This is a genomic window from Paenibacillus sp. GCM10027629, from assembly GCF_042676425.1.
In the GTDB taxonomy this organism is placed as follows: Bacteria; Bacillota; Bacilli; order Paenibacillales; family Paenibacillaceae; genus Paenibacillus_K; species Paenibacillus_K terrigena.
The window spans coordinates 1,417,290-1,532,632 of record NZ_JBHTGZ010000009.1 but is presented as its reverse complement, the minus strand read 5'-3'; the positions used below and the strand labels follow the sequence as shown (position 1 = coordinate 1,532,632).

The 115,343-nt window shown below is 45.4% G+C and carries 103 protein-coding genes and 1 riboswitch (2 of these 104 cut by a window edge); of the genes, 92 read left to right on the top strand and 11 right to left on the bottom strand.

Translation table 11 applies throughout. The features are described from left to right. On the top strand, window positions 1-264 hold the 3' portion of the coding sequence (locus tag ACFQZR_RS16530) for a FixH family protein (RefSeq protein ID WP_379347723.1). 174 nt of this gene lie to the left of the window's left edge; 264 of the gene's 438 nt are visible here — the last part of the coding sequence; the start codon falls outside the window, past its left edge; the stop codon is at window positions 262-264. A 69-nt stretch (window positions 265-333) separates the two neighbouring features. Here the strand turns inward: ACFQZR_RS16530 and ACFQZR_RS16525 are convergent, their stop codons facing one another. Further along, window positions 334-876, bottom strand: coding sequence for a 1,2-dihydroxy-3-keto-5-methylthiopentene dioxygenase (locus ACFQZR_RS16525; protein ID WP_379347721.1), 543 nt, complete (start codon window positions 874-876; stop codon window positions 334-336). A gap of 155 nt (window positions 877-1,031) precedes the next feature. Here ACFQZR_RS16525 and metH point away from each other — a divergent pair, with 155 nt between their 5' ends. The 24 genes from metH to ACFQZR_RS16405 all read left to right on the top strand — a co-directional run bounded on the left by metH (window position 1,032) and on the right by ACFQZR_RS16405 (window position 29,226). Next, window positions 1,032-4,469 carry a methionine synthase gene (gene metH, locus ACFQZR_RS16520; RefSeq protein WP_379347719.1) on the top strand — a complete coding sequence of 1,146 codons (3,438 nt, stop codon included), beginning with the start codon at window positions 1,032-1,034 and terminating at the stop codon, window positions 4,467-4,469. Window positions 4,470-4,537: 68 nt separating this feature from the next. Further along, window positions 4,538-5,470 (top strand): ribonuclease Z, encoded by a 933-nt coding sequence (gene rnz, locus ACFQZR_RS16515; RefSeq protein WP_379347717.1) that lies wholly within the window; start codon window positions 4,538-4,540, stop codon window positions 5,468-5,470. Between the two features lie 26 nt (window positions 5,471-5,496). Next, window positions 5,497-5,628, top strand: coding sequence for a hypothetical protein (locus tag ACFQZR_RS16510; RefSeq protein WP_314587789.1), 132 nt, complete (start codon window positions 5,497-5,499; stop codon window positions 5,626-5,628). Window positions 5,629-5,801: 173 nt separating this feature from the next. Continuing rightward, window positions 5,802-6,887, top strand: coding sequence for a Gfo/Idh/MocA family protein (locus ACFQZR_RS16505; protein ID WP_379347714.1), 1,086 nt, complete (start codon window positions 5,802-5,804; stop codon window positions 6,885-6,887). A 90-nt stretch (window positions 6,888-6,977) separates the two neighbouring features. Then, on the top strand, window positions 6,978-7,784 hold the full coding sequence (locus tag ACFQZR_RS16500; RefSeq protein ID WP_379347712.1) for a TIGR01457 family HAD-type hydrolase: 807 nt from the start codon (window positions 6,978-6,980) through the stop codon (window positions 7,782-7,784). Window positions 7,785-7,844: 60 nt separating this feature from the next. After that, window positions 7,845-8,672, top strand: a complete 828-nt coding sequence (locus ACFQZR_RS16495) for an Fpg/Nei family DNA glycosylase (protein ID WP_379347710.1) — start codon at window positions 7,845-7,847, stop codon at window positions 8,670-8,672. Between the two features lie 24 nt (window positions 8,673-8,696). After that, entirely contained in the window at window positions 8,697-9,047 is a 351-nt protein-coding gene (locus ACFQZR_RS16490) for a cyclic-phosphate processing receiver domain-containing protein (protein WP_379347708.1), read from the top strand. Continuing rightward, complete coding sequence (locus ACFQZR_RS16485; protein ID WP_018755621.1) at window positions 9,031-9,357, top strand: thioredoxin family protein; 327 nt, start codon at window positions 9,031-9,033, stop codon at window positions 9,355-9,357. The genes ACFQZR_RS16490 and ACFQZR_RS16485 overlap by 17 nt, the downstream gene beginning before the upstream one ends. Next, window positions 9,354-10,130, top strand: a complete 777-nt coding sequence (locus ACFQZR_RS16480; RefSeq protein ID WP_379347706.1) for an ABC transporter ATP-binding protein — start codon at window positions 9,354-9,356, stop codon at window positions 10,128-10,130. Before ACFQZR_RS16485 ends, ACFQZR_RS16480 begins: the two co-directional genes overlap by 4 nt. A 3-nt stretch (window positions 10,131-10,133) precedes the next feature. Next, a complete protein-coding gene (locus tag ACFQZR_RS16475; protein ID WP_379347704.1) occupies window positions 10,134-11,198 on the top strand; it encodes a 23S rRNA (cytidine(2498)-2'-O)-methyltransferase RlmM in 1,065 nt (354 codons plus the stop codon). Window positions 11,199-11,383: 185 nt separating this feature from the next. Continuing rightward, window positions 11,384-12,901, top strand: coding sequence for a serine/threonine protein kinase (locus tag ACFQZR_RS16470; protein ID WP_379347702.1), 1,518 nt, complete (start codon window positions 11,384-11,386; stop codon window positions 12,899-12,901). Beyond that, on the top strand, window positions 12,888-13,886 hold the full coding sequence (locus ACFQZR_RS16465) for an SAF domain-containing protein (protein WP_379347700.1): 999 nt from the start codon (window positions 12,888-12,890) through the stop codon (window positions 13,884-13,886). Before ACFQZR_RS16470 ends, ACFQZR_RS16465 begins: the two co-directional genes overlap by 14 nt. Beyond that, the gene (locus ACFQZR_RS16460) at window positions 13,886-14,581 is read left to right on the top strand and encodes a hypothetical protein (RefSeq protein ID WP_379347698.1); all 696 of its coding nucleotides are present in this window, start codon (window positions 13,886-13,888) and stop codon (window positions 14,579-14,581) included. The genes ACFQZR_RS16465 and ACFQZR_RS16460 overlap by 1 nt, the downstream gene beginning before the upstream one ends. Window positions 14,582-14,585: 4 nt before the next feature. Further along, the gene (locus ACFQZR_RS16455) at window positions 14,586-15,419 is read left to right on the top strand and encodes a hypothetical protein (protein WP_379347696.1); all 834 of its coding nucleotides are present in this window, start codon (window positions 14,586-14,588) and stop codon (window positions 15,417-15,419) included. Window positions 15,420-15,422: 3 nt separating this feature from the next. After that, on the top strand, window positions 15,423-17,246 hold the full coding sequence (locus ACFQZR_RS16450) for a pilus assembly protein CpaF (protein WP_379347694.1): 1,824 nt from the start codon (window positions 15,423-15,425) through the stop codon (window positions 17,244-17,246). Further along, window positions 17,236-19,320, top strand: coding sequence for a hypothetical protein (locus ACFQZR_RS16445; protein ID WP_379347692.1), 2,085 nt, complete (start codon window positions 17,236-17,238; stop codon window positions 19,318-19,320). Before ACFQZR_RS16450 ends, ACFQZR_RS16445 begins: the two co-directional genes overlap by 11 nt. A gap of 12 nt (window positions 19,321-19,332) precedes the next feature. Next, window positions 19,333-19,818: an ABC transporter permease gene (locus ACFQZR_RS16440; protein WP_379347690.1), complete on the top strand. Its 486-nt coding sequence runs from the start codon at window positions 19,333-19,335 to the stop codon at window positions 19,816-19,818. An 84-nt stretch (window positions 19,819-19,902) separates the two neighbouring features. Further along, window positions 19,903-20,265: a hypothetical protein gene (locus tag ACFQZR_RS16435; protein WP_379347688.1), complete on the top strand. Its 363-nt coding sequence runs from the start codon at window positions 19,903-19,905 to the stop codon at window positions 20,263-20,265. A 14-nt stretch (window positions 20,266-20,279) separates the two neighbouring features. Further along, window positions 20,280-20,831: a hypothetical protein gene (locus ACFQZR_RS16430; protein ID WP_379347686.1), complete on the top strand. Its 552-nt coding sequence runs from the start codon at window positions 20,280-20,282 to the stop codon at window positions 20,829-20,831. After that, window positions 20,818-21,783, top strand: a complete 966-nt coding sequence (locus ACFQZR_RS16425; RefSeq protein WP_379347684.1) for a hypothetical protein — start codon at window positions 20,818-20,820, stop codon at window positions 21,781-21,783. Before ACFQZR_RS16430 ends, ACFQZR_RS16425 begins: the two co-directional genes overlap by 14 nt. A gap of 223 nt (window positions 21,784-22,006) precedes the next feature. Next, complete coding sequence (locus ACFQZR_RS16420; protein ID WP_379347682.1) at window positions 22,007-23,293, top strand: S-layer homology domain-containing protein; 1,287 nt, start codon at window positions 22,007-22,009, stop codon at window positions 23,291-23,293. A gap of 20 nt (window positions 23,294-23,313) precedes the next feature. Further along, window positions 23,314-26,664: a DUF5704 domain-containing protein gene (locus ACFQZR_RS16415; protein WP_379347680.1), complete on the top strand. Its 3,351-nt coding sequence runs from the start codon at window positions 23,314-23,316 to the stop codon at window positions 26,662-26,664. A gap of 170 nt (window positions 26,665-26,834) precedes the next feature. Beyond that, window positions 26,835-28,394 carry an ABC-F family ATP-binding cassette domain-containing protein gene (locus ACFQZR_RS16410; RefSeq protein ID WP_379347678.1) on the top strand — a complete coding sequence of 520 codons (1,560 nt, stop codon included), beginning with the start codon at window positions 26,835-26,837 and terminating at the stop codon, window positions 28,392-28,394. A gap of 109 nt (window positions 28,395-28,503) precedes the next feature. Next, the gene (locus ACFQZR_RS16405; RefSeq protein ID WP_379347676.1) at window positions 28,504-29,226 is read left to right on the top strand and encodes a response regulator transcription factor; all 723 of its coding nucleotides are present in this window, start codon (window positions 28,504-28,506) and stop codon (window positions 29,224-29,226) included. Between the two features lie 49 nt (window positions 29,227-29,275). On the opposite strand, the gene ACFQZR_RS16400 is transcribed toward ACFQZR_RS16405, so the two are convergent. Beyond that, on the bottom strand, window positions 29,276-29,806 hold the full coding sequence (locus tag ACFQZR_RS16400; RefSeq protein WP_379347674.1) for a C40 family peptidase: 531 nt from the start codon (window positions 29,804-29,806) through the stop codon (window positions 29,276-29,278). Window positions 29,807-30,164: 358 nt separating this feature from the next. Between ACFQZR_RS16400 and ACFQZR_RS16395 the strand changes: the two genes are divergently transcribed. Further along, entirely contained in the window at window positions 30,165-30,620 is a 456-nt protein-coding gene (locus ACFQZR_RS16395) for a hypothetical protein (protein WP_379347672.1), read from the top strand. Window positions 30,621-30,685: 65 nt separating this feature from the next. Here the strand turns inward: ACFQZR_RS16395 and ACFQZR_RS16390 are convergent, their stop codons facing one another. Next, window positions 30,686-31,339 carry a thiamine diphosphokinase gene (locus ACFQZR_RS16390; RefSeq protein WP_379347670.1) on the bottom strand — a complete coding sequence of 218 codons (654 nt, stop codon included), beginning with the start codon at window positions 31,337-31,339 and terminating at the stop codon, window positions 30,686-30,688. 178 nt (window positions 31,340-31,517) lie between these two features. On the opposite strand from ACFQZR_RS16390, the gene ACFQZR_RS16385 reads away from it, so the two are divergent. Then, the gene (locus ACFQZR_RS16385) at window positions 31,518-32,156 is read left to right on the top strand and encodes a trimeric intracellular cation channel family protein (protein ID WP_379347668.1); all 639 of its coding nucleotides are present in this window, start codon (window positions 31,518-31,520) and stop codon (window positions 32,154-32,156) included. A 31-nt stretch (window positions 32,157-32,187) separates the two neighbouring features. Then, a complete protein-coding gene (locus tag ACFQZR_RS16380) occupies window positions 32,188-32,661 on the top strand; it encodes a low molecular weight protein-tyrosine-phosphatase (RefSeq protein ID WP_379347666.1) in 474 nt (157 codons plus the stop codon). Window positions 32,662-32,753: 92 nt separating this feature from the next. Here the strand turns inward: ACFQZR_RS16380 and ACFQZR_RS16375 are convergent, their stop codons facing one another. Next, window positions 32,754-33,482, bottom strand: a complete 729-nt coding sequence (locus ACFQZR_RS16375) for an alpha/beta hydrolase (RefSeq protein WP_379347664.1) — start codon at window positions 33,480-33,482, stop codon at window positions 32,754-32,756. A 249-nt stretch (window positions 33,483-33,731) separates the two neighbouring features. On the opposite strand from ACFQZR_RS16375, the gene pdhA reads away from it, so the two are divergent. From pdhA to ACFQZR_RS16325, 10 genes are all read left to right on the top strand, one after another. Then, the gene (gene pdhA, locus ACFQZR_RS16370) at window positions 33,732-34,799 is read left to right on the top strand and encodes a pyruvate dehydrogenase (acetyl-transferring) E1 component subunit alpha (protein WP_379347662.1); all 1,068 of its coding nucleotides are present in this window, start codon (window positions 33,732-33,734) and stop codon (window positions 34,797-34,799) included. Window positions 34,800-34,889: 90 nt separating this feature from the next. Next, the gene (locus ACFQZR_RS16365) at window positions 34,890-35,867 is read left to right on the top strand and encodes an alpha-ketoacid dehydrogenase subunit beta (protein ID WP_379347660.1); all 978 of its coding nucleotides are present in this window, start codon (window positions 34,890-34,892) and stop codon (window positions 35,865-35,867) included. Between the two features lie 34 nt (window positions 35,868-35,901). Beyond that, window positions 35,902-37,179: a dihydrolipoamide acetyltransferase family protein gene (locus tag ACFQZR_RS16360; RefSeq protein WP_379347658.1), complete on the top strand. Its 1,278-nt coding sequence runs from the start codon at window positions 35,902-35,904 to the stop codon at window positions 37,177-37,179. A 3-nt stretch (window positions 37,180-37,182) separates the two neighbouring features. Further along, window positions 37,183-38,598 carry a dihydrolipoyl dehydrogenase gene (lpdA, locus tag ACFQZR_RS16355; RefSeq protein ID WP_379347655.1) on the top strand — a complete coding sequence of 472 codons (1,416 nt, stop codon included), beginning with the start codon at window positions 37,183-37,185 and terminating at the stop codon, window positions 38,596-38,598. Between the two features lie 101 nt (window positions 38,599-38,699). After that, the gene (locus ACFQZR_RS16350) at window positions 38,700-39,173 is read left to right on the top strand and encodes an acyl-CoA thioesterase (protein WP_379347653.1); all 474 of its coding nucleotides are present in this window, start codon (window positions 38,700-38,702) and stop codon (window positions 39,171-39,173) included. Window positions 39,174-39,289: 116 nt separating this feature from the next. Then, window positions 39,290-40,084: a thymidylate synthase gene (gene thyA / locus ACFQZR_RS16345; protein WP_379347651.1), complete on the top strand. Its 795-nt coding sequence runs from the start codon at window positions 39,290-39,292 to the stop codon at window positions 40,082-40,084. A gap of 12 nt (window positions 40,085-40,096) precedes the next feature. Next, window positions 40,097-40,588: a dihydrofolate reductase gene (locus ACFQZR_RS16340; RefSeq protein WP_379347649.1), complete on the top strand. Its 492-nt coding sequence runs from the start codon at window positions 40,097-40,099 to the stop codon at window positions 40,586-40,588. Between the two features lie 117 nt (window positions 40,589-40,705). Beyond that, on the top strand, window positions 40,706-42,193 hold the full coding sequence (locus tag ACFQZR_RS16335) for a glutamate synthase subunit beta (RefSeq protein WP_379347647.1): 1,488 nt from the start codon (window positions 40,706-40,708) through the stop codon (window positions 42,191-42,193). 129 nt (window positions 42,194-42,322) lie between these two features. Continuing rightward, entirely contained in the window at window positions 42,323-44,590 is a 2,268-nt protein-coding gene (locus tag ACFQZR_RS16330) for a type IA DNA topoisomerase (RefSeq protein WP_379347645.1), read from the top strand. A 13-nt stretch (window positions 44,591-44,603) separates the two neighbouring features. Further along, complete coding sequence (locus tag ACFQZR_RS16325; protein ID WP_018755654.1) at window positions 44,604-45,119, top strand: DUF1648 domain-containing protein; 516 nt, start codon at window positions 44,604-44,606, stop codon at window positions 45,117-45,119. Window positions 45,120-45,143: 24 nt separating this feature from the next. Here ACFQZR_RS16325 and ACFQZR_RS16320 read toward each other — a convergent pair whose 3' ends face one another. Further along, window positions 45,144-45,890: an HAD family hydrolase gene (locus tag ACFQZR_RS16320; protein ID WP_379347643.1), complete on the bottom strand. Its 747-nt coding sequence runs from the start codon at window positions 45,888-45,890 to the stop codon at window positions 45,144-45,146. A 52-nt stretch (window positions 45,891-45,942) separates the two neighbouring features. After that, window positions 45,943-46,857 (bottom strand): ArsR/SmtB family transcription factor, encoded by a 915-nt coding sequence (locus ACFQZR_RS16315; protein ID WP_379347641.1) that lies wholly within the window; start codon window positions 46,855-46,857, stop codon window positions 45,943-45,945. 126 nt (window positions 46,858-46,983) lie between these two features. Here ACFQZR_RS16315 and ACFQZR_RS16310 point away from each other — a divergent pair, with 126 nt between their 5' ends. The 9 genes from ACFQZR_RS16310 to ACFQZR_RS16270 all read left to right on the top strand — a co-directional run bounded on the left by ACFQZR_RS16310 (window position 46,984) and on the right by ACFQZR_RS16270 (window position 57,536). After that, window positions 46,984-47,712: a phosphonate ABC transporter ATP-binding protein gene (locus tag ACFQZR_RS16310; RefSeq protein ID WP_379347639.1), complete on the top strand. Its 729-nt coding sequence runs from the start codon at window positions 46,984-46,986 to the stop codon at window positions 47,710-47,712. Window positions 47,713-47,865: 153 nt separating this feature from the next. Beyond that, the gene (locus tag ACFQZR_RS16305; RefSeq protein WP_379347637.1) at window positions 47,866-48,837 is read left to right on the top strand and encodes a polysaccharide deacetylase family protein; all 972 of its coding nucleotides are present in this window, start codon (window positions 47,866-47,868) and stop codon (window positions 48,835-48,837) included. 32 nt (window positions 48,838-48,869) lie between these two features. Next, window positions 48,870-50,150, top strand: a complete 1,281-nt coding sequence (locus tag ACFQZR_RS16300) for a hypothetical protein (protein ID WP_379347635.1) — start codon at window positions 48,870-48,872, stop codon at window positions 50,148-50,150. A gap of 5 nt (window positions 50,151-50,155) precedes the next feature. Beyond that, window positions 50,156-50,857, top strand: coding sequence for a response regulator transcription factor (locus ACFQZR_RS16295; RefSeq protein ID WP_018755660.1), 702 nt, complete (start codon window positions 50,156-50,158; stop codon window positions 50,855-50,857). After that, complete coding sequence (locus ACFQZR_RS16290; RefSeq protein ID WP_379347632.1) at window positions 50,850-52,289, top strand: sensor histidine kinase; 1,440 nt, start codon at window positions 50,850-50,852, stop codon at window positions 52,287-52,289. The genes ACFQZR_RS16295 and ACFQZR_RS16290 overlap by 8 nt, the downstream gene beginning before the upstream one ends. Before the next feature lie 350 nt (window positions 52,290-52,639). Next, window positions 52,640-54,085 carry an ABC transporter substrate-binding protein/permease gene (locus ACFQZR_RS16285; protein WP_379347630.1) on the top strand — a complete coding sequence of 482 codons (1,446 nt, stop codon included), beginning with the start codon at window positions 52,640-52,642 and terminating at the stop codon, window positions 54,083-54,085. Next, window positions 54,078-54,800: an amino acid ABC transporter ATP-binding protein gene (locus ACFQZR_RS16280; RefSeq protein ID WP_379347628.1), complete on the top strand. Its 723-nt coding sequence runs from the start codon at window positions 54,078-54,080 to the stop codon at window positions 54,798-54,800. Before ACFQZR_RS16285 ends, ACFQZR_RS16280 begins: the two co-directional genes overlap by 8 nt. Window positions 54,801-55,098: 298 nt before the next feature. Further along, window positions 55,099-56,463 carry an Nramp family divalent metal transporter gene (locus tag ACFQZR_RS16275; RefSeq protein WP_379347626.1) on the top strand — a complete coding sequence of 455 codons (1,365 nt, stop codon included), beginning with the start codon at window positions 55,099-55,101 and terminating at the stop codon, window positions 56,461-56,463. Window positions 56,464-56,633: 170 nt separating this feature from the next. Continuing rightward, window positions 56,634-56,808: riboswitch (cyclic di-AMP (ydaO/yuaA leader) on the top strand. Between the two features lie 2 nt (window positions 56,809-56,810). After that, a complete protein-coding gene (locus tag ACFQZR_RS16270; protein WP_379347624.1) occupies window positions 56,811-57,536 on the top strand; it encodes a 3D domain-containing protein in 726 nt (241 codons plus the stop codon). 61 nt (window positions 57,537-57,597) lie between these two features. On the opposite strand, the gene ACFQZR_RS16265 is transcribed toward ACFQZR_RS16270, so the two are convergent. Then, the gene (locus ACFQZR_RS16265) at window positions 57,598-58,485 is read right to left on the bottom strand and encodes a polysaccharide deacetylase family protein (RefSeq protein WP_379347622.1); all 888 of its coding nucleotides are present in this window, start codon (window positions 58,483-58,485) and stop codon (window positions 57,598-57,600) included. A 190-nt stretch (window positions 58,486-58,675) separates the two neighbouring features. Here ACFQZR_RS16265 and ACFQZR_RS16260 point away from each other — a divergent pair, with 190 nt between their 5' ends. The 6 genes from ACFQZR_RS16260 (at window position 58,676) to ACFQZR_RS16235 (ending at window position 63,047) form a co-directional block, all read left to right on the top strand. Beyond that, window positions 58,676-59,365 (top strand): dihydroorotate dehydrogenase electron transfer subunit, encoded by a 690-nt coding sequence (locus ACFQZR_RS16260; protein WP_379347620.1) that lies wholly within the window; start codon window positions 58,676-58,678, stop codon window positions 59,363-59,365. Then, a complete protein-coding gene (locus ACFQZR_RS16255; protein ID WP_379347618.1) occupies window positions 59,358-60,290 on the top strand; it encodes a dihydroorotate dehydrogenase in 933 nt (310 codons plus the stop codon). Before ACFQZR_RS16260 ends, ACFQZR_RS16255 begins: the two co-directional genes overlap by 8 nt. Before the next feature lie 222 nt (window positions 60,291-60,512). After that, the gene (locus ACFQZR_RS16250) at window positions 60,513-61,181 is read left to right on the top strand and encodes a PspA/IM30 family protein (protein ID WP_018755669.1); all 669 of its coding nucleotides are present in this window, start codon (window positions 60,513-60,515) and stop codon (window positions 61,179-61,181) included. Window positions 61,182-61,282: 101 nt separating this feature from the next. Continuing rightward, window positions 61,283-61,687, top strand: coding sequence for a DUF350 domain-containing protein (locus ACFQZR_RS16245; RefSeq protein WP_379348884.1), 405 nt, complete (start codon window positions 61,283-61,285; stop codon window positions 61,685-61,687). Between the two features lie 38 nt (window positions 61,688-61,725). Next, a complete protein-coding gene (locus ACFQZR_RS16240) occupies window positions 61,726-62,232 on the top strand; it encodes a DUF4178 domain-containing protein (protein ID WP_379347616.1) in 507 nt (168 codons plus the stop codon). 74 nt (window positions 62,233-62,306) lie between these two features. Next, window positions 62,307-63,047 (top strand): DUF4247 domain-containing protein, encoded by a 741-nt coding sequence (locus tag ACFQZR_RS16235; protein ID WP_379347614.1) that lies wholly within the window; start codon window positions 62,307-62,309, stop codon window positions 63,045-63,047. 108 nt (window positions 63,048-63,155) lie between these two features. On the opposite strand, the gene xerS is transcribed toward ACFQZR_RS16235, so the two are convergent. Next, window positions 63,156-64,241, bottom strand: a complete 1,086-nt coding sequence (gene xerS, locus ACFQZR_RS16230; RefSeq protein ID WP_379347612.1) for a tyrosine recombinase XerS — start codon at window positions 64,239-64,241, stop codon at window positions 63,156-63,158. Between the two features lie 158 nt (window positions 64,242-64,399). Here xerS and ACFQZR_RS16225 point away from each other — a divergent pair, with 158 nt between their 5' ends. From ACFQZR_RS16225 to ACFQZR_RS16100, 26 genes are all read left to right on the top strand, one after another. Beyond that, window positions 64,400-65,323, top strand: coding sequence for a Gfo/Idh/MocA family protein (locus ACFQZR_RS16225; RefSeq protein WP_379347610.1), 924 nt, complete (start codon window positions 64,400-64,402; stop codon window positions 65,321-65,323). 108 nt (window positions 65,324-65,431) lie between these two features. After that, window positions 65,432-65,950, top strand: a complete 519-nt coding sequence (locus ACFQZR_RS16220; RefSeq protein WP_379347608.1) for a hypothetical protein — start codon at window positions 65,432-65,434, stop codon at window positions 65,948-65,950. A 116-nt stretch (window positions 65,951-66,066) separates the two neighbouring features. Next, window positions 66,067-66,684: a TetR/AcrR family transcriptional regulator gene (locus ACFQZR_RS16215; protein ID WP_379347606.1), complete on the top strand. Its 618-nt coding sequence runs from the start codon at window positions 66,067-66,069 to the stop codon at window positions 66,682-66,684. 155 nt (window positions 66,685-66,839) lie between these two features. Continuing rightward, window positions 66,840-67,322 (top strand): glutathione peroxidase, encoded by a 483-nt coding sequence (locus tag ACFQZR_RS16210; protein WP_379347604.1) that lies wholly within the window; start codon window positions 66,840-66,842, stop codon window positions 67,320-67,322. A 154-nt stretch (window positions 67,323-67,476) separates the two neighbouring features. Then, window positions 67,477-69,783, top strand: a complete 2,307-nt coding sequence (locus ACFQZR_RS16205; RefSeq protein ID WP_379348882.1) for a glycoside hydrolase family 3 C-terminal domain-containing protein — start codon at window positions 67,477-67,479, stop codon at window positions 69,781-69,783. A gap of 253 nt (window positions 69,784-70,036) precedes the next feature. After that, the gene (locus ACFQZR_RS16200; protein WP_379348880.1) at window positions 70,037-70,873 is read left to right on the top strand and encodes a sulfite exporter TauE/SafE family protein; all 837 of its coding nucleotides are present in this window, start codon (window positions 70,037-70,039) and stop codon (window positions 70,871-70,873) included. Continuing rightward, entirely contained in the window at window positions 70,870-71,256 is a 387-nt protein-coding gene (locus tag ACFQZR_RS16195) for a DUF1634 domain-containing protein (protein ID WP_379347602.1), read from the top strand. Before ACFQZR_RS16200 ends, ACFQZR_RS16195 begins: the two co-directional genes overlap by 4 nt. Window positions 71,257-71,342: 86 nt before the next feature. Continuing rightward, the gene (locus ACFQZR_RS16190; protein WP_379347600.1) at window positions 71,343-72,122 is read left to right on the top strand and encodes a tyrosine-protein phosphatase; all 780 of its coding nucleotides are present in this window, start codon (window positions 71,343-71,345) and stop codon (window positions 72,120-72,122) included. A gap of 780 nt (window positions 72,123-72,902) precedes the next feature. Next, on the top strand, window positions 72,903-73,205 hold the full coding sequence (locus ACFQZR_RS16185) for a hypothetical protein (protein WP_379347598.1): 303 nt from the start codon (window positions 72,903-72,905) through the stop codon (window positions 73,203-73,205). Between the two features lie 238 nt (window positions 73,206-73,443). After that, on the top strand, window positions 73,444-74,196 hold the full coding sequence (locus ACFQZR_RS16180; protein ID WP_379347596.1) for a YveK family protein: 753 nt from the start codon (window positions 73,444-73,446) through the stop codon (window positions 74,194-74,196). Continuing rightward, window positions 74,177-74,860, top strand: a complete 684-nt coding sequence (locus ACFQZR_RS16175) for a CpsD/CapB family tyrosine-protein kinase (RefSeq protein WP_379347594.1) — start codon at window positions 74,177-74,179, stop codon at window positions 74,858-74,860. The genes ACFQZR_RS16180 and ACFQZR_RS16175 overlap by 20 nt, the downstream gene beginning before the upstream one ends. A 468-nt stretch (window positions 74,861-75,328) precedes the next feature. Next, entirely contained in the window at window positions 75,329-76,231 is a 903-nt protein-coding gene (gene galU, locus ACFQZR_RS16170; RefSeq protein ID WP_018755687.1) for a UTP--glucose-1-phosphate uridylyltransferase GalU, read from the top strand. Window positions 76,232-76,233: 2 nt separating this feature from the next. Then, the gene (locus ACFQZR_RS16165) at window positions 76,234-76,923 is read left to right on the top strand and encodes a sugar transferase (protein WP_379347592.1); all 690 of its coding nucleotides are present in this window, start codon (window positions 76,234-76,236) and stop codon (window positions 76,921-76,923) included. 21 nt (window positions 76,924-76,944) lie between these two features. Beyond that, window positions 76,945-78,060 carry a glycosyltransferase gene (locus tag ACFQZR_RS16160; RefSeq protein ID WP_379347591.1) on the top strand — a complete coding sequence of 372 codons (1,116 nt, stop codon included), beginning with the start codon at window positions 76,945-76,947 and terminating at the stop codon, window positions 78,058-78,060. 19 nt (window positions 78,061-78,079) lie between these two features. After that, window positions 78,080-79,471: a hypothetical protein gene (locus ACFQZR_RS16155; protein WP_379347590.1), complete on the top strand. Its 1,392-nt coding sequence runs from the start codon at window positions 78,080-78,082 to the stop codon at window positions 79,469-79,471. After that, the gene (locus tag ACFQZR_RS16150; protein ID WP_379347589.1) at window positions 79,468-80,643 is read left to right on the top strand and encodes a glycosyltransferase family 4 protein; all 1,176 of its coding nucleotides are present in this window, start codon (window positions 79,468-79,470) and stop codon (window positions 80,641-80,643) included. Before ACFQZR_RS16155 ends, ACFQZR_RS16150 begins: the two co-directional genes overlap by 4 nt. Then, complete coding sequence (locus ACFQZR_RS16145; protein WP_379347587.1) at window positions 80,636-81,757, top strand: glycosyltransferase; 1,122 nt, start codon at window positions 80,636-80,638, stop codon at window positions 81,755-81,757. Before ACFQZR_RS16150 ends, ACFQZR_RS16145 begins: the two co-directional genes overlap by 8 nt. Window positions 81,758-81,761: 4 nt before the next feature. Further along, entirely contained in the window at window positions 81,762-82,334 is a 573-nt protein-coding gene (locus ACFQZR_RS16140; protein WP_379347585.1) for an LbetaH domain-containing protein, read from the top strand. 58 nt (window positions 82,335-82,392) lie between these two features. Continuing rightward, entirely contained in the window at window positions 82,393-83,424 is a 1,032-nt protein-coding gene (locus ACFQZR_RS16135; protein WP_379347583.1) for a glycosyltransferase family 4 protein, read from the top strand. 3 nt (window positions 83,425-83,427) lie between these two features. After that, window positions 83,428-84,333 (top strand): glycosyltransferase, encoded by a 906-nt coding sequence (locus ACFQZR_RS16130; RefSeq protein WP_379347581.1) that lies wholly within the window; start codon window positions 83,428-83,430, stop codon window positions 84,331-84,333. 9 nt (window positions 84,334-84,342) lie between these two features. Beyond that, entirely contained in the window at window positions 84,343-85,695 is a 1,353-nt protein-coding gene (locus ACFQZR_RS16125; protein WP_379348878.1) for an oligosaccharide flippase family protein, read from the top strand. 1 nt (window position 85,696) lies between these two features. Further along, a complete protein-coding gene (locus tag ACFQZR_RS16120; RefSeq protein WP_379347579.1) occupies window positions 85,697-86,707 on the top strand; it encodes a polysaccharide pyruvyl transferase family protein in 1,011 nt (336 codons plus the stop codon). Between the two features lie 75 nt (window positions 86,708-86,782). Then, a complete protein-coding gene (locus ACFQZR_RS16115) occupies window positions 86,783-88,150 on the top strand; it encodes a sugar phosphate nucleotidyltransferase (protein ID WP_379347576.1) in 1,368 nt (455 codons plus the stop codon). A 34-nt stretch (window positions 88,151-88,184) separates the two neighbouring features. Then, window positions 88,185-89,519 (top strand): UDP-glucose dehydrogenase family protein, encoded by a 1,335-nt coding sequence (locus ACFQZR_RS16110; RefSeq protein ID WP_379347575.1) that lies wholly within the window; start codon window positions 88,185-88,187, stop codon window positions 89,517-89,519. A 29-nt stretch (window positions 89,520-89,548) separates the two neighbouring features. Further along, on the top strand, window positions 89,549-91,843 hold the full coding sequence (locus ACFQZR_RS16105; protein WP_379347573.1) for a hypothetical protein: 2,295 nt from the start codon (window positions 89,549-89,551) through the stop codon (window positions 91,841-91,843). A 162-nt stretch (window positions 91,844-92,005) separates the two neighbouring features. Continuing rightward, on the top strand, window positions 92,006-92,758 hold the full coding sequence (locus tag ACFQZR_RS16100; protein ID WP_379347571.1) for a hypothetical protein: 753 nt from the start codon (window positions 92,006-92,008) through the stop codon (window positions 92,756-92,758). Here ACFQZR_RS16100 and ACFQZR_RS16095 read toward each other — a convergent pair. Further along, window positions 92,755-93,114 (bottom strand): helix-turn-helix domain-containing protein, encoded by a 360-nt coding sequence (locus tag ACFQZR_RS16095; protein WP_314591393.1) that lies wholly within the window; start codon window positions 93,112-93,114, stop codon window positions 92,755-92,757. The genes ACFQZR_RS16100 and ACFQZR_RS16095 overlap by 4 nt on opposite strands. Window positions 93,115-93,361: 247 nt before the next feature. Between ACFQZR_RS16095 and ACFQZR_RS16090 the strand changes: the two genes are divergently transcribed. Together ACFQZR_RS16090 and ACFQZR_RS16085 are read left to right on the top strand one after the other, a co-directional pair. Continuing rightward, entirely contained in the window at window positions 93,362-94,363 is a 1,002-nt protein-coding gene (locus tag ACFQZR_RS16090; protein WP_379347568.1) for an LLM class flavin-dependent oxidoreductase, read from the top strand. Window positions 94,364-94,386: 23 nt separating this feature from the next. Further along, window positions 94,387-95,406, top strand: coding sequence for a phosphotransferase (locus tag ACFQZR_RS16085; RefSeq protein ID WP_379347566.1), 1,020 nt, complete (start codon window positions 94,387-94,389; stop codon window positions 95,404-95,406). 242 nt (window positions 95,407-95,648) lie between these two features. Here the strand turns inward: ACFQZR_RS16085 and ACFQZR_RS16080 are convergent, their stop codons facing one another. Next, entirely contained in the window at window positions 95,649-96,194 is a 546-nt protein-coding gene (locus ACFQZR_RS16080; RefSeq protein WP_379347564.1) for a glutathione peroxidase, read from the bottom strand. 33 nt (window positions 96,195-96,227) lie between these two features. Further along, a complete protein-coding gene (locus ACFQZR_RS16075; RefSeq protein ID WP_379347562.1) occupies window positions 96,228-96,713 on the bottom strand; it encodes a PCYCGC motif-containing (lipo)protein in 486 nt (161 codons plus the stop codon). Between the two features lie 178 nt (window positions 96,714-96,891). Here ACFQZR_RS16075 and ACFQZR_RS16070 point away from each other — a divergent pair, with 178 nt between their 5' ends. From ACFQZR_RS16070 to ACFQZR_RS16020, 11 genes are all read left to right on the top strand, one after another. Beyond that, complete coding sequence (locus ACFQZR_RS16070; RefSeq protein ID WP_379347560.1) at window positions 96,892-98,652, top strand: ABC transporter ATP-binding protein; 1,761 nt, start codon at window positions 96,892-96,894, stop codon at window positions 98,650-98,652. Between the two features lie 134 nt (window positions 98,653-98,786). Further along, window positions 98,787-100,337, top strand: a complete 1,551-nt coding sequence (locus ACFQZR_RS16065) for a response regulator (RefSeq protein WP_379347558.1) — start codon at window positions 98,787-98,789, stop codon at window positions 100,335-100,337. Then, the gene (locus ACFQZR_RS16060) at window positions 100,334-102,001 is read left to right on the top strand and encodes a sensor histidine kinase (RefSeq protein ID WP_379347556.1); all 1,668 of its coding nucleotides are present in this window, start codon (window positions 100,334-100,336) and stop codon (window positions 101,999-102,001) included. Before ACFQZR_RS16065 ends, ACFQZR_RS16060 begins: the two co-directional genes overlap by 4 nt. 99 nt (window positions 102,002-102,100) lie before the next feature. Next, on the top strand, window positions 102,101-103,072 hold the full coding sequence (locus tag ACFQZR_RS16055) for an ABC transporter permease (protein WP_379347554.1): 972 nt from the start codon (window positions 102,101-102,103) through the stop codon (window positions 103,070-103,072). Continuing rightward, window positions 103,066-103,938: a carbohydrate ABC transporter permease gene (locus tag ACFQZR_RS16050; protein ID WP_379347552.1), complete on the top strand. Its 873-nt coding sequence runs from the start codon at window positions 103,066-103,068 to the stop codon at window positions 103,936-103,938. The genes ACFQZR_RS16055 and ACFQZR_RS16050 overlap by 7 nt, the downstream gene beginning before the upstream one ends. 57 nt (window positions 103,939-103,995) lie before the next feature. Further along, entirely contained in the window at window positions 103,996-105,606 is a 1,611-nt protein-coding gene (locus ACFQZR_RS16045; RefSeq protein WP_379347550.1) for an extracellular solute-binding protein, read from the top strand. A gap of 152 nt (window positions 105,607-105,758) precedes the next feature. Then, complete coding sequence (locus ACFQZR_RS16040; RefSeq protein WP_379347548.1) at window positions 105,759-107,690, top strand: alpha-galactosidase; 1,932 nt, start codon at window positions 105,759-105,761, stop codon at window positions 107,688-107,690. Window positions 107,691-107,726: 36 nt separating this feature from the next. Beyond that, window positions 107,727-110,150 carry a hypothetical protein gene (locus tag ACFQZR_RS16035; RefSeq protein ID WP_379347546.1) on the top strand — a complete coding sequence of 808 codons (2,424 nt, stop codon included), beginning with the start codon at window positions 107,727-107,729 and terminating at the stop codon, window positions 110,148-110,150. Next, window positions 110,147-112,402: a glycoside hydrolase family protein gene (locus ACFQZR_RS16030; protein ID WP_379347544.1), complete on the top strand. Its 2,256-nt coding sequence runs from the start codon at window positions 110,147-110,149 to the stop codon at window positions 112,400-112,402. The genes ACFQZR_RS16035 and ACFQZR_RS16030 overlap by 4 nt, the downstream gene beginning before the upstream one ends. Window positions 112,403-112,453: 51 nt before the next feature. Further along, window positions 112,454-114,859, top strand: coding sequence for a beta-galactosidase GalA (galA, locus tag ACFQZR_RS16025; RefSeq protein WP_379347542.1), 2,406 nt, complete (start codon window positions 112,454-112,456; stop codon window positions 114,857-114,859). Window positions 114,860-115,225: 366 nt separating this feature from the next. Next, window positions 115,226-115,343, top strand: the 5' portion of a protein-coding gene (locus ACFQZR_RS16020) for a class I SAM-dependent DNA methyltransferase (RefSeq protein ID WP_379347539.1). The gene runs 629 nt beyond the window's last position; only the first 118 of its 747 coding nucleotides appear in the window; the start codon lies at window positions 115,226-115,228; its stop codon lies beyond the right edge, outside the window.

The window sequence follows — 115,343 nt, the reverse complement described above, 5'->3', positions numbered from 1 at the left end:
CAGATTGTTGCGAATAAAGATCTTGAGCTTCAAGCGAAAGTGACGCAAAGCGATAAACCTGTCGATGATGCACAGAAAGTCATGTTCGAGGTATGGCGTGGAGACGAGCAGGAGCATGAGAAAATAGAAGCAAAACTTACGAGTGATGGGGTTTATCAAATTGAAAAACAATTCGCTGAACCTGGGGAATATACGATGATTGCGCATGTCACAGCTAGAGAAATGCATTCGATGCCTAAGAAAACATTCCAAGTAACGAAATAACAAGAAAAGCCCGCTTGTGTCTGAAGAAGACGGAGCGGGCTTTGATTATTCGGCGTAAGATCGATTGAATTATGCCTGTTGGAACGTTGGGTCATTATAGGAAGTTGCAATCCAGCCATCTTTCTCAATGAAAAGGCGAACGGCAACGATTTGACGATTATCCATCAAAGTAAAGAAGTGAGGTGTATGCTCAGGAACGGAGATCACATCACCAGCTTCTAATTCGACGTTGAAATAACCTACGTCGTCTTTTCCCTTGATGATGAAAATACCCTTTCCCGCAGTAATGGCACGGATCTCATCTTCTGTATGTGTGTGGACGTCTTCGAACTTCGTAAGTAGTTCTTCAAGATTTGGTGTCGCATCCGATAATGTGATGATATCCCAGATCTGATAGCCGCGACGTGCAGCTAGATCACGAATCTCTGTGTCGTAGGTAGCGAGGACTTGGGCCTTCTCTTCATCGGAGAGGACGAAACGCTCACGAAGGTTTTCTGGCAACTTCGTTGGTTCCCAATGCTCATATAATACTTCTTGGTTCGCTAGAAATGCACGAACTTCTTCTTCGCCTGAAATACGCGCCCCTGTATTGCGAATGTAAATTTCAGCCAAAATAATCCCTTCTTTCCTATACATTAACTTGATATTGATTGTATTATAGTGGATTTATCGCTGGCTGTCGACTTTTAATGCATAGACACTTTTCTAAAGTTTGGTATTCTGTTAAACTAATTCTTAACGTTTTTGCAGTAGGAAGGGGATTAGGCATGAATAAACTGAGCATACAAGAACAAATGAAACATAAAATCCTTATCCTTGACGGCGCAATGGGAACGATGATTCAGCGTGAAGACTTAACGGCGGATGATTTTGGGAGCGAAGAGCTAGATGGCTGTAATGAGATTCTTGTTCTTACGCGGCCGGATGTGATCCAGAAGATTCATGAAGAATATCTAGAAGCTGGCGCGGATATTTTGGAGACGAATACGTTTGGTGCCACTAGTGTGGTACTTGCGGAGTATGATTTGCAAGACCGAGCGCGGGAGCTCAATTTGGCTGCTGCCAAGCTAGCAGTGGATGCTGCGAAGAAATACTCTACGCCGGAATGGCCACGTTATGTTGCAGGTGCATTAGGCCCAACGACGAAAACATTGTCCGTAACGGGTGGTGTCACGTTCGATGAGCTTGTAGATTCCTATTATGAGCAAACACTAGCATTAATCGAGGCCGGTGTTGACACAATATTGCTTGAGACGTCGCAAGATACATTGAATGTGAAAGCGGGAAGTATCGGAATTAGACGTGCATTTGAGACCGCGGGTAAGACACTACCATTGATGATCTCTGGGACGATCGAGCCGATGGGTACGACGCTTGCCGGGCAGAACATTGAATCTTTATATATCTCGTTAGAGCATTTGAAGCCGATCTCGGTTGGACTCAACTGTGCAACAGGCCCAGAATTTATGCGTGACCATATTCGTTCATTGTCTGAAATTGCAGATACGGCAATTAGTTGTTACCCTAATGCGGGGTTACCAGATGAGAATGGTCACTATCATGAATCACCCGATTCATTGGCGAAGAAGATGGCAGGGTTCGCGGAACAAGGTTGGCTTAATATTGCTGGTGGATGCTGCGGAACTACACCGGATCATATTCGCGCATTAGCGGAGACGATGAGCCAATTCAAACCACGGAGCGCATTTGGAACACATCCTCCTGCTGTATCCGGAATTGAGACAGTATACATTGAATCGGAGAACCGACCCTACATGGTTGGTGAACGGACGAACGTATTAGGCTCCCGAAAGTTCAAACGTCTGATTGCAGAAGGAAAGTATGAGGAAGCATCCGAGATCGCACGTGCACAAGTGAAGAGCGGTGCACACGTCATTGACGTCTGTGTACAGGACCCGGATCGTGAAGAATCCGAAGATATGAAGAAGTTCCTGGAACTCGTTGTGAAGAAGGTCAAAGTACCTCTTGTCATTGATACAACGGACGCGAAGGTTATCGATCTGGCACTGAAGTATTCGCAAGGGAAAGCAATTATTAACTCCATTAATTTAGAGGATGGCGAAGAGAAATTCGAACATGTCGTCCCATTGATTCATAAGTATGGCGCAGCTGCGGTTGTCGGAACGATAGATGAGCGTGGACAAGCAATCACGCGGGAAGATAAGCTGGAAGTTGCTAAGCGCTCCCGAGACCTTCTTGTGAACAAATACGGAATGCAGCCAGAAGACATTATTTTCGACCCGCTCGTCTTCCCAGTTGGGACAGGGGATGAACAATATATCGGTTCGGCAAAAGAGACAATTGAAGGGATTCGCCTCATTAAGGAAGCGATGCCGGAATGTCAGACGATTCTAGGGATTAGTAACATTTCATTCGGATTACCGGAAGCAGGGCGTGAGGTACTGAACTCTGTCTTCTTGTATGAATGTACGAAGGCAGGACTTGATTACGCTATTGTAAACACGGAAAAATTAGAACGTTATGCATCGATCCCTGAACACGAGCGTCGTCTGTCCGAGGAATTACTGTACGATACGAATGATGCGACACTCTCGGCATTTGTAGCGGCGTTCCGGGATAAGAAAATCGTGAAGAAAGAGAAAGCTTCGAACCTAACGTTAGAAGAGCGTTTGGCATCTTACGTTGTCGAAGGAACGAAAGAAGGCCTTATTCCAGATTTGGACGAGGCACTTAAGAAGTATACTGCGCTTGAAGTCATTAATGGACCGCTGATGGAAGGGATGTCTGAAGTCGGTCGATTGTTCAATAATAACGAGTTGATCGTTGCTGAAGTGTTACAGAGTGCGGAAGTGATGAAAGCGTCTGTCGCACATCTGGAGCAATTTATGGAGAAGAATGAGTCCTCTGTCAAAGGGAAGATCATGCTGGCTACGGTTAAAGGCGACGTGCACGATATCGGCAAGAACTTGGTTGAGATCATTCTATCGAATAATGGCTATGACATCGTGAACTTAGGAATCAAAGTTCCGCCTGAACAGATTATCGAAGCCTATCGCAAAGAGAAGCCGGATGCCATTGGCTTATCAGGTCTACTCGTAAAATCGGCGCAGCAGATGGTCTTAACCGCACAAGATTTACGCAATGCGAATATTGATGTTCCAATTATGGTTGGCGGTGCCGCCCTGACACGGAAGTTTACCAAAACGCGTATTCTACCCGAGTACAATGGTCTCGTTCTCTATGCGAAAGATGCGATGGACGGCCTAGATCTTGCGAATAAGCTTATGGATCCGACGCACCGTCAACGCATGGTTGAAGAAACGGCGGCAATATTGGAAAGTGCAGGAGAGGAAGAAGAGAAGAAGCCTCTGCCGAAGCTAACGCGGGCAGTACGTTCCAACATTTCTCAAGATGCACCGGTATTTATACCGCCTGATCTCGATCGTCATATTCTTCGTGACTATCCATTAGGACATATCATTCCGTATGTGAACATGCAGATGCTGCTTGGGCATCATCTCGGTCTTCGTGGTTCAGTAGAACAATTGCTTGCGGAGAAAAATCCGAAAGCGGTCGAGCTTAAAGCGACGGTCGATGAAATATTGCAGAAAGCAATCTCGGATGGAACGATCAAAGCGCAAGGCATGTATCGGTTCTTCCCTGCACAATCGTCAGGCGACAGCATTATTATCTATGATCCACAGGATACGACGAAGGTTCTTCATACATTCACTTTCCCAAGGCAGCAAGTGGAGCCATTCCTGTGTCTAGCGGATTATTTAAAGTCGGTTGAGAGTGGAATTATGGATTACGTCGGATTCTTAGTCGTGACGGCCGGTAACGGTGTCCGTGAGCTAGCGACGAAGTATAAGGATGAGGGCGACTATCTGAAATCCCATGCGATTCAAGCGACAGCGCTAGAAGTTGCAGAGGGACTGGCGGAGCGGGTTCATCATATGATGCGTGATATTTGGGGTTACCCGGATCCGCAGGAGATGACGATGAAGCAACGTCATGGGGCAAGATATCAAGGCATTCGGGTATCCTTTGGTTATCCTGCATGTCCGGATCTTGAAGATCAAGGACCACTGTTCGAGCTCATGAAACCAGAGGATATTGGCATTGAACTGACGGAAGGGTTTATGATGGAACCAGAGGCATCTGTATCTGCGATGGTATTTGCTCATCCGCAAGCGCAATATTTTAACGTTGAGAAAGTATAATATAGAATAAAGACACAAGAGCCTCCGCCCTAGTTGGAGGCTCTTGGTGCAGGATGGAGGGATTGCCAATGGAGCTCTATTTCTTAGGGACAGGTGCAGGAATGCCGACGACAGAGCGGAATGTCACGTCCATAGCACTTCGAATGTTCGACGAGCGCGGTACATTCTGGTTGTTCGATGCCGGAGAAGCAACGCAGCATCAAATATTGAAGTCGCCGCTTAAACCGAGTAAACTTGAGAAAATATTTGTTACCCATCTGCATGGAGATCACATCTTTGGGCTCCCGGGGTTATTATCTAGTCGCTCCCACCAAGGTGGAACGGAGACACTTGAAATCTATGGACCTGCAGGGCTTCGACAATATATTGAAACGTCGTTACAATTAAGTCAGTCTCATCTCAATTATGACATCAATATCACAGAGATTGATGAAGGCATTGTTTTTGAAGATGGGCAGTGCAAGGTCGAGGCCTCACGGTTGGACCATCGGATTGAATCCTTCGGTTATCGGGTGGTAGAGAAAGATCGGCCTGGACGAATCGACGTCGAAGCCTTAACAAAGGCAGGCATTCCGCCGGGGCCGATCTATGGCAAGTTGAAGCAAGGGGAAGATGTCGTTCTTGAAGATGGTTCTGTGATCTATGCGAAGCAGTACATCAGTGAGCCAATCCCTGGAACGATCATTACGATTCTGGGGGATACAAGGCCGTGTGAGGGATCGAGATACCTGGCGCAGCGTGCAGATGTACTCGTTCATGAAGCGACATTCATGGAAGGACTCGAGTCGTTAGCCGAGACCTTCTACCACAGTACAACAAGACAAGCTGCCGAGACGGCGCGAGACGCAGGTGTTGGACAACTTATCTTGACCCATTTCAGTGCACGATATAGTGATGTCGAACCGCTTATGGAAGAAGCTAAACTGATATTCCCTGATACTCTTGCAGCGAAACAACTTGAGTTAATTCCAGTTCGTAAGCGTCGTGACACCACAACCTGAAGAAGAATGAAAAGGAGGCAATACCGATGTCAGACTTTGATGATCGCCGCAGAAATCGCTTCGATACCCCAGGCAACAGACGGAATTTCCTAAATGTCATTGCGATATTGTTGATCCTCTTGAGTATAGCAGGTTACGTTATTTATATGTTTCGTTAAGTTCCATTGAAGCTTGATGCGGCCTAGGTTCATTTGATCGCATACAAGCTTTCAGTCTTTTACAAGGCAATACTTTCCCGGGAAAGCGCAGGATTTGACAAGGATTGATGCCTTGCAACATCGTTTGCGCATCTTTTACAATAGGAAATACTTGATAGAGAGAGGGATATCCAATGAAACCGATACATTTTGCTTTTACGGGGCTGGGTGCCATTGCCAAAACCCATATTGTTGCACTACGCGCCATGCCTGTTATTCAGAAAGCTTCTTTTGTACCTGTGTTAGATACTTTAATTACAAGAAATCCAGATGCCAATCGTGAACAAGCGCTTGCGATGGGTTTTCAGAAGGTGACCAATGATCTGAGTGAGGCGCTCGAGAATCCTTCCGTACATATTGTTGATATCTGCACGCCTAATGCGATGCATTTTGCTGAAGGGACGGCTGCTTCGGCCGCAGGCAAGGCCATTTACTTTGAAAAACCCCTGACGGAGACATATAGTAGAACGGAAGAGCTGGTCAGGAACATTTCAGCAAACACGCTGCAGCAAGTTGCGCTTGTCTATCGCTATCACCCCGCTGTCATGAAGATGAAGGTGATTTTGCAGGAAGGAATTATTGGAGATATTCTTCAATGTAACTGTTCCTATCTTCGTTCAGGATATCTGAATGCTGATCGTCCTGTCTCATGGCGATTAAATGATACATTATCTGGTGGCGGCGCAATTACGGATTTGGGCATTCATGTGATCGATTTGATCGCGCATTTGTTCGGGGAACTAACGGATGTGCATGGAGAGACGAATATTTTTGTAAAAGAGCGTCCAAAAACACAAGGATCCGATGAGCGTGTGCAAATGACGGTAGACGATTGGGCGAGCTTCTTCTATACGACGAAGAGTGGTGTCAGGGGGACGGGCGAAGTGTCTCGTATCGCTTGGGGATCGGATCGTTTCAGTGTGCAGATCGTTGGAACCCGGGGAAGTATCACTTGTGATCTTGAAAAGGATATTACACCGAAGGTATCCATGTTGTCGGGCGCGACACCAGCGCTACCTGTGCCATCGAGTCTGCAGCTTATTCCAAATGACAAAACAACCATGGGCGTATTCGTCGATAGTCACTTTGGAGCCTTGAACCATTTCCTGTACCGTTATATTGGTGAAGATCTATGGGCGAATGAGGGGCTTGCTCCGACGATGAAGGATGCAGCGCATGCTGAAATGTGGATCGATCAGATTCTTCGTTCGAAGGCCTAATGGATTGCAGCCTTGCATGGAATTCGCTATGATAGAGGCACTGTGTACAAGGAGCTTTTTAGATAGGCAGAGGAAAGGGAATATACCGATATGCGGAATTCAAATAAAGCACTACTAATTGATTTGGATGGTACATTATATCACGGGAAGCATCGTATCGACGGTGCAGACTTATGGATTCAAGAATTGAAATCACTTCATATACCTTATTTGTTCGTAACGAATAATTCATCGCGCACCCCTGAAGATGTTGCTGCGCATTTGGTTGAGATGGGTATCCCTGCAACGCAAGAGGATGTCTACACGTCCGCATTGGCTGCAGCACAGTATGTAAAAGAACATTATCCGCAGGGTGTAAGAGCGGCGGTTATCGGAGAATATGGTTTAGAGACGGCATTGCGCGATATTGGGGTTCAGATTACTGAGGATCAGCCGGAAATTGTCGTGCAAGGGATTGATCGATCTTTTGACTATGCCAAATTAACACAAGCTGTTCAATGGATTCGTGAAGGTGCAGCATATATTCTGACGAATCCCGATCTTCTCTTGCCATCGGATACAGGTATTATGCCGGGTGCAGGGACATTGTCAGCTGCTATTCAAGCTGCAACACAGAGGGAGCCGATTGTCATGGGCAAACCCTCCAATATTATTATGAATTACGCGCTCGCAAGGCTTAATTGTGAACCTCAAAATGCGATCGTGGTGGGTGATAACCCACTTACGGATTTGCGGGCGGGACAGGCTGCAGGTTGCGATACAATCCTCGTATTGACCGGACTAGCAACAGAAGCGAACAAGGACCAATTGTTGGCGCAAGCGGGTGTACAGCCATCGATGGTCTGTAAGGATTTGTACGAGGCTGCTGCTGTCACATCGGGCAGAAAATCGCAATAGAATACATACATACCTACCTATAGGATTCATCATCTCGTACGCAACATGGAGGGAATATACGTGTTAGAACTACCGGAACTAGAAACCTACAAAAAATTGCTCTCTGAGCAAATCATCAATAAACGGATTACAGATGTGACTGTAAAGGAAGAGAAGCTGTTGAATTGCGAAGTTTCCGAATGGTCCAAGGAATTGCAGGGACGTGAAGTCTTATATATTGAGCGTCGCGGGAAACAATTGCTCTTTCACTTGGATAATGGGAAAAGACTGCTGCTAAACCTTGGTGTTGCAGGGCAGATTCAATATGATACGGAAGGGACGGAAGATGGGAGTGGGACAGCATGGGACGCGCAAGTGATGATTCATTTTGGTCAACAAGTGCTTCGTTTACATGGTATTCGACAAGGGTATGTCCATCTTCTCAGTGCGAAGGAAGCTGATCAGCTTCTAAGCGATCTTGGCCCTGAATTGTTGGATCGTAAAATGACCCTGGAGAAATTCCGGATGTTGTTCGCCCGTAAACGTGGCATGCTGAAATCAGCGCTTGTCCAACAGACGTTCATTGCAGGAATCGGGAACGGTTATGCGGATGAAATTGCGTTCGAAGCAGCGCTGCTGCCATCGGCGAAATTACAGGAATTAACGGAGGAAAGCGTTGAAAGACTGTATCACAGTACGTTGACCGTACTGCATGATGCGATCGAGTATGGGGGCTTGGGAGAGCAACCGCTGAATACGCAGGATCACCTTACAGGTGGCTATAAATCGCACGTACGTGTGATTGAACGTGAAGGGCAAGCTTGTGAGCGATGCGGGTCAATTATTCAAAAATCCGAAGTCGGTTCTCGAAAAACGTTTTATTGCCCGAACTGTCAAAAAGAACAGTAGACTCGAATCTGAGGGGGAATGAGCATGATACATGTATTTTTAGATGACATTCGCCGTTGCCCGGAGGGATTCGTCTATGCGCGATCGGCTGAAGAATGCCTCATGCTGCTGGAAGAAGAGGAAGTAGATATACTGTCATTGGATCATGATCTAGGCATTAATCAGCCCAATGGGACGCAGCTTGTGAAGCAAATGGTGCTTCGGGGCTTATATCCGCGGGAAATTTATTTACATACCTCCAGTTTATCCGGTCAGAGAACGATGTACGAATTGTTCTATCAGAACAAACCCGATCATGTCATCCTGCATAATGGTCCGATGCCGCAATCGGTGTTGACGCGCATTCGAGAGGCTGCCCATGAAAGAAATCAATGAGCAAGCACTATTCGAACGACTCGAACATGTAGAGGTGTACAGGCCATTTGGATTGTATCTATATACACCGCTGTGTGGCACATGTAAGGCGGGCATGCGGATGATGCACGTGGTCGAAGCCATGTTGCCGGATATCGAGCTATTGCAGATCAATTTGAATTTTTCCCCTCGTCTTGTGGCGAGGTATCAAGTACGGAGTGTGCCTGGGCTATTCTTATTCGACCCGAAGAGGAGAGGCGAACCGGTGCAAGTCTACGAGATGCGATCCGTAGAACATTTATTCAACATCATTAAGGATGTGATTCGATGATTTCGATGCAGCATATTAAGCTAAGACGCGAAGAGCGGCAAATTCTAGATGATATTACACTTCAGATGAATGAAGGGGAGCATTGGGTGATCCTTGGGCGGAATGGTTCAGGGAAAACGACGCTGCTCGAGATGATGACAGGTTATATGTTCCCAAGCTCGGGGCAAATTGATGTCATGGGCAATCGTTATGGACAATGCGATATTCGAGAGGTTCGTAAGAAGATAGGCTATATCAGCCAATCGTTAATGGAGAAATTAACCCTACGTGATCCCGTCTGGGAAGTGGTCGCTACAGGAGAATATGGTTTTCTTCGGTTCTATCAGGAGATTCCTGAAGAGGTTGTCGCTAAGGCGCACAGCCTGATTGAGGAAATGAATCTTGGGCATGTCGCGAACAATCTACTCGGCACATTATCGCAAGGCGAGCGGAAGAAAATTATGCTGGCGCGCGCATTGATGGCTGATCCGCAAATTCTCATTTTGGACGAGCCCTGTGCTGGACTTGATCTGTATGAGCGAGAGAAATTCCTTGATCAGTTTAATATTTTGAAGAATCGAGATATTGCACTTGTCTATGTTACACATCATCTGGAAGAAATCGTACCGTTATTTACACATGTTGCATTAATCCATCAAGGAAAACTGGTGGCTGCCGGGACGAAAGAATCGGTGCTCACCCCTGAAATATTAAAACAAGCATACGAAGTGCCGCTCTCGCTCGAATGGGTAGATGGACGGCCATGGATTCGGGTGCACGCTGGAGGTCAATAACCGTTGAAGGAACAACACGAACAACAAGAACAACAGCACGATATCACATCCAAATGGATTTGTACGGCCAATCATGGCTTTATTGCCTATGCACAAGAGGAGCTTCGTCGCCGGTTTGGACAAGTAAAGGCGATGGTTCTCATACCTAGCGAAGTCATTCTAGTTACATTGCCAGCGGATGCAGAGCAGGTCTTGCGTGAGTTGCAGACCGACCCGCTTATTTTCTTACGTCATATTCAGCCGGTACAGCAAGAATTTAATCTCTCGGAAGCAGGTCAGGAGGAATTGAACACAGCGATCGTCAGTTTCGTTCAATCCCATCATGAACTCCTGAGCGGTCAATCGGTAGCGATTCAAATCCGTAAAGGTTCGAATGAAGCGGGTCCTATAGACTTAGGTCTTATGAAATCTGCGATTGAGGCAGGTCTTAACGATACTGGCTTGGAGACCGTAACGCGTGACTCCGATTGGATTGTATCGATTTTTGTGGGAAAAGATTCCGTCTACGTCGGCGTCTCGACGCCAGCAGCCAATCTAAGCGATTGGTCCGGCGGTGCGCTGCGATTCCAGCGGGAAGAAGGTCAAATTTCTCGGGCCAAATTCAAGTTGTTAGAAGCGGAGCGATCGTTTGGCCTAGATCTGGCGGCATTCTCGGAAGGGCTTGATATCGGCGCAGCTCCTGGTGGTTGGACTTCGCTGCTGCTAGAGCGGGGATTAAAGGTGACCGCAATCGATCCTGCAGAGATGCATCCATCTTTGACTGCGAATCGTAGACTGACTGTGTTGAAGAAAAATGCGTCTGAGGTGAAATTCCACGAATCGCAATTCGACCTTATCGTGTGTGACATGAGCTGGAGTCCAATGCAAATGGTACGTCTCGTGATGGATTTGTTATATGCGCTCAGATCGGGCGGTACAGCCATAATTACAGTGAAGCTGATGCACAAAAAGCCGCTGCAAACCATTCGTGATATCACGGAGAAATTCAGCGAGCATATGGAAATTCGGCGCATGAAGCAGCTGGTGCATAATCGCGATGAGATCACACTGTATATGGTGAAATATTAATTAGGTGCATAAAAATGAATTTGCATATGGACAATCCTGGAATAGATGATATATAATGTGACCAATGCAATCTAATATGAAATGGATAGGGAAAGCATCCCGAAACCATGTCGTTCGACCGTAGTGTCGATCGTCATGATTCGAGAGGCTTTCCCTTTTTGTTGTTCCAAAAAGGAGGTGGGCTCATGAAATGGATGTCTAAGGTGAGCGTCCATCAGGTACTAGGAGGGCGTTATCAGGTCATCAAGCAAATTGGCGAAGGGGGGATGAGTTATGTCTATCTGGTTGAAGACTTGAAGCTTGTCGGTAAACGTTGGGCTGCAAAGGAAACGAAGCTATTGCAGCCTGATGATGCGGTGGGGGTAGCGGCGGAAGCGGTCATGCTGATTCGGCTGAATCATCCAAACTTGCCGCAAATTGTTGATTTTATCGGGCCGGACGCAGAGGGTTACATTTATTTGTTTATGGATTATATCGAAGGAGAGACGCTTGCTGCAGACTTTGAGAGACGCGGACGATCGTTAACATTCGATCATATCCTTCGACTTGGTATTCAGCTCTGCGAAGTACTCCAATATCTCCATCAATGCCAGCCGCCAATTGTATATCGGGATTTGAAGCCATCGAATGTCATGATGGATGTACATGGTCAGATCCGGCTGATTGATTTTGGGATTGCAAGGCATTTTAAGCCGAATCAGGAGGAAGACACCGTTTGTCTAGGTACGGTTGGCTTTGCAGCTCCAGAGCAGTATGCAGGCAAGCAAAGCGACACACGCAGTGATCTCTATGGACTTGGCGCATTATTGATGCATTTCGTAACGGGAGGGAGGACGAGCCAATTCGGGAAGTCAGGGATGGACGCTATACCGCAAGAGGTACCAGCGGCATTCCGACAGTTGTTGCAGAAGTTGTTAGAACGAGATCCGAATCTACGAATCCAGACGGCTAGTGAAGTCCGAGAGAAGCTGGAGCAGATTCATGTGGAATTGGCCAAAGCCTGGAAAGGAAACCAACCGGCCTCAAGCACGCTACGATGGCGAGGGACAGGCACGATTGCACTGATGGGGGTTCATTCCGGGGTAGGGACGACACATACGGCGATTATGATGGCGCATTACTTAGCTCATTCCAAGCAAAGAGTTGCTCTTGTGGAATGTATGCGGTCTGAAGCATTTTACCGTATTCGGTCAATCTTTGACGGGGAACCCATGAGGAGAACGGGAGAACGATTCACGATTCAGGGTGTAGACTATTATCCTTTTCTCGAATCACGCAGCCTCATCCCTTTACTCCACGCAGATTATGATGCCATCGTTCTGGATCTGGGTGTTTATGGAGAATCGTCCATGTACGCTGAGTTTCTAAGGGCGAATTTATCGTTTGTCGTCGCTTCTGGTGCGGATTGGAGACAAGAAGATCTATCCGAATTTATTCGGCAAGCAGGATTCACTCACACCGCAGCAAGTTTTATGGGGCTAATTCCTCTCGCAACGCAGCAGGTGATTCGTGATATGGAACAGGCAACAGCGATTCCTCAGCTGCATGCCATCCCCTATCATGTAGATCCGTTCCACATCGATGAAGATGCGCGGTTAGCATTTCAGGCCGTATTGCCGATTGAACAGACCCCTACGAAGTGGCGGCAAGAGATCGGTAAGCTTTTATTCTCAAGAAGGAGCAGAAGGGATGTCAAAAATTAGACAACGGACGAAAAACTTATGGATCGCGGGACTCATTGGCGCTGCCATTATGGGCTGTTTGTTCCTCAGTTATGCCGTCTACTGGCAATTACACGTTCAGAAAATAAAACGGGATACAGAGCTGCAATACAAACAGCAAATATCCGCGCTGCAAGCGGCTCAGCAGGAGCAGCAAGCTAAGAAGCGCAGCGTCTGGGTTCTGAAAGCCAACGTGCCTGCTGGCACACGAATTGCAGCGCAACATATTGAGTCGCAAGAGATTGATCTCAATCATCTTCCTGTGAATTTGATTAGCAGCAAAGAGAAGGTCGTCGGAAAAATATCTAAAATCGACTTGTCCACGAATACCATTCTTATTCCATCTATGTTCTATGAAGGACAAGCAACACCGAATGATCTTCGTAATGAACAATTTGCTCAGATCCAATTACCTTTGAATTTGCGTGATCAGGATGTCGTCGATGTCCGAATTCAGTTCCCAACAGGCCAAGACTATATTGTTCTGTCCAAGAAACGCGTGAAACAAATCGCAGCGAATACGATCAGTATGCAACTGACGGAACAAGAAATCTTGATGATGTCGAGTGCGATGGTCGATGCATTGATCCATCACGGTTCAATTTACAGCTTAACGTATGTTGATCCAGGTATGCAGTCCGGCTCGATTGTGAATTATCCGTCGAATGCCGAAGTGCTAGAGTTGATCGAGACCAACCCCAATATTGTGGAGGTAGCGAAGACCGCGCTCGCGAAGGTGGCTCGTAAGAAGCTGGAGGCGGCGCTATCCGAGAAGCAAGTGCTCTATGGGGATGTTGCCATTAGATCATCTGTGACACCACAACCGGCAGTGGGCAATCCGCAACCAGCATCACCGGGGGCACCAACCATCGACAAGGTGGAAGATGGAGCACTGACCAATGAAGAGCAGACACACCTATTCGAGCAATCACCGATAACTAGTGATGATGCAGGGAGTGGTCAGTGATGCGCAAAATTATGGTCATCGGCAGCTGTGAACAGAGTGACTTCCTATTGCTTGTGTGTAAGGTGCTATCCCATGCAGATGGGCGAGTACTCTTCATCGATGGATCGAGATCTCGAAGTACGACGCATTATATTTCATCCCTCCTCCATGTCGGTGAGATCGTCGAATTTGAAGGTTTTGATATCGGAGTTCACTTCTCAAGCTATGTCGATGTGTCGAAATGGTTGGAGGACCAAGATCAAGGTGTTTATGATTTCGTTATTGTTCAATCGGATGATCGAAACTTTTATGATCGATGTTCTCTAGAGGCGATGGACGCCCATGTTATTCTGACGCAATTCGATAAAGGAAGCATGCAGCGAAATGAGCAAATTCTGACAGATTTACGTCTCACAGAGAGAGCTGTCGTTCCTTTTGTCGGGCTATACGTGCCGTATGTGGTGTGCAGTATTCATGAAGAGTACATCGAAGAACGATACAATAAGCTCGCTGTTCAATGGTCAGATGATAAGCTTCGAATTCATTATGATGAGAGATTGTATGAGCGGTTCATTGATGGACAGTTCGCTGAGCGATTGAACCTGAAACGACTATCAAGAAGTTACAGACGCCAAATCATTGCATTTGTGCAGCGTATTTCCATGCTAGAGATGAATCAAGTAAAACGAGCTTTTCGCATATCAAGGAGGAGATGATGGAATGGGCAAACAAGTAGTCTTTTGGGGGCCAGTTCATGGACAGATGGGAACGACTTCAAATTGTATTTCGGCAGCCTGCATGATCGGTTTCGAATCACCGATCCGAACACTGATTGGAAGTACGCAGAGAGCCTTCTCGACAATGGAATCGGTTGTGTTGAAGCCTTCGGAACGTCTTGGAAGAGAACCTTTTCAACGGTCAGGATTGGATGCGCTCGAGCGACTGGCCCATAATCAACGGTTAACCGCAATGAATTTATCCGATTACACGATTCCACTATTGTATGAAAGATTGGACATCCTTCGAGGTTCACAGCGCAAGAGTTCTCATGAGGGGTCCATTGATATGGAGTTGTGGGAAATGATTCTGGGACATGCGAAGCAAGCCTATGATCTGGTCATGCTTGATGAGAATAGTGGTATTCGCCAGTCTGGAACGATGCAAATGCTCCAGGCATCAGATGTGATTGTGATTAATTTGAACCAGAATGCAGCCATTCTGGAGCAATTCAGTGCAAATCAGGAGCTAATTGAGCTCCTTCAGACGAAATCATGTGTCTTTGTCCTGGGCCAATACGAGCCAGGATCAAAATATACGGTACGTAATATCGCACGAAAATATAAGTTTGTTGAAGAATTATGTACGATCCCACGCTGTGTGGATTTTATGGATGCATGTAATGATCACAGTGTACTTGAATTCGTGCTTCGCCATCGTAATGTCGGGTCACGTCACCCGAATTATACATTTATTCAAGAAACTCGGCGGTTTGCGAATACCATTCTGAAGCACGTTGGGGTGGACTCGGAGTTCTTTTGCGAGAAAGGGGCTTGATGCATGGATGTATCGTATGTGATGAATCTTGGGCTGATCCTGCTCATCATCGCAATCGTAGGTGTATTGCTGTATTTGAAGCTGTCGAGCCCTGATGTCAAGCAGCTCTCGCAGCAGCAATCTGTCCAGACGATGCAGGATCAACAATTTACGATCGTTCAGATGACTGCTTATGTTCGAGAGTATCTTCATGAACATGTAAATGAAAATATTTATGCATTAGGATTATCGGGTGAGGAGCTCAGGCGCCGGAACAATAAGCGTCTGGAACTGCGCCGGGCACTGAAAGGCTGTGTATACGGGGATCTTCAAGATAAGCAGTTCGTGAAGGATTTGATCTATGATTTGCTCGTGACAACCTATGGACTGAATGAACGCAATATTAACCAGGTGATCCCTTTTGAAGAGGTAGAACGTTGTACGGATCAGGACTTATTCGAAATCATTCTATATAGGTATAAAGGAAATTATGGTCTTAATGCACTATCTACGCTAATTCAGATCTATCAATTAGATGAGCTGAGATTGCTGAATGAAGAACAAGGTACGGAAGGATATCGGATTACGGCAGAAGATATACGATTCATTTACATCAATGAGTATCGGCCGTTAACGTTCGAACAGAAGTTACATATTATCGTCCAACGCATTTATCAATCTTACAAAGGATTCAGTGTCGTTGATGAAATTCGGGATATGCGGATTGATGGCGTGTCTGGAGGGGTATCTGGGGTCCCAGGATCCATTTCATTCATGCATTTACAAGATCAAATGACGGGTAGAAGGTCGGGATTATCTTCAATCGATGCACCTAAATCTTATGATAGTGTATGGATTTTCTACCGTGGGAAATCGATTCATATGTCCTTTCTCAGTTTCGGATCAGAAATCGAGTTGAAACGGGTATGTCAGAACATCTATAAGTACAACAATCCGGGGCAGTTATCAGAGACTGTAGGTTATAAAGTGAACGAAATGAAAGACGGGTCACGTATCGTGGTCGTTCGCCCGCACTTCGCAGAATCATGGGCATTCTTCGTCAGGAAGTTCGATATTCCGAATGCATCCCTTGAATCCTTAATTCAGGATCAGAATGCGGAGATTGTGATCAATTTGCTCAAATATTTGATGAAAGGGGCAAGGATCACCGCGGTTACTGGGCAACAGGGGAGTGGCAAAACAACGCTGCTCATGGCGCTTGTTCGCCATATCTATGGGACGTTGACGCTTCGTGTTCAGGAAATGGCTTTCGAGCTGCATCTTCGGAAAATTTATCCGTATCGTAATATTCTTAGCTTCCGTGAGACAGATCATATACGAGGACAGGAGGGGTTAGATGTGCAGAAAAAGACGGACGGCGCGGTTAATATTATTGGCGAAGCAGCGACCGATCCCGTAGCAGCGTGGGTGATTCAATCTTCCCAGGTGGCGAGTTTGTTCACCTTGTTCACGCACCATGCGAAGACCTTTAATGATCTTATCTTCTCACTGCGAAATTCATTGCTTAAAATCGGGGTCTTCTCCAATGAACGGATTGCGGAGCAGCAAGTGGTTCGTGTTATTGGGTTCGATGTGCATCTTCGGATGGATCGAAATGGTCATCGGTATATTGAACGGATTACAGAATGTGTTCCTTCAGGAGACTTGGCGTGTGAGAACACATACGAAGCATTCAATATTGTGGAGTACCGAGAAGGTGCTTATGTTGCCGTAAATCGGCTTTCCGCCCGGAGTATGACAGAGATGTCAGAACAGATGTCAGAACAGGATGCTGTAGCACTTGCTGCTTTCGTGGAGAAGCATTGGGGGGAACGTTGTGGAGCTTAAATCGATCCTTTTTCTTGTCGTAGGGTGTTCCATATTGCTGGCATCTTCCCTTTTTATTGTCTACCGTATTGTCGAGCGCAGGCAGCGAAGTACGATCCATGGGCAACTTCGATCTAGGCAATTATGGGAGCGGCTGCATACGAAGAAATGGGGGGAACGGCTGAGTCAACTTTACCAGCGTTGTTACTTTATTTTCGGTCGAATACCTGTGTTGCGTCAGTATGTACACAAAATCCGTCGGCGAATAGCAAGTATTCATGCTTATGATGAACTGACGATGCGGCGAGAGACGGTCCATATTGTACTGATTACGCTTTTGTTGGTGATGGTCACGTTTGGATTACTCATCATGATGCATCAGAGTTTAACTTCATTGGTCGTGGTGGGGCTAACTTTCTTAATACTCAACAATATGATGATTGATATGTTCGTTCATCGGGTGGAGAACCGACTATTGAAGCGATTTATCCATTTTCTTGAGGATGTCAGGCATTACTATCATGCACATGGAATGATCGAAGAGGCAATCTGGGACGCGTCCGAGCATGCGACACACGAGGCAGAACAGCATGGCAAGAAGATTTACGACATTCTAACCTCTGCTGAAGCAGAAGTTCTATTGGAACAATATTATGAAGTCGCACCGAATCGCTTCCTAAAAGGGTTCGCAGGGATTTCACATCTCATTTCAGAGTATGGAGACAAGGTTCTGAAATCGGGCTCACTTTATCTGAACGCACTTTCACAATTGACTCAAGAAGTCCAGATGGAGCTGCTTCGAAGGGAGAAGCTGAGTTATCTGCTACGAAGCTTGACAATCATTGCTGTGGCACCCGTATTATTTACCGATCCTATCGAACGCTGGGCAAGAGATCATTTTGCCGTTATGGGACAATTCTATGATTCGAAGTTCGGGCTGATGATGAAAGCCGTTGTCTATCTTACGATTATCGTCGCGTACGTCCTGCTGCGTAAAATTCAGGAGAATGATGAAGGGAAATTTGCTAGGTCCAAGCGGAAGAGAAAATGGGAGAAGGTGCTGTATGAGCTTCCTTGGATTCGGATACTCGTCGATCGGCTTGTCCCCCCACTATTCTCGAAGACTTATGAACGTATTAAAAATCTTCTCAAAGACGGTAATTCTCCCCTCCCAATGGAATGGTTGTATTTACATCGATTGGTCTATGCGGTTGGAAGCGGAATTGTTGTGTTGATTCTATGCATATATCTGCACATCGTCGGAAGTCAACAGATTCTTAATGTGACGAACAATCCAGCTATGATGTTAGGACGTGTCGATGCACAGGAACAGATTAAAGTGGATGAGGGGTTGAAGATCGAGCGCGAGATCACATTACAAATGCAAAGCCAGCGTGAATCGTTGCATGAGAAGGTTGCTGAGGCTGTGGAACGCAGTACAATACAATTCAAGAATGCAGCAGATCAGAAAAGCAGCGTGAAGCGTATCGTAGCGAAGATCGAACGACTGCGTGATGAATATTTGGAGTGGTGGGAATTACTGGTGAGTCTACTCATTGGATGGATCGCTTACTCTATTCCGATCCTGCTGCTCTACTTCCAGAAGCGAATGCGTCAAATGGATATGAAGAACGAAGTAGATCAATTCCATACAATGATTGGAATTTTGTGTGAAATGGACCGCACTTCAGTTGAGAGCATACTGGAGTGGCTTGAACGATTCTCTTCTATATTCAAAGAGCCGCTTCAGCGATGCCTTCTGCACTATGAAGCAGGCGCTGAGCAAGCGCTAGAAGATTTGAAAGAAGAGGTGTCGTATGTTCCATTCTTGCGAACGATTGAGAAATTACAGCTTGCAGTGGATAAGATCCCTGTCCGAGAAGCTTTTGATGATCTTGAATCGGAGCAATCTTACTATCGAGAATTGCGCAAGCAAGAGATGGAGCGAGTGCTCAATGCGAAAGCCAATTGGGGTCAAATGATCGGCTTCACACCGCTTTATGCACTGATCTTCTTATATCTCGTTATTCCGCTCGTCTATACGAGCATGAATCAAATGCAGAACTATTACGATCAAATTCAAAAATTAAATTAGGAGTTGGGAAATATGGGTAATGCACAAAAAGCACTAGTGATGGCAGCGGGTATTTTTTTGGCGATTGCATTGATTACGATAGCGGTGGTCCTATTCATTTCCGCACAGGAAGCAACAAAGACAGCACAGAACAATTTCTCGAATATTCAAACGGAGCTCTCACAGACTGCTTTTACTGTGTATGACAATACCGTTGTTAGTGGCTCTCAAGTGGTTAATGCATTAAGAAAATTTTCAGATAAGGATCAATTCGGGATTCAAATTATGACAGGGAAAAATCGCTCAGGTTCCTGGTATGGTAAGACAATTGATACAGCTAGCAAAATTGATGACCCTAATTATGGATCAGTAGTTGATAATATCCCCCCTACAGGGAAAATGACAGAGGCGATCAATGAAGCGAAACCGGATTATGTGAACCCGAGCGGGAAATTCCGTTCGAGGATTATCATGGACAGCAGTAATGTCATTCGAGGCATCGTATTTGAACAGAATTAACGGTTATGAGCAAAAAAAGGGAGTCTTCAAGACTCCCCATTTGGTTAGAGAGGGTGCCTATCTATGGATGAACGCGTCAGGCACATGTTGGAGTTATCTGTCGCGGTAATCATTTTTCTCGTCGCCATGGATTTATTCTTTGGATCGACTGGGATAACTACAAAAGGACTGCAGCAAGTGTATGAAGTGAATGCTTCCAGTGATCGAGATCTGAAGACAACGGTTGAAATCGAAGGGCAATATCAGGTGATGGGTGCAGACATTGTAGCGATGATAGGATTACTTGACCAATTAGATGCTCCTATCGTTGTTGATGGAACCAGATATAGTCCTGGGATTCATGTAGAGGATGTGGACTTGTCACACATCGAAGTAAAGATGCAGTATACCGAGAAGGTTGAACGAAGCGCAGATGGCGCGGTTAGATTGATTATTTATGAATCTTGAGAGGGGAAGCGATAATGATCAATTCGATAGCGAAGGTTGCGGGGTTAATATTAGCCGTATTATTGTTATTCGTTTTTCCTAATCAAGATTTATACCAAAGGCAGGATGATATATCTTCCATGCTGGTCTATAAGAGTGTTACGAACTTTGTAGATGCAGCGAGAGACATCGGTTATGTTACACCACAAATGTACAATGACTTTTTCAATGAATTAGCCATGACAGGGAATTCTTATGATATTCAAATGGAACATCGTCAAAAGCGTTATGATCCTGTCTACCTCGATCCTACGGATGTGAGTACTTTTCAGGATGATGTTCAGCTGAATTATGAATACCATGGTCGCGGGGATATACTAGCAACCCTATTTCCGAATAATACGAAAACCATGGACGATAAATCGAGGCATTATGAAATGAATATTGGAGATTATTTTGGTGTGACCGTAACGAATACCAATCGAACAGCTGCAACGGTCATGATGGATGCGCTAACCGGGGGAGTTTCTACAAATCACAACATTGTGGTTCCATACGGAGGTTTAGTGCGCAATGAAGATCACTAAATTGGCTATTATTTTTGTGCTTATTGCATTCCCTTTTACATGGCTGAACAGGCTGCATGCCTCAGAACAGTCTTATAATTTACGAACGGAGACGGCATATAATTTGATGCTGGATACGGCGGTGGATGATGCAGCTTATGCACTTCACTCTAAGCTTAAGCAATCCGAGCAATATTCTGGATACGATTCGGATAAAAGGTATAGCCTCGATGTTCAACTCGCTGTGAGTACATTTTTTAATACCATTTTCATCAATATGAATGCTGTTGAAGATCAAGTGATTCAAGAAACAATTAAACATTACATCCCGGCTGTAGGTGTCATTGGATATGATGGGTTCACCTTGTATACGGAAGAAGAGTATCAGGCTTCCGGACAGAGCTACTACAAGTATATTATGAGGCCACTCAAGCCGTATACGCATGTGGATGACAAAGGAAATGTGCTTCAATTCACGCTCGATGATTATGTAGTCGTCTATAATCCGAGCACAAAGCAGTGGTCTCGTGGGTACAGGCAGGAATTGGAGGATAGGATAGATATCCCTCTTTTAAGGGATGCTCCGTTATTTGATTCAGTTCGTCGGCAGACGATCATCGAGCATATTCAGAACGAGCTTGCTTATGCCATCAATAAGCACAATGAGAGAGCTAGAAGGAATGGAATTAGTTATACGTTTACGCTCCCTACCATTCCGGATGAAGAATGGCAGAACAGTATCAATGATGTGGGTGTCATTGCTTTTATTCAAGGTCTTCCGATGGGGAGTGGGGTGTATAACAACTATGCGCTAGGTGGATCTCGTATTCTCAAAGCGTCTCTCTATTATGGATTTACTCTGAATGGCATCAAATATGTTTATCCTAGTAAATGTACATCAGTTAATCCTGAGAAAGTCTTCTCTTCACAAAGGGAAGCTGCGGCGGAGGGGTACATTCTGAAGAGGTGCTAGCGGATAGTGACAAATTGTAACAAAAATGGAGTTTGTTTATGTCATATTATGGTATAATTTATAGGTTATAAAATGAAATAATGGGAAATATGTGCATAATGATATCGGGCGAATGTACCGATATTATTTTGTATGCTGAAGAAATTTCGTGCATTCTAGCGTTATTTAATGATAGAATCCGAGAATTTCTTCATAAACCCATCGACGCTTAGGAGGAGAAATAATGAAAAAGGTAATGATCTCAACAATGGCTGCAGCTATTCTTTTGGCTGGAAATATGGCAGAACCAGCTATGAAAGCGGAAGCGGGTGTTCTAGATAACACAATAAGTTATAACGGTATAACATTTAAGGATGTTCCGGCTGCCCACTGGGCTGCTTCTGCTGTCGCATCAGCTGTCCAAGATGGCTACTTCAAAGGGTACACCGATGGAACATTTAAACCAAGTGCTCCAGTGACAAAGGCTGAAATGGCTACGATCCTAGGACGGTTAACTGAGCAACCTGTTGTAACAACAGGGAACAGTGCGAGTTTTACAGATATTCCTGACTGGGCAACCGAAGGCGTTCAAGCTGCCGTAGAAAAGGGATTTATTGATCCTTCTAAATATGCTGGGAAGTTAGATGCGAAGACAGCATTAACCCGTGGTGAAATGGCTATTTGGTTAGCGCAAGGATTGGCTGCGATGAATCCTGACTATAAGGTGGCACTTTCTGATGTGACGAATACGGTCATTCCAGCAAAGGAATATTTCACAGGAAAAATGCCTGAAACACAAAAAAATAGCGTTGCTGTAGCAATGGGAACTGGATTAATGAGTGTCGGTAGTGATAAAAACTTTGGAACGGATCGAACTACAACACGTGCAGAGGTAGCAACTTTAATTGCGCGATATACTGCTGTTGCAAAAAAACAACCGGATGACTTTAAAGGTTTACAAGAACTACGTGCTGTAGGATTGACTGGAACAAACTTGAAGGTAATCGCGCCTTCTTATGTAAAATGGCCTAAAGAGAGATTACCAGAGAGCTACGACTACAGCAAATATACCGACGACTTTTCTAAAGTTCGAAATAAAGAGTTGGTTACTGTCGCGGATTATGCAACAGTAAAAGTGAAAAACTGGATAGTTGTAAGTCCATATGCAAAAGGTGACCAGCGAAGTATTTACTATCCTGTATTTTTGGATGAGGGAGACACCGCCCTACATGGATCTTTTTATTCTTTCGCTGAGTTTGATATGAAAATCAAAGGAAGCTCTATGAATCAACAACAAGCGGGAATTCTGATTAATTCCCACTCCATAGCTCCATTAAAATCACCTTCGTCGAAAGCTTATAAAGAATATTCGTTACCTCATATCTATGATATTACTAAGAGTAGAGGTGTTTTTACTGTAAATAATCCACATTATTGGGGAATTGGCTTATTACACTTTGATAATTCACTAAATACTCAGGTACAACTAAAAGCTAAAGATGGTACTGTATATTATGTCTCCCCAAACTAATTGATTAAGGACGATAATAATTGATCAATCCAAAAAAATATAAAAAGTCTCTCTCAATTCTGCTAACCATAAGTTTAATATTATTGCCTATACTTACTTACTCTAGTGTTGTCTTTGCTGGTGGAGGACCAGGTTCAAAACCTCCAATAAATCCTCCTCACTTTGAACCGGCAGGACCAGCAAAATCACAGAAAAAAGTAAGTCCGGTTCAAGGTATTGCAAAAGCTAGTCCAGGTATTTACATCTATCAACAGGATGACTTGAGATGGAAAGTGGATGCGTCATGTAATGGACAATTTCTAGATAATAATTCATCAACAAACAAACCTGTTTCATCCGTGGTTTGTGAAATTATTGATTTAGATCATCCAATTTATATGCCCACAGAGTATCTAGATAGTCTTAAAAATGTACATCCTAAAAGTGAGTTTACTGATGTATCATTACGTCCAATATATATGGATAATACGAACTATTACAGAACTGGTGATCCTATTTTAGTAAATGTAGATCCTTTCATTGGCAGAAAAGCAAAATTCACTATGCAAATCGGTGGAGCCATTGAACCAACTGCTTATAGAGTTTATAATTTTCCCAAACATGAGGCCGATTATTTATTTTATACTGATTTATATTGGGCAGCTCTGGCGGAATTGACTAAGGAAATCAACCTAACCGGTGGGGGAACATTAACAAAAGGGCAGACTAAACAACTCAATGCCGCTGTGAAAACCAAAACCGGGGATGGTAGCTTCGGACCTGAAACAAATGTTAATACCGGTAGTGGAGGTACATCTACTTGGAGATCCTCTGACGAGTCAGTTGCTACTGTAAGTGCTTCTGGTTTAGTTACTGCTGAAGGCAAGGGCACTACAACCATTACAATACTTTGGGAAAAAGACGGATTTCAATTAACAACCACAGCTAATATTGGTGTAGGTACTGACCCAGATCCCGGCGGTGGCGGTAAACCAGGCGGAAGCGGGCAATGTACCTTTACGATAGGAAGCCCTATGCAATCCTCTACGGTGAATTTGAGTGACATGGACCCAAATGCAAATGGAGTTATTAAAGCGGACAATAGAGACTCTGAAAAGTTCGATGTTTTAAAAGGAATTCCCACGTCGGAATCTTTATTTACCAATGCATTCGCAGATAACTATCTATTTAAGCATATTTGGGCAAAAATGTCCGGGAAGATCGATTATAATTGTTCGGTTGATGTAACTTATAAAAGAGAATGGACGGTTCCAGGACCAGAAGTGTGTGATGACATAGGCAAATGTAAACCTGGACCAGCTGTTCCTGAAAGCGATACACAATCTAAAACTTATTCATTTTCGTTTACTCGCGACTACTCGTATTGGCAAATCAATAATTTAGAGGTATATAAGATCAATCGGGCGTCAATGAGCAACTATGCTTTACCGGGTGGAATGGTAACGATGAACCCTTCTGGGTACTCACCTCCTAGTCTAGAATCTAAACATGATGATTCTGTTAACAGTCATGTGAGACCAACAGAAACCGCATCGTTCGAATTTACTCCTCCTGTTCGAACGGGTGGTTTGAATTCTCCGCCATCTTTGCCAGATGACACAGGCACTTTAAAAGGTATGGCACAATCGAACACTCCCGAAAGCAAAGTAAATAATGACATGGTTAAATTCAATAATAATACGATCATGGATCATTCCGAAGTGACGAAAGACGGCCCTACGCCAGCGAATATCCCTAATCCAACGACCATAGGGCGCGATGTGCTCTACAAGCCGAATAATATGATCAGTAGCACGTTATTGAATAGAGCTGATACGCCCAGCACCGGGACAATCTATTACGATTTATTGCCGAATAATATTAACGGCGGTGCAAATACACAATTCCCAATTAACGGGATCAATACTGTAACCGTACATACCCCAACCGTCATTTATGCTGGCGTTAGTGATGATCAAGAGCATAACCAGAAGACCAAGCCGAATCCAGCAAGGTCCGCGATCATCTTGGACCGTCCATTTACGATCATGATGCCAACGAAGGGTCAGCATAGGAGTATACCCGGCTATGGAAACCGAGATTATCAGAAATATATTAAATTGAAGGAAGTCTGGTTTCCTTTTGATGTGAAGACAGAATCGGGCACGTTCATTCCGAAGAAAACATGGTACAGCATACCGGTAAGCGATCAATCATCCAATTTCTACCTACCTGTATGGGTGGACGAGGGCGATTATACGATACTATTCCGCACTTTTGCAGAGAATTCACCTGGAACTGGATTTACGACGCAAACGAATGCCAATCTCAATCTCGTGAACCATGTAGCAACAGATACCGTAGATGTCGAAGTTATAGGCAGAGTTTATGATTTCCGAGTTACGGATGTAGAAGATTACCTCTGGGAAGGAGTATTTCGGACGGGTAAGGGCAATCAGGCGCATACGGGAAAATACTACTGGGTTGGACCTAATGGGATTGATGGCGCTCTGCGAGGGAATCAAGAACCCTTCGTACTCCCAATATTAAAGGGAAGCAATCCGCTCCAAGGTCACTCTAATATTACCGTCAAGCAGGGATATAAATTCAAATTTGATCTGAAGACCAAAGGGAATATGTTCGAAGGTCAAGATACCATTCGAATTACACCAACCTTCTATTTCGTCGATGCGAAAGGGAAGAATCGGCAAGAGGTTGATCTTTATTATCACACCAAGAACAAGTATTTCGTGAAAGTCGGCTCCAAGGACGATGTCTTTCCGATCAAAGCCACCCTTGATACAAGGCTTCGAAATGTACCACAAAACGAAATATCTATGACAGCAGGAACACTCTTCGATCTAGGTCTAGCACAAGGTGGTTCAAATGACCGCTCAGCGTTTATCCAAAGGTATTTACAATTGGCACAGCGAGAAGTGGAAATCGGTGGTTTCCATGGATTAGATCTCTCCCAACCTATGAAGACATTCTTCGGACCAATACAAGTCCCGGCTGGCGTCAGTGTTCCTCGAGCTCATGCGGCGGAACAGAAATGGTATGGGGAGTACAGTGTTCCTACGAAATCGTACATTGTTCCAAAAGGGTTGAATGTATATCAACAAGGCCGTTTCAATGACAAAGCTTCGTTTTTCTTGAAAAACGGATATCTTATCGTGAATTTCAATATAGAGACGCTGCGTAAGGGCGATCGGAAAAATCCGCACTTGCAGTACATCTACGCACCGCTTACGAATCAATGGAAACGTGAAGGGTTCAGATATACTGTAACGGATTCTTACGGCGGTATCTTCAAGCTCAAGGATGGGGACGTCATGTTCTATGATGGCGATCAATCGATGTTAGATGATTTCAAGTCTGCAGGCATTATGTAATATCCCCCCGGTCCGGCTCCTAACAGGTTCCCTCTCTGTTAGGAGTTTTTTAATCTATGTAGAATTGGGATAAAAAATAGCTATGGAAACACGACATGATATGTTACAATGTGTTGTTGTAATTTCAAGTAAAGTTAGTATCGACCTGGATAAGGAGCTTTGATTCAAATATGAGTTTATTAACGGTTGAAGACGTTGCACATAATTTTGGAGGACGACAGCTATTTAAGAATGTAACATTCCGCCTGTTAGCTGGCGAGCGTGTGGGACTTGTCGGCGCGAATGGCGTAGGGAAGTCAACACTCATGAATATTCTGACAGGTAAATTGTTAAAAGACGAAGGCCGCGTCGAGTGGATGCCAAAGGTGCGTTATGGGTACTTGGATCAGCATACGGTGTTAACACCTGGCAAGACCATTCGTGATGTGCTGAAGGATGCTTTTCTACCGCTTCTAGAACTAGAACAAGAAATGATGGCTATCACCGAGAAAATGTCGGATGCCAGTCCGGAAGAGCTTGAATTATTACTTGAGCAAATGGGTGAAATTCAAGAGCAGCTCGATATCGGTGACTTCTATATGTTGGATGTTAAAGTGGAAGAGATGGCGAATGGCCTTGGCCTGGATGCGATTGGTCTAGAACGCGATGTCGCCGCACTTAGTGGGGGACAACGCACGAAGGTTCTTCTTGCCAAGTTATTGCTTGAGAAGCCAACGGTACTGCTGCTCGATGAGCCAACCAACTATTTGGATGTCGAACATATTAACTGGCTTACGAACTATCTTAAGGAATATCCGTATTCTTTTATGTTGATTTCCCATGATACGGAGTTCATGAATCAGGTCGTTAACGTGATCTATCATCTTGAGTTTGCTAAGTTAACACGCTATTCCGCGAACTACGAGAAGTTCTTGACCATGGCGGATATGAACAAGAACCAACATATCGAAGCCTATGAGAAGCAGCAAGAGTACATTAAGAAACAAGAGGATTTCATACAACGGAATAAAGCGCGCTACTCCACCTCCAGTCGTGCGAAGAGCCGTGAGAAGCAGCTCGAACGGATTGAACGGATTGATCGTCCGGAAGAAGCAGTGAAGCCGACGTTCCAATTCAAGGAATCCCGAGCAAGTGGCCGAATCGTATTCGAGGGGATTGACTTTGAGATAGGATACTCTCACGCACTGCTGCCTAAAATGTCCATGACGATTGAGCGCGGTGAAAAGATTGCGATTGTTGGGTGTAATGGCGTTGGTAAATCAACGCTGCTTAAGACGATCCTTGGCAAAATTCCAGCGATCAGTGGGAAGACCTATTTAGGCGACTACTTGCAGCCTGCATATTTCGAACAAGAAGTTAAAGCGGGTAACTTAACGCCAATTGATGATGTATGGGATGAATTCCCTTCCATGAACCAACATGAAGTGCGTGCTGCCCTTGCCCGTTGCGGCTTGAAGAATGAGCACATCACAAGACAGCTAAGTATGCTGAGCGGGGGAGAGCAAGCAAAGGTTCGCCTCTGTAAATTGCTAATGCGGGAGAGTAATTGGATATTATTCGATGAGCCGACGAACCATTTGGATGTGGTGGCCAAGGAGGAACTCAAACGTGCCCTCACAGAATATAAAGGGACCGTCCTCCTCGTATCGCACGAGCCAGAATTCTATGAAGATTGGGTAACGAAGACGTGGAACGTGGAACAATGGTCTATGCATCATGCTTCTAATTAATACACATAGCCACTCTGATGCTCGATGCACGGGGTGGTTTTTGCATGCATGGAATGAAAATGAATATGACACACTATGAAAAACTACGGATTGACAGGTGGAGTCTCAGGTGTCGGAGCGGATATTAATTATTGAAGATGATCAAGATATTTCATCTTTTATTCAAGAGCTATTCACTTCAAGTGGTTACGAGGCGGAAGTGGCTAGCGATGGAGAACAAGGATTATCGATCGCATTACAAGGAAATTGGCATTTGATTCTACTCGATTTGAGTTTGCCGGGTCTTAGTGGTCTTGAAGTCCTTGAGGCTTATAGAGCTCAAGGGAGGAAGACACCTGTCATAATTATCACGGCATTGGATCGGACAGAGAGCGTTGTTGAGAGTTTCCAGATTGGTGCCAATGATTATATCACGAAGCCCTTTCACTCCGATGTATTGCTTGTGCGTGTACGCAACCTGCTGGATATTTTCCGCCATGTGGGGTTGGAAGGGGCAGAGGATGCAACCACCATTATAATCGATGATTTACAAATTGAGCCCGATTCGCGAAAGGTGATACGAGGGGGCGATATGATTGATCTTACGCCCAAAGAATTCGATCTCCTCCTCTATCTAGCGAAGAATAAGAACAAAGTCTGTTCCCGTGAAAATATTCTAAATGCGGTATGGGGCTACGATTTCATGGCGGATACGAACGTGATTGATGTATTTATCCGTTATGTACGTCAGAAAATTGATAAAGGACGTAAAAAGAAGTTGATTCAGACGATCCGAGGAATAGGGTATTCTCTGCAAGAGAGCGGTCAGGACCCCATTGAGCGTGAAGAATAGAGAAGGACAAGCCTTTAGATGGGTTCCAAAGGGCTTGTCCATTTTTTTATTACAAGACTCGCTTAGCAACTACAAAGCTACTCTTCCATATACCTGTGTTCATATTGGAATATGTTACACCAGGTGATCCATAAGTATGAAGGAGTCGACCATTCCCTGCATAAATCGCAACATGGTTTACTTTCCCTTTGCCGTTCCGATTCGTTGTCGAGAAGAATACCAAATCTCCGGGTTTCAAGTTCGATTTGGATACCGTTTTACCAACTTTAGATTGATTGATCGAAGTCCTAGGCAGCTTAACGCCGTATTGTTTATATAAGTAGAGTGTGAAGGATGAGCAATCAAATGTTCTGGTCGAAGTGGTTGGTGCGCCAAATTGATATTTGCGTCCCATAAACTTCTCACCTTGTTTAATGATGTTTGCAGCCTTCGCACTTGAAGATAGTGCAGATGTATTGGCAGTGCTTGTCTCTGCTGCATAGGCATGATTCGTTGGTTGGATTGTCAGTGATCCAGCTAATCCGATGGTGGCGCATAGTCCAAGTACGATTATTTTGTTGATGAATTTGTTGTTTTTCATTGTGACCTCCGTCATGTCGTAGTGGTGTTGTCTGGTATGATCGGAGTATAGCACTTCATGGATTGCCTAATATTTACCTCATACGGTACAAATCTAGGTCTGGTAAGGCTTTCCGCCCAATTATTAAAAAACGATGAAAATTCAGTCATATTTTCTTTCTTGACAACGATTACAAGGTTGCAAATCATCTTTAAGTCATTGATATATAAGGATTTTTCGCGTTCTAATTGATGACAGAATTGTCATTATATTTTTATCTTTTTTTAAGCTTGTACTCATATTAATTTCTTCACATTGGTCGACACTGATAATGTCAGTGTGCATGAAGCACACAAGAGATGAAGGAGGATGACAGGTAGTGAAGAAGAATTGGATTCGAGTGGCTGTGCTCACGATGTTCGTGCTCACCGTTCCAGCAAGTGCATATGCATCCGCGGGACAAGAGCCAGAAGCGAATAGCGCTGAACCGACGGTAATACAATCAGCATTAATCGCGCATCCGCATGAGGGGCATACCAAACGGGGACATCGATTACAGAAATCCGTTAGTGAAAAGCTGTTAACACTGCTCAAGCTTGATGAGAAGACATTCCGCCAAAAGTTGAAGGAAGGGAAGACGTTAGCTCAGATTGCCGCTGCGCAAGGGGTTTCGCGTGATGAACTGAAGAAGACGATGATCGAGGCGCATAGTGAAGCATTGGATAAAATGAAGAAGAACTTTGCGGATCATATTGATCAAATGATTGATTCGCAGCGGAAAGATATGCGTCAAGTTAAAGCCTTACATAAGACGCTAATCACCCAATCAGAGTAGCATCCACGAGATACGCCAAATAAAAAAGGTTGCCGAAGGAATCTTCGACAACCTTTTTCCATGTACTAGTCTCTTGTCAACATCACTAACAGCAACCCATCCGTTATGGTAATGGTCCCTAACTCTTGCTCCAGTTCATTGCTAACAGAGAGGGACTTCCCAATCGTCAAGGTTGCTTGGTGAAGCGGGTACCTGAATCCTTCTAATGTCACGCCAGTCACTTGCAGGGATAATGGAAGCAAGGATACATATGTAAATGATGTTTTCTTTACATGATAAGGACGACTCGCATCCATGATACAAATTTCATTATGTGGATCGATAAGTGTACAATGGACTCCGGCTTCGAGCGTTCTACGCAAGAGGTGGATGTTCGAGAGCGAATGATCTATGCGTGTCCCAAGAGCGCCATGAATCACGATCTCGCTTGGATTCTGCTCAAGCGCAAGCTCCAGAGCCATCTCTGTATCCGTCAAGTCTTTGAAGATGGGATCACAATCGATAAATCGTTTACTGCATAATGCAATCTGATCCTTTACTTCCTTCGTAACCGAATCGAAATCGCCAACGGCAATATGCATGGGGATCTGGTGTTCCATTAGGAATGCCGCTCCTCGGTCCACACCTATTATGAAATCTCCCGGCTTGATATCATTTAGAGCAGTTGGAGTAAGTTCTCCACCTGAGAAAATTATAATTCTAGATTGATGATCTAACATAGCGATCGTTTGCCTCCGATTCTTCTAACAATTCACCCAAAAACTACATGGGACTAGCTTACCAAGCTCACTCCATTATCGCAATATTCTATGGTTGTATTTTGCTTATTTTATTTGTTGGCATTTGTCAAATTAGCATATAAAATAGGGAATGCGCAATTATGAAATTTCATCATCGATGGAGAGAGGATGCTTGACGTTGGATTTGGAAGTGTTTGAACTATTCAGCATTATCGGTACGATTGCATTTGCGATGAGCGGCGCAGTTGTAGCAATGGAAGAGAAGTATGATATTCTTGGTGTGTTCATCCTTGCTCTTGTCACCGCATTTGGCGGTGGAGTCATTAGGAATGTATTGATCGGTATCCCTGTGGCGACGCTCTGGAATCAAGGACTATTCTTGAAAATCGGTGTCATCGCAGCAGCTGTTGCGTTCATCCTTCCTCTGAAATGGATTCGTCATTGGCGAAGAATGGAAGCGTTTTTTGATGCAATCGGCTTGTCCGCCTTTGCGATCCAAGGTGCACTCTATGCAACACATATGAATCACCCGGTTACCGTCGTTATGGTCGCTGCATGTCTTACAGGAATGGGAGGCGGGATGATTCGAGACCTGCTCGCAGGTCGCAAGCCACTTGTCCTTCATGATGAAATCTATGCGGTCTGGGCGATGCTCGCCGGATTGGTAATTGGTCTGGGGTGGTTCATATCCTCGATCGAATTGTTAGCTTTGTTCTTTATCGTCATTATTCTAAGAATGTTCTCGGTTTATTATAAATGGAAGCTGCCACGTCGCACGCTGCAGAAAATGAACTGATCTATTGGTCTATAGAAGAGGAGAGGAAAATATGAGTCAAATAAAAGTGGAATTTGTTTGTCTTGGGAATATCTGTCGTTCACCGATGGCTGAAGCGGTCTTCCGTCATATGGTGAATGCAAGAGGGTATAGCGATAAGTTCGTTATTGATTCATCGGGAACGGGGGATTGGCATATTGGTCGTCCGCCGCATGAAGGGACAAGACGCATTTTAGATACGAATCATATTTCTTATGAAGGAATGGTGGCACGTCAGTTCACGGAACTAGATTTCGAGAACTTTGACTATATTGTCTGTATGGACTCGAACAATCTTCGCGACGTACATGCGCTACCAGGCAGCGATCAGCATTCCAAAGTTATACGGTTTATGGACTTACTGCCGGATGAGAAAGAAGAGAATGTACCCGACCCGTATTATACCGGCAATTTTGAAGAAGTGTATCGCTTAGTTCAGGCCGGCTGTAAAGCCTTGTTGGATCGTATTGAACGAGAAGAACTATAATAGAAGAGTGATTCTTAATGAAGAAAAGCGACATCCGTCATGGCATGTCGCTTTCATTTTGGCTACTTTAAATAAAGTGATGCGTGGTCCACTTACTTCAAGAAATGTTTCAATCCATCAGGGATATATTGCTGCCAGAAACCCCAAACGTGCTGGCCGTCGCGCTCCAAATAATGGACGTCAGACGATTTTGCGAGGAAGATGTCTCTTGTATCGCGGTTGAACGTTACAAAGTCGAATGTACCGTGATCTGTAACGACTACATCTTCTTGAAGCCCGACGATCATGTAAAGCCGCAGCCAAGATAAATCTGGTTCTGCTGCAATAATGGATTGTGAATCGGGATAATAAGCACCGGATAAAGAAATGACGTTCTGGAATAAGTTCGGGTATTGTAGTGCAATATGAACGGAGACACTACCGCCGAGGGAGTCGCCAGCCAGAATTCTGGAATCCAGATCCGAACGAATCGGATATTTACCTTCTATATAAGGAATCAATTCATGCGCGAAAAATTGTACATAAGGCTGATGCCGTTCACCGACAGGAGAATATTCCGAGGTCCGCACTTTTTTATCCACTTCTACGCCTACAATAATGAAGGGCTCTAGCTCCTCATCCAGAATGAGTTGATTCGCAAGCGTTGCGACTCTTCCGAAGTTAAAGAAATCTTCACCGTCTTGGCAGTAGACAACCGGATAGCTGATCCAAGCTTGATAACCCGGAGGTAGGTACACGCGCAGCGTTCTTTTTTCATTTAAGTAGGCACTTTCAATTTCTTCTTTGACGATCGTTCTTTTTAAATATTTGGCATCTGTCATGGAGAATCACCTTTTTCGTAGTAGTATGCAACTAATTTGTAAATAATAGGGGTGTATGGGTGAAGATTTTTACAAAATATTCACGATTGTATTAATCTGTACTATAAAAATTATTCAACTGTTATACATACAAAACAACAAAATATGTCGTATTAAGCGATATTTTTTGACCAAACACATATAACAGGTGTATAATAAATTCTATAACAGAGGAAAATGATTTTCAAACTTTTTGTTGAGGTGAAGAAAATGAGTAAGCTTTCTTTCGAAGTAAAGTCAGATGATATTCAAGCATTATCTGTACTTTCTCCTGATGGTGAAATTATTAACGAAGAAATGATGCCTTCTCTTACAGATGAGCAGTTAAAAGAAATTATGTACCGTATGGTATTTACTCGTACTTGGGACGAGCGTGCAGTTAACCTTGGTCGTCAAGGACGCCTTGGATTCTATGCTCCAGTATCCGGTCAAGAAGCTTCGATGGTAGGTAGTGTATACCCATTGCAAAAAGAAGACTTCGTTGTACCAGCATACCGTGATATGCCGCAAATCGTATGGCACGGTCTTCCGTTGTATCAAGCATTCCTATATTCCCGTGGTCATCAACACGGTGGTCAAATCCCAGCTGGTGTTAACGTATTAATGCCGCAAATCATCATCGGTGCGCAAATTTTGCATGCGATGGGTATTGCTATGGGCTACAAATTGAAAAAACAACCACAAGTTGCAATCACGTACACAGGTGACGGCGGTTCGTCGGAAGGTGACTTCTACGAAGGTCTGAACTATGCAGGTGCATTCAAATTGCCGGTTATTTTCTTCGTACAAAACAATGGCTATGCAATCACAACACCATTTGCGAAGCAAACTGCAGCACAATCGATCGCGCACAAAGCTCTTGCAGCGGGTATCCATGGTTTGCAAGTTGACGGTATGGACGTTCTTGCTGTTATCAAAGCGGTTCAACTCTCCGCTGAACGTGCTCGTCAAGGCGAAGGCGCAACATTGATCGAAGCATTAACTTACCGTTTCCGTCCGCATTCCATGGCGGATGATACAACGAAATATCGTACTAAAGAAGAAGAAGCTGAATGGGCTATTAAAGATCCGCTCGTTCGTTTCGGTAAATACCTTGAGAAAAAAGGTCTTTGGAGCGACGAAGAAACAGCTCGCGTGAAAGAAGAAGCAAAAGCAAAAGTGAACGAAGAAATCAAACGCGCAGAGCAAACAGAAAAAATGACGGTTTCCGGCTTGATCGACAGCATGTTCGAGACAACGCCACAGCACTTGGAAGAGCAAAAAGCTGATTTCCAATAAACTCGATTGAAATGATTCGACATATAGAACGCATGACAACCAAGTTCTCGGCAAATTGCTGCGAACACGTTTAAGGGAGGAAACGAAGCAATGGCACAGATGAATATGAAAGAAGCAATTCGCGACGCGATTCGCGTTGAGTTAAAACGTGACCCGAATGTGTTAGTATTCGGTGAGGACGTAGGTCATGTTGGCGGCGTGTTCCGTACAACAGAAGGATTACAAAAAGAGTTCGGTGAAGAGCGTGTATTCGATACACCACTGGCTGAATCCGCAATCGGCGGTATGGCTGTAGGTCTTGGTATCCAAGGCTTCCGTCCAGTCGCAGAAATCCAATTCGTTGGATTTATCTATGAAGCACTCGATCAAATCTGCGTTCAAGCAGCGCGCATGCGTTTCCGTTCTGGCGGCCGTTACAACTCGCCAATCGTATTCCGCACACCATTCGGCGGCGGCGTTAAAGCAGCTGAGCTTCACACGGATTCCCTAGAAGGTTTGCTCGTTCAAACACCTGGTATCAAAGTGGTTGTTCCTTCGAACCCTTACGATGCTAAAGGTCTTATGATCGCGGCAATCCGTGACAATGACCCTGTATTCTACATGGAGCACTTGAACCTCTACCATGCATTCCGTGACGAAGTGCCTGAAGGTGAATACACGGTTGAGCTTGGTAAAGCGAACGTCGTTCGTGAAGGTAAAGACGTAACAATTATTGCTTACGGTTTAATGGTTCGTACAGCGATGAAAGCTGCGGAAGAGCTTGAGAAATCCGGCATCTCTGCTGAAATCATCGACTTGCGCACATTAATGCCGCTTGATATCGATACGATCGTGGCATCCATTAAGAAAACAAACCGTGCGATTGTGGTTCAAGAAGCACAAAAAACTTCCGGTGTAGCCGCTGAAGTTATCGCACAAATCAACGAAAAAGCGATTCTGCACTTGGAAGCTCCGGTTCTCCGTATTTCTGGTCCGGATACTGTATTCCCATTTGCACAAATCGAAGATCAATGGCTTCCTAACCCAGCGCGTATTATCGCAGGTGTAAATAACGTACTTAACTTTTAACTAACGTAGAAGATCGATAAGGGAGGTTTCTCGCGTGGCTAGATTTGAATATTTGTTCCCAGAATTGGGCGAAGGCTTACACGAAGGCGAAATTATAAAAATGCACATTAAACCAGGTGATACCATCACAGATGAAGATATCATCATGGAAGTTCAGAACGATAAAGCAATTGTAGAAGTACCAAGCCCGGTTAACGGTAAAGTACTTGAAGTTCTTACAAAAGACGGTCAAGTATGCCACATGGGTCAAGTTGTAGCAATCATCGATGCAGAAGGGGATATCCCTGAGCAAGCGGCTCCAGCTGAATCAGCAGCAGCACCTGCACCGGCAGCAGCTGAAGCACCAGCAGCAGCACCTCAAGCGGCAGCAGCTCCTGTAGCGGCGCCAAATAAAGAAGTTCTTGCAACACCTAGCGTTCGCAAGTTCGCTCGTGAGCAAGGCGTTGACATTGCAACAGTGAACGGAACAGGTAAGAACGGCAAAGTGTCACGTGAAGATGTTCAAGCATTTGCAAACGGTGGAGCACCTGCAGCAGCACCAGCGGTAGCGGCGGCAACAGAAGCAGCAGCACCAGCGGCTGCAGCAGCTAATGTAGCTGTAACAGCAAACGGCGAAGAAGAGCGCGTACCATTCAAAGGTATTCGTAAAGCAATCTCGAATGCGATGGTTAAATCGGCTTACACAGCTCCGCACGTTACAATCATGGACGAAGTGGACGTTACTGAATTGGTTGCATTCCGTACTCGCATGAAACCAGTCTTCGAGAAGAAAGGCGTTAAAGTAACTTACTTGCCATTCATCGTGAAGGCTCTAGTTGCAGCTTGCCGTCAGTTCCCAGCGATGAACGCAATGATCGACGAAGCGAACAACGAAATCGTCTACAAAAAATACTACAACATCGGTATCGCAACAGATACAGACAATGGCTTGATCGTGCCTGTCATCAAAGACGCAGATCGTCGCAACATCTGGACTGTAGCTAGCGACATTAAAGACCTTGCAACACGCGGTCGTGACGGTAAATTGGGTCCGAACGAGTTGAAAGGCAGCACAATTACAATTACGAACATCGGTTCCGCTGGCGGTATGTTCTTCACACCGATCATCAACTTCCCAGAAGTTGCGATCCTTGGTACTGGACGTATTTCCGATAAAGCCGTTGTTAAAAATGGAGAAATCGTTGCTGCACCAGTGATGGCGTTGTCCTTAAGCTTCGACCATCGTCTAATCGACGGAGCGACAGCACAAAACTTCATGAACTACATCAAGATGTTGCTCGCTAACCCAGATCTATTAGTTATGGAGGTGTAATCAATGGTAGTAGGAGATGCTTCTTTAGAAATTGATACAGTCGTAATCGGTGCAGGTCCTGGTGGTTATGTTGCTGCGATTCGCGCGGCACAATTAGGACAAAGCGTATTGATCGTGGATAAATCCGAGTGGGGCGGCGTGTGCTTGAACCGCGGATGTATTCCTTCCAAAGCGTTGATCTCTGCAGCGCATCAATATGAGACCGTTCAAAATGCTTCTTCCATGGGTATCACGATGGAAAATGTAAAAGTGGACTACTCAAAGGTTCAAGAATTCAAACGCGGTGTCGTTAACAAATTGACAGGCGGTGTAGCAGGACTTCTGAAAGGAAACAAAGTACAAATGTTCAAAGGTGAAGCAATGTTCATCAACGAGAACGAAGTACGCGTGTTCAACGATCAAGAAGCTCCACGTTACAAATTCAAGAACTGTATTATTGCAACAGGTTCCCGTCCAATCGAGCTTAAGCCATTCCCTTACGGTGGCCGCATCTTGTCTTCGACAGAAGCGTTGGAATTGCCTGAAATTCCAAAAAGCTTGATCGTTATCGGCGGTGGCTACATCGGTGCTGAGCTTAGCCAAATGTTCTCGAAATTCGGTACGAAAGTAACGATCGTCGAGGGTGCAGACATGGTATTGCCTGGCTTCGATAAAGACTTGACGCAACTTGTGTCGAAGAACATGAAGAAACATGGTTTCGAAATCTTCACAAAAGCACAAGCACAAAGCGCAACTCAAACAGATAAAGACGTAACTGTGAAATTCACAGTGGATGGTAAAGAACAAGAAGTTACAGCTGACTACTTGCTCGTTACCGTGGGACGTCGTCCAAATACAGATGGAGAGCTTGGCCTTGACATGATCGGCGTGAAAATGACAGATCGTGGCTTGATCGAAGTTGACCACCAAGGTCGCACAAGCGTTCCTCACATCTTCGCAATCGGGGACATCGTTCCTGGCTTAGCACTTGCGCACAAAGCTTCATATGAAGGTAAAGTAGCAGCAGAAGCGATTGCAGGATTGCCTAGCGTTGTGGATTACAAATGTATCCCGGCGGTATGTTTCACAGATCCAGAATGCTCCAGCGTTGGATACAACGAGACAGAAGCAAAAGAAAAAGGCATCAATGTTAAAGTGGGTAAATTCGCATATGCAGGTAACGGCCGTGCATTGTCCTTGAACGGTGCAGAAGGTTTCGTTAAAATCGTTGCGGATGCTGAGACAGGTCTTGTTCTTGGTGGACAAATCGTTGGTATCGAAGCTTCGAACTTAATCTCGGAAGTCGCTCTTGCGATCGAGAACGCATTGACGCTTGAAGATATCGCTCTTACAATCCATGCGCATCCAACACTTGGTGAGCTTGTGATGGAAGCAGCAGAAGTGGCACTTGGCCACCCAATTCACTCCATCGTTCGCTAATATTGCTAGAACGAGGATTGTCATCATATCATAAGGAAGAGGCTTGTCGCTCTGAGCGCGAGCCTCTTTTTTTCAACAATAAAGAGTGGAGGAAAAAATAAATGGAACCCAAATATGTCCGAGAATCACGTTCAATCCTTACACAACTGGTATTTCCCTCTGACACGAATATGCATGGGACGATGTTCGGAGGCATTGTCATGGAATATATCGATAAGATCAGCGCCACCGCGAGTATGCGCCATGCCCGTAAACCTGCAGTGACGGCATCCAGTGATAGTCTTGATTTCTTGGCCCCTATACGCGTGGGAGAAGCGATTGAATTAGAAGCCTTTGTCACGTGGACACATAAAAGTTCGATGGAAGTGTATGTGAAGGTCATCGCCGAGAACCTAATGACGGGGGAACGCAAATTGACGGTAACATCCTTCATGACCTTCGTTGCTGTAGATGAGAACGGGAAAGCGACGCCTGTACCGCCCATTATTCCAGAGACCGAGGAAGAGAAGAGACTGTTCGAATCCGCACAAGAACGGTATGATCAACGCAAACTTAGAAGACATAAGTCGTTATAGATTGAACAGAAATTGTATGTCGGGTGAGAGAAAATCTATATCAACAGCGTAGTTATTCTATGCTAAACTAGAGGAAGTATTTTTACTGAAGCTTGGAAAAAGAGGTGTGATTTCGTTTGAAAAACTATTTAGACTTACTACAAGATATTCTAGATCATGGTGAGAAGAAAGATGACCGTACGGGCACAGGAACCATCTCCGTATTCGGTCGTCAACTTCGCTTCGATTTGTCACAGGGATTTCCGCTCATGACAACGAAAAAACTTCATCTTAAATCGATTGTGCATGAACTTCTATGGTTCTTGAAAGGCGATACCAATATTCAATATTTGAAAGAAAATGGCGTTACGATCTGGGATGAATGGGCGGATGAGGAAGGTAATCTAGGTCCTGTCTATGGTTCGCAGTGGCGCAATTGGGAAACGAAAGATGGTCGTACAATTGACCAAATCGCGAATGTTATTCATCAAATTAAGAACAATCCAGATTCACGTCGTATTCTCGTTAGCGCGTGGAACGTAGGCGAAATTGACAACATGAAGCTGCCTCCGTGTCATTTGTTATTCCAGTTCTATGTAGCGAACGGAAAGCTATCTTGCATGCTTACGATGCGTTCGGTCGATACGTTCTTGGGGCTTCCATTCAACATTGCGAGCTATGCGTTATTAACCCATATGATCGCTCAGCAATGTGACCTAGAAGTTGGGGAGTTCGTATGGTCCGGCGGAGATGTTCATATTTACTCGAACCACTTTGAACAAGTAGAACGCCAATTATCGCGTGAGCCTTACCCTTTACCGAAGCTGGTGATCAAACGCAAACCAGATTCGATCTTTGAATATACGTACGATGACTTTGAATTCGAGGGCTATCAGCATCATCCTGGGATCAAAGCGCCGGTAGCGATCTAGGAGGTCATTCCAATGGGGTTATCTTTTGTATGGGCAATGGGCCAGAATCGCGTGATCGGGGTCGATAACAAGCTGCCGTGGCGTCTACCTTCTGATATGGCTTATTTCAGACGTGTGACGATGGGGAAGACCGTCCTGATGGGCCGCAAGACATATGAATCCATCGGTAAGCCGCTTCCGAATCGTCGCAACGTAATTCTGACGAGAAGTGCGGATTATGAGGCACCGGGGTGTGAAGTCATTCATTCCTTCGAGGAAGTCGCACGCCTTGCTGAGAACGAAGAGATCATGGTGATCGGTGGTGCCGAAATTTACAAGCAACTGCTCCCTATAGCCGATCGTCTGCATGTGACAGAGATTGGGGCGTCATTCGAAGGGGATGCGTTCTTTCCCGTGTTTCCTATGGAGGAATGGAAGGTCGTCGAGCGTACTAAGGGCGTTGTGGATGAGAAAAGTATCTATCCGCACGAGTTCGTGGTCTATGAAAGATTGTCCAAATCATAGGTAAATAGTACAAATTGTTATCTTGAAAATCCATTTCAAGAACGGAATGCCGGATGATACGATAATGAGAAATTCTTTTGGGATTGTAGAGATACAAGATCGGATGGGGGAACGAACATGTCAACACCGACAGGATTTATGGAGATTACAAGGCAGCTTCCGGCAGATCGTGATCCGGTTGAACGGATTAAAGACTGGGAAGAATTTCATTTGCAATTATCAGACGAAGAACTGCGCAGTCAAGGCGCGCGCTGTATGGACTGCGGAACGCCGTATTGTCATACAGGCATGGAGCTGAGCGGCGGGACTTCGGGTTGTCCGGTGAACAATTTGATACCTGAGTGGAATAACTTGATCTACCGCGATCAATGGAGAGACGCACTCGATCGCTTGCATAAGACGAATAATTTTCCAGAGTTCACAGGTCGTGTGTGCCCAGCACCTTGTGAAGGGGCGTGTACGGTAGGGCTCATTGGAAGCCCGGTGACGATCAAGAATATTGAGAACAGCATTATCGAACGCGGATTTGACGAGGGCTGGGTTGTACCGCAACATCCGCTAGAGCGCACAGGGAAGCGTGTGGCGATCGTAGGATCGGGTCCTGCAGGCTTAGCGGCTGCAGCGCAGTTGAACAAAGCAGGCCATGAAGTGACGGTGTACGAGCGTGCGGATCGCATTGGCGGCCTTCTGATGTACGGCATACCGACGATGAAGCTGGACAAGAAGGTTGTGGAGCGTCGCGTTCAGATCTTGGAAGCGGAAGGCGTGAAGTTCGTAACCAATACGGAGATCGGCAAAGATATTCCATCGCAGCAGCTTGTTGATGAGTACGATGCCGTTGTACTCTGCGGTGGTGCAACGAAGCCACGCGAATTCAATATCGAAGGTCGCGAGCTGAAGGGCGTTCACTATGCGATGGACTACTTGAACGGAACGATCAAGAGCTATCTAGATTCCAATTTAGAAGACGGTAACTACATTTCTGCAAAAGATCAAGATGTTATCGTCATCGGTGGCGGTGATACAGGAACGGACTGTGTAGCGACAGCATTAAGACATGGATGCCGCAGTGTAACACAATTCGGTACGCATGCGAAGGCTCCGCTGACACGTGATTCCATCGCGAATCCTTGGCCGCAATTCCCGAACGTGTATACACTCGATTATGCACAAGAGGAAGCGAAAGCATTGTACGGCAACGATCCACGTGAATTCTCGATCATGACGACGAAGTTCGCCTCGGATGAGGAAGGCAACGTGAAGGAACTGCATACGGTTCAGATCGAGCGAATCGTCGATGAGACGGGCCGTAAAATCTATCAGCCGATTCCAGGTACGGAACGTGTATTCCCGGCGTCGCTTGTATTAATCGCAATTGGGTTTGATGGTCCGGAATCGACGCTCGTTGATCAGCTGAAATTAGAGCAAGACCGCCGTTCCAATGTGAAAGCGGAATATGGCAAATACCAGACAAGCGCGGAGAAAGTATTTGCTGCCGGCGATATGCGCCGTGGTCAGAGTTTGGTCGTCTGGGCGATCAACGAAGGACGCGAAGCTGCGCGTGAAGTCGACAAATTCTTGATGGGCTCTTCCCTTTTGCCTTAAATTCAGTCATAATTAGATCATGTACGTAAGTATGGAGCTGCGCAGGGCGCGGCTCTTTTTGTCCGTTATCGACCTTGCAGGAACAAGAGGGCAAGTGAAAGGCGGATTGAAAAGGGGAGGCGCTGAACCGTGAAGACGTTAGTCATTGCCGAGAAGCCGGATATGGGGCGGACGATTGCCGCCGTCATCGAGCCGAAGGGCAAGAACAACCGAACGTATATTGAAGGGGAGAGATATATTATTACGTGGGCAATCGGGCATCTCGTGGGACTTGCAGAGCCTGATTTGTATGATGATAAATATAAGAAATGGAATTTTTCAGATCTGCCTATTATACCGGATCATTTCAGAATCATCGCTAATGCGAAGACGAAAGATCAATTGAAGGTGATTGGTGAGCTTGCTAAGCGATGTAATCACCTGGTTAACGCATGCGATGCTGGGCGAGAAGGGCAGTATATTTTTGCGTTAATTCAGCAGTACTTGAAGCTTCACCAGCCAGTGGAACGACTCTGGATATCGGATTTAACGGCGGAGACGATTCGCGATGGCTTTGCATCCCTTCGTGCTGGCGTGGATTTCGAGAATCTGACGCTCGCTGCAAGATCGCGGAGTGAAGCAGACTGGCTTATTGGGATGAATGCATCGCGTGCATTTACAACTAAGCATCGAAATCTGTTGTCTGTAGGACGTGTACAGACCCCTGTTCTGGCATTGATCTATGATCGACAGAAGGAGATTGAAGCCTTTGATTCTCTAACCTTCTACGATTGCATCGCGGATTTCGCTCAATCAGAATCGACTTATCAAGGGATTTGGCAAGGCGAACGAATGACCTCGAAGGAGGTCGCTGATGCGCTCGCAGCAAAGGTAAAGGACAAGCCGGCGACCGTGGCAAGCTATGACGTGAAAGAAACGAAGGAATACCCATACAAGCTGTATGATTTAACGTTATTGCAACGGGATGCGAATGCGAAATTCGGCTTCTCTGCGAAGAAGACATTAGACTTGGCACAGGCGCTGTATGAGAAGCATAAAGTGATCTCGTACCCAAGAACAAATTCGAACTATGTCACCGAACAGAATATCGAACCGATGCATAAGACGCTACATATGCTCAAATCGACGGCGTACAAGGAATATGCAGAAGGTGCGAAGCCTTCTCTCGTGCATGTGAATAATAAATCCGTATGTAATCCGAGTAAAGTCGAAGATCACCATGCGATTCTTCCGACCTTGAAGCGACCAGGCACATTAGCACCTGACGAGCAGAAGATCTATGATTTGGTTGTCCGTCGATTCCTCACGCAGTTCTATCCACCTGCTGAATATAAGCAGCATACATTGCTTACAGAGGTCGAAGGGGAGACGTTCAAGACGAATGTGAAGGAACTCCTCTTCATCGGTTGGAAAGCTGTCGTCTCAGACGAGCCCAAGGGTAAGGCGGGAGGCAAGTCGAAAGGTAAAGGATCGGCAGGAAAAGACGGTGAAGAGGAAGAACCAGAGGAATTAACGACGGAGCCTTTCCAGGTCAATCCCGATGCAGAGACACAGTGTATCGAGGCTACGATTAAAGAAAAGAACACACAGCCTCCCAAAGCTTATACCGAAGGGACATTGCTGAAGGCGATGGAAAGCGCGGGCAAGCAGATTGAGAATGAAGAATTGCGGGATGCAATGAAGGATGCAGGATTAGGCACACCAGCAACTCGTGCGGCGACGATTGAACGACTGAAGCATGTCGGCTACATCGTGATGCAAGGCAAACGAATTACCGTCACCCAGAAAGGCAGAATGGCTATCGAACTCATTCGTCACGCAGGGGTTGATCTTCTGACTTCGCCGGATATGACAGGTCAGTGGGAACGGCGATTGAATCAAATTTCGAAAGGTGAAGCATCGAACGAGCGATTTATGGAGAACGTGAAGAAATTTACGATGTTCATTGTTGATAAAGTTCGAGTGCAGCGCCCAGTCTCGAAGGAAGCTTTCGGTGACCCGAATGACCATGCGAAGCCGACGAAGGGAAAATCAACGCAAAAGACGGAGCGCAAGGCTTCAACTGCAGCATCCAAGCCCGAATCATCGACCAAGGATTCGAATACATCTACGGCATTGACGCTTGAACCAATCGGGCCTTGTCCGCGAACAGGCTGTGGTGGCTCCATTATTATGGGCCGGAAAGGATATGGCTGTAATCACTTCAAGGAAGGCTGCAAGTTCGTTATCTGGAAGTCGAGCCTAGGCAAGACGATGACAGATACGATGATTCGATCCCTGCTTAGTAAAGGGAGCACACAACCGCTGTCTTTCAAAGCGGAAGATGGCACGACGTACAAGGCACGAATGATACTCTCGAACCCTGAGACAGGGGAGCTGAAGTTAGAACGAACATGAGGAGGAGAGTGCCGTGGCTTCACAGCGTATTCGTATTTCCATTCCTAAGACGTATTCTGAAATATGGCATGACACGATTTCCATTGCGGTCTTATGTGTCATTATTCTTTACATCGGCCTATTATGGAATAGTCTGCCGAGTCAAGTGCCAATCCACTTTAATGCAGAAGGGGACGCTGATGGATGGGGGAGCAGAACCATTCTACTGCTCTTGCCGGGAGTCAGCCTCATCTTGTACATTGCATTCTCGATTGTGAGCCGTTATCCGCATCGATTCAATTATCCCGTTGTCATTACGGCTGAGAATGTACAAGAGAAGTACACATTATCAAGACTCCTAGTCAGCTGGCTGAAGCTTGAGACGATCCTTGTGCTAAGTTATATCGAATGGAGTATGCTGCAGACCGCTGTAGGGGAAAATCACGGGGTTAGCTTCTGGCTATTGCCTGTCTGTATAGCTGTGATGCTGTGTACAATTGGATGGTGTCTGTTCCTCATGTTGCGTAACTCCAAAAAGCCTCTAGCGTAGCGAACTACGTTAGAGGCTTTTTGGTTAAGATAGCAGGTGCTGATTCAGCACCTCTGGAATTTCATTTAATGATGTGACGGTGTACAAAGTAGAGTCTGGATCAAGCGTGTAGTCCACCATATTGTATTTCCATTCATTTTGCTGCTTGAGGTAGATGACGCTGAGTCCAGCTTCAAGTGCAGGGGTGACATCCGTCCGCAACGAATTCCCGATCATCCAAGTCTTCTGCCGATCGAATTGACCTTCGTACAAAATCGATTCGAGTGCTTCTCGATTCTTATGCTGACGAATGTAGATACGATCATGGAAGAACTCTCTCAGCTTCATCTCATCGATTTTGCGCTGTTGGATGAGGATCTCTCCGCCAGTATAGAGGGAGAGTGTATGTCCTTCTTCTCGGAGATGTGACAATGTCTCGAACATCCCAGGGTAAGGCTCAACTGGCTGCTCATATACGCTGCGCCCGAGCTGCATTAGCTGCTCTTCTTCCTTCGGATGCACAGGTCTTCCGTGTAGAACACTGAAATAGCGGTACGTATCAACGAAGGACTCGGGGAAATGCTCGCTAACGAATCCGTCTCGATTTACGCGTTCGAGATCAATATCGATTTGTTTTTTCTTGATGTGTTCCGTCCGGATATCATACGTGTGAAACCACGTCTCCATAAGATCTAGGAATTGTTCGATGATGAGGTAGAAGTATTTGTTGCAATAAATAAGCGTATCGTCGAGATCGAAGATAATATTCTGCTGTGTTGTTTGCTGTGTCATCGTGATTTCACTCCTTTCTTTAAGCAGTTGCTTCTTTGATGAACGTTGATGGCTAGAGGCGCAGATACGACTCAAGGAAGAGCTGCATCTCAGCAATCCCATCTGCACGGATACTGTATTTCTCATTCTCATCATTAAGATGTGTACGCAGCAAGCCTGCGACGCGTAGAATCCGAATATGTGAGCCGACAGCTTCGGGAGTCATCTGCATAATCTCAGCGACTTCGGATGTTGACCGCAGCTCTTGCGCGAGGTAACGCAATATCAACAAACGTTTTGGGTCGGATAGTGCGCGCGTGAAGCGAGCGAGACCAATGGGAACTTGATGCTCATTCGTCTCTGGCAAGTCAATCGCATATTGAATCAGCAGCATCCCGTTCAATTTCACATAATAGTTCATAGGACGGCTATGAATCATAGGCATGAGTATGATCGTATGTAAGTGATCTAGGGGCTCAACGACGACACCATTCGTCGCATATTCGACAAGGTCGATCGGATCCATCTTGGAGATCAGCTGCTGCTTCTCCTTCGCATCTTCTTCAAGAAACGGTATTAGTGTATGCTCAATCTCGGCAAAATATTGCTCGTACCATGCTTTGATTAGCGGTGTATAAGAGTCGCGGATGCGTGCAACGTCCTCCTTGGCCACATGATCGACATAAGGGGTTGTCTGTGCGTACAGCTCGTCCAAATCGCAAGTCTCTAGATAATGAATACATGATGGGATATCCGTCTTCGGCTCACGTAGAATTGTCCACAAATAGAGAATATCGTAGTCTATCATTTCCGATGAACGAAATGTATCGATTTGCTCGACAATGGTTGGATCGAGTCGACAGGATACGTCATCAATCCACTCCTGACCCCAATCTAAATCATTAGTCCACTTCCGTGTCGTATATATCAAGAAGCTGCACAATAGTTCATACATTGAAGAATGATAGACTTTGATCTGATAACTCATGATACAAATTCCTCCCATACAAGTCACAGTCCGAAGAACTGCTCTTGTTATTATGGCTTGTTTTACAACCAATTGTCCACTATTATGTTCAGTATAACGATAGATCCGCAGAAGGAGAATAACGTGATGATGAAAGTTGATAAATTGTTGAAAAAAATACCCGAATCGACAATCCTTGACCATATTAGTCTAGAAGTAGAAGAAGGGGAGTTTATCGCAATTATTGGTCCGAGCGGCAGTGGTAAATCAACCTTTCTGAAATGCCTCGCCATGCAAGAGAAATGGACATCGGGAAGGTACATGGTTGATGATATGGATATTTTCGCGAACAAGTTCGCAGGAACACGTAAAATTCGACGGGAGTGCGCATATATCGAGCAGAGTCCGACGCTGCATCCGAAGAAAACAGCACTTAAGAACGTCTTGATCGGACAATATCATCAAACGCCGCTCTGGCGTATGGCGACGGGAATGGTTCGTTCAGATGATTATATGGGTGCAATGGATACGATTGAGCAAGTAGGGCTGCTAGATAAAGCGAAGCTCAAGATTGAACAATTAAGCGGGGGTGAACGTCAGCGTGTTGCGTTGGCGCGTGCGCTTGTGCATGGGGCTAAAGTTATTCTAGCAGATGAGCCTGTATTAGGTCTCGACCCGAAATCCGTGGATTCGGTCATGCAGCAGCTCCAGAATTTATGTCGTGAGCAACGGATTACGGTTATTGCCGTTATTCAACAGGTTGAATTAGCAGAACGTTATGCGAGTCGATTGATTGGACTCTCACAAGGGAAGATTGTCGTCGATGTGAAGGGACGCCGTCTGATGCAGTCGGAGAAAAATAAAATTTTCAATTAATAAGATTGATAGATGATAATGAATATTTATGTCGAAAGAGTGATCGAATTGACGAGCATTGTAATGTCTTTGTCACTCTTTTTTTGCTGTGCTACTCTATAATTTGAGAGGTGTAGTGATAGAGTAGATTACATAGAATAGGATGAGATCAATATGAAAAACAAGACGAAAATTGCGCTAGTAATCATGCTGATCGCGTGTGCCTATGTTATTTTTCAAATGACTGTTTTGGGAGATTCATCAAAGGTTCAGGTGAAAAGCAACTTAACGGAGGCGCCATCGCCGACCGTAACATCTTCTACGTATACTCCTGGTGATGTGAAGGAGCCTTCTGAGCCTTCAACACCGCAGAAGGATAGCGAGAAGAATAAAGAGGGATCGAAAGTTCAGCCTCCGCATTCGAAAGAGGACCAATCCGATAAGAAGAAGCCGACGGATAAATCAGATCAACAGAAACAATCTGATAAGCCGAAACAACCGGAAGAAGTGAAGCAGCCTAACAAAGCGACGAAACCACTTGTTGGCAAAATAGCTTATATAACATTTGATGATGGAGCGAGTCCGCATACGATGGGATTACTCGACGTGCTTAAAGAGTATGATGTCGAAGCAACCTTTTTCATGCTGGAGCCTAATATGCGTCGATATCCGGAAGCTGTAAAACGGCTGGTTAAAGAGGGACATATGCCAGCGATGCATGGCGTTACGCATCAAGTGAAGAAATATTATGCATCCAGGACATCTGTTGTTAGTGAGATGGCAGCAGGGCAGAAGACAATTCAGAAATTGACTGGAGCAGAGACTTGGCTTATCCGCACGCCGTATGGTAGTGCTCCCTATATGAAGAAAGACTATATGAAGGCTGTCAAAGATGCTGGATTTACACTATGGGATTGGAATGTCGATAGCCTTGACTGGAAATACCGGGATGCACGTTACGTGGATACCGTGAAGAAAGAAGTGCTTGGACTCGAGAAGAAAAATATTTCGCCTGTTATCCTAATGCATGACCGAAAAGAAACGCTTAAGTACTTACCGCAAGTGTTGAAATTTTTGAAAGATCGCGGATATCAATTCAAGACGCTAGACGAGACGCTTAAACCGATTCAATTCAGTAAAGGCTAAGGGCAAGGTGAAATAAGGGAGTGTGATCAAGGTTGAAATGTAGGTTGTCCGTTATTCTCCTATTTAGCTGCCTGATGATCGTGCTGAGCGGCTGTGAAATTACGAAGGATCCTCGGGCATTAATGAGCATCCCTCGCTTGCCTGAAGATAAGGAAAATCTGTATAGCCTGATTATGGAAGATCTTCCCGAAGGGGGCTCCATCATCCGGCCGACGAATATTAATGATACGAGTGCCATTCGCATTACGGATCTTAATCATGATGGGGTCAGCGAAGCTGTAGTATTCTATCGAACTCCAGATCAACCGGTTCGAATTCATGGAATGATCTGGGAGAATAATGGAGATACATGGCGTAAAAAATTGGATTTCGATGGAGAAGGCTTTGAACTCGATTCCTTTGATCTGGTTGATGTAACCCATGACGGGACTATCGAGATGATCGTCGGCTATTCAAGTGGTGATACAGAAGTACAGAAAGGCCTTATTGTCTATTCTTACAAAGATAATCAAATGGTTAAAATGTTAGAAAAATCATATTCCTCTTATGTCATTAATGATTTGAACGGGGATGGAAAGTTCGAACTTAGTCTCTTGAACTTCAAGCAGGGTCAGACAGCCGAGCTGACTTCGATTCAGTACAATGAAATTACAGAGAAGTTCGAACCGTTAAGTTCACTGAAGTTGGATCCAACCGTCAATACGTATTACAACGTCGTGACCGGGAAAGTATCTGAAGATGTGCAAGGGATCGTGCTCGATGCTTCCGTAGGTGCACATTCCGCGTATACGGACGTTATTATAATGAAGGATAATAAGCTTACGAAGGTGCTCTCATCGGAACAGACATATAAACCTTATGCAACTTATAGCTCCGATGAAGATAAGGACGGTATTCTGGAGATTGCCATGCTGGAGACGCCATATGGTTGGGAAGATGAGGGTCTCGCAGGTATTCCATGGTTCATAACATATCATAAATGGGATGGAGATCATGGGCTGAAGTTCGTTCTTGAGCAGTATCGGGATTTACAAGATCGGTTCTATTTCAATTTCCCGCCGGAATGGCATCATAAAGTAACGATTTCCCGAAGATCCAAATTGGAAGAATACCTCAATTTCATCAATATCGATACAGGCGAGACGATGGCAGAGATCCGATTCTTCTCGTTATCTGCATGGGAGAAGAACCATACAGGATGGAAAATGCTTGCGAGAACCGAAGAGCATATTATTGGCCTTCGGAGCAGTTATGATTTGAGTTCAGGGAAAGGCAATGTTGAACTCACGCCAATTGAAATAACAAAGAGGTGACATTCATGAGTAAAGTTCTAATTCTTGAAGATGAAGAATCCATTCGCAGTTTTATCGTGATTAACTTAAAACGAAATGGACTTGAGGTTGTTGAAGCGGCGACCGGAGAAGAAGCGCTTGAGAAATTCAACGCCGACCCGACATTCGATATAGCACTACTCGACGTGATGGTGCCAGGCATTGACGGATTTGAGGTATGTCGTAAAATTCGGGAGACGAACGAGCGAATTGGTATAATATTCTTAACGGCTAAGGTTCAGGAACAGGATAAAGTCTATGCACTCTCCGTTGGTGCTGATGACCATGTGAGCAAGCCATTCAGTCCAACAGAACTAATCGCTCGGATTCAATCCTTATTGCGACGGGTCAATGTGCATAGTGAGTCCGGTGCGAAGATTAGCTTCGAATCAGGACCATTCACACTTGATCTGATCGCCAAACAATTCAAGAAAAATCATCAAATTATCGAGTTGACGCCAACGGAGTTCTCCTTGATTCAATTATTCCTGGAGCGCGAGGATGTGCCACTTAGCCGCGATGTCTTGCTGGATCATGTCTGGGGCAAGGATTACATGGGGGATCCCAAAATTGTGGATGTAAATATTCGAAGATTGCGTCAGAAGCTGGAAGATGACCCGTCCACACCGATGTTCATTGAAACCGTATGGGGTCATGGATACAAGTGGAAGGGAAGCCGACATGTTTAAAAAAGGATTGCGGCGATCCGTCGTCATGCATTATTTCATCGTCGTATTCTTGACGATTATGATCGTCGAGGTGATCTTCATGATCTCGATCCAGTCCTATTATTACAATACGATATCGAACTACATGTCAAATCATGCGAATCAAGCCACATCGTATTACCAGAAATTCGTCGGTGTGTCCTATGCATCGGAGAATGACCCGAATTATTTGCCCGATATTCTAAAAATGTTCAATCTAGAGAATACCGAGCTGCAAGTCTTAAATACGCGGGGCGATGTGCTGATTAGTTCGTCAGGGTTCCAAGTGGAGAAAGGAATACAGACTTCCGACATAGCGCAAGCAGTCCATGGCAAACAAGAAACGTGGATTGGAAGTCAGGTCGGTACGGGCGAGCATGTGATGGCTGTTTCGACACCGCTTATGGATCAAGGCCAGACATTGTATATTCTGAGATACGTGACGTCGCTCGAAGCCATCAACAATAAAATATCGAACATTATACTCATTTCAGTCGCTGTGGGCATCGTCGTACTCGCGGTGGTTCTGCTGATCAGCTTTGGTCTTGCGAATTCGATCGTCAAACCGATCAACAACATCACAGCGTTCTCTGCGCAGATGGCGAAGGGACGGTTTGATGTGCGAGTCGAAGGGGATTACAGGTATGAGCTAGGTGAATTAGCTTCATCACTGAACTATATGGCTGAAGAAATCGTTCGCAGTGATCAGGTGAAGAATGATTTCGTATCATCGATTTCTCACGAGCTCCGCACACCGTTGACAGGGATCAAAGGATGGACTGAAACGCTCGTATCTGGCAATTTCTCTGATCCTGAAGAGACGAAGCTGGGGATGACGATTATTGCCAAGGAGACAGATCGATTGATTGGGCTTGTTGAAGAGCTATTGGATTTCTCAAGATTGCAGCAGAAAGAAGTGAAGCTGCATCAAGATCCTGTTGATATTATAGGGCTCCTGACAGAGACGAAGCTTCAAGTTCGAACCAAAGCGGAACAGAAGCAGGTACGGCTTACGATTAATGTGAGCGGCGTACCGGTACCGATCATTGGTGATTTCAATCGATTGAAGCAAGTATTCTTGAATATCATCGATAATGCCCTTAAGTTCTCGCATGTCCAATCGAACATCTTCATTCACATCGAATATGAGCCGAAGGAATGTATCGTAACGGTTCGTGATACAGGTATCGGAATTACTCAAGATCACATTACCAAAGTGACGGAGAAGTTCTACCAGGTGAATCCGTTAGGCGGGGGCACAGGACTTGGTCTCGCGATTACGAGAGAATTGGTCGAGCAGCATGGAGGGACACTAACCATCACGAGTATTTCGGGGGAAGGAACGTCCGTCATCGTATCTTTGCCGAAATGCGATAAAATGCATGAGATCATTCAGGACGAGTCTGATGTGTAATCGATAATGCGTAGAAATGAATCATATACCTTATATGAAAGGCGGTACTTATACTTATAAGTATCGCCTTTTTGGCATGCTATGGAAAGTTGGTAACGGCAGGGAAGCTGGGGGTCCAATATCACTGCCCGTTGCGTTAGCGCATGTCTTTGTCGCTGAAGGGCATCCTAAAATGACGAAGATAACCTGATATATTCCATCTTTTTGAAAATTGACCAACATTATATTGTATTGAATCAGGAAAACGTTGGATTACTCGAATTTTGTCGAAAATAATTGTTGTATATTCATGCATGATAACGTATAATTCTCCTTGCGCCATGATAATAAGACATAAGAGGATTGATCGAATGAAAAGAATTAACGCATTGCTTGCATGTTTATTAACAATCATGTTGATTGCCGGTTGTAGTGGAGTGAATTCCGATGCATCTGGACAATCAACGAACAGTAAAAAATTGGTACTTGGAACAAGTGCAGATTACCCTCCGTATGAGTTTCATAAGAAAATCAACGGTACGGATGAAATTGTAGGATTTGATATTGAAATCGCGAAAGAGCTCGCGAAAGATATGGGTGCAGAACTCGTCATTGAAGATATGAAATTTGACAGTCTGCTGCTCGCGTTAAACTCCGGTAAGATTGATATCGCCATGGCGGCCATGAATCCAACGGAAGAACGTAAGAAGAATGTAGACTTTTCATCGATCTACTATACATCGGATCAAGCCGTCTTGGTACGTGCTGAAGACAAAGATAAGTATAAGACGATGGATGATTTGATCGGGAAGAACATCGGGGCTCAGAAGTCGACGATTTACGAAGATATTGCCCGAGCTATTCCGAATGCCAAGGTTGATGCGCTGAGTAAAATGTCAGATATCCTTCTTAGCCTTGAATCCAAACGCGTTGATGCCCTAATCGTGGAGCTGCCTGTTGCAGAATCTTACGAGAAGAACCGTTCAACACTCGCTATTGCAGACGCACGCCCGAAGTCAGAGGATAACGGTTATGCAGTTGCTGTGAAGAAGGGCCGCGAAGATCTTGTGAGTCAAATGAATAAGACCATTGATCGCTTGATGAGCGAAGATAAAGTGAAGAAATATGTAACAGATGCAACGAAGCTTGCGGAAGAAGGCGATTCCAACATATGGACGATCCTCGTGCAATACAAGTCTACATTCCTTAGTGGAGTATGGTGGACGTTACTCTTATCGCTTGTTACCGTTGTGTTCGGCTTCATTCTTGGTGTTATTCTAGTTCTAATGCGCCGTTCTCGAATTAAGCCATTCAAGTGGTTGGCTATAGCTTATATTGAGTTTTTACGCGGGACTCCGCTTATGGTTCAGTTGTTCATTATTTACTTCGGACTGCCCTCCATTGGTATTGAGTTCCCGAAATTCATTGCAGGTGCGATAGCATTATCCCTCAATAGTGCGGCATATCTTGCGGAGATCTTCCGTGCAGGTATTGAGTCTGTTGACAAAGGACAGCTCGAAGCTGCACGTTCACTCGGGATGAGCCAAAGCATGGCGATGCGTTACATTATTCTCCCGCAAGCTCTGAAGCAAGTGCTTCCGGCGATTGGTAATGAGTTCGTCGTTATTATTAAAGAATCGTCCATTGTCTCCCTGATCGGGATTACAGATATTATGTTTCAAGAAGAAGTTGTACGTGGAAGCACTTATGCAGGGTTACCACCGCTTATCATTGCGGCTGTGCTGTACTTCATTCTTACATTTACGTGCTCTAAGCTACTTGGAGTCGCAGAACGGAGGCTGAAGGCAAGTGATTAAGGTAACAGACCTGCACAAACATTATGGCAAGCTTGAAATCCTGAAAGGCATCGACATGACCATCGAAAAAGGGGAAGTCGTTGTTGTGATCGGTCCGAGTGGATCGGGGAAAAGTACTTTTCTACGATGCCTTAATCTGCTTGAAGTTCCTACGAAAGGAACGATCCAATTTGAAGGGAATGCAATTACAGATAAATCGCACAATATCAATGCCACACGCGAGAAAATGGGCATGGTGTTCCAGCAATTTAACCTGTTCCCGCATATGACTGTCTTAGACAATATTACGCTTGCGCCGCTAAAGGTATTGAAGAAGGACAAAGCTTCGGCGGAGCAAATTGCGCTCGATTTACTTCGCCAAGTTGGTCTCGAAGATAAGAAGAATGCTTATCCTTCGCAATTATCCGGTGGGCAGAAGCAGCGTATTGCGATCGCTCGTGCGCTTGCTATGCAGCCGCATGTGATGTTGTTCGATGAGCCGACATCAGCGCTTGATCCAGAAATGGTCGGGGAAGTGCTGGATGTCATGAAGTCCCTCGCAGCACAAGGGATGACGATGGTGATCGTCACGCATGAGATGGGATTTGCCCGCGAAGTCGGTGATCGAATCGTGTTCATGGATGGCGGGAATATTGTCGAGGAAGGCGATCCGCAGACGGTATTCAGTCATCCGAAGCATCCGCGTACGCAAGAATTTCTTAGCAAAGTACTCTAATCGAGTCGTTCTTACAATCCTCCGTCCAAGCAAGGACGGGGGATTTTTGCATGAGAACCCAGTGACACGGGTATTGTGATAAATTGTTGGTGAGGTACCGAAATTTAGGTATTGACAAAAAAAGTTTCCCTAGTACAATTTAATTAGTAGAACATTTATGATTCCTCTGAATAAGATGCATTGAAGTGGCTTTTATTTTTACCCTAAAAGTTGCACTAAGGAAAAATATTTTGTCCAATACACAATTGACATAGACAGGTATGAGGAAAGTACCACCAGTAAGATAGGAGTGATTGTTATGGAGAACAATGTAGAAATGAAACCATTGAGTGAACCAGCTTTTGCGAAGAAAGCATGGCGACAAGAACGGGATCAGCATTCTTTACCTGAAGTTTATCGGTCCATGAAAATTCCTAAGACAGGTTCATGGCTCAAGAAGTTTTTAGCATTTGCGGGCCCAGGTTATCTTGTTGCCGTAGGTTACATGGATCCGGGGAACTGGGCGACGAGTATTGCCGGAGGTTCGATGTTCGGCTATACGCTACTGTCCGTTATCTTCATTTCCAACTTGATGGCGATGTTACTGCAGGCACTTGCTGGCAAACTAGGGATCGTAACGGGGCGTGATCTTGCGCAAGCTTGCCGAGATCATTATACGAAACCAGTGAATTTCGTATTGTGGGTGCTGTGTGAGCTGGCGATAGCCGCTTGTGATTTGGCCGAAGTCATCGGGGCAGCGATAGCGTTAAATTTGTTATTCGGGATTCCACTTGTATATGGCGTATTAATTACCGCAGTGGATGTCCTCATCGTTCTGCTCCTTCAGAACAAAGGGTTTCGATATATCGAGATATTAGTCATTTTATTGATCGTAACGATTGGCGGCTGTTTTGTGGTTGAATATTTCTTATCCAGACCGGATCTTGGTGGAATTGCACGTGGATTCATTCCTAGTGCTGAGATCATTACGAACCCAACGATGTTGTATATTGGCATCGGAATTCTAGGGGCCACCGTCATGCCTCATAATTTGTATCTGCACTCATCCATTGTACAGACCCGGGGCTACGACGAGAACTCGGCAGGGAAACGTCAAGCGATTAAATACTCGACTTGGGATTCATCCATCGCCCTATTATTCGCGTTATTCATCAATGCATCGATTTTGATCATTGCATCTGCCACCTTCCATGAAGCGGGTATGACGAGCATTGCGGATATCGGAGATGCCTATCATATGTTGACACCACTACTCGGCACAACACTAGGCAGTATCGTTTTTGGGGTCGCTCTACTAGCATCGGGCCAGAACTCGACGTTAACAGGAACGTTAGCAGGACAGATCGTCATGGAAGGTTTCCTGAATATTCGACTCAAACCATGGCTGCGCCGCTTAATTACGCGGATGATCGCTATTATTCCAGCGGTTATCGTAACGGTAATGTATGGTGAGAAGGGTGTTAGTGATTTGCTCATCCTGAGTCAAGTGATTCTCTCGCTCCAGCTGTCCTTTGCAGTCGTACCACTCGTGAAATTTACAAGCGATCCTGCTAAAATGGGTGAGTTTGTAAATAAGTCTTGGATCAAATGGACGGCATGGTTCGTAACTATCGTCATCATTGTATTGAATGCATATCTGTTATACAATACCTTCTTTGGTTAAATAAAAGTCGTTTTATCATTGGAAGACCTATTCGATTCGAGCCTCAAAACTCGAAGAATAGGTCTTTTTGCTGTAATTGTATCAAAAAATTAATCATGAAAAATGCTGATACACCGCGTGGTTGCGCGATTTGTTAAAATTTGCTTGCGCACTGGTTACAAAATTGTGATATATTGATTGAGCCGAAACTTCGCTTGTTGAAGTGCGGGGGATGATTCACAGCTGAATGGATAATACCAAAATCCACAAGAATCGATTCAGCTAGGGGTGAAGCGCCATGAGCGTAGGGTTGTATCCTCAACCCAAACCCGACAACTAACCTCGTAGGCGTATGAAAAGGAGGAATTATGAAAATTTTTAATCTGAAGAAATTGTCCATTACGTTGTTTACTGCATTCTTAGCTGTTCAATCGATTACTGTTGTTGCAGCAGCGCCTTATTACGCGAAAGACGGAGATACGTTCTTCAAAATCGCAAAGACGAACAGCATCGATATGAATGATCTCATGAAGGCGAATCCGAACGTCGATCCACTCAATATCTATCAAGGATTAAAGATTGAATTTCCTGGAGCCAAAGAAACAAAAGCTGAGGTTGCCTCAGCACCGCCTGTGGCAGATTCGAAGGTGACTGCAAAATCTGCATCGGAGCCTACAGTGATTAAAGAAGAGAAACCAGAGCCAAAGAAAAAGGAAGCAGCAGTGTCTGCATCGTCTGATAATGTGGTCCAAATCTCTGGAGAGCCTACAAGCTACAAGAAGTCCTTGAATGTGAAAGCGACAGCCTATACAGCAGCTGCAAGTGAGAATGGATCGTGGGCAGGATTAGATTATTTCGGTAATCAATTAACGCATGGTACCATTGCTGTTGATCCTAAAATGATTCCGCTAGGAACAAAGGTATTCGTGACAGGTTACTCATTCAATGGTCTGCCAGCCGGTGGGTTCGTCGGTAGAGCCAATGACATTGGTGGCAGCATAAGAGGGAATCGCATTGATATCTTCGTAGATACAACGCAATCGAGTGCAAGTAAATTCGGCATTCAAAATGTAAAAGTATTTGTATTATCCTAAATGCGAAAAACGCTTCCCATCCTTGAACAAGGATGCAGGAAGCGTTTCTGCGTTCATCGCGTTATGCATTGTTCTTACGCACATGAAACATATCGGTGAGTGTGACGAATTGATAACGCTTATTTTTTAATCGTTCAATCACGCGAGGCAGAGCTTCCAACGTTCCATTCAAGACGCCCCCAACATTCCCTCCAGCATGCTGCAAAATGATCGAACCCGGCCGGGTTGTCGTTAAGATATTGCTCATGACCCTTTGAGCGCTAAGACCTCGCCAATCCTGCGAATCAACATTCCAATTGACAATGATATACCCTTGGCTCCCAGCCCACCTTACTTGCTGCTCATTGATCTCCCCATAAGGGGGGCGAATGAACTTAGGGTGATACCCGATAATTCGATGCAGTATGGCGTCCGTCCGCAAAATTTGCTGTTTGAATTTGACCATGGACAATTTCGTGAGCAGAGGATGATTGTAGGTATGGTTGCCAACGAGATGTCCTTCTCGAACCATACGTCTTATGATATCAGGATGTTTTTCTGCTCGGTAACCCATTACGAAAAATGTCGCTTTCACGTTATATTCTTTTAACACATCTAGCACTTTACCTGTGAATTCATCAGGCACGTCATCGAAAGTTAGGGATACGCGCCTGGCATTGGAAGCTCCGCTATTCTTGAAAATCGTAGGGTACTTATGGCGCAAAGCGGATAATGCTCGATAGCTTTCTTCAGCACGAGATTGTCGTCTAGACTTGGCACGCTCGGATTTCTTGCGATGTGAGACCGTTTGTCTTGTCGTACCTGGTTCAGGCTTATGATCCGTTCCCTTGGAATGAAGTGTAACAGGGGATGTCTCTAGCGCCTTGGGTAGCGGTGAGGAATTTGAAGAATTTGAACAACCGCCACAGAGAACCAGCAGGACTAGGAACAATATACAACACGAACGCAAGCGAATCCCCTCCCTTCATACTCTGATATGCACATTCGGAATCCGTCTCCTTGTTATGTCCTTTTCAATGGTGAATTATGCGAATGTTACCAAAGGAATCAAGCTCAAATGTGAACATTGTCACAGCTTCTGCTAGCATGGCAAGTCATAGTATAAGGAGGCCAAAACCCTGTATATTAGGAGGGCGCGTGTGAATATTGTTAAGTCGAATGTCAAGATCGCAAAAGACGTATACCTGATGAAAATCGAAGGACAGTTTGAAGGGCGAATGGGGCAATTCTACATGCTACGGGCGTGGTCAGATTATCCTGTGCTTTCCAGACCTATCAGTATATATGATCTCAGTGAGCATGAGATTAGTTTCTTATATCACGTCATTGGGGAAGGGACAGAACGTTTCAAGCAGCTTGAAGCGGGGGACTCAATTCAGCTGGAAGGCCCGTATGGCAATGGCTTCCCAGAGGCTCAAGGCAAAGTGGCGCTCGTCGGTGGGGGAATCGGTATCGCGCCATTATATCTAGCTGCGAAGCAGCTGCATCAACCAGATATATATCTTGGGTTTAGCCGAGAATCCTATCTGGTCGATGAATTTAGGCCCTTCGCAGGCGATGTTGTCTGTGATGTAGGCGGAATTATTGTGAATCAAATCGATTACGCAAAGTATGACACGATTATCACGTGCGGACCGCATGTCATGATGCAAGCTTTGGTGGAACGTGCGCAAGGATCGGGTGCAGAAGTCTATGTTTCGCTGGAGAAGCGGATGGCTTGTGGGATTGGTGCATGTCTTGTATGCAGCGTCATGTGCCAAGGTGGAAATCGAAAGGCGTGTGTGGATGGGCCGGTATTTGCAGCGGAGGAGGTTCGATTTGATGCTTAACATGGCATGTGAAATTGCGGGTGTACCTTTTAAGAATCCAATTGTGATGGCGTCAGGTACGTTTGGTTTCGGTAAAGAATATGCCAAGCTCTACGATATCAATCGACTTGGCGGTATTTCAGGTAAAGGGTTGACCCTTGCTCCGAAGGCAGGAAATCCTGGTGTTCGTGTCTGGGAGACCCCTTCCGGTATGCTGAATAGTGTCGGTCTTGAGAATCCGGGGATTGAATACTTTCTGAAAGAAGAAGCCCCGTATTGGGAGATATTGGATACGGCGCGGATCGTCAACCTTGGCGGCGGGTGTATGGAGGATTATCGGATCGGTGCAGAGATGATTACAGCGCATGAGAAGAAGCTGAGAGAAGTTGGACGCTGCTCCATCGATATCATCGAGTTGAATATTTCATGCCCGAACGTGAAGGAAGGCGGGATCGCCTATGGCGTTCAGACAGAGACAGCACGACAGGTCGTTCGAGAAGTTCGTCAAGCGACATCACTGCCTCTCGTCGTGAAATTATCGCCAAATGCTGAGAACATTGCAGAGATGGCGTATATGTGTGAAATAGAAGGTGCGGACGGGGTATCACTCATTAACACGATATCGGGAATGAAGATTGATACGCGTTCTCGCAAAAGTGTCTTCCACAACCTCTATGCAGGCTTGTCAGGTCCTGCGATTAAGCCAATAGCCTTACGCATGGTACACCAAGTGGCTCAGCATGTGAAGATTCCGATTATGGGTATGGGCGGGATCACGACGGCGAGTGATGTCATCGAGTTTATTATGGCTGGGGCTTCGGTAATCCAGATCGGCACGTACAACTTTATGAATCCACGTGCAGGTGAACAGATGACAGAAGGTATCAAGAAATGGATGGAACAAGAGAAGGTCTCTACGCTGGAAGAAATTCGTGGGATCTTATAATGAACATAAAAAACACAGGGAGAGTAGATTCCTGTGTTTTTTATTTTTCTTAACAACGGAGTTCGTATAGAATACAATCCAATACGTGAACCGATCGTGCCGAATCCGCACTTTATGAATGATTTTATTTAGGTTATGAAAAAAATTCGAAACCGGATTCCAAATGACGACGTAATACAGTAACATAAACATAATAACAGATCCATTGAGGAGGAGTACCACATGTCTATTTTCAAAAGATTACGCGACCTAACTCTATCGAATGTCTATGCTCTCATTGAGAAAGCTGAAGATCCAGTGAAATTGACGGATCAATATATTCGTGACATGACGGAAGACTTGGAAGATGCCGAGAAAGCCGTTGCACAACAAATCGCGATTGAGAAGAAATTCAAGCAGCAATATGAAGAGCAAGTAGCGCTCGTGAAGAAGCGTGAAGAGCAAGCACACATGGCGGCGCAAGCGCAAAACATTGATCTGGCCCGCCGTGCATTGGAAGAGAAGAGATCTGCTGAGCAGAAGATGAACGAGTTCAAAATTGGTTACGATCAGAACAAAGCTGCAGCAGATAACCTTCGCGGTAAGCTTGAAGAAATGCGCAAGCAATTAACCGAGATGAAGAACAAGCGTGAGACGCTGATTGCTCGTTACAACGCGGCGAAAGCGCAAAATGAAATCAATAAAGCGATGACTGGCTTTGGTTCTGATACAGCAGCAGCGGGCTTAAAACGGATGGAAGAGAAAATGCTGCAAATGGAAGCACAGGCTGAAGCAAGTAATGAGATGGCTTCCAAAGACAAATCGCTCGATGATGAATTTGCGGCACTGAACAAAGACAAAGTAGTTGATGATGAGCTTGCAGCGCTTATGAAACAATACGAGAATAAATAAATAAGATAAGTACGATGGTTGTAGGAAGGAAGGGGAGCGCGAGGGCGTTTTTCTTCCTTTCCCAATGAATGGAACCTTTTTGGAGGAGGCTTAACATGACAATCGCAATTCAGGATATTCTGCGAATTCTTGTCTGGACGGGGATGGGCACGGTTCTACTCTGTGTCATTATGTTCGTGGACTCACTGTTTACACCGTATAAAGATATGGACGAGATCAAGAAGGGGAATACAGCCGTAACAACTCGCTTCGTTATGAAGCTGCTCGCGCAAGGTTATATCCTGTCCTCATCGATCGCAAAGACGGATAGTCTCTGGGATGGGCTTATCATCTCGTTCGTATCCTTTATCATCCTGCTCGTGATTGAATGGATTGTTCGCTTGGTATTGCGCAGAAGCTTCGGTCTGAAGCTGGATGAAGGCACGAAGGAAGGTTTTATGCCGCATGCATTATTCGGAGGTTCTCTGCATATTGTCGGAGCATTGATCATCTCCGCTTGTCTGTAATGAAACCGACGGTATCTAAGATTGAAGGAGCGTAAGACATGAGTATATTCAATCGTATCAAGAACATACTAGCGAAGCCCGAGCCACCCAAAGCGGAGCGAAACATTCTGCAGCTTGGGCCTGGTGATGCTGTAGAAGTATCATTAGTCACTTATCAAATTACGGGAAGAACGAATAACCGTCAACGGAATGCCGTTGTCTTGACATTACAGGATGGGAATACGATTCGTTATTTGCATATTGAGGAACGCGAGCAAGTCGTCTATGCTTTGTACGAGCCAATTGATGGCCGACTCGATGAACCGGATGAAGTTCCGACGACCATTGAAATGGAAGACCGTACGTATTACATGGAAGAGCAATATTCCGGTAATGTGCTCGTAACGGGCAAGACGCCATTCATGCAAGCAGGGGAGCAATATGTATGGCAGTATCAATCGGATGATTATAAGCTGCTGCGCATCGAATGGCAGAATGGAAGATTTATGTTATATGAGGGTGACAAAGTGATTTCTGGAGATGTGCAGGTCCTTAGAGGAACGTAATCGCTAGAATTGAGAGGTCAATAAGTCGGCTATGATTTTTTGAACAACCGCTAGAAGCAAGGAGCGTGAACCAAGTGTCGAAGTGGCTACAGTATGTCATTAAAAGTGTACTCGTCGTTGCGTTAATGGCTTCGGTTCTGACGGGTTGCGGTTCTCCGAATGTTAGCGATACGTATCCGCTCGAATCTGTGAATAAGTCGGGTTCAGAGACCTCGTATATCTATCGTGCAGAAGGGAAGACCGTTCCGGTTGTAGCGGCGGAGCTGTCCGACCAGCAGAAGCCGGAGCAGAAATCGAAGGAAGATCCGGATCATATGTTCCTAGTCTATTCGGACAAGTGGATTCATGTGATGAAGGACGAGAAGAAGCCTGAGGATTCTCTCATTGAGGTTGACTCGAAAGAATACGTCCAGCGAAATTATAACCCAAGCTTTTTGGAAGCTTATCTGATTGGTAGTCTTGTAAGCGATCTATTTGATTCATTCGGCGGCAAGAAGTATGGTAATTATCGCGGTTATACGAGCTATGAGAAGTATAAGCCGAATAAACAATACCATGCACCTAGCACCAATGAGAAAAAATCGATTCCTCCAATGACGGTGGAACGAAAAGGCTCTATATTCAAACGGGGAAGCTCAAGCAGCAGTTCTTCGAAATCGGATGATTCTGGCGGACTGTTCAGCAAGAAGAAGTCTTCAGGCAGTATCTCCAAGAATAAGAGCAGTGGATCGGGTTCGTTCTTCTCTCCTTCGAAATCGAAGGCGCCAAGGACGAAGTCAGGAAGCGGTAGAATCTCCAAGCGAGGCAGGCGATAAGCTAACGCATCGCAGGTTGAGAATGAGAAAAAACCTTTGCATGTCAGCCAAGATTGGGCTGCGGTAGCAAAGGTTTTTTTGGTAAGTATTCGGGGACGCCGAAGGCGTTTATGCTTGTGTAATCCTACGCTCAATCGCATCGGACATCGTCTTATCAGTGAGATGCGCGTAGACCTCGGTGGTCTCTGTCGAGGCGTGCCCAAGCTGCTCCTTGGTCTTATAAATATCATTTTGCAAGTAATAATCGGTTGCAAAGGAGTGGCGGAGCTTATGGATCGTCAAGTAGGGCTTCCCGAACCGTTTGGCATATTTGATGATCATCTCCTGCATGGCCCGCTTCGTCATACGTTTCCCTTCCTGCTGCCCATTCGGGATTGCGAGAAATAGAGCCTTCTCTTTACGTGGTGCACTATAGCGTACAGGCCGCATCTCCATGTAGGTGATTAGGTCAGGCTTCGCCTCCTCGCGAAAGTATACGGGGGCTTTGAAGGTCTCATCGTGATTCCCTTTGCGATAAACATAGACAAGTTTGTTATTGAGGTCGACATCTTCCATGTTCAAATTCACGACTTCGGATACCCGCAAGCCAGAGTTTAGAATCAAGCTGGTGATACATGCATCGCGCTGCTTGTTCAGTTCATAGGCATATAGTGCTTGTTTGTTGTTCGCAACATCTTGCCCATAGCCTTCTTGTATGTATTGAATGAATGCGGCGAGTTCATGTTCTTCGAGCAATTTTCCTTTGAGCTTGGATGCGGTATCTTTTGGTTTATGTATGCGCTTGATCTCAACTTTGGCCATAATATTGCGCTTTAACAAGGGATAGAATTGCTCGTCCTCGGCAATTTGGCTTAGATAATGAAATATCGAACGAAGGGAGGAGAGTTTCCTCGAAATGGTTACTTTTGCGTTCGTATTCTCCTTAAATGTGGACAGGAAAATTCGATAGTTCACGATCGATTCCATATGTAATACTTCAAGGTCTTGTAAGGTAATGTCCTTCATTACTTGAGCTGTTGTGAGTCCTTCGGCCATAAGCCAGGAGAAGAAGATCTCATAGTCACGCGTATACTCTAAGAGGGTGGATGGTGACAGGTCCGGCAGCTTATAATCGATAAACTGCTGAACGTACCAAGGGAATCGTGGCACCTTCTGTTCCAGCTCTTGTCGGTCTTTTATTTTCTGGATGTTCAACGGATTCACTTCTTTCGCTATGGTCTTCTTATGATGATTATAGTGGATTTCGAAGGTTTATCCTAGGGCGGGAACCAAGATGGCTTGTTCGATTGGGAAGGTTCCTGTACTCTAGATAAGAGAGATGTACTGTATCTAGAGGAAGGAATGGGAATGGAATGACACTACGAATTGGAATGATCGGTCTAGGAGACATTGCACAGAAGGTATATTTGCCCCTTCTGTCTGTACATAAAGATGTTGAAATTGCAGGTGTGATGAGCACGACGCAAGCGACGGTGGATCGGATGTTGCGCCAGTACCGGCTGCCCTTCGGCACAACACGCTTCGAGGAATTAATAGATCGCGGTTTGGATGCTGTATTCATCCATAGTCCAACGGAATCGCATTATGAACTTGTTACAGCTTGCTTGAATCGAGGGATCCCCGTATATGTCGATAAGCCGCTGTCGTACCATCTAGCAGAATCCATTGCAATGGCTTCACGAGCCGAGGCGAAGGGAGTATCACTTGCTGTAGGCTTCAATCGAAGATTCGCGCCGCAGTATGTACAGGCCAAGCAGTGGCTTGAAGAACAAGGCGGCATCGAGTACCTCGCAGTACAGAAGCATCGGACACGATTACAGTCTCACAACGCCAAAATGACGATATACGATGATCTCATTCATATGTTAGATATGATGATCTGGCTTGGCGGAGCGAACTATGAGGTGGGTACCAAATCACTACGTATCAATGAAGAAGGAAAGATGCTGAGCGCATCGGGTATGCTTCATTTTGACCATTCGGATGCTTCCTACAGCATGGTGCGGCATGCAGGGGCTGATCTGGAGAAGCTGGAGCTGCACGGACATGGACGTTCCGCGGAAGTGACGAATATGGAACAAGCTATTATGGCTGAGAAAGGCAACGCGCCAACCTACCACACCTTCGGTAGTTGGGATACGGTACTACGACGTCGAGGGTTCGAAGGTGCTGTGCATCATTTCCTATCGACATTGAAAACACCGGAGCAATGCAGCATTCGCGCAGATCAGGTCTTGGAAAGTCATCAATTAGCCGAACAGATAAGCATCATTTGAACATGTATCAATGATTCATTCTAATGTATCTCCGGAAGAATCTTAGTATGTTGGAAGAGCTCTCCACATATGATGTTTTATTGACATCATGAAAGGGTGAGTAGTTCCATGAAGAAAGAAAGGATGTGGGGAGTGATCGTGCTCAGCAGCATGATGGTCCTCTCCGCATGCGGACGTTCAGAGTCAACGACAATCAAGACGGATCAGGGCACGATGACAGTCACAGGCGATCAGAACGGGGATAGCGTGTCCATTACCGGCAAGACTAGTGATGGGAAAGAAATCAAGTCTGAATACTCTACGACTGAAATGCCCAAGGATTTCCCACAAGATGCTCCGATTCCGAAAGGGTTTCAATTGAAGGGCTCAGCCAGGTCGGAACAAAACGGCGATATCTCTGTGATGGTCACCTGCAGCGGCGAAGCGAAGGTCGATACGGTGGTTCAGCAGATTACAGATTATTTGAACGCCGGTGGATTTAAAGACATTAACAGCTTTACTGTGGATGCATCAGCAACGCTTGGTGGTAAGAAAGACGGAACGGATTTCTCAGCCATTATCGCAAGAGATGAGAGCACGGGAACAGTGGATCTCATCATCACTTACGTATTGAAAAGCACCCCATAACCTAGACGATGAGCCGCCTTCAAGCAGAAGGTGGCTTTTAAATTATACAATTTTACCCATTTGTGATGCGATTTTATCCGTTGACAGTCCTAGATTAGCTATCTATAGTACTAGTTATGATGACAACAAATATTTCCAAAAAGTCCAACCGTCAGAAAGCAGTGGAAGCTGCAGCCGAATTGTTCTTGCACAAAGGGTATCATGATTCGAGTATGGATGAGGTCGTGGCGATAAGCGGCGTGTCCAAGTCTAATATCTACTATCACTTCAAGAGCAAGGAGGAATTGACGTTAGAGGTTATTGCGTGGCGCATTGCAAGATATGAACTGCTGATCGATGAAATAACTGCGCTGCAGCTAGGGGTTGCGAATAAGATCGATATCTTATTCGAGATGTTGTATCGCGAAATCAACGAACGGAATTGTGTTGGGGGGAACCCGTTCATTTCGCTATGGAATCAAGTATCGATAGATGCACGATTAATTAGAACACAAATTCAAGATTTTTTTGAGCGGAAATCACAAGTATTTCGAACCTTGATCATGCAAGGGACGGAAGAAGGGACGTGGTCAGCCCATCTTCCGATTGAATCGACGACGGTGCTGCTGGTCTCATCCCTTGAAGGAGCGCTCGTCCTTGCAGAAGTCCATCAAAATGCGGCTGTGCTGCTTGAAGTGAAAAGCGCTTTTTTACAGATCATGCACGGATATAACCGGAAGGTTGATGGGGCATAGGTCTTATCAAGAACGACGCGTGTTTTTATCCTTATCATCTCCTTGAGATTGTAATACGTACGGTCGAGATAGAGAGTCGTTTCATTGTGTTGACATCAAACAGGTGGCTTCGCTATAGTGAAGGAACGATTAGTCCAGGAAAAGGAGGAATCAGGGTGACTTCGATCTATGATTATTCTGCAGCACGTATTACGGGTGAAGAGAAAGCGCTTGTCGATTATACCGGGAAGGTACTGCTCATTGTGAATACAGCGAGCAAATGTGGGTTTACACCTCAATATGAAGGGCTTGAGTTATTGTATCGTACCTACCGGGATCAAGGGTTTGAAGTGTTAGGCTTTCCAACGAACCAATTCATGTCACAAGAGCCAGGCACAAATGAGGAAATCGAATCGTTCTGTCAATTGAATTATGGTGTTACATTTCCCATGTTCGCCAAGATTCATGTTAATGGAAGCTCGGCACATCCACTGTACAAGTTCTTGAAGAAGGAAGCGAAGGGCGTGCTCATTAACGATATCAAATGGAATTTCACAAAATTCCTTGTTGATCGGAGTGGGCAGGTTGTTCGTCGATATGCTCCAACGGTTGAGCCGAAAAATATCGAGGATGATATTCGGGCATTATTAGCACAATAGAATGCTATCGGAAGTGGGTTATTCATGAACTATGAGTAATCCGCTTTTTTTGTTGATTAAAATTCCTAAATACATTGAAAAAATACCATAAAAATAATTGTGAATCGAATAAGATGAGAGCTATAACATTATTGTAAGCGCTCTATCGATTGGAATTAATAACAATGAAAGGGTGATTGTGATGCGTAGAGAGATCACTGCACTAATCGAACAAATGACATTAGAAGAAAAAGCGGGGTTATGCTCGGGACTTAATTTCTGGCATACAAAACCTGTTGAACGTCTTGGCATTCCATCCATTATGGTAACGGACGGGCCGCATGGCCTACGCAAACAGGATGGGAATAGCGATCATTTGGGGCTACTGAATAGCGTTCCTGCAACATGCTTCCCTTCAGCTGCAGGTATGGCCTGTTCTTGGGATCGCGATTTGATGTATCAAGTCGGTGTTGCGCTCGGTGAGGAGTGTCAGGTTGAGAACGTTGGGGTACTGCTCGGTCCGGGTGTGAACTTGAAGCGCTCACCACTCTGTGGACGGAATTTCGAATATTTCTCGGAAGATCCATACCTCACTTCAGAAATGGCAACGCAGCACATTCTTGGGGTACAGAGCCAAGGCGTGGGGACGTCGTTGAAACATTTTGCTGTGAATAATCAAGAGCATCGCCGCATGTCGGTCAATGCCGTCGTCGATGAGCGCACGATGCATGAATTGTATCTGACTTGTTTCGAGACCCCTGTGAAGAAAGGCAAGCCGTGGACCGTCATGTGTTCTTACAACCAAGTGAACGGCGAGTTTGCATCACAGAATGAATACTTGCTTACAGAAATTCTGAAGAAAGAATGGGGTCATGATGGTTTCGTCGTCTCGGACTGGGGGGCGGTAGTGGACCGTGTGAAAGGGTTAGCAGCAGGTCTTGAGCTTGAAATGCCGTCGACGAACGGATATTCAGACCGCAAGATCGTGCAAGCCGTACAAAATGGAGAACTTGCTGAAGAGGTCTTGAATGATGCGGTAGCAAGATTGTTAGAAATTATATTCAGAGCAGCAGACAACGCGAACCCAGATGCGACTGTGGATCTGGAAGCCCATCATCGACTTGCGATGGAGGTGGCGCAAGAAAGTATGGTGCTGCTGAAAAATGATGGTGCGATTCTACCGCTTCATGCAGAGGGTAAACTTGCTATTATTGGGGCCTTCGCACAAAATCCACGTTATCAAGGTGGAGGAAGCTCGCATATCAATCCGACGAAACTCGATAACGTCTACGATGAGATTTGCAAAATTGCTGGCGCAAGTGGGCAGATCACCTATGCTCCAGGCTATAACTTAGACAACGATGATATCGATGCTACGGCCGTGCAACAAGCGAAAGAAGCAGCCATGGCGAGCGATGTTGCTGTGGTATTCGCAGGATTGCCTGATCGTTATGAGTCGGAAGGCTATGATCGCAAACATCTTAAGATCCCGGCCAACCAGCGGCAGCTCATCGAAGCGATTGCTGAGGTGCAGCCGAATATCGTTGTGGTGCTTATGAACGGATCAGCGATTGAGATGCCATGGATCCAATCCGTGAAAGCTGTACTTGAAGGGCATTTGGGCGGGCAAGCGTTAGGTGGTGCCATCGCGAACCTGCTCTTCGGGCTTGTGAATCCATCGGGTAAACTCGCGGAGACTTTCCCGATGCAGTTGGAGCATAACCCATCCTATTTGAACTTCCCAGGGGTTGGCGATATCGTTGAATATAAAGAAGGGCTCTTCGTCGGTTATCGCTATTACGATGCGAAGCATATTGAGCCGTTGTTCCCGTTCGGATATGGTCTTAGCTATACGACCTTCGAATATTCGAACTTGGTTGTGGATCGTACGTCGATGTCGGATCAAGATACGGTTACGGTTCAAGTGAATGTGAAGAATACGGGCAGTATCGCAGGGAAGGAAATCGTTCAGCTCTATGTTCGCGATGTCGAATCGAAGGTGATTCGTCCAGAGAAAGAACTGAAAGGATTTGTTAAAGTTGATCTCGGGTCTGGAGAAGAGAAAGTCGTAAGCTTCACACTTGATCGCAGAGCCTTTGCGTATTATAACGTTGAGCTGAAAGATTGGCATGTTGAAACCGGTGAATTCGATATCTTGATTGGCAAGTCGTCGCAGCAAATCGAGCTTCAGGAGCGCATTCATGTGGAATCTTCTGTAGAACTGAAGCGCAGCTTTACCCGGAATTCGACGTTCGGGGATATAATGAGAGATCCATTTGGAGCGCAAATTGCAGAACCATTGCTTCGGAAGTTCCGAGAGCAATCAGGGCTTGGTGATGGTCTCGAAAATGATGCGCCAGAAATGATGCTGGCGATGATGAATGATATGCCAATTCGTGCATTGCTTGCTTTTGCACAAGGGGCGTTTACGGATGAAATGCTCGATGGTCTGCTTATGCAGCTAAATGGAGCAAATGCTTAAATAACAGATTACGTGATGAGCAGAACCGGGGTCTTGCCTAAATGGCAGGTACCCCGGTTTTTTTCGCATGTACGGTCTATATGATCGCTGATAGGGTGATGGGTAGATGGTAATACTGGGGAGAGGATCCTGCTTGCCCATTATCTCTTACGGCTGTGCTAAATTAAATGTGGAATGTGGTTGTTCATTAAGGCGGTTCGGGCTACAATGGAGCATGCATAATAAATAGCAAACGGAGGCGAACAAATTGTCCATGATGGTGATCGAAATTTTCGGCATTGCCATATTAGCAGGTATTGTCGGATCCGTCCTTGGTCTTGGAGGCGGGATCGTCGTAACACCAGCACTGACGATGCTATTCGGGGTCGATATTAAGCATGCTATTGGCGCGAGCATAATATCTGTCATTGCGACTTCAAGCGGTTCAGCGATTGCGTACATAAGAGATCGGATTACAAATTTACGCGTTGGGATGTTCCTGGAGGTTGCAACGACGGTCGGGGCGATTACAGGTGCATTTATCGGAGGATTGTTGGCTCCGAGTGTCCTTTATATTATTTTCGGTGTATTACTGATGTATTCTGCGTACGCGATGGTGAAGAAGACGAAGCAAGAGCTTCCGCAGGAGGTACCGCTTCATCCGGCAGCTGCCCGCTTAAATTTACAAGGGGAGTATTACGATAAGGCGCTTCAGAAGTCCATTTCGTATAATGTGGATCGCGTATACAGTGGATTTGGTGTCATGTATGGAGCTGGCGTCATTTCTGGACTGCTCGGCATTGGAAGCGGCAGCTTCAAGGTGATGGCGATGGATGTGTTTATGAAGCTGCCGCTCAAAGTATCCAGTGCAACGAGCAACTTCATGATGGGCGTAACCGGAGCGGCTAGTGCGGGAGTGTATCTGTTCCGAGGCGAAATTAATCCATTCTACGCCGCACCGGTAGCGCTCGGTGTATTAATTGGGGCAACGGTCGGTGCGAGAATTATGCAGCGAATGAAAAGTCGTACGATTCGCAAAATCTTCATCCCGGTGATGGCCTATGTTGCGATTCAAATGATACTGCAAGGATTGGGGATCAAATTATTATGAGTGAAGAACGAATGAAAAATCAAGGTAGTGAAGAGAAAATCATCTCAGCCGAAATTGTAGTCAGCAAAGTGCTGCGTATTGGTGTACTCGTAAGCGGCTTTGTCATCCTGCTGGGACTCATCTTATATCTTGCTGCTGGAGATAGCGGCTATCCTGCAGATACGTATCCAACGACGCTAATTGGAATCTTGCAGGGGACAGGAAGCTTGAAACCTGCCGCTGTGATCCTATTCGGGTTGTTCCTTCTTATTTTGACTCCTGTGCTTCGCGTAGGCATTACGATTCTTGTATTTGTAAAGGCGAAGGATTATCTGTATGTCGGCATTACAAGTCTTGTCTTTATTATTCTGATTATCAGTCTGCTCCTCGGCAAAGCTGGTTAATGGCTAACCTAACATTCATGTGATAGAATATTCACTAGCTTGCCTTCAGGTAAGTTGAAACTATCGTTCTAGGAAGTGAAACCAAGATGATTGATATACATACGCACATACTCCCTGGAGTAGATGATGGGGCAGCGAATTGGAACGATGCGATGAATATGGCTAGAGCGGCTGTAGCAGAAGGCATAACGACGATCATTGCAACGCCACATCATGCAAATGGAAGATTCACGAATACCGCATCGGGAGTCGTAGAGCTCGTAAGTCATATGAACGAGCAGTTCCAAGTAATGGGCGTGCCTCTAACGATTCGCTCAGGACAAGAAATTCGGTTACATAGGGATCTATTAGATGCTTGGTTTAGAAAAGAATTACTTCCACTGGCCGAGTCACGTTATGTACTGATTGAGTTGCCTTCCTCAAGCATTCCGAAGGAGATGGTTGAGTTGATCCATGAGCTTAACATCATGCAGCTAAAACCCATTATTGCTCATCCTGAACGAAATGCGGAAATAGTGAGGCATCCAGATCGACTGGCGCAGCTGATTGAAGTAGGCGCTTACGCACAGGTGACAACACATTCATTACTTGGTGGCTTTGGAAGACAAATTGAGAAAACGGCTTGGCTGCTTTGCAGAAGAGGCCTTATTCATATCGTATCTTCGGATGCCCATCATGTGGATCGTAGAGGATTTCGATTGCGTGAAGCCTATGAAGTTATTCGCGAGCGTATGGGACAGCCATGGGAGAAGTATTTTCTAAATAATGCGCAATGTATTATTGAAGACTTGCCTTTTGAGAGCAAGCCAGAGGAAGAACCTTTTTCGGAAGGTATCATGCAACGAATACGTTCCTATTTTCGATAGGTATAGGACGGCTGCACTGCTTTAAATGAATGAATTGGGAATAGAGTAACGATAGGATAGCCGTTTTATATTACTGAAGTTGCGAATTTATCCTGGTTTTTGCGCAATTATCCTGAATTGTGATCCTATGGTAAGGAAGTGTGACTAAGAAAACAGAAATTACAGGATTTTAATGAAAATTTGTAACCCAAGCACCTCCATGATTTCATGGAAAAGCTTGGTTTTTTTATTTTTCTGAAATAGTTAAGCGTTTTCATAAAGTTTTTTTAATCAATATGTTGTTGCAAAACTTGTCGAAATTTACTTTTTGTCCTGTTTTTATAGGACGGTGACCAATAGTCCCTAGTTCCGAACAAAATGAGAGGGATTTTCTGTACATATTCAAAAATGATTCATAGACGAAATCCCTTATCTCATAAGGGAAAGATGTGGTAATTCGCTACCCACAAATTAATCCCAAAACAGCAATAATCATTCAACTTAAAAACCGGATTTTTATGACAAAATTCTAAGTTTTGGTACTGGATTGGTGAAAATAATGTTAGTTTTTAAAATAAATTAGGAGCGCTTAACCATGTCTTTATCCCCTCAAGAAAAGTTATCATTTGTGGCATACTATTAATCAAAGGACATTCAATCTTGGCATCATCTATCTAAAGTTGTTTACAAAATTGTAATAATTAAAGGTTTGCTACGATCTAGTGTGGTAGAACTGAATAGTGAATCTCCATTATTCAATGTAAATGAACGTATAACTGGATGAATGGAGGAAGTAAAGCGATGAATTGTTCAGATCGGGAGCAGAAGCGAGTAAGGCTGAAGCAATTTTTGAAGATACTATCCGAAGATCCTTCTCTACGAAATCAAAATGGACAAAAAGATATGAGACCGTTATCAGAGATTCTAATGGTCTCAGGCTATCGGCAATGCGATGATTCGATTGATATGGCTCAATTGTTATCCTTGCTGCTTAGCAAGATAGGACATGCATCCGGATCAGAAGATATGATGGAGTACATCATGCGTGGTGGAAAGGTCGAAGACTTCATGAGTAATGATACATCGTCACGATTTCAGGGATAGCTTTGTACCAATAGATTTGAATCATCCGGTGTAACTATGTCTGAAAGTACGCGAAATGAATAAAGTTGTGCACTTGCAATTCAAAACGAATGATTATCATGAAGTCGTTCGTTTTAACGGATAGATCATACCCAAAAGGTCGCGTTTTGAATAATATAGTAAAAATAGTATTCAAAAAGAACTATTATCTTATCTAACCTATAAGAGACATCACCTAACTAGCAACGGAGGGAACCATTTGGAACTGAAACAATATTGGTTAATTGTCAAAAGAAGGCTGTTATTGATCGCATTGATTGTCGCAGTAAGCTGCTTATCGATCGGGATCTACTCCAATTATTTCATCACGCCACAATATGAAGCTTCTGCGAAGTTAATTGTCAATCAGTACAAGGACAGCGGTTCATTGTTACCGAGTATAGATCTTGGATCCATAAATTCAACAATTGGACTGATCAAAACATATAAAGAAATCATTAAAACACCGCGAATGATGAAAATTGTCGTCAAAGAGTATCCTGATTTAGGTGTGACCTATGGTGAGCTTATCGGAAAAGTCAGTGTAAGCTCCGTGAATGAAACGCAAGTCATGTCCATATCCGTCCAGGATGATTCCTATGCGAAGGCAGCCAATATTGCCAATGCGGTAGCCGTCGTTTTCCAGAAGACGATTCCTAGTTTGATGAAAGTGGACAATGTTTCTGTTTTGGATAAAGCCGACCCACAAGAAAAGCACAGTCCGGTTGCTCCAAATTCGAAGATGAATATTGCTGTTGCCTTCATGCTGGCTTTGATGCTCGGTGTAGGTATTGCATTCCTACTCGATTACTTGGATGACACGATCAAGACGGAAGAAGATATTGAGAATGTGTTAGGGATGCCGGTATTGACTTCCATACCGAAGTTTACAGCAAGAGATATCGATCAAATTCATAAAGATCCGCTAACGCCAACAGTTGGGAGGGATGTAAATGTCTCGCTTGATACCTAAAAAACTCATTACGGAAAGCAATCCGAAATCACCGATCTCTGAAGGGTATCGGATGCTGCGAACAAACATCGAATTCTCGACGATCGACCAGAAACTACAAGTCATCATGGTAACCTCATCCAAACCAAATGAAGGAAAGAGCACGACCTGCGCGAATATGGCGGTTGCTTTTGCTCAAGCGAACAAACGTGTACTCCTGATCGATGCAGATTTAAGAAAACCATCTCAACATCATATCTTCGGTACATCGAATCGGATCGGATTAACGTCGGCTTTGTTTAAACAGAATTTGCTACAGGAAGTGATTCAGTCTACGAATACGAAGAACCTATCGATTATTCATGCTGGGCCTACACCGCCTAACCCATCAGAGTTACTCTCATCCAATCAAATGGCTGGTCTGCTATCAACGACAAGAGGGTTGTACGATGTCATTATCATCGATACGCCACCGATTTTGTCCGTCACAGACGCTCAAATTGTAGCTACCTATAGTGATGGAGTCGTGCTTGTCGTTGATTCGGGAACCGTGAAGAAAGATATTGCCTTGAAAGCAAAAGCTTCTCTAGAGCACGTGAACGCCAAGATTATTGGTGCTGTCCTTAATAACATTAATCGAAATCAATCAGATTCCTATTCTTATTCCTACTATTACGGAGAATGAAAAGACGAATCGTCTGATTCTTAAATTTAATTGCGTGTTCAAAAAGTCGGCTTTTCAGCACCAAGAAGGTTGTGTGAATCCGAAGAAGGAGGAACGGAGTTTAGGCAAAACCTAAATGAGTACCGGACTTCGAGGGTGAACGCAAGATTCGATGCCGAATCCACTACTTGATTCACTTCGTGATCAAAAGATGGCTTTTTGAACAACACCTCTACAAGGAATGAAGAAGGTAATGTCTCCTGCACCTTTATCACCGGAGGCACTCGGTCACACTGTGGGTCAACTGACCTTAGACGCTCGTCGTCAAGGGTGTGATGTGAGGTAGGGTTCAATGCCCTTGTTTTTAGTAACACCTCGGATTTGGTATCTGAAAGTCCGAGCTATGCTTTCCATCGTAAGGAGGGCATAGCTCGCATTTTTAGCATCGCGTTACAATGCGAATAAAAAAATAGGATAGGGTGATTCCAAATGAAAAAAGTAAAAAAAGCCATTATCCCCGCAGCAGGACTAGGTACTCGTTTTTTACCAGCAACGAAAGCGATGCCTAAAGAGATGCTTCCCATCGTCGATAAGCCAACCATCCAGTATATCGTGGAGGAAGCGATTGAATCTGGCGTCGAAGATATCATCGTGGTAACAGGTAAAGGTAAACGGGCGATTGAGGACCACTTTGATATCGCATTTGAGTTAGAACACACGTTAGAGGAAAAAGGGAAATTAGACATTTTGGAGAAAGTGCGCAAGTCGTCCAATGTAAATCTTCATTATATTCGGCAAAAAGAGCCTAAAGGTCTTGGACACGCCGTGTGGTGTGCACGTAATTTTATCGGAAACGAGCCGTTCGCCGTACTGCTTGGAGATGATATCGTCGAAGCAGATGTCCCATGCACGAGGCAGCTGATTGAACAATATGAGCGTACGGGACGTTCAGTCATTGGTGTGCAGACGGTAGGGGCAGATCAAACGCATCGTTATGGAATCGTAGATCCAGGTGAGAGAATGGCTAACCTCTACCAGGTTAATCGTTTCGTAGAGAAGCCGCCGCAAGGACAAGCCCCTTCTAATCTAGCGATTATGGGACGATATGTTCTGACACCTGACATATTTGAGTATCTGGGCAGGCACGAGCTTGGTGCGGGCGGTGAGATTCAGCTTACGGATGCGATCCAGAGATTAAACGTGGATCAAGGGGTATATGCTTATGATTTCCAAGGGATTCGTTATGATGTGGGAGAGAAAATCGGGTTTATTATGACGTCGATCGACTTTGCGCTTCGGAATAATGAGCTTAGACCGCAACTCATGGCGGGGCTCGAGGAGATCATGGAGAGGGAGCTTAGTAAGGCATTAATGACGGGAGGTAGAGTTTAAGCATGAGGTATTCACAATATCGGGAAGAAGCGATTGTAGGCATTGTGGATTATTATTCAAATACAAGAATGAGAGAAGAGAGGATGAATTTATATTCGGTTCTTAAGCGGACCATTGATATCGTCGGTTCATTGGCGGGGTTAATTCTACTAAGCCCACTTCTTCTGCTAGTCGCTTTACTTATCAAATTGGAGGATCCATCTGGGTCAGTCCTATTCTATCAGACGAGAGTAGGGAAGAATGAGAGACTATTCCGGATGTACAAGCTCCGTTCCATGTATACCGATGCGGAAGATAAGTTGAAGGATCTACTCGATAAGAACGAGATCAGTGGAGCAATGTTCAAGATGAAAGATGACCCGCGCGTAACAAAGGTCGGGAAATTCATACGGAAAACGAGCATTGATGAGCTTCCGCAATTATTTAATGTTCTTCGGGGGGAAATGTCCTTGGTAGGACCAAGACCACCTCTTAAAAGAGAAGTTGCAGAATATACGAGGTATGATAAGCAGCGTTTGTCCGTCACGCCTGGATGCACGGGGCTATGGCAGGTTAGTGGAAGAAGTAATCTGAACTTCAAACAAATGGTTGAACTTGATCTAACTTATATTGAGAAAAAATGCATCATGTTCGACATTCGCATTATGTTGCAGACCGTGAAGACGATGCTTGGCTCCAAAGATGCGTTTTAATGAAAAGATGGAGGGGAGATCATGGTAAGAGTCCTTCATATATCGGAATTTACAAAGGGGGGTATTGAAACCCATCTCAATGAAGTATTGAAGTATCAATCGGAGAAACATGATATTTATCTCATAGCATCGGAACAAAACTCTAACAGCAAAACGTTACAGATTAGTTCAGATCGATTGGAACTGTATCCTTATAAGAGGAGCCCGCAATATTTCTTCAAAGCGATGCAATCGATTCATAGGAAGATCAAAGAAATAAATCCGGATATCGTGCATGTCCATGGAACGTTCGCAGGCTTTTTCCTGCGGACGTTACTTTTTTTCAAGAAGAAACGTCCCGTCGTGATTTATTGTTCGCATGGTTGGGCGTTTCTCATGGACACGCAGTCGTGGAAGAGAAGAGTGTTCGCGAGTGTAGAGAAATTATTGTCGCTGCGGACGGATTTCATTATTAACATATCAAAACATGAATATCAGATGTCGCTGAACTATGGGTTGTCTGCCAAGAAATCGGTCGTTGTGTATAACGGCGTATCGAATGCGCCGTCTTCGAATGCATTATCTTTCGATGTGAAGAAAGACAAGATTAATCTACTCTATGTAGGTCGCTTCGATCGACAAAAAGGCTTTGATTTGCTGCTTGAAGTGTTTCGTGAGAATCCATTTACAGATGTTAATCTCTATTTAGTAGGCGATACGGTATTGAAAGATTTTGAATACGATTTTCCAAGTAATGCGGTCAAAATCGGATGGGTAGACAATTCGGAAATCGATCGTTATATGAAAGCCTGCGACGCTGTCATTGTTCCATCCCGTTGGGAAGGGTTCGGTATCGTTGCGATCGAGGCGTTACGGAATAAGAAGCCTGTCATTGCAAGTAATCGTGGCGCGCTGCCAGAGATTGTACAGCATGGAGTCAATGGATATATCTTTGATTTCGACAAGAAAGAAGAGTTGGTTAACATCATTCAGGGGCTATCGAAGAATAAGCTCAAATGGATGGGCGAGAACGGTGAGGAAATATTTAATGAGAAATTCCATTCCGATCAAATGAACAAGCAAATCGAGCGACTATACGAGGATGCCTTGAAGAAACAAGGTGATCGATATTCCGTAACTGTCAAAAAATACGTCTAGATTTACGGGGTTGAAAGAGATGATGAACGTAGCCTTACACAGCAATCCTCCGATAAATGAAGAACTAGCCGAGCAGCAGTCTGGCAAGGGACAGTACTTTTTGGCGTTTTATCTTGGTATCTTGCTGGTGCTGACTGCCTACCAGGACTTCCCTCTTGTTAACAAGATCGGAGAAATTGGTAGATCGCCTATTATCCTGCTGCTTCCTTTGTTTGTTTTTTGTGAGATTGCGATGCTTGCTAAATATAAGCGATTTATGGATGCGCCTAAGCTGCAGAAATACTTGTTCGCTTTTATTGTTTACCTAACTTTTGTCACCTTAGGATACATTCTTGTTCAATTCTTGCAGGGGAGTTATAGCTTCTGGTCTGAGGGCCTACTTGGTAAAGGGTTTAAGGTCTTAATTTATTTCGCATTAATTCTGCTGTATATCAGGCACATGCAATTGGTGTTCTCCAAAATTAAAAGCTATAAGCTGCTGTATGCAAGTTTTTTTACTGCGGTGAGTCTATTGCTTGTGATTATGATTGTCGAATTAGTTACGATGCCCAATGCGTTCACCTTCCTGCATTCAGGGAGTCAGCCCTACTGGAGGGTGAGGCTGCTTACTTCAGAAAGTAGTACGACGGGAACCATTGTTGTAGCGTATTCTGCAATTCTAGTCTATTTGAGCCAATATTTAAAACGTGTTGGCATGATTCTATCGAACATCTATGTCGCTATTTTTTTTCTATTCTATTTATCGGTTACGGGATCAAAAGGGTTTCTAATCGTATGTTTATTGACGTTAATTGTAACGATGTTGAAATTTATGGATTTCAGGAAGAAGAGAAATTTTATTGTGCTCATCGGCGTGGTGGTAGCCATGTATATGTTTATTACTTACTTCTCAGCAGGGTTAATCAGCTCATTCAGTAACGATATCGAGAACTATACATCGTCATATACGAGGATGGGAACGATTATTATCGCGATCATAACTGTTTTTCATCACCCGTTCGGGGTGGGAACAGGCGCTTACTTAATGTATTTCGATGACTATTTAAATGACTCGATTAACTTCATGAGTAGGTTCTATTACAACACCTTCGGAATAAGCCAGATCAATGCAGGAGAATTGCTCCAATACACGGGAACGGCTAAGAATTTAGGTGTCAAATCAGGGTTCTTCCAATGGTTTATGTTTGGGGGGATCTTCTCACTATTATTTTTCTATCTGTTAGCCAAAAACTTGATTGTCAAAGTGAAATCGAGCATCATTCTGTTCTTGGCACTTATTTTCATGCTGTTCTCATTACTCGTTGTGACACTTGAGATTAAATATGAGATATGGATGTTGTTCGCATTTATCAGTTCTTTTCTAGGAGAGAAGGAAATAAATCATTCCAATATGTCGGGGGTATCTAAATGAAAATACTTGTTGTATGCAGTGATTTTCCTTATCCCGCCGATCATGGCGGCAGAGTCGATACGTGGGGTCGAATTAAGGTGCTTGCCGAGCTCGGATGGACGATCCATCTTGTCGTATGCGGCAAACAAATGCCTACCCCATCGGATATGAATGTGGTCTATCGCTACGTGGAAGATATCAAGCTGTGTGAGCGAAGAAGTAAGCTTAAGGATCTACTATATCGGGTTCCCATGCAAGTGCAATCGCGAAATGAGCTGCGATATGTGAATATTGATGAGGATTATGATTATGTGCTGCTGGAAGGCGACTACGTGTATCCTATCCTAAAGAACCCATTAATCAAACATGCGAATGCCATTCTGAGAGTTCATAACGATGAAGCGGTGTACTTCAAGGCACTGGCTAGAAGCACAACCAATCGGATTCATAAACTTTATTATCATATGGAGAGCAGCAAGTTCAGGATGTTGCAGAAGAAAATGCTGAAGAAGGTAGATAAGTATCTATTTATCTCAAATAAGGAGTTTGAAACGTTCCAAACCCTTCACCCTACAACAAAAAGCCTATTTCTACCGCCTCCTGTCACAAAAGAGACCTTTCTGGAGAGCTCATTTGAGAGCAAACATGTTGTATTTATCGGGTCCTTATTTATGCCGAATAATCGTGAAGCGATTCAGTGGTATTTGGAACATATTCATCCCTTAATGCTCAAGGAACCCGAGTACAAGTTTATTGTAGCTGGAAATAGTAGAAAACAAGGTTTGAGCTGGCTTGAAGGTTACGATATGACGAACGTTATCGTGCATGATACGCCAGAAGATCTGGATGACATTTACAAACAGGGGTATCTATTCGTGAATCCGATGCAGAACGGAGCGGGTGTAAAGCTAAAGACGATCGAAGCGATTCAGAACGGATTGCCTGTCGTCTCGACCTCTATCGGATGCGAGGGCACTGGACTCGTGGATAACGATCACATCATGGTCGCTGACAGTCCGGAGGAATTCTATCTTAGAATAAAGCTGCTGTTTGACCACCCGCCAAGAGCGAGAAAACTACTAGCGTCGTCACAGCGGTATATTCGCACGCATTATGATCATAAAGAGGTATTGCAACGCTACATCAATTCGCTACATCCACGTTATCATGAAGCAGGTGCTATGAATGGATAAAAGAAAAATAAATGTCATGTTTATAACCCATGCAGATAAAAAGGGAGGTGCCGAGCAAAGTCTGATTCATTTGATCAATTACTTGGATACTTCAAAATATCGGATCTTCCTATTAGCTCCTAGAAATGCGGAGTATCTAAGCGAGATTCGAACGGAGTACCAACACTTTCCGCTCCGCCTCAATAGCATTAAGAAGAAATTTGGCTTCGGGTATTTGGAAACCGTGTTTCGGATCAAGTCGTTTGTGAGAAAAAATCACATTGATATTATCCATGCCAACGGCTGGCGAGCACCGTGGTACACAGCACCGCTCAAATTCCTAACGAAATGCAAATTAGTCTGGCATCACCGGGATTATACGCATTTGAAAATGTTCAATCGTGTCCTGCCGCGATTCTTCGACCAGGTGATCTGTATTTCACACTTTGTTGCCAACTCGATTCAAGGTGATAATAAGACGATCATCTATAATGGCGTCGATCCAGAGCTTGCTCTTACCATGAAGACTCGGCGGTTTATGGAGGATGATACGCTTGTTATTGGAACGTTTGGGCGGATCGTAGAGTGGAAGAGATATCATCTGATGATCGAGGCCGTCAAGAAGCTCTCTGATAATCAGAAGAATAATTGGAAGCTGCTGATCGTTGGAGATACATCCGTCGATGGTTCGGAGGGCTATTTCAATGATATGATCCAGCAGGTTATCGAATATGGCTTGGAAGAAAAGATTATTTTCTGTGGATATAGCAAAAAACCGCTTGAATTGATGAAGGAATGCGATCTGACCATTAACTTCTCGTTAAATGAGCCATTTGGGAGAGTCATTATTGAATCGATGTTGGTACAGACACCTGTTATCGTATCCGACTCCGGCGGTGCCCCTGAGATTATTCACCAGACAAAGGGAGGGTTTATCGTCAAGGATGGGGATGTTGAAGAGTTGTATCAGACCATTCAGCGCGTTTACGATCATCATGTCAACTACCAGGAACTTTCGATCCAAGGCCATACCAGTGTCATGAATGATTTCAACATGAACACGATTGCCCGTAAGGTAGAGAACACCTACCACTTGTTATTGGCTAATCGCTTGAAGTCGGAAACGGCGGGATGAGCGCATGAGTATCACAATCAAGCAATTCAGTCTAGGGAAATTATTAGCCGTGCTGAAGGGAGCTGTGATCCTTCCATTCAAGACCAACGCCGTGGGGCGATTGGGCAGAATAACAGGTCGTTTGACGATCAAGAACAGAGGTGAATTCGTAGTCGGAAAAAATGTGTCATTTCATTCGAAGCCGTTTCAGTCATCGATTACCGTGAGTAAGCAAGCCACATTGTTGGTGGGAGATAATGTGTTTTTTAACTACGGTTTAGATATTGGATGCACGAAATCGATTCGAATCGGGAGTAATACGATTATAGGTCCCATGGTGAACATGATAGATACCAACTTTCACCCCGTGGATGTGAATGATCGTTCAGAGAGCAAAGATATCGTTATTTCGGAAAATGTCTGGATTGGTCGAGGCGTACTTATATTGCCTGGGGTAACGATCGGACGTAATTCTGTCATTGCTGCAGGAAGCGTCGTAACACGTGATATTCCATCCAATGTGATGGCTGGTGGTACGCCTGCCAAGGTCATTCGAGCGATTGATGTTCCTAATGAGTGGATTCGAAGATATAACTAAAACGATTGGTAATGGGCTGTAGTTGCTGCAGGTTACGTCGTTTAGGGAGAGTATTGCGATGAAAGTATGGATGTGGCCAAAATCGAGCGAGTTGAACTTCTATAATGATTTATTAACAGATTCGTTATGTGGTGCAGGAGTAGACATTAGGGATTTGAAGCATGGCAAGCTGTTCTTAAAGGTTGGCCAGGCGAAACCAGGTGACATTGTCCATATTCACTGGATGCACCATGCTTACCAAAATCGAAATCCGCTGTTGTTTATTGTGAAATCGTTCCTATTTATGATGACGTTGATTTATTTGAAGCTGCGAAATATACAGTTGATCTGGACGATTCATAATCTGTACCCACATAACGCGAAGCATCACAGAATGGAGCGTTTCATGCGCGGATTGATCTGCCGTTTCTGCAGCAAATTGATTGTAGCTTCGGAGTCGATCAAGCGAAAAGTGATTGCCGAATTTGATGTTCCAGCGAAGAAGCTGTTCGTGGTGAAACATGGCCATTATTTGGGCGTATATAAGCGGAATGGCCTGGACTTCAGAGAAAAATACGATATTCCTGAGGTTGCCGATGTCTACTTATTTCTCGGTGCCATTCAAGCCTATAAGGGTGTCGAGGATCTCATTGAAGCTTTTAATGCCGTGAAGTCGAAGAACAGTTACCTTATCATCGCAGGCAAAGCGGATCAAGAAATGAAAGCGTATCTGAAGCGTGTTCAAGATATGGATCATATCATTTTGGATTTACGTTTCATTCCAAATGAATCCATCGCTGATCTGATCAGTGCGGTTGATGTGATGGTCATGCCTTACAAAGAGATTACGACTTCGGGCTCCGCCATCCTTGGTCTGTCGTTTAAGAAGCTGATCGTCATGCCTAACAATGACTTCATTGATGAATATTTCAAGGAAGACATGGTTGTTCGATATGACCCAGCAGAGGATAACGGGCTGAAAAACGCGATGAAAGTGGCTTTGAATGTGAAAAATAAGGACATATCACCAAATTACGATGAAGTACTAGAGGAATTAGAATGGAGCACCATTGCGAAGCAGATCAAAAACGTGTATCAAGGAAGTGGATGATCGATGAAGATCACAGTAACGGTAGCCATTTGCACGCATAATCGAGCAAAGGATACTGGAGAAGCGATTGAGAGTGTCTTGCGTCAAAATTATGCTAGCGAGGAAATTGAAATTGTCGTGGTCGATAATCGATCGACAGATGATACGGCCAAGGTGGTTAATGATTTAAGGAAACAGCACGGTTCAAGGATACGATATATATTTGAAGATAAACTTGGATTATCGGTTGCGCGGAATCGAGCTATTCGTGAGGCAAGGGGTAAATACATACTCTTTCTGGATGATGATGCGCTGGCTTCGAGTGACTGGGTACGAAACATCGTCGAAGTATTTGAAAGTGATCCGATGATTGGATGTGTCGGAGGTAGAATCGATCCGATCTGGGAAGCTAAGGAGCCAGACTGGATTCCGGAGGAACATCGATCGGTATTCACGATTCTCGATTATTCGAGTGAAGTGAAGGAGATGCCGGCTCCGTCCATCCCATATGGTGCGAATGTTGCTTTTCGATTGAGCGTCTTCCTTCATTTCAAGCTATTTCGTGAGGACTTGGGACGTGTCGGAACCAATCTCTTATCCAGCGAAGAAAGCGAGCTGATTGCTAGAATACGTACGGGGTACAAGGTGTACTATACACCATTCGCACCGGTACAACACAAAATCGCTAAAGAACGAACGACGAAGAAATGGTTCTTGAAACGGATTTTCTGGCAGGGTGTCAGTGATGCGGTGAAACGAAACGATACAAGCTTCATCGCTGTCCTGAAGCATACGGTTCGTATGTTCCAGGCGATTCTATCTTCGCTATTCTCGATCTTTCATTTCAAGACTTTTATAAGGCAAGTAGTTAAAATATGTTACCGCAACGGATCACTCGTAGGTATTTTGCGATATAACGGTAGGGGTTGAAGTTAAGTGATGTCAGAGCTCACCATGCAGAAAACATCGAAGGGTAGCGGACTCTTTCAAACGATACTTCGTACGAGTGCAACGAATCTTTTGGTGATGATCATCAGTACGCTAACGTCCATTGTAACGGCTCGTATGTTCGGGGTCGTGGGCAAAGGAGAGTTTTCGGCTATTCTGTTCTGGCCGACGCTGCTCGCAGGACTTGTCGGATTTGGTCTTCCAACGTCTCTCATCTATAACCTGAAGCAAAATAAAGGTAACGGTGCTGATTTCGTAAGGGCTGGATTTCTGTTTCAGATCCCAGTCAGCATCATTGTTGGTATCGTCGCTTGGATCTGGCTGCCGGCATGGCTTGGGAATTATCCGGAGGCTGTTATTCAGACGGCCAGGTGGTACACGGTACTCATGCTTCCTATATTGCTAGCGGTCAATTTGATTTCTGCACTAGCACAAAGCACAGGGAAATTTAACGTATACAACGGTATTCGATTATTTTTCCCATTAATGAATCTGGCAGGACTTATGGCGCTCTGGTCGATGAATAATTTAAGCCTACATTCCGCTGCACTGGTATTTCTTGTAACCAGTGTTTTTGTCATATTGTGGGCTTTATACAGTGTACGAGACGAGCTTCGAATTAAGTGGTTAAAGGGATTAGGCAATTTGCAGGCTGCTAAGACATTGTTCGGCTACGGTAGCAAAGTATTTGGCGTAGAGCTGCTGGGGACGCTGTATTCTCAATTTGATAAAATTATCATTCTTTCCTTGTTAACAGCAAGAGACTTAGGACTATACACCGTTGTCTATGCGCTATCACGTGTATTCAACGTTGTTCAGACAGCCATCACGAACGTGATTTTCCCGAAGGTAACCGGTATGGATAAGGATGCGATTATTGCGACGGTTGGCCGGGCGTTCCGGCTTTCGATGCTCTTGATGACGATTGTGGTTGTTCCATGTATGTTCATCGGTCGATATCTCATGGGTGTATTGTTCGGTGCACCTTTTCTAGAGGCTAGTGGGGCCTTTTACATTCTATCTATTGAATGTATTCTCGGAGGTGGTTCATGGATTCTAGCCTCCTCATTTAATGCGATGGGAAGACCAGGGCTGGTATTAGTCCGTCAGCTTATTGCCCTGGCCGTAACGATCGGGTTGTTCTTCGTGTTTACGCCATTATACGGATTGAACGGCATTGCGATTGCTTTACTGATTGGTGCTATCATTCGTTTGGCGGTGACAATGGCATCGATGCGGATCGTCTTTCAAGTGAAGATAAGCGGTATGCTTTTCGACAAGAACGATTTTCGTTTTCTAATGGACCGAATCAAAGAAAAAACAAAAGGTAAAGGAGCGCGCTGATATGCAAATGAAACCGACTTTCCATCCGATGGACGCATTGAAAAAACGGCTTAGACTCATTTTGAGTGTCATCCCATCAAGATCAAGCATTTATTATATTGATTATCCTGTCTATAACAATGGCGGGGATTTGTTGATCATGAAGGGCACGGAGACGTTTTTTAGAGATCATAAGATTCACGTTCAAGCGCGCTACAGTGTGCTTGATTTTCCCGAGAAGCTAGCGATTCCGAAGGATCAGATCATCGTTCTTCAGGGCGGTGGAAACTTTGGAGATTTGTATCCCGTACATCAGAAATTGCGTGAGAAAATCGTTGCTGAATATGCGGACAATCGGATTGTATTGCTGCCGCAGACGATCTTTTTTAAAGAAGAATCGGAATACGATCGGACGGCGGAGTTGTTTAATCAACATGGAGATGTACATCTCTTCGTAAGGGATACACTGACCTATGAGAAGGCAGTTCAGAAATTTCACGGGTGCAGAGTCTATTTATCCCCTGATATGGCACATCAACTGTGGCCTATTCGCCCAACAAGCAGCCCGAGTAAAGAACAACTATGCTTCTTCCGTACCGATATCGAGAAAACGAAGGATCAGTTGCAGTTCGAATCGGATGGCAAGGGAGATTTCTTAGACTGGGCTTCCTTATACAACCGCGTGGAGAGAAAATCGATCAAAATGATCGCGAGCGCAATGAAAAAAGGTAGCGGACCGTTACCGATGTATGCAATCTGGGACAAGTATAGCGATTACTTGGTGAACAAAGCTGTTAAGCGCTTCAGTGATTATCAGAACATACAGACATCAAGGCTCCATGGTCATATCCTAGCTTGCTTGATGGACAAGCCCAATATGCTGCTCGATAACTCATACGGTAAAAACTCTAACTACTATCATACGTGGACCAGCGAAATCGAAACCGCACAACTTGCCGTGCAAACCCACAAGATTGCGAGACTGCATGAGGAAGCAATGCTTAATAAAACGAAGCTGAGTCTTTCGAAGTGAATTTTTGTTCCACAAAACTAGGCATATGCTTACAAAGTGAATTTTTGTTACACAAAAATTTTAGGAGGAGTCTTTATGAAAATTGTTCTTCTATCCGGGGGATCAGGTAAACGCCTATGGCCGTTATCGAATGAATCACGCTCCAAGCAATTTTTGAAGGTCCTGGGAAATGCGGATGGTGAGCGAGAATCGATGGTGCAGCGCGTATGGGGGCAGATTTCTAGAGCTGGACTTCGCGATCATGCCTATATCGCCACGAGTAAATCTCAAGTTGAAATGATTCACTGCCAACTTGGCAATGAGATCGAAGTCATCGTTGAGCCGGAGAGAAGAGATACCTTTCCTGCGATCGCTTTGGCAGCTACATATCTATACTCAGTGCAAGGCGTTAGTCTAAATGAGACCGTCGTTGTTATGCCTGTTGATCCGTATGTGGAGGAGTCGTTCTTCCATAAGACGAAGGAGCTCGATCAGGTTCTTAACGAATCGGGAGCGGATTTGGCTCTCATGGGCGTGACACCAACGTATCCATCAGAGAAATATGGCTATATCGTCCCAAATATCGGTACGCATGCTGAAGAGCCATACATAACCGTTCAAAGTTTTCGAGAGAAACCCCGCGAGGAAGAAGCGGTAGCCATGATTGAGCAGGCTGCGCTTTGGAACTGCGGTGTTTTTGCTTTTAAGCTGGATTCTCTCATTAATATGCTGATCGAGAATGGCTATCCGATCCAATACGAAGAGATGACGAAGCAGTACGGAAGGCTTCCGAAGAATAGCTTTGACTACGAAATCGTGGAGAAAGCGAATCATATCGTCGCGCTACCTTATCAGGGGGAGTGGAAGGATCTAGGTACGTGGAACACGCTGACGGAAGAGATTGAGAGCTCTCTTATCGGTAAAGGAATCCTTAGCGGAGAAATTCATAATACCCATGTCATCAATGAACTTGACATACCAATTACGCTGCTTAACGTATCCAACGTTGTCGTAGCAGCAAGTCCGGATGGCATTCTAGTCTCGGACAAGGCCGCAAGTCCAATGATTAAAGAAGTCATGAAACATTCAGATCAGCGGCCGATGTATGAAGAGCGGCGCTGGGGGCGTTACCGCGTACTTGATTATTTGAAGTATCCCGATGGAAAAGAGGTGCTGACCAAACGCATCTGTGTCTCAGCGGGCCAGAATTTAAGTTATCAATACCACTTGCTTCGGGACGAGGTATGGACGGTCATTGCAGGTTCGGGCGAGATGGTTCTCGATGGCAAGCACTTCTTGGTGAAGTCTGGCGATGTCTTAGTCATTTCCAAAGACAGTAGACATAGTCTGCGAGCAGAATCGGAAATGGAAATCATCGAGGTACAGACCGGGACGGAGCTTATCGAAGAGGATATTGTGAGGCTCGCCTTTGATTGGAATGAAATTAAACAACTGTGCACCTAGTGCGTGATACGAATCCAATGAAGGAGTGTTAAGAATGAACATTACGGTGATCGGAACCGGGTATGTAGGGCTTGTCTCAGGCGTTTGTTATGCGGAGATCGGCAATCAGGTCATCTGCGTGGATAAGGATCCACGCAAGATTGAGATGTTGAATGCAGGGGATATCCCGATTTATGAGCCGGGATTGAAGGAGTTGGCTGCAGCCAATCGCGCAGCAGGGAAGTTATCTTTTACGGGAGATTTAGCACATGCGGTTAGGCAATCGGACGTGATCATCATCGCGGTTGGAACGCCTCCGCTGCCAAGCGGCGAAGCGAACCTTGCTTTTATTGATCAAGTCGCACTTGAAATCGCAGAAGCGATGAATGGTTACAAAATCATCGCTGTGAAAAGCACGGTGCCTGTCGGAACGAATGAGAGGGTTGCAGAGTTAATACGGTCACGCTCGAGTTGCGATTTTGATAGCATCTCGCTACCAGAATTCTTGCGAGAGGGATCTGCGATTGAGGATACGCTGCACCCAGACCGGATCGTGGTAGGAGCTGATTGCCAGAGCGCTGCCGATATGATGACGCAGCTTCACAAGCCGTTGACGGAGCAAATCGTTGTAACGGATATTCGTAGTGCCGAAATGATAAAATACGCGTCCAATGCATTTCTAGCTACGAAAATATCGTTTATTAACGAAATTGCGAACATATGTGAGAAGGTCGGTGCGGACGTGACCAAGGTTGCGGAAGGGATGGGCCATGATAAACGGATCGGACCGTCGTTCTTGAAGGCAGGCATTGGGTATGGAGGATCCTGTTTCCCGAAAGATACCAGCGCGCTCATTCAAATTGCGGGTCATGTTGATTACGAGTTCAAATTGCTGCGCTCTGTTGTCGAAGTGAATCAGGATCAGCGATTTAATGTTATTCGTAAGCTTGAGACCATATTTCATGGCGAGTTGAGAGGGAAGACGGTTGCTGTATGGGGGTTAGCATTCAAACCAAACACAGACGACGTACGCGATTCACCGGCACTAGAAATCATTCAGCATTTGGTTGATCATGGTGTGAAAGTAAAAGCCTACGATCCAATTGCGATGGATAGCTTCCAAGCTCTATTCGGTAAGGATGGCGTTGAATGGGGGTCGCAAGCGCTAGAAACGGCTCAAGATGCGGATGCGCTGTGCTTATTAACGGAGTGGGATGAATTCGCATCGGTTGATCTGGCTCAACTGCAGAACGTATTGAAACAGCCGATTCTCATCGACGGGCGCAATGTGTTTCATGAGGAGGATTTATTAGGGACGGATTTCATCTATTACTCCGTAGGTCGTCCTAATCTCAACCAAGGCGTTAAAGAACCAATGCCTGCTTTGTAATTTTAAATATCTAATAAGGGGTTGAAATCTTGAATAAGTTGACGTTGACGAAGAAAGTAACCGTGTCTACCATTGCTCTATCTATGCTTGCTGCTACGCTTGGAGGAATACCACTTAGTCAGAAAGGTTTCGCAGAAAAATTGAACTTGATTCAAACGGTGAGTGCTGCGGAGGTATCGCCTCTGTCGGCATCCCTATATGAGCAAATAAGAAAGTGGCATGCTGCTCTTGCAGCTGGAGGTCCACAAGAAGTACAGGCTGTCATTAGCTTGCGGGATGAGCTGGCCCAGTTTGATTGGATAGCGAATAAACAACTGGTAGATCCGATCTGGAAAAAAGTGATTGCTAAGCTGCCTGCTCATATCAATCAGAAGGAACTGAAAGAAAGTCTATTCCGTCTTATCCAGGCGGTCGGTTCGATACAATCGATATCGGATATCGAGGCACTTCGGACCAATCCTGAGTTTCGGGAGACGCTGAAGCTGATCGCATCTGCTGTTCATGCCGAGAACCTCAGAATGGATGATATTCTCGTCTTTGTATTTGGTGATGGCGGAAGTCATGAGGGCTTGGAGGGTAAAGTAACAAGCATCCTTGGAAAAATGTCCGTGATGCAACTGGTCCAATTAATAGGCAATAGTAAAGGGATAGCGGAGATTGTGCTTCAAGCGATGGATAGACAGCTCAATCAACCAGATGACTATAAAGTCAGTTCAGTTCTCAAGAAATTGGATATTTCATCGCAAGATATTCGAACGTTAGTGATGAACCTTCAGGCCCAACTTAAGAATGATGATGCCGCACTGCAAGCGTTAAGCTTTGCTTATATCCGTTCATCCACACAGGCATCAGCAGAGATTACTGAGAATGGACGTCAGCATGCATATCGATTGAAATTGTTTGGCGTGGATATTCCTTCTTTTGTATTGAAATGGACGAAGGTATCGGGTAGCGATCATGTGACGGTGTTATCTAGCGGGATCGTCAGAATACCTGAAGGGGTTCAGAGCGGATCCGCCGTAATCCAAGCGAAGCTTGTCAGTCCAAATGGAGGACCTGCCAAAGTGATCTTCGAGAAAGAAGTGACACTGACAGATACTTCCGCTTCGGAAGAAAATGTGTTCCCCGTGGAAGAATACCTGAAACGACTTAAAAAGATTCGAAATGCACTTGTCGCTGCTGGCTCTTCGGATGTGAAGAGCGTTCAGAAGCTGCTAGAAGAGATGATGGGACTTGATTTAGCGAAGAACCAAGCCTTGATTGATCCGATCTGGAAACCTATAGCGAAAAAACTTCCAGAATCCGTCGATCAAGCAGCGCTGAAGAAGACTTTGCTCCAAATGATTCAAGAAGTCGGAGCACTCCCATTTGATGTCGAAGCGTCTCAGCTGGCGTCGATTCGAGCGAACCCAGAGTACCGGTCTGCGCTGAAAACGATCGGGAAAGTTGCTGGAGTTCCGACGATTAACATCGACGATATCCTCATCATGATGTTCGGTGATGGCAAAGGTAATGGTGGCGTAGAAGCAATCGTACGTAACACACTAGCTTCGATGAGTTCGAAAGAGTTAGCCAAGGTATTAAGTAGCAAAAATACGCTAGCCATCATTCAAAGTACAGCATTAGCCAAAGTACTCAATGATACGAAGGGGTATGCGCTAAGCAAGGCATTGGCAAATCTGGGTGTCAGACCGACAGATACAGCTTCCATGATACTTGGGTGGAAGGACAAGCTTAAACATGATGAGGCAGCCATTAAAGCATTGAGTGCAGCCTTTATTCGTTCCGAGACGGAATCGACGGTCAAGATTTCTGATCGCGGACGTCAGCATCAATATGGTTTGACTGTCCAAGGCGTTGAACTACCTACCTCTAGTCTGAAGTGGAAGAAAGTATCAGGAAGCAAGGATGTTAAGGTGGATTCGAACGGTAAAGTAACCATATCCAAGAAAGTTGCGACAGGAACCGCGGTTATTCAAGCATCGCTAGATAATTTCTTAGGGGGTAGCTCGAAGGTTATCTTTGAGAAAGAGATCACACTTATCAACGACGATGCTGCGAATGATCCAAAAGTGTTGATCCAAAATATTCTGAAGACATTCGAAGGTAAGTTAGCAGATATTAAAAAGAGATTCGATGCTGCAACGACAGATTCGGAGAAGGTGCAGTTCATTCTAGAAGTGATTCAAGCTGGAAATGATAGCTACGAGCAGATTAACAAAGTAGCAGGTCCTAAAGGGTTAAAGAACGAGGCCATCAATAAGGTGAAAAAACAGGTTAATCAGATGATTGATTTGATCATCGATCGTTTAATGAAATTCTAATTATAAGCCAACTCTCCTTGAAGAAGGAGGGTTGGCCTATTCCATATTTCATAAGAAAGTGGTGTTAACATAACGATGGGACAACAACGGATACGAAAAAAAAGACGCCGTCGCATTCAAAAACAGAATATTCCTATAATTATTCTATCCTCGATAACGATTATGCTGGTAATCGTATGGGGCGGACTGTACTGGAGGGAGTCTACAAAGATAGCGCTTCATGATCCGAAGGAAGAGTACGTGCAGAATTGGGATGAGCTTGACGCATTACCACCAATCGGTTCAGAGGATGGAAAGACCACACCGGTTGCGAATGGCCAAGAAGGTGGACAACAGGTACCAGACGGTGTTAAGCAGCCGGAAGCGGCCAAGCAGGAAATAAAGACGGAGCAGTCTAAAGCGGTCAAGAATGTAATCGAAACGGAGCAGCCGGGAGCAGCCAAGCTGACAAAAGGACCTGTAACGAAATCGAATGAGCCAAGTAAAGCGAAGTCAGATACACCTAAGCAGCCGTCTGCCAAATCTGACAGCACGGACACGAACTCCAATTCAAGTTCTAAGTCGGAGACAATAGCGTCTAAGGAATCTAAATATGAACAAGAATTGCTAAAGTTGAAGGCGAAATGTATGAAGGATATGGATGTCATCTTAGAAGGAGCGGAAACGAGTTTCTCGAAGCTGGATAAGACAAATCCAACCGAGGTTCAAGCATGGCAAGACAAGATAACGGTAGAGGCGTCTAATGCCCAATCTGCATGTGAACGGAACTATCTAGATCTAATCCAATCAGCAGAAAAGGACTCTGTGTCTGCGAGTATTATTGATGAGTGGACACTAACGTATAACGCGTTAATCGTGAAACTTCAAGATGAATCGAGAGCGAAGTTGCAAAAATTAATGGGGGGGGTAAGTTAATTATCGTCCTTTGGTAAGTTGCGATCGCGGATCACACGTTCGAGCAATATCCGAATGAGATCCAGATCGTCCTTTTCCAAAGGAATCCCATCCCAATGAAGTTGTTTGTAATTTAAATATTCTTTTGCATTATGATTTGGTTCTTCTGGTGGCTCGGGATAATCCGTAAGCCCAAGAAGGTAATCCGAAGTAGTTCGAAGTTTCCGGGATAATGTATGGATGGATTCTAACGTTGGCTGGCGATATCCCGATTCATACCCTGCATAGGTACTCTTTGCAACGCCTACGAAATCGGCTACTTCTTGCATGGTCAATTTTCTTTGTTTACGCAATTGTTTAAGTCGTTTCGCGAACATCCCCAGGCCCCCCTCTTATTCATACGAATCCACTTTCGTTAAGTGAGATACTTATGTATCCCCATCAATTAGACGCAACCCCTATTATAGCATGTTCCCTAGTCGTGTGCACAATGATGCTAGTAAAATATTTAAGTTTTTGCAAATAACCAGCTCTCCTTGTAGTCAGGGGGAGCTGTTATGCTGCTTCCTTCATGATTTGAATCGGGTATAGAGATGAGATACACTAGATTGAGAGGTGAACATAATGATTACATTAGGGGTACTTGATCATTCACATATTGGTGAAGGGCAAACAGCCGCAGATACTTTGCGAGATACAACGAGATTATCGCAAGAGGCTGAGAAATTAGGATATTCCAGGTATTGGGTATCAGAGCACCATGGTACAAGAGCACTAGCGTCTTCCAGTCCTGAGGTACTCATTGCACATATCGCATCGGCAACTTCCAAGATTCGTGTTGGGTCTGGCGGTGTGATGTTATCACACTATAGTGCCTATAAAGTTGCTGAAAATTTTCGGTTGCTAGAAGCCCTCTATCCAGGACGGATCGATCTAGGTCTTGGAAGAGCCCCTGGCGGAATGCCTCTTGCGACACGAGCGCTGCAGAATGGCGCGTATTCTGGGATTGACGGCTATCCACAGCAGATTGCAGATTTGAACGGGTATCTTCATGATGCGATGCCGTCTGGTCATTCGTTTGAGAAGCTTATTGCCGCTCCGATCCTATCAACCGCCCCAGAACTGTGGCTTCTCGGCTCAAGTGATGGTAGTGCGAGAATTGCAGCCCAGCAAGGGTTGCCTTTCGCATACGCGCAATTCTTCGGTGTGCCAGGCGGGGAGATAGCGATGAAATTGTATCGAGATCATTTCACGCCATCCACGCTGTATGCAGAACCGAAACCGCTTGTCTGTGTTCTAGCAATTTGTGCGGAAGACGAGATGGAGGCCCAGAAACTGGCGGCAAGTACGAATTTGTTCTTCTTGCAATTGGAGAAGGGGATGGAGCTACCCGCATTCCCGTCTGTACAGACAGCGTTGAATTTCCCTTATTCAGACTATGATGTTGCGCGAATTCATCAAGGGCGTCAGCGTCGAATTGTAGGGACGCCGAAACAAGTGAAGGAAGAGATTCTAGCGATTAGTGAACGATTTCAGACGCAAGATATTATGATTGCTTCGCCAATTCACGATTTTGACGCGCGAGTTCGTTCTTATCAATTGATTGCGGAAGCATTCAATCTATAAACGGTTCATGGAGGAGAATGGAAATGCCATTCAACCATATTATATCGAAATATATGCCTTATGCTTCGTGGCAATTGGTATCCGGGGAGAGCGGCTGGAATAATACGACACGCTTTGTCGTTACAGCAGAGGGAACCGCTGTCCTACGTATTTATGAGACGCATCGAGACCTAGGTAAAATCCAATTCGAGCATGAAGTCTTATTAGCGCTTGCTGAACAGCAATTGCCCTGTGGAGTTCCACATCCGCTGCGGACAGTTGATGGTCATACCTATACCATGTTAGCAGATGGCACGGATCGATATGCATGCATGTTCCGTTACATCGACGGAGCAAGGCCAAGTCGGAAGCACCCAAAGACAGCCCAATCTATTGGCGTGGCAACGGGGACGTTGTCCCGTGCATTAGCCTGTGTTCAGGTCTCACGTGCAACGGCATATCCGCCTTATTATGAGCTTGAAGCTGCACATCCTACGTGTACAGAGGAACGGATCTCATCGTTCTGCTTGTCTCCGCTGGAAGCGTTTTGGCATCAATCCTGCGAGTTGGTCTTGATCTACGGAGAATTCACGATGTTCCATGCGAACCTGACGCATCTACGTAAGCTTCCACATCAACTCGTGCATGGAGATATCAATCATTCTAATCTGTTAGTATCCAAGACGGATCCAGAACAAGTGGTTGCGGTGCTTGATTTTGAATTCTGTACATGGGATTTGAGAGCGATTGAACCTGCCGTAGTCTTGTCTGGTTATTTGTCAGAATCGCCTGATTGGCCGCTCGTAGAAGATTTTATCCGTGGTTATGACTCGATCGTCTCGCTTACCGACGAAGAGATTGAAGCGATTCCGCTGTTGATCCGTCTTCGCAAGCTGGATATATTTATCCATTTTCTAGGAAGGTATCTGGATGGTATTGATTCGTCTGAGATATTAAGCGAACACATCCGAGACGTATCGAACGGTCTACGGACGCTTAGGCAGGAGGAAGAGCAGATTCTTCAAATCTACAGACAAGTGAGCAACAATCGTGTGGTTATTTAAAAGGAAAAAGAAGACGCATTCGAGTGGATCGAACGCGTCTTTTTTGTGTGCCTTTAATTATAGAGGTTGTTCAAAAAGACAACATTTGATCACGAAGTCATTCAAGAAGCATAATCGACATCGAATCTTGCGTTCACCTTCGAAGTCCGGTACTCATTTAGGTTTCGCCTAAACTCCGTTCCTCCTTCTTCAGGTTCTCGCAACCTTCTCGGTGCTGAAATGCCGACTTTTTGAACACGCAATTATAGTAATTTTTCAATATCTTCCTTCATACTTTGCGGCGTTTCGTAAGATTCATACCGCTTGATGACATGACCTTCACGGTCGATTAAAAATTTCGTGAAGTTCCACTTGATATCATTGGATTTTAACTCTTCAGGCATATTATTCTCGAACATCGAATGGAAGCGTGCGCCAGCCGGTTCGTCCAGATTAAATCCAGCGAACGGTGCCTCTTCCGTCAATTGTTGGAACAGCGGATGTGCGTTAGCGCCTTTCACATCGATTTTGGCAAAGAGGGGAAAGTTCACGCCGTAATTGATCTGGCAGAATGAATCCACTTCATTGTTATCTCCTGGCTCTTGTCCACCGAATTGATTACACGGGAAACCGAGAACTTCAAGTCCTTGTGATTGGTATGCTGCATACAGGTTCTGAAGCCCTTCATATTGCGAGGTGAACCCACATTTACTCGCTGTGTTAACGATGACAAGGACTTTATCTTGGTAATCAGATAGGTTAGCTTCCTCACCTTTAATGGTCTCTAATGCATAGTTATTGATGGTCATGTACGTTAATCCTCCTTATATTTTGTGGATCGCTTAGGATGGCATCGGTGTTGGTGTTGGTGCTGCATAACCTTCGGCATAAGTCTGATCGATGTATGCACGAATGTCCTGGTCGGAGATTCCTTTTTCCTTCAATTTAGCTGTTGTTGTCGCGATTTCAATACACACGCCGCATCTTGTGCCATGATCGTCCCAGATGACGGAACCGTCTTCCTTGACTTCGTGAATGAAGCAGTTTAGATTGCTCTTGTGATCTGCGCTGTCGGCACACCCACAGTAGCAAGGCATATATGGAAGTGTATCCTTTACTGTTGAAGCCGTTATGTATGCCGACCGAACGGTGTCTGATGCTTGATCGAGAAAGGTTGGCAGCGTGGTAAGGGAGGAAGTCGTTTCCTGCAAATCTCCATTTGTTAGTTGGTGCTGTTCATGTTCTGCGGTCTTGCTGGAACATCCCGCGAGTAGAATCAAAAGTGCAAGTGTGAGACCGGCTGTAACTCGTGTTAATGCGGATAGCAAGCATTTCACTCCTTTTAATAGAATCAATTCACATGAATTATATCACGATTCGTGCCATAATTTCGATCTTCATAAGACAAATATCGGTAGATGATCGCTGTTTAAATTCTGTTTACATTCGTCATGTATTGTTACCTCCATAGAACATAGAGGATTAGAAATGAAGGAGCTGGAACATATGGAGGACATACAAGGGACACAGAAAAATGGGGACTGGCGGCAATTTCTCGCTTTGATTCGGCAGACCAAACCATCGGTATGGATGCTTGCGGTCGCCTTGGGACTTAGTGTTATTTCAACACTCGTCGGGTTAGTGATTCCGATGTTCACGAAGACGCTGGTGGATAGCTTCTCCGTATCTTCGCTGAGCACATGGCAAATTGTGGGACTGGTTGTTGCGTTCATTGCACAGACGATCGCAGGGGGCGTATCGATTTATATGCTCAACTATGTGGGGCAGCGTATTGTCGCGAATTTGCGAGATCGGTTATGGAAGAAGCTGCTTGTTCTTCCGGTCTCCTATTATGATAACAACCGCACGGGCGAGACGATAAGTCGGATGACGAATGACACGGGCGTTGTCAAAGGCTTGATCGCAGAGCATCTGACAGGATTCTTCGGCGGGATCATCTCGGTGATTGGTTCACTTGCTGTATTGATCTATCTCGATTGGCAAATGACGCTCATTATGTTGTTAATCATTCCATTATGCGTCTTGATACTCGTGCCGCTCGGTAAACAAATGGTGAAGATATCTCGCGGGTTACAAGATGAGACAGCATCATTCACCTCGGTGCTGAGTCAGGTCTTGTCGGAAATTCGACTTGTAAAATCGTCCAATTCGGAGGCGCGTGAATATGAGACGGGAAGCCAAGGGATTACGAACCTGTTCCGTTATGGATTGAAAGAAGGCAAGGTGCAAGCCTTAATCTCACCGCTTGTCTCCTTCGTTATGATGTTATTGCTTGTCGTTATTATAGGATATGGCGGGATGCGTGTTTCATCGGGTGCCTTAACAGCAGGGGAACTCGTTGCATTCATTCTCTATCTATTCCAAATCGTTATTCCGATGACGCAGTTGACACAATTTTTTACGCAATTCCAGAAGGCGATTGGTGCAACGGAACGTATCGTTGCTACACTTGAAGCCGATGAGGAAGACCATGCAACGGGTGAACGACTCACGAACCCGAACCAGCCAATCACATTGAAGGATGTTGCATTTGGCTATAGTGAAGAAGAAGCGGTGCTTCGCAAAGTGAATTTCACGATCGAACCGGGTAAAGTGACAGCGATCGTGGGACCTAGTGGCGGTGGGAAGACGACTTTTTTCTCGCTCGTCGAACGATTCTACAAGCCATTATCGGGATCGATTACATTAGGCAATCGTGCGATTGAGAATTTTTCGCTTCAATCTTGGCGGAGGCAAATTGGTTATGTCTCGCAAGAGAGTCCGCTCATTGCAGGTACGATCCGGGATAATATCTGCTATGGGGTAGATCGCGACGTGACGGAGCAAGAGCTGAAGCATGCTGCTGCGATGGCTTACGCAGATCAGTTCATCGATGGCCTGCCGAATGGTTACGATACGGAAGTCGGCGAACGCGGCGTGAAGCTCTCCGGCGGGCAACGACAGCGGATTGCGATTGCAAGAGCCTTGCTCCGGGATCCTCAAATCTTGATGTTAGATGAAGCCACCTCAAGTTTAGACAGCAAGTCCGAGATCGTCGTACAAGAAGCGCTGAATAACTTGATGCAAGGCCGTACGACACTTGTTATCGCGCATCGTCTCTCCACCGTCGTGGATGCAGATCAGATCGTATTTATTGAGAAAGGCGCAGTCACCGGCATTGGAACACACGAGTCGTTGCTGGTGTCTCATCCGATGTACAATGAGTTTGCCACCCAGCAGCTGCGGCTTCAAGATCAAGCTGTGTAAATAGCGGGCACTCTAAAGAAGATGGTTTCTGTACTATACAGAAGTCATCTTCTTTATGTATAAAATTATAATTGATGGTTGCTGGAAATATATGCTACGATCGAACTTGATGGTGCAGGAAAGGGTGGATGCCGATGTATAAAATGTTAATTGTCGACGACGACCGTTCCGAGAGGGAAGGGGTCAAATTTTTGACGAAGCAGTTTAACTGGGATCTTGAAATCGCTGAAGCGGATTGCGGGGAAGCGGCCCTTGTGTACATCCGTGACGGCAATTCTATCGATATTTTGCTTACAGATATACGAATGAGAGAGCTCGATGGGCTGCAGCTTGCGCATCAAGTCAAGGCGTTGTCTCCGCATACCAAAATTATTTTTATGAGCGCCTACGGGGAGTTCGAATATGCCCAGAAAGCAATCGATTTGAAAGCGATTCATTATATACTAAAGCCTGTGGAGATCGGCGAGTTTATGCGCGTTGTGTCGAACGTGATTCAGATGTGCGACGAAGATCTGCAAGAAAAAATGAAGAATGAAAGAATCCAGGAAGTTTATTGGAAAGGAATCCGCTACGAGAAACAAAAATTTCTATACGATCTCATTCAAGGAAGGGGCATGACCGCGGAAGAAGATAACGAGACCACGGGTACGGTTATCCACTTTAGTGGGTACCGTTATTTACGGATGGTGATGATACATACCGGAAGTCGTTTTTTTGACATGATCGATCTGGATGCGGAAGCGGTGCTGACGGATATAACCGCTGGTAAAGCCGATTTCGTGAACTTGAATGAAGTACAGAGCGTTCTATTGTACGAAGGCAAACCGGAAGAAACCGAAGCAGACATTATACAGATGGGAACGTTACTGGTTGGATTGTTCAAGGAAAACTACAGCATAGACGTCACCATTGTCACTAGTGGACTTATCGAAAATCTCGGGCAAATCAGCAGCGAATATAATCTGATGGAGACCATGCTCGCAAATAAGTTTTTTATGAAACAAGGGGCGGTGCTGTACACGGGGGAAGTCATTGCGGGAGACCGGGATGTTTCACTATATACGCGTAACGTTCTTATTGAAATGATGTCATGGTTGAAGGAAATCGAGGTGGATAGCAGTAAAATCGCTTTTTTGATCGAGCTGCTTCAAGGCGGGAAAACCGTCTCGGAAAATTACGTAAAATTTGTGTGTACCGATCTATTGAAGTCGATACTTGGTCGTCAGACACCGCAAAATGTAAACGGATACATGATGGGTCTGGAAAGGATATATCATGCTGCTTCGCTTCTTGAGCTGTTGAAGGTGATGCAGTCGATCGCTCAAGATTTGGTAATGAGCGTTGAAAAGCCCCAAGAATTGCTTAGCCGAGTGATTGAAGACATCGTACAACTCATCGACCGGGAGTACAGCAGTGAAATCACGGTGGAGAGCATTGCAAGACAAGTGTATTTGAGTCCGGGTTATTTGAGCCGGTTATTCAAGAAGTATAAGGGGAAAAGCATCATAAAACATATCACATCGATCCGGCTGGAAAAGGCGGGTGAGCTTCTCCTGACGACGAATAAGAAAATAACGGATATTGGCAAGGAGGTCGGATATCCCAACTTTGCTTATTTCTCCTCTTTATTCAAAAATAGTTATGGGAAAACGCCATCCCAGTACAGAGAAGAACATGGCCTATGATGAAAAAACCGAATAGGATCTTCGCACGGTTCAGATTTAAGCAAAAGCTGTTTATGTCGTATCTCATCGTAACGATCATTCCGATGATGGTTCTTGGCGTGTATTCATACGGTCAATCGAGGGAGCTGCTTAATGATCAAGCGAAGCAAGGCATCGAGCGAAACATTAGTACGGCCGTGAACAGCATCGCGTACAAAATGGATTTATACGACAATTTAATTCACCTGATTGTCGCCAATCGCACGATACAAAAAATCGTGTCGGCTTCGAATGGCGAGGCGGCCGATTTATCCACGTTGGCCAATCAATTAAAAGAGTTTTTGGACCCCTATTTCAGTATGATGCTATCAACCTATCACGGAATTGACAAGCTGACCATATATACCGAGAGTCAGCTTCCAGAGTATGGTGATTACTTGCGTTCAGCTACAAGGGTAGCCGATCAAAGCTGGTATAACGCTGCGGTGAGCAAATTCGGCATCCGTTGGTATTATGACGAATCACTAAATGCCGCTTATGCGGTATGCAAATTTCCGGAAACCTTCACATCGGGCCACCATGTATTATTCATTCGCATGAGTATGGAAAGCTTGTTGATGGATTCCGTAAATCTGCTGAGCGATTACGGCCTTATCATTTCGGATTCAAATGGCACTCCGCTATTCACGAATGCACGCGAGACCAACGGGACCCATCTGATGGGTATCCAGAAGCAAATTCCGAATACGAACTGGACGATCCATTGTTATGTACCGTTGAATCAAGTTTCGGGAAACCCTGCTCCTATATTGTATGCAACCTTTATCGTGATCGGCATTTGTATCGGTATAATGCTGATCATCATTTCGCTGTTCGCCAATGGGATGCTGAGGCGCATCTACCAGTTGAACTATTGGATGAAACGGGTGGAGAACGGTGGGCTTGAACTGAACATTCAACATTCGTCCAATGACGAAATCGGCGAGCTGATAAACCGTTTTGCCAATATGTTAACTCGCATTAAAGAGCTGATCCAGGAAGTGCGCCGGAAGGAACTGCACAGACTGCAAGCGCAGATGAATCCGCATTTTTTATACAATACCCTTTCATCCGTCAATTGGAAAGCGCTGCAAACCAGATCCTATGAAATAAGCCATATTGTAACGTCGCTGTCTAAATACTATCGTACGGCGCTCAACAAAGGAGATAACAATTCGACCGTCAGGAATGAATTGGAGAATGTGAAATCGTATTTGGACATTATGCTTATTACCAATGATTATCTATTCGATGTCATATACGAGATCGACGACGATGTCTATCCATTGTACACGATCAACATGATTCTTCAGCCGCTTGTGGAAAATGCGATCAAACATGGCATACACAAGAAGGCAGAAGGGAGAGGGACCATCACGATTTCGGTTTCGCTTGGACAAGGTACCGTACAGTTATCCATCATGGATAACGGACCGGGTATGGATGAGGAGCAGGTCCGCAAAATGATGGCATTTCGCTCTGGAGGCTATGGTCTCAGAAATGTGCAAGAAAGAATCGAGCTGTTTTTCGGGACAGGTTACGGTCTAACCGTTCAGAGTCTATCGGGGATAGGAACAACGATGACGATCACCATCCCGCAAACCGAACAAGACTCAGCACAGTTGGATTGGTCAGAAAATCGATAAGGAAGTCAAATAACTGATAATGATGCCAATAAACCCCAATGTTATACTTTCCATAAGAAATGAATGCGCATTCATAGAATGAAGGAAGGTGACAGAAGGGTGAGCAAAACGACAGTGTTGGGCGGGCAACCTGAATGGAACAGACGGTCAAAAACTAATGACGCCAAATCGAAACGTTATGCGTTCAAAAAATACCGGGTATTGTTAATCATGATGATTCCTGCCGTATTGTACGTTATCATTTTCAATTACGTACCAATTTACGGGTTATTGATTGCTTTTGAGGATTTTCAAATTACGAAAGGCTTCTTCGGGAGTCCATGGGTTGGCTTCGCGAACTTTGAGAAAGCGTTTCAAGATCCGTACTTTTATCAGGTGCTTAAAAACACGGTGTTGATCAGCTTGTACCGCATGCTGTGGGGATTCCCTATTCCGATCATTTTCGCGCTGCTGCTCAGCGAAATCAAAAACATGAAATTCAAGAAGTTTGTCCAGACGGCTTCATACCTGCCTCATTTTATTTCATGGATTATTTTGGGCGGGATTTTCATGAGTATCTTATCAATGGAAGGGCCGATCAACGCAATTCTTGGCCTTTTCGGAGTTGATCCCATTTTGTTTATGGCGGATACCGGATACTTTCGATCTATTCTTGTTATATCGTCAATCTTAGCAAGTTTCGGCTGGAGCTCGATCATTTATTTTGCCGCAATTTCGGGCATCGACCCACATTTGCACGAGGCTGCTGTCGTTGACGGCGCAGGTCGAATGAAGCGAATGATGTATATTACGATTCCGCTGCTCATGCCGGTCATCAGCATTATGCTCGTCTTGTCCATGTCAGGAATTCTTGATGCCGGCTTCGACCAAATATTCAACATGTACAACCCGCAAGTATATGATGTCGCCGATATTATCGACACGTATGTGTACAGAAAAGGTTTGGTTGATATGGACTATGGTTATGCCACAGCGGTAGGCTTGTTCAAATCGGCGATAGGTCTCATCTTAATGTTGACGGCGAATGGACTGGCGAGAAGGATGGGAGGCGGTGATTATACATTATGGTAAGGTATGGGGATAAAATCGCAGATATTTTGCTGTATGTTTTCATGACAGGCATAATGATCATCACGTTGTACCCGTTCTGGACGCAAGTGGTCATCTCGTTGGATGGCGGAGATGCCGCCCACAGTACTTTTAAACTCTTTCCAAGTTCAATTTCCTTTGACAGCTACAAGCTTGCATTTGATTTTGATGCCTTATGGGTCGGTTATAAAAATACGATCCTTCGGACCTGCCTCGGCGTGATGATTAGCATTCTGGCAACTGCGATCACCGCTTATCCATTGTCCAAAAAAGATTTGCCGCTCAATAAATGGGTTACGCGATTTATGTTGATCCAATTTATAATCGGAGGCGGCTTAATTCCTAACTATCTATTAATCAAATATCTTGGGATGTATAACTCCATATGGGCGCTTGTCGTTCCCGGTATGATCAGTACGTTCAATGTGATTATTATGCGCAACTTCTTTCGGTCGCTTCCAGAAAGCTTAGAAGAATCGGCGATGGTGGACGGTGCTGGATATTTGAGAATTTTTGTAAGAATCATTCTTCCGCTGTCCATGCCTATTATTGCCACGGAAGCGCTGTGGGTAGGAGTCGGGCATTGGAATGCCTGGTTCGACGCCTTGATCTATACGAACGATACGAATAAAGAGATGCTGCAACTGGTGCTTCGAAGAATTATTATCCAGAACAACCCCACTCAATTTACTGACATTTTAGCGAAACTGCAAGAAAAAAATCCATATTCGGGAATGCAGCTTCAGGCCACCGTCATCATGTTATCGATCCTTCCGATGCTTGTTGTTTATCCTTTTATTCAGAAATACTTCGTAAAAGGCATTATGGTGGGTGCTATTAAAGGTTGACCGAACATGTGAACCTTGTAATAGATTATAAAATGTTAAAAGGGAGAGGGTTTACAAATGATCAAAAAGAAGTTTGGGTTAACCGCACTCATCTGCCTCGTTATGTTGGTTACGATGATGAGCGGATGTGGCACAAGTTCAGATTCGGATAAACCAACCGCCCAGTCGGCAGACGGTCAAGAAGCAAGTACAGAGAAAATGAAGCTGAAATTCTGGACATATTACCCCGAACAAACCAAAATAGACGGTTATTTCATGAACTTTCTTAAGAAGAAATTCGATTTTGATGCCGATTTTTATGTTGCTTCTTCTGATACATCCAAAGAAAAGCTGAACCTGGCGATCGCATCCGGCGACATCCCTGATTGGTGGAAGAGCCTTAGCTTCCAAGAATACGACAAGCTGATCAAACAAGACGTCGTTGCTGAAATTAAAATGGAGGATCTGGAAAAGTATGCACCTAAATACTTGGCGTTCTTGCATAAAGTACTAGGAGATGATCCGTTCAAATATTTACGCAGAGACGGTAAAATTTACGGATTGCCTGGGATATGGGATTTGGCTCCTCATGGTGGCGTTGTAGGGTTCCGCGAAGATTGGCTTAAGAAGGTCGGGATCACCAAAACGCCGGAGACACTGGATGAGATGGAGGAAGCGTTGAAGAAATTCAGGAATGACGATCCGGATGGAAACAGCAAACAGGATACGTACGGAATTACGGGAACAGCCGGCACTATCGGAGATTTGTTCAGCTTCATATTTGGGGCATACGGCGTTTATCCTGGTGCCTTTACGGAAGATAACGGCAAGGTGGTACGAGGCGAGATTTTACCTGCGGCGAAAGAAGCCTTAACGGTATTAAATCGTTGGTATAAAGAAGGATTGATTGATCCTGAATTTATCGTAAATAAAGGAAATAACGTACAGGACAAAATGATTCAGGAAAAATCCGGTGCAGTCGCGACCTATTGGTTCGGGCTCGCTCAGGATGGCGTATTCTGCTGCAATGACATCTATGCGGGACTGCACAAGGCGAATCCGAATGCAAGCTTTGCCATGATTCCGGGTCCGAAAGGACCGAACGGTGATTACGGTATGCAGCAGGGAAATGCGCTGTTCGGCGTCGATATCATGTTCGGCAAACAATTGGAGAAAGACCACGATAAAATGATCAAATACCTTCAGGTGTTCGAATTCACTTCCTTTGAAGTGGAATCCAAAATCGCGCTAACCTATGGCGAAGAAGGGAAAACATTCAAGAAAACAGCGGATGGTGGATTCGAATACATTAAACCTTACGACGATCAAAAAGAACGGTGGAAATACGGATTTGGAGGAGCTTATTCTGTTCCGGGCGGATGGAATGACGATTACAATGAGGAATTGTCGACTTTTGATACCAAGGATAAATCTATGCTGCCGCTGCGAAGTAAGCTGATGGAATTGGGCACAGGGAAATTCGATATTCTTGGGCCGATTGATAGACCTATCTACAATGATTATAAAGAAAGACTGGATAAACTGACGATGCAAACGTTCCTCGATATGATTATCGGCAAAAAACCGATCAGCGAGTTTGACAACTACGTGGCGGAGTGGAACAAAATGGGTGGCGATAAGGTCATGGAAGAAGCGCAGCAGGCTTTTGAAAAGTTAAACCAACAATAAGATGAACATGGGTTCTAGTGAGTTCTCGAATTAGCAGAGAAAAGATCGGGCGGCCTTCATTCGAAGGCCGCAACAATAAAGTCGATCTTTTTCTGTTTTTTGTGTTGATGTACAAATTCGGTTTAGTATCCATTTGAGAGGAGCAGTGAATTGTGAGCATATCCATTCAAGGCCATAAAATTGTTATCCGGAATGATTTCATTCATCGAGAAATCGATATTTCCGCAGGTTTGGCGACAACCCTCTATCATATTCGTCCGAACGGCGAACAGAGGGGTGATTTTTGGTACCCTGTCTTTTCCTTTGAGTCGAATCTTCCCTATGAAGCGGCTGTGAGCATTGGTGGCCAAACCTATGAAGCCGGACCGTGGAAGCACCGGTTGAATTGGGACAGAGAAGGGGCTTTTTCCGTTACCAAAGTCGAGCAGGATAGAGGCAGTTTTGGTGATACGCTGCGTTTGACCTGCGCGGGGCGTCATGAGGGAATACCGCCCGTTGAACTTGTTATCGAGTATGAAATTGCCGACGATCTGCCTTTGCTGACCAAAACTGTACAAGTGCACAATACATCATCGTCACCTATTGTCATTGATAATGTAACCGTGGACATTGTCAGATTGTTTGAAGGGAAAATCGAGCTGTCGGTATTTAGTGATTACTACTGGAACATTCAGAAGGAGGACGATTATTACGTTCCGTTCTCCCGTTTCGAATTTCCGAAGCCGATCGGTATGGAGCTATTACCAGGACAGCACTTTGAAACGTTCAAGTGCTACGAAGCGGTTACATCGGGCAATAAAGACGAAGCTTCCATCATCCTGCATCGGCTGTACAAAAAAATTGCGCCTTGGATTACAACGCCGCAAATCAAGCGGATCGTTGACTCCTGCAATTCATACGAAGAGCTAATCGAGATGGCCGACAAGTCCGCCGAAGACGGCTTCGAATCGGTCGAGTTATTCGTAGGACAGCTGTTCACCAATACGGGAGACTACATCCCGCGGCCTGATCTATTCCCGAATGGGTATGAAGATATGAAGAAGTTGGTCGATTATTACCACAGCAAGCAATTAACAGTTCTCCCGTACTGCTCGACGACGATCGCCTGGCATTCTACCGAGGTTTGCAAGACACATCCGGATTGGCAGTATTTAGGACCCGACGGCCTTCGCTATTCACCGGAAGGGCTGGGCAATATGTGCTATCAGTCGCCATGGGGCGGATATATTCGAGAAAAGCTGCTCCATCTGCTGGATCACATCGGATTTGATGGTCTTGCCATTGATGGTCCTTATCATGGACTTCCGTGTCTGGCGACCGATCATCATCATGCCAATCCAGAAAGTGTTGAGTTTATGAACTGGATGTGGGAACAGCACTTTTTCAAGGAAGTTACGGAACGCAATAAAATGATCACCGCACCGCAGGAAATGCAGTCCATGTTCCTTGGTTTGTGCCAACGGCCAGGCGGCTATCGCGAAGAAGATCAGAATGTGATGGGCGGCATGCGTCTTGTCACACAAACGCGAGCATTCGTATATGATTCGCGATACAAAGATCCGGCCTGTGCGACCTGGACGTCTTGTAATCTGGAATTGTACCACGGTCACAGCATCGAGCCATCAGAAGAAAACCCGGCTACTTACGACCATGCGATTGGCGGGATCTTCGGATATGGGCATAGCGGTGTATTGTATGGAAGAAATACGTATTTCGGGGAAAATACGAAGCAAATATTCGATAAATGGATTTCATTCTATAAAAAGTACCGACAAACACTGGCGGGAGAAATGGTCCATTTGGCACGGCCGAACGGTTATGAACCGGATGCGGTCATGCATGTATCGACAGAAGCGGAAATTCCCGCTGTTATTGTCGTCTTTAATCCGGTCCAAGCAAAGAAAAGCATAATGCTGGAGTTGCCGCTGAAATATGCAGGATTTGCTGGCAGCGAGTCGGCACACATTGATACCATCGGAGCGATACAACTGGATTCGCGCGGCCATGGCACCGTCACGTTGACACTTCAACCCTATGAAATTGCCATCATGGAAGTGAAAAGGGAACATTCTTTGAGACGTTAATATTTCAAATTATAAAGTGATGGAGATGAGACTCAAATGGTAAACATTTCGGCGGGAAATCTGATGATTCAAATGAACGAACAAGGTAATCTAGTTGGTCTGACCGATACGACAACCGGCAATCAATATGAATCAGCAATGCATCTGTCAACGCTGATTCGGGTTGTCGCGCATGGTCGAACGGAGATGCCGTCGCAAGTTGAAATTGATTCGGCATCTGGTATGGTCAAGTTTAAGTTTGCTCAATGTGGTGCGACAGTGGATGTTTTAATCAAAGAAAAAGGGCTTTATGCGACATTCGAAGTGCAACGTGTTGATGGCGATGTCGATACCGTCATTTGGGGGCCTTATGCCACGACGGTTGCTGGATCGATTGGAGAGTCGGTAGGTGTCGTACATAACGGAACATATGCTATCGGCATTCAGGTGTTGAATATGAAGACCATTGGCGGATGGCCTGTCGAGCTCGACAGAATGGAATACGTCCAGCCAAAGTATTCGAATGAGGGAAATCCGGATCCTGACAGCCAGCAGCCATCCGATAACAAGTTCGAATATGACGTCTGTGGGGCCTGGCCGACAATCGATGGGAGCATGCTGCAAGCTTATGCAAGAAATCGCACCCATGCAGCTCGGCGGCCGGTATGGAACTTGCCAGACGTTGATGTCGAACCGCTTACCGGCGACGATGCGCAAATCGTCGGAACCAAGATCGCCTTATTCGGCTGCGCGGTCGACCGGGTGCTTACGACGATTGAAGCGATCGAACTTGGCGAAGGACTCCCGCATCCGATGATTGAAGGGGTGTGGGGCAAAATATCCCCGGCGGCGAATCAATCGTATTTGATCACCGACTTTACGGAAGAGACGATAACGGATGCGGTGCGGTATACGAAGATGGCCGGTTTGAGCTATGTGTACCACCCAGACCCGTTCGGGCAGTGGGGTCATTTTACGCTGAAGCCGAACAGCTTTCCGAACGGCGACGAAGGGATGCGAGCGTGCGTTGAGCTGGCTGAACACGATGGCGTACATGTCGGCGTACATACTCTTTCCAACTTTACGACGCTGAACGATCCATATGTGACGCCGGTACCGGACGAGCGGCTGCAAATGGCCGGAAAGGCTCAACTGGTCGCGGCGATCGGTTTGGAAGAGCAGGAGATTGAGGTGAGCGACCCTGCGCCGTTCACGGCAAATTTGTTCCGGCGCTCGGCGAAAATCGGCAGCGAGCTGATTGAATACGAAGCTATGACGGATAGCGCGCCTTGGAAACTGCTCGGCGTACGGCGCGGCGTGAACGGTACGGTTACCGCTGAGCATCAGGCGGGCGCAGAAATAGGCCGGTTATGGGACCACCCGTACGACGTTTTTTTTCCGAATATCGAGCTGCAGGATGACTATAGCAGACGGATCGCTGAACTGTTCCGAACGACCGGTTTGAAGCAGATTTCGTTCGATGGGTTGGAAGGCTTGTATGCCACAGGGCATGAGGCTTACGGTGTCAACCGGTTCGTCAAGATGTGCTACGACGGTTGGGGCGAAGAAGTGATCAATGATGCGAGCATCGTCGTCTCGAACTATTCGTGGCATGTCTTCACACGCTTCAATTGGGGAGAGCCTTGGGGCGCGGCAACGCGTGAAGGCCAACTCGAGTGGCGGCTCAGCAACCAGCGTTATTTTGCCCGCAACTTCATTCCGCCGATGCTTGGATGGTTTCTCATCCGTTCTGCTTCCGACCGGTTCGAAGCGACGGCACCGGACGAAATCGAATGGGTGCTGTCGAAGGCGGCCGGATTTGGCGCGGGCTTTGCGCTGGTCGCCGATACGGCGGTACTTCGGCGTAACGGCAATATCGAGGCGCTGCTGGCGACGGTGCGTGAATGGGAGAAGGCGCGGCGGGCCGGGGCGTTTACACCTGAGCAGCGCGAACGGCTGCGTGAACCGAAGGGCGATTGGCACTTGGAACCGGTTGACGAAGGCCGTTGGAACCTGCATCCGGTTCACGTCTCGAAGCCGCTTGTCTGCAATCCGGCTGAGCTGCAGCCAGGACAACCCGGAGGGGCCGACTGGACATATTTCAATAAATATGCCGATCAACCGCTGAAGTTTGTCTTGCGCGTGATGCCGTCGTACGGCAACGAAGATGGTTCCGTGAAACGGCCTACTGTGTATACAAGCGGCGTCTATATGACATTCGATACGGAAATCAAGTCGAATCATTATCTTGTGTGCGATGGCGGGCGAACCGGAAAAATATACGATCAAAACTGGAATTTACTACAGACGGTGCAAGCGTCGGCGGATGCGCCGATCATCCGTAACGGAGGGCAATCGGTCTCCTTCAGTTGCAAATTTGAGGGAGATCCGAAACCGTCAGTCAGTGTGAAAATCTTGGCTTGGGGAGATCCGGAGACGGTGGAAGCAAAAAATGAAGTGGTGGGGGTTACACCGGAATGATAAACGGAATCGGCTGCACATTCGATTTCAAGTTGACCCAATATGATGGAGCCAATCCGATCCGATCGGCGACATGCGCATGGGACGAATCCAACGATGAACAACAGCTTATGCTGGATGATTCGTTATTGAATGTTGTTTATTCGTGGAACAGAGTTAAATCCAATGAAGATGCGATCGATTGTGAAGTAACGTTTAAGGTGGTACAGGGAAGTGTAAACGAAGCGAGTGTATCGGTTGGTTTGATGCTTGACCGTTGGTCGCAGGACAACTACCTATTGATGCCTGCGGCCGCTTACAACGGCAACCGTTTTCGGGTAAGTGAGCAAGAGTACCCACCAATGCTGGAACTTGAAGATGAGATAGGTGTTAACATTCCGACCACAATAACAGATGTGCCAAGACTTAACTTGAATGAAGGACCATCGAAAATTGAATTACGAACGGGAGATCTGGCCACACCGGCTGTCGGTTGTTTTTTGCGTCAACAGAAGAAAGGCTTACTGTTGTTGACACATCAAGGAACGGCTGTCGGCGATTCCGGCCTGACTGTAGAAGAAAGCGGTGACCGCTCGGAGGCGAGCATCTCCATTTCCGCCCCTGCGGTTCGAAGCAGTAAATATAGTATGTGTAATACGGAAGAGCCATCCGATGACCGCGGATACGATTTTCATGAACTAGACGAGGTGACAATCAAGTTCAGACTTTATGTTTTCGATTGTCCTGATATTCCATCGTTATTTGATTATTTCTCGAAGATTCGGAAAGATTTGACCGGTCCTACAGAGCTTCGGCATGAAATTCCATTCTCTGCCTCTTGGGATATATTGGAGGAGAAATATAACCGGGACAATTGGCAGCGCGATTACGAATTTTACCGATCATCAACTTCGCCGGATCCCACATTTGGCGAATGGCAAACCGGATGGGTCGGGGGTGCGATAAACACATATCCGATGCTCGCCATAGGAGACGGATTATCGAAAGAACGATCGGTAAAAACCTTGAATTTTTTGTTCGATACGATCCAAGCGCCTTCAGGATTTTTTTACGGCATTTATTGCAAGGGAAATCGATTGGGCGACGCTTTCCGCCGTCATGAAGAAAACTCGATTGTACTGCTACGCAAAAATGCGGATGTTCTGTACTTCATGACAAAACAGCTGATGCTGTTGGACAAATTAGGCGAACCGATCCCGGCCGGTTGGAAAGACGGGTTGATCCGGGCCTGCGATGCGTTTGTTCGGCTGTGGAACAAATACGGTCAATTCGGTCAGTTTGTGGATCTGGACAAGGAAGAAATTATCATCGGTGGCAGTGCCAGCGCGGGGATTGCGCCTGCAGGCTTGGCATTAGCAGGCCAATATTTTAACCGACCAGATTACGTCGATATAGCGAAGCTCGCGGGGCAATATTATTACGAACATTTCGTGAAGCAAGGCGTTACGACCGGAGCGCCGGGTGAAATATGTCAATGCCCGGATAGTGAATCGGCGTTTGCGCTGCTAGAGTCTTATGTTGTCTTGTATGAAGCGACTGGCGACCGCAAGTGGCTGGGTATGGCGGAAGAAACGGCCAAACTATGCGCGACATGGGTAGTATCGTACGATTACGAATATGGGGAAGAAACGGAATTTCGTAAGCTCGATTTGCGTTCAACTGGCGCGGTCTGGGCAAGTGTGCAGAATAAGCATGCGGCGCCGGGAATATGCACATTTTCGGGAGCTACCTTATTTAAGCTGTACCGTGCGACTGCAGATGATTTTTATCTGGATTTGCTCCGAGATATCGCGCATAACCTGCCGCAATATATGTCCAGAGAGGATCGGCCGCTCCGTATATCCTGGGGTGGCAATCGCAATGGAACGGCGTACTCGCCTCCGGGCTGGATGGGAGAACGGGTCAATCTGAGTGATTGGGAAGGAAAAGAAACTATTGGTGAGGTGGCAGGCGGTTCATGCTGGTGCGAGGTTTCCTGCATGCTAACGTATTTTGAAGTTCCAGGTGTGTACATCCAATCGGATACGGGGTACATTTGCGCGATCGATCACGTCGAAGCTGAAGTCGTTGACAACAATCCTGCAACGATGACGGTGAAGCTGATGAATCGTACGAACTTCACAGCAAAGTTCAAAGTTTTCGTCGAGAACACGTCGGAGATGACGAAGGTATTAGGTGAAAATGCTCTGCTCGATCATCGAACGATTCTGATCGAGCCAGCTTCAGACTATACGTTAACGATCACTAAATGATTAGACACATTAGGGTAAAGAGGATCAAGCGACAAAAGGAGAGTATGCTTTATGGACAAAAATGTAAATCAGACGCTTCGGGAGCGGTTGTTGATGGATTCCGGCTGGAGATTCGCCTTGGGCCACGCTTCAGACATCAAACGCGACTTTGATTATTGGAAAGGCAAACCGTTTGCCAAACAAGCTGAAGGAAGGGGCGCTATTCATCCCGATTTTGACGACAGCGATTGGAGGGAGGTCTGTCTGCCGCATGATTGGGCGGTAGAGCTGGATTTTGAGCATTCGTCCGACAATGACATCGATTATCATGGATATAAACCGATCGGGAGACCCAACCCGGCGACTTCAATCGGATGGTACCGCAAGCGGTTTTCGGTTGCTGCAGATGATAAAGGCAAACGGCTGTCCATCGAGTTCGATGGCATATTTCGAGACAGTCAGATCTGGTTGAACGGCTATTATTTAGGACGCCATGAAAGCGGATATACCAGCTTCCGCTGCGATATTACCGATTGCGTCAGCTTCGACGGACCGAATGTGCTTGTCGTGCGTGCCGACGCAAGCCAAGTGGAGGGATGGTTTTATGAAGGGGCCGGCATTTACAGGCATGTTTGGCTGGTCAAATCAAACCCGATGCATGTCGCGCACTTGGGAACGTATGTCGTTTCTGAAGTTGGCGATGGATTCGCGGAGCTGACGCTTCAGACGTCGATTGTAAACGAAGACGATCTTGAGAAAGCATGCACGATTGAGTCGGCGATCTATGATGCTGACGGCCGCTGTGTTGCAACAGTTCAGTCGGAGCCAAAACCCATTGGAGCGTGGAAGGAATATGAATTCAACCAGCGTGTTCGTGTGGAGCAGCCTCGGCTTTGGGACTTGGATACGCCCCACCTCTACCGTCTCGAGACGACTGTCAGGGAGGGTGAGGCTCTAACGGATGTTTATGAGACGTCGTTTGGTGTTCGCAGCATTCGTTTCGATCCGGATCTTGGCTTTTTCCTGAACGGGCGGCATGTGGTGATCCAGGGGGTTTGCTGCCATCAGGACCATGCGGGAGTAGGAACGGCGCTGCCCGACCGTCTGCAATATTACAGGATCGAGAAGCTAAAGGAGCTCGGCGTTAATGCATACCGGACATCGCATCATCCGCCGACGCCGGAGCTGCTCGAAGCGTGCGATCGATTGGGGATGCTGGTCATGGATGAGCACCGGCAAGTGGGCTGTGGCGAGGAAATTGCCAATCAATTACGCAGCCTGGTCAGACGCGACCGTAATCATCCCAGCATCATCTTGTGGTCGATTGGCAACGAGGAGGGCGGAATTCAGGATACAGAAGCCGGAGCCCGCGCCGCTAAGACAATGAAGCGGATTGTACACGAGCTTGATCCGACGCGTCTTGTTAGCTACGGCGGGAATAATGGCGGACAGAGCGCAGGGATTAACGGCGTTGTAGATGTACGCGGCTGGAACTATTGGAAAATCGGAGCGAATTTAGATGAATACCATAAGGAACATCCACAAACGCCTATGATCGGCAGTGAAGAAGCGAGTACGCTGTGCACGCGAGGCATCTATGAAAATGATGAGGAGCGAGGGTATGTCTCTTCCTATGACGAGAATTTCCCTGGCTGGGGATCAGGTAGCGAGGAATGGATGAACTACTATGCAAAGCGGCCGTATCTGGCTGGTGCCTTTGTATGGACCGGATTCGATTACAGAGGTGAGCCGCTTCCTTACCGCTGGCCTTGCATCAGTTCGCAATTCGGCATTATGGATACATGCGGTTTTCCGAAAGACAACTACTTTTATTACCAGTCTTGGTGGACCGACCAGACGGTACTGCATCTTTTCCCGCACTGGAATTGGCCGGGCAAGGAAGGACAGGACATCGACGTGCGCTGTTTCAGCAACTGCGAGGAAGTGGAGCTGTTTCTCAACGGTCGCAGCATCGGCCGAAAACAAATGCCGCATTTGGGGCATTTGAGCTGGATGGTGCCATACGAGCCAGGCGTTCTAATGGCCAAAGGATATCGAGATGGGCAGGAGATCTCTAGCGTGACTAGAGAAACGACAAGCGCTCAATCGGCGCTGCAGCTTATCCCAGATCGTTCGGGTATCGATGCTGACGGTGAGGATGTGTCGTGCATCACGGTACAAATCGTCGATGATTTAGGCAGAGTTGTCCCTATTGCCGACAATGAAGTGATATTTACCGTAACCGGACCGGGCGTGTTGATCGGTGTCGGTAATGGAAACCCGAGCAGCCACGAACCGGATAAATATATCGAAAGCGATGCGGTTTGGAAGCGGAAAGCATTCAACGGGCTTTGCATGGCTATCGTTCAATCGACGAAACAAACGGGAGAGCTGTGTCTAACAGCGGAATCGAGCGGATTAGCTGCTGCCAAAGTAAACATTCAAACGAAAGCATGCAAAGTACGTCCTTCAACATAGCAGGATCCAACGTCGTGTAAAGAACAATTTAAAAAGGTCAGGTTGAAGAAGATGGCTTCTGTACTGTACAGGAGCCATCTTCTTTACGTTCCATGATATCGATAGTGGTTGTAATACGTCATATCGTCGTTTTTATGTTCATGAATTGAAACTTTTTCCAATCCTGTTGCGTTGGTATCTTTAGAGATGTCCGAAAGGTAGTCTTTATGACCTCAAAGTATGGTTCAATGGAGGTGAACAGTGTGTAAAATAGAGCACATGTGACCAGGCAACCAAGGGAGGCAGATGACGCAATTGGCAGAGCATATCGTACACATCATTCAGTCAAAAGAAGCATCATCATAACAACCAAAAGGAGAGGGTTAAATGGTTCAGTGTATTTATGAAAGCGCTTATGATTATGATGTGAAATATTCGAACTACATGCTCGACTACTCCCTTGTACATGAATGGGCTGAGCGCGTCCAAGGTACCATTTTGGATT

Bases quoted from the DNA above. Each gene is read 5' to 3' on its own strand.
- ACFQZR_RS16390 (WP_379347670.1), bottom strand. From the start codon at position 31,339: ATGTTAGATCATCAATCTAGAATTATAATTTTCTCAGGTGGAGAACTT.
- ACFQZR_RS16410 (WP_379347678.1), top strand. From the start codon at position 26,835: ATGAGTTTATTAACGGTTGAAGACGTTGCACATAATTTTGGAGGACGA.
- ACFQZR_RS16175 (WP_379347594.1), top strand. From the start codon at position 74,177: ATGTCTCGCTTGATACCTAAAAAACTCATTACGGAAAGCAATCCGAAA.
- ACFQZR_RS16335 (WP_379347647.1), top strand. From the start codon at position 40,706: ATGTCAACACCGACAGGATTTATGGAGATTACAAGGCAGCTTCCGGCA.
- ACFQZR_RS16030 (WP_379347544.1), top strand. From the start codon at position 110,147: ATGATAAACGGAATCGGCTGCACATTCGATTTCAAGTTGACCCAATAT.
- ACFQZR_RS16315 (WP_379347641.1), bottom strand. From the start codon at position 46,857: ATGAGTTATCAGATCAAAGTCTATCATTCTTCAATGTATGAACTATTG.
- ACFQZR_RS16350 (WP_379347653.1), top strand. From the start codon at position 38,700: ATGGAACCCAAATATGTCCGAGAATCACGTTCAATCCTTACACAACTG.
- ACFQZR_RS16460 (WP_379347698.1), top strand. From the start codon at position 13,886: ATGCGCAAAATTATGGTCATCGGCAGCTGTGAACAGAGTGACTTCCTA.
- ACFQZR_RS16095 (WP_314591393.1), bottom strand. From the start codon at position 93,114: ATGTTCGCGAAACGACTTAAACAATTGCGTAAACAAAGAAAATTGACC.
- ACFQZR_RS16425 (WP_379347684.1), top strand. From the start codon at position 20,818: ATGAAGATCACTAAATTGGCTATTATTTTTGTGCTTATTGCATTCCCT.
- ACFQZR_RS16450 (WP_379347694.1), top strand. From the start codon at position 15,423: ATGGATGTATCGTATGTGATGAATCTTGGGCTGATCCTGCTCATCATC.
- ACFQZR_RS16375 (WP_379347664.1), bottom strand. From the start codon at position 33,482: ATGACAGATGCCAAATATTTAAAAAGAACGATCGTCAAAGAAGAAATT.
- ACFQZR_RS16165 (WP_379347592.1), top strand. From the start codon at position 76,234: ATGAGGTATTCACAATATCGGGAAGAAGCGATTGTAGGCATTGTGGAT.
- ACFQZR_RS16400 (WP_379347674.1), bottom strand. From the start codon at position 29,806: ATGAAAAACAACAAATTCATCAACAAAATAATCGTACTTGGACTATGC.
- ACFQZR_RS16185 (WP_379347598.1), top strand. From the start codon at position 72,903: ATGAATTGTTCAGATCGGGAGCAGAAGCGAGTAAGGCTGAAGCAATTT.
- ACFQZR_RS16485 (WP_018755621.1), top strand. From the start codon at position 9,031: ATGAAAGAAATCAATGAGCAAGCACTATTCGAACGACTCGAACATGTA.
- ACFQZR_RS16480 (WP_379347706.1), top strand. From the start codon at position 9,354: ATGATTTCGATGCAGCATATTAAGCTAAGACGCGAAGAGCGGCAAATT.
- ACFQZR_RS16115 (WP_379347576.1), top strand. From the start codon at position 86,783: ATGAAAATTGTTCTTCTATCCGGGGGATCAGGTAAACGCCTATGGCCG.
- ACFQZR_RS16045 (WP_379347550.1), top strand. From the start codon at position 103,996: ATGATCAAAAAGAAGTTTGGGTTAACCGCACTCATCTGCCTCGTTATG.
- rnz (WP_379347717.1), top strand. From the start codon at position 4,538: ATGGAGCTCTATTTCTTAGGGACAGGTGCAGGAATGCCGACGACAGAG.
- ACFQZR_RS16285 (WP_379347630.1), top strand. From the start codon at position 52,640: ATGAAAAGAATTAACGCATTGCTTGCATGTTTATTAACAATCATGTTG.
- ACFQZR_RS16365 (WP_379347660.1), top strand. From the start codon at position 34,890: ATGGCACAGATGAATATGAAAGAAGCAATTCGCGACGCGATTCGCGTT.
- ACFQZR_RS16225 (WP_379347610.1), top strand. From the start codon at position 64,400: ATGACACTACGAATTGGAATGATCGGTCTAGGAGACATTGCACAGAAG.
- ACFQZR_RS16190 (WP_379347600.1), top strand. From the start codon at position 71,343: ATGATTGATATACATACGCACATACTCCCTGGAGTAGATGATGGGGCA.
- ACFQZR_RS16220 (WP_379347608.1), top strand. From the start codon at position 65,432: ATGAAGAAAGAAAGGATGTGGGGAGTGATCGTGCTCAGCAGCATGATG.
- ACFQZR_RS16090 (WP_379347568.1), top strand. From the start codon at position 93,362: ATGATTACATTAGGGGTACTTGATCATTCACATATTGGTGAAGGGCAA.
- ACFQZR_RS16505 (WP_379347714.1), top strand. From the start codon at position 5,802: ATGAAACCGATACATTTTGCTTTTACGGGGCTGGGTGCCATTGCCAAA.
- ACFQZR_RS16320 (WP_379347643.1), bottom strand. From the start codon at position 45,890: ATGACACAGCAAACAACACAGCAGAATATTATCTTCGATCTCGACGAT.
- ACFQZR_RS16150 (WP_379347589.1), top strand. From the start codon at position 79,468: ATGAAAATACTTGTTGTATGCAGTGATTTTCCTTATCCCGCCGATCAT.
- ACFQZR_RS16465 (WP_379347700.1), top strand. From the start codon at position 12,888: ATGTCAAAAATTAGACAACGGACGAAAAACTTATGGATCGCGGGACTC.
- ACFQZR_RS16050 (WP_379347552.1), top strand. From the start codon at position 103,066: ATGGTAAGGTATGGGGATAAAATCGCAGATATTTTGCTGTATGTTTTC.
- ACFQZR_RS16200 (WP_379348880.1), top strand. From the start codon at position 70,037: ATGATGGTGATCGAAATTTTCGGCATTGCCATATTAGCAGGTATTGTC.
- ACFQZR_RS16435 (WP_379347688.1), top strand. From the start codon at position 19,903: ATGTTGGAGTTATCTGTCGCGGTAATCATTTTTCTCGTCGCCATGGAT.
- ACFQZR_RS16290 (WP_379347632.1), top strand. From the start codon at position 50,850: ATGTTTAAAAAAGGATTGCGGCGATCCGTCGTCATGCATTATTTCATC.
- ACFQZR_RS16295 (WP_018755660.1), top strand. From the start codon at position 50,156: ATGAGTAAAGTTCTAATTCTTGAAGATGAAGAATCCATTCGCAGTTTT.
- ACFQZR_RS16380 (WP_379347666.1), top strand. From the start codon at position 32,188: ATGAGTCAAATAAAAGTGGAATTTGTTTGTCTTGGGAATATCTGTCGT.
- ACFQZR_RS16490 (WP_379347708.1), top strand. From the start codon at position 8,697: ATGATACATGTATTTTTAGATGACATTCGCCGTTGCCCGGAGGGATTC.
- ACFQZR_RS16275 (WP_379347626.1), top strand. From the start codon at position 55,099: ATGGAGAACAATGTAGAAATGAAACCATTGAGTGAACCAGCTTTTGCG.
- ACFQZR_RS16470 (WP_379347702.1), top strand. From the start codon at position 11,384: ATGAAATGGATGTCTAAGGTGAGCGTCCATCAGGTACTAGGAGGGCGT.
- ACFQZR_RS16085 (WP_379347566.1), top strand. From the start codon at position 94,387: ATGCCATTCAACCATATTATATCGAAATATATGCCTTATGCTTCGTGG.
- pdhA (WP_379347662.1), top strand. From the start codon at position 33,732: ATGAGTAAGCTTTCTTTCGAAGTAAAGTCAGATGATATTCAAGCATTA.
- ACFQZR_RS16035 (WP_379347546.1), top strand. From the start codon at position 107,727: ATGGTAAACATTTCGGCGGGAAATCTGATGATTCAAATGAACGAACAA.
- lpdA (WP_379347655.1), top strand. From the start codon at position 37,183: ATGGTAGTAGGAGATGCTTCTTTAGAAATTGATACAGTCGTAATCGGT.
- metH (WP_379347719.1), top strand. From the start codon at position 1,032: ATGAATAAACTGAGCATACAAGAACAAATGAAACATAAAATCCTTATC.
- ACFQZR_RS16120 (WP_379347579.1), top strand. From the start codon at position 85,697: ATGCAAATGAAACCGACTTTCCATCCGATGGACGCATTGAAAAAACGG.
- ACFQZR_RS16135 (WP_379347583.1), top strand. From the start codon at position 82,393: ATGAAAGTATGGATGTGGCCAAAATCGAGCGAGTTGAACTTCTATAAT.
- ACFQZR_RS16240 (WP_379347616.1), top strand. From the start codon at position 61,726: ATGAGTATATTCAATCGTATCAAGAACATACTAGCGAAGCCCGAGCCA.
- galA (WP_379347542.1), top strand. From the start codon at position 112,454: ATGGACAAAAATGTAAATCAGACGCTTCGGGAGCGGTTGTTGATGGAT.
- ACFQZR_RS16500 (WP_379347712.1), top strand. From the start codon at position 6,978: ATGCGGAATTCAAATAAAGCACTACTAATTGATTTGGATGGTACATTA.
- ACFQZR_RS16160 (WP_379347591.1), top strand. From the start codon at position 76,945: ATGGTAAGAGTCCTTCATATATCGGAATTTACAAAGGGGGGTATTGAA.
- ACFQZR_RS16060 (WP_379347556.1), top strand. From the start codon at position 100,334: ATGATGAAAAAACCGAATAGGATCTTCGCACGGTTCAGATTTAAGCAA.
- ACFQZR_RS16250 (WP_018755669.1), top strand. From the start codon at position 60,513: ATGTCTATTTTCAAAAGATTACGCGACCTAACTCTATCGAATGTCTAT.
- ACFQZR_RS16510 (WP_314587789.1), top strand. From the start codon at position 5,497: ATGTCAGACTTTGATGATCGCCGCAGAAATCGCTTCGATACCCCAGGC.
- ACFQZR_RS16255 (WP_379347618.1), top strand. From the start codon at position 59,358: ATGCTTAACATGGCATGTGAAATTGCGGGTGTACCTTTTAAGAATCCA.
- ACFQZR_RS16145 (WP_379347587.1), top strand. From the start codon at position 80,636: ATGGATAAAAGAAAAATAAATGTCATGTTTATAACCCATGCAGATAAA.
- ACFQZR_RS16420 (WP_379347682.1), top strand. From the start codon at position 22,007: ATGAAAAAGGTAATGATCTCAACAATGGCTGCAGCTATTCTTTTGGCT.
- ACFQZR_RS16310 (WP_379347639.1), top strand. From the start codon at position 46,984: ATGATGAAAGTTGATAAATTGTTGAAAAAAATACCCGAATCGACAATC.
- ACFQZR_RS16430 (WP_379347686.1), top strand. From the start codon at position 20,280: ATGATCAATTCGATAGCGAAGGTTGCGGGGTTAATATTAGCCGTATTA.
- ACFQZR_RS16110 (WP_379347575.1), top strand. From the start codon at position 88,185: ATGAACATTACGGTGATCGGAACCGGGTATGTAGGGCTTGTCTCAGGC.
- ACFQZR_RS16070 (WP_379347560.1), top strand. From the start codon at position 96,892: ATGGAGGACATACAAGGGACACAGAAAAATGGGGACTGGCGGCAATTT.
- ACFQZR_RS16080 (WP_379347564.1), bottom strand. From the start codon at position 96,194: ATGACCATCAATAACTATGCATTAGAGACCATTAAAGGTGAGGAAGCT.
- ACFQZR_RS16215 (WP_379347606.1), top strand. From the start codon at position 66,067: ATGATGACAACAAATATTTCCAAAAAGTCCAACCGTCAGAAAGCAGTG.
- ACFQZR_RS16440 (WP_379347690.1), top strand. From the start codon at position 19,333: ATGGGTAATGCACAAAAAGCACTAGTGATGGCAGCGGGTATTTTTTTG.
- ACFQZR_RS16130 (WP_379347581.1), top strand. From the start codon at position 83,428: ATGAAGATCACAGTAACGGTAGCCATTTGCACGCATAATCGAGCAAAG.
- ACFQZR_RS16385 (WP_379347668.1), top strand. From the start codon at position 31,518: ATGGAGAGAGGATGCTTGACGTTGGATTTGGAAGTGTTTGAACTATTC.
- ACFQZR_RS16125 (WP_379348878.1), top strand. From the start codon at position 84,343: ATGTCAGAGCTCACCATGCAGAAAACATCGAAGGGTAGCGGACTCTTT.
- ACFQZR_RS16065 (WP_379347558.1), top strand. From the start codon at position 98,787: ATGTATAAAATGTTAATTGTCGACGACGACCGTTCCGAGAGGGAAGGG.
- ACFQZR_RS16140 (WP_379347585.1), top strand. From the start codon at position 81,762: ATGAGTATCACAATCAAGCAATTCAGTCTAGGGAAATTATTAGCCGTG.
- ACFQZR_RS16155 (WP_379347590.1), top strand. From the start codon at position 78,080: ATGATGAACGTAGCCTTACACAGCAATCCTCCGATAAATGAAGAACTA.
- ACFQZR_RS16270 (WP_379347624.1), top strand. From the start codon at position 56,811: ATGAAAATTTTTAATCTGAAGAAATTGTCCATTACGTTGTTTACTGCA.
- ACFQZR_RS16340 (WP_379347649.1), top strand. From the start codon at position 40,097: ATGGGGTTATCTTTTGTATGGGCAATGGGCCAGAATCGCGTGATCGGG.
- ACFQZR_RS16455 (WP_379347696.1), top strand. From the start codon at position 14,586: ATGGGCAAACAAGTAGTCTTTTGGGGGCCAGTTCATGGACAGATGGGA.
- ACFQZR_RS16195 (WP_379347602.1), top strand. From the start codon at position 70,870: ATGAGTGAAGAACGAATGAAAAATCAAGGTAGTGAAGAGAAAATCATC.
- ACFQZR_RS16305 (WP_379347637.1), top strand. From the start codon at position 47,866: ATGAAAAACAAGACGAAAATTGCGCTAGTAATCATGCTGATCGCGTGT.
- galU (WP_018755687.1), top strand. From the start codon at position 75,329: ATGAAAAAAGTAAAAAAAGCCATTATCCCCGCAGCAGGACTAGGTACT.
- ACFQZR_RS16100 (WP_379347571.1), top strand. From the start codon at position 92,006: ATGCTGGTAATCGTATGGGGCGGACTGTACTGGAGGGAGTCTACAAAG.